This window comes from Actinacidiphila oryziradicis (assembly GCF_005047355.1).
Taxonomy (GTDB): Bacteria; Actinomycetota; Actinomycetes; order Streptomycetales; family Streptomycetaceae; genus Actinacidiphila; species Actinacidiphila oryziradicis.
Genome location: NZ_SUMC01000025.1, coordinates 56,937 through 138,703 on the forward strand (window position 1 = coordinate 56,937; position 81,767 = coordinate 138,703).

76 protein-coding genes and 8 pseudogenes (1 of these 84 only partly in view) are annotated in these 81,767 nt (G+C 70.3%); 48 read left to right on the plus strand and 36 right to left on the minus strand.

Features of this window, described 5'->3' with window-relative positions; genetic code table 11:
* Nucleotides 1–597 carry the 3' portion of a helix-turn-helix transcriptional regulator gene (locus FCI23_RS56630; RefSeq protein WP_169316925.1) on the plus strand. Its footprint begins 351 nt before the window's first position, so the window shows 597 of its 948 coding nt (coding positions 352–948); its start codon lies beyond the left edge, outside the window; it ends in the stop codon at nucleotides 595–597.
* A 78-nt stretch (nucleotides 598–675) separates the two neighbouring features.
* On the plus strand, nucleotides 676–1,578 hold the full coding sequence (locus FCI23_RS24730; protein WP_136726121.1) for a slipin family protein: 903 nt from the start codon (nucleotides 676–678) through the stop codon (nucleotides 1,576–1,578).
* 31 nt (nucleotides 1,579–1,609) lie between these two features.
* Here FCI23_RS24730 and FCI23_RS24735 read toward each other — a convergent pair whose 3' ends face one another.
* The gene (locus FCI23_RS24735; protein WP_136726122.1) at nucleotides 1,610–2,458 is read right to left on the minus strand and encodes a GNAT family N-acetyltransferase; all 849 of its coding nucleotides are present in this window, start codon (nucleotides 2,456–2,458) and stop codon (nucleotides 1,610–1,612) included.
* A 232-nt stretch (nucleotides 2,459–2,690) separates the two neighbouring features.
* On the opposite strand from FCI23_RS24735, the gene FCI23_RS24740 reads away from it, so the two are divergent.
* Nucleotides 2,691–3,776: a S1 family peptidase gene (locus tag FCI23_RS24740; protein ID WP_136726123.1), complete on the plus strand. Its 1,086-nt coding sequence runs from the start codon at nucleotides 2,691–2,693 to the stop codon at nucleotides 3,774–3,776.
* A 56-nt stretch (nucleotides 3,777–3,832) separates the two neighbouring features.
* Here FCI23_RS24740 and FCI23_RS24745 read toward each other — a convergent pair whose 3' ends face one another.
* Nucleotides 3,833–4,369, minus strand: a complete 537-nt coding sequence (locus FCI23_RS24745; RefSeq protein ID WP_136726124.1) for an ArsR/SmtB family transcription factor — start codon at nucleotides 4,367–4,369, stop codon at nucleotides 3,833–3,835.
* 84 nt (nucleotides 4,370–4,453) lie between these two features.
* Here FCI23_RS24745 and FCI23_RS24750 point away from each other — a divergent pair, with 84 nt between their 5' ends.
* The gene (locus FCI23_RS24750) at nucleotides 4,454–5,722 is read left to right on the plus strand and encodes an MFS transporter (RefSeq protein ID WP_136726125.1); all 1,269 of its coding nucleotides are present in this window, start codon (nucleotides 4,454–4,456) and stop codon (nucleotides 5,720–5,722) included.
* On the opposite strand, the gene FCI23_RS24755 is transcribed toward FCI23_RS24750, so the two are convergent.
* Entirely contained in the window at nucleotides 5,683–6,204 is a 522-nt protein-coding gene (locus FCI23_RS24755; protein WP_136726126.1) for a GNAT family N-acetyltransferase, read from the minus strand. The genes FCI23_RS24750 and FCI23_RS24755 overlap by 40 nt on opposite strands.
* A gap of 141 nt (nucleotides 6,205–6,345) precedes the next feature.
* On the opposite strand from FCI23_RS24755, the gene FCI23_RS24760 reads away from it, so the two are divergent.
* From FCI23_RS24760 to FCI23_RS24785, 6 genes are all read left to right on the plus strand, one after another.
* Nucleotides 6,346–6,975 carry an ArsR/SmtB family transcription factor gene (locus FCI23_RS24760; protein ID WP_136726127.1) on the plus strand — a complete coding sequence of 210 codons (630 nt, stop codon included), beginning with the start codon at nucleotides 6,346–6,348 and terminating at the stop codon, nucleotides 6,973–6,975.
* 328 nt (nucleotides 6,976–7,303) lie between these two features.
* Nucleotides 7,304–8,026: an SRPBCC family protein gene (locus FCI23_RS24765; RefSeq protein WP_136726128.1), complete on the plus strand. Its 723-nt coding sequence runs from the start codon at nucleotides 7,304–7,306 to the stop codon at nucleotides 8,024–8,026.
* Between the two features lie 11 nt (nucleotides 8,027–8,037).
* Entirely contained in the window at nucleotides 8,038–9,267 is a 1,230-nt protein-coding gene (locus FCI23_RS24770; protein WP_136726129.1) for an amidase, read from the plus strand.
* Between the two features lie 270 nt (nucleotides 9,268–9,537).
* Nucleotides 9,538–12,963, plus strand: a complete 3,426-nt coding sequence (locus FCI23_RS24775; protein WP_136726130.1) for a DNA polymerase III subunit alpha — start codon at nucleotides 9,538–9,540, stop codon at nucleotides 12,961–12,963.
* On the plus strand, nucleotides 12,960–14,000 hold the full coding sequence (locus FCI23_RS24780; protein ID WP_136726131.1) for a DNA polymerase Y family protein: 1,041 nt from the start codon (nucleotides 12,960–12,962) through the stop codon (nucleotides 13,998–14,000). Before FCI23_RS24775 ends, FCI23_RS24780 begins: the two co-directional genes overlap by 4 nt.
* Nucleotides 14,001–14,142: 142 nt before the next feature.
* A complete protein-coding gene (locus FCI23_RS24785) occupies nucleotides 14,143–15,009 on the plus strand; it encodes an esterase/lipase family protein (RefSeq protein ID WP_136726132.1) in 867 nt (288 codons plus the stop codon).
* On the opposite strand, the gene FCI23_RS24790 is transcribed toward FCI23_RS24785, so the two are convergent.
* A complete protein-coding gene (locus FCI23_RS24790; RefSeq protein WP_136726133.1) occupies nucleotides 15,002–15,373 on the minus strand; it encodes a cupin domain-containing protein in 372 nt (123 codons plus the stop codon). The genes FCI23_RS24785 and FCI23_RS24790 overlap by 8 nt on opposite strands.
* Nucleotides 15,374–15,461: 88 nt before the next feature.
* Here FCI23_RS24790 and FCI23_RS24795 point away from each other — a divergent pair, with 88 nt between their 5' ends.
* The 4 genes from FCI23_RS24795 to FCI23_RS24810 all read left to right on the plus strand — a co-directional run bounded on the left by FCI23_RS24795 (nucleotide 15,462) and on the right by FCI23_RS24810 (nucleotide 19,160).
* Nucleotides 15,462–15,908, plus strand: coding sequence for a MarR family winged helix-turn-helix transcriptional regulator (locus FCI23_RS24795; protein ID WP_136726134.1), 447 nt, complete (start codon nucleotides 15,462–15,464; stop codon nucleotides 15,906–15,908).
* Between the two features lie 280 nt (nucleotides 15,909–16,188).
* The gene (locus FCI23_RS24800; protein ID WP_322973889.1) at nucleotides 16,189–17,535 is read left to right on the plus strand and encodes a carboxyl transferase domain-containing protein; all 1,347 of its coding nucleotides are present in this window, start codon (nucleotides 16,189–16,191) and stop codon (nucleotides 17,533–17,535) included.
* Nucleotides 17,536–17,596: 61 nt separating this feature from the next.
* Complete coding sequence (locus tag FCI23_RS24805; protein WP_136726135.1) at nucleotides 17,597–18,706, plus strand: methyltransferase domain-containing protein; 1,110 nt, start codon at nucleotides 17,597–17,599, stop codon at nucleotides 18,704–18,706.
* 52 nt (nucleotides 18,707–18,758) lie between these two features.
* Nucleotides 18,759–19,160, plus strand: coding sequence for a GntR family transcriptional regulator (locus FCI23_RS24810; RefSeq protein ID WP_136726136.1), 402 nt, complete (start codon nucleotides 18,759–18,761; stop codon nucleotides 19,158–19,160).
* A 35-nt stretch (nucleotides 19,161–19,195) separates the two neighbouring features.
* Here FCI23_RS24810 and FCI23_RS24815 read toward each other — a convergent pair whose 3' ends face one another.
* From FCI23_RS24815 to FCI23_RS24825, 3 genes are all read right to left on the minus strand, one after another.
* On the minus strand, nucleotides 19,196–20,362 hold the full coding sequence (locus FCI23_RS24815; RefSeq protein ID WP_136726137.1) for a DUF5925 domain-containing protein: 1,167 nt from the start codon (nucleotides 20,360–20,362) through the stop codon (nucleotides 19,196–19,198).
* 115 nt (nucleotides 20,363–20,477) lie between these two features.
* Nucleotides 20,478–20,780, minus strand: coding sequence for a hypothetical protein (locus FCI23_RS24820; protein WP_246143951.1), 303 nt, complete (start codon nucleotides 20,778–20,780; stop codon nucleotides 20,478–20,480).
* Between the two features lie 306 nt (nucleotides 20,781–21,086).
* Entirely contained in the window at nucleotides 21,087–22,295 is a 1,209-nt protein-coding gene (locus FCI23_RS24825; protein WP_136726138.1) for a S8 family peptidase, read from the minus strand.
* Between the two features lie 306 nt (nucleotides 22,296–22,601).
* Between FCI23_RS24825 and FCI23_RS24830 the strand changes: the two genes are divergently transcribed.
* Complete coding sequence (locus FCI23_RS24830) at nucleotides 22,602–23,393, plus strand: SGNH/GDSL hydrolase family protein (RefSeq protein WP_136726139.1); 792 nt, start codon at nucleotides 22,602–22,604, stop codon at nucleotides 23,391–23,393.
* Here FCI23_RS24830 and FCI23_RS24835 read toward each other — a convergent pair.
* The 4 genes from FCI23_RS24835 to FCI23_RS24850 all read right to left on the minus strand — a co-directional run bounded on the left by FCI23_RS24835 (nucleotide 23,377) and on the right by FCI23_RS24850 (nucleotide 30,020).
* The gene (locus tag FCI23_RS24835) at nucleotides 23,377–24,675 is read right to left on the minus strand and encodes a serine/threonine-protein kinase (protein WP_136726140.1); all 1,299 of its coding nucleotides are present in this window, start codon (nucleotides 24,673–24,675) and stop codon (nucleotides 23,377–23,379) included. The two genes, FCI23_RS24830 and FCI23_RS24835, sit on opposite strands and share 17 nt — an antisense overlap.
* 55 nt (nucleotides 24,676–24,730) lie before the next feature.
* On the minus strand, nucleotides 24,731–26,413 hold the full coding sequence (locus FCI23_RS24840) for a HoxN/HupN/NixA family nickel/cobalt transporter (RefSeq protein ID WP_136726141.1): 1,683 nt from the start codon (nucleotides 26,411–26,413) through the stop codon (nucleotides 24,731–24,733).
* A 437-nt stretch (nucleotides 26,414–26,850) separates the two neighbouring features.
* Nucleotides 26,851–28,254, minus strand: a complete 1,404-nt coding sequence (locus tag FCI23_RS24845; protein ID WP_136726142.1) for a tetratricopeptide repeat protein — start codon at nucleotides 28,252–28,254, stop codon at nucleotides 26,851–26,853.
* 191 nt (nucleotides 28,255–28,445) lie between these two features.
* Nucleotides 28,446–30,020, minus strand: a complete 1,575-nt coding sequence (locus FCI23_RS24850) for a DUF4331 family protein (RefSeq protein WP_136726143.1) — start codon at nucleotides 30,018–30,020, stop codon at nucleotides 28,446–28,448.
* A gap of 199 nt (nucleotides 30,021–30,219) precedes the next feature.
* On the opposite strand from FCI23_RS24850, the gene FCI23_RS24855 reads away from it, so the two are divergent.
* From FCI23_RS24855 to FCI23_RS24865, 3 genes are all read left to right on the plus strand, one after another.
* On the plus strand, nucleotides 30,220–30,777 hold the full coding sequence (locus FCI23_RS24855) for a sigma-70 family RNA polymerase sigma factor (protein ID WP_136726144.1): 558 nt from the start codon (nucleotides 30,220–30,222) through the stop codon (nucleotides 30,775–30,777).
* On the plus strand, nucleotides 30,774–31,622 hold the full coding sequence (locus FCI23_RS24860) for an anti-sigma factor (protein WP_136726145.1): 849 nt from the start codon (nucleotides 30,774–30,776) through the stop codon (nucleotides 31,620–31,622). The genes FCI23_RS24855 and FCI23_RS24860 overlap by 4 nt, the downstream gene beginning before the upstream one ends.
* A 115-nt stretch (nucleotides 31,623–31,737) precedes the next feature.
* Entirely contained in the window at nucleotides 31,738–32,001 is a 264-nt protein-coding gene (locus tag FCI23_RS24865) for a hypothetical protein (protein ID WP_136726146.1), read from the plus strand.
* 91 nt (nucleotides 32,002–32,092) lie between these two features.
* Here the strand turns inward: FCI23_RS24865 and FCI23_RS24870 are convergent, their stop codons facing one another.
* The 3 genes from FCI23_RS24870 to FCI23_RS63860 all read right to left on the minus strand — a co-directional run bounded on the left by FCI23_RS24870 (nucleotide 32,093) and on the right by FCI23_RS63860 (nucleotide 34,739).
* Nucleotides 32,093–33,220: a type ISP restriction/modification enzyme gene (locus FCI23_RS24870; protein WP_136726147.1), complete on the minus strand. Its 1,128-nt coding sequence runs from the start codon at nucleotides 33,218–33,220 to the stop codon at nucleotides 32,093–32,095.
* Between the two features lie 116 nt (nucleotides 33,221–33,336).
* The gene (locus FCI23_RS24875; RefSeq protein ID WP_136726148.1) at nucleotides 33,337–34,083 is read right to left on the minus strand and encodes a GntR family transcriptional regulator; all 747 of its coding nucleotides are present in this window, start codon (nucleotides 34,081–34,083) and stop codon (nucleotides 33,337–33,339) included.
* On the minus strand, nucleotides 34,080–34,739 hold the full coding sequence (locus FCI23_RS63860) for a homogentisate 1,2-dioxygenase domain-containing protein (protein ID WP_136726149.1): 660 nt from the start codon (nucleotides 34,737–34,739) through the stop codon (nucleotides 34,080–34,082). The genes FCI23_RS24875 and FCI23_RS63860 overlap by 4 nt, the downstream gene beginning before the upstream one ends.
* On the opposite strand from FCI23_RS63860, the gene FCI23_RS24885 reads away from it, so the two are divergent.
* The 3 genes from FCI23_RS24885 to FCI23_RS24895 all read left to right on the plus strand — a co-directional run bounded on the left by FCI23_RS24885 (nucleotide 34,650) and on the right by FCI23_RS24895 (nucleotide 39,506).
* On the plus strand, nucleotides 34,650–36,893 hold the full coding sequence (locus FCI23_RS24885; RefSeq protein WP_136726150.1) for a molybdopterin oxidoreductase family protein: 2,244 nt from the start codon (nucleotides 34,650–34,652) through the stop codon (nucleotides 36,891–36,893). The two genes, FCI23_RS63860 and FCI23_RS24885, sit on opposite strands and share 90 nt — an antisense overlap.
* 110 nt (nucleotides 36,894–37,003) lie before the next feature.
* Nucleotides 37,004–38,407 (plus strand): aldehyde dehydrogenase family protein, encoded by a 1,404-nt coding sequence (locus FCI23_RS24890; protein WP_136726151.1) that lies wholly within the window; start codon nucleotides 37,004–37,006, stop codon nucleotides 38,405–38,407.
* A 16-nt stretch (nucleotides 38,408–38,423) separates the two neighbouring features.
* Nucleotides 38,424–39,506, plus strand: a complete 1,083-nt coding sequence (locus tag FCI23_RS24895; protein WP_136726152.1) for a Zn-dependent alcohol dehydrogenase — start codon at nucleotides 38,424–38,426, stop codon at nucleotides 39,504–39,506.
* A 49-nt stretch (nucleotides 39,507–39,555) separates the two neighbouring features.
* Here FCI23_RS24895 and FCI23_RS24900 read toward each other — a convergent pair whose 3' ends face one another.
* Nucleotides 39,556–40,209, minus strand: coding sequence for a TetR/AcrR family transcriptional regulator (locus FCI23_RS24900; RefSeq protein ID WP_211265467.1), 654 nt, complete (start codon nucleotides 40,207–40,209; stop codon nucleotides 39,556–39,558).
* 53 nt (nucleotides 40,210–40,262) lie between these two features.
* Between FCI23_RS24900 and FCI23_RS24905 the strand changes: the two genes are divergently transcribed.
* Together FCI23_RS24905 and FCI23_RS24910 are read left to right on the plus strand one after the other, a co-directional pair.
* Complete coding sequence (locus tag FCI23_RS24905) at nucleotides 40,263–41,414, plus strand: acyl-CoA dehydrogenase family protein (RefSeq protein WP_136726154.1); 1,152 nt, start codon at nucleotides 40,263–40,265, stop codon at nucleotides 41,412–41,414.
* 50 nt (nucleotides 41,415–41,464) lie between these two features.
* Nucleotides 41,465–42,085 (plus strand): TetR/AcrR family transcriptional regulator, encoded by a 621-nt coding sequence (locus FCI23_RS24910; RefSeq protein WP_136726155.1) that lies wholly within the window; start codon nucleotides 41,465–41,467, stop codon nucleotides 42,083–42,085.
* Here FCI23_RS24910 and FCI23_RS24915 read toward each other — a convergent pair.
* The gene (locus FCI23_RS24915) at nucleotides 42,082–42,543 is read right to left on the minus strand and encodes a MaoC family dehydratase (RefSeq protein ID WP_136726156.1); all 462 of its coding nucleotides are present in this window, start codon (nucleotides 42,541–42,543) and stop codon (nucleotides 42,082–42,084) included. The two genes, FCI23_RS24910 and FCI23_RS24915, sit on opposite strands and share 4 nt — an antisense overlap.
* A 177-nt stretch (nucleotides 42,544–42,720) precedes the next feature.
* Here FCI23_RS24915 and FCI23_RS24920 point away from each other — a divergent pair, with 177 nt between their 5' ends.
* The gene (locus FCI23_RS24920; protein WP_246143953.1) at nucleotides 42,721–44,013 is read left to right on the plus strand and encodes a glycosyltransferase family 87 protein; all 1,293 of its coding nucleotides are present in this window, start codon (nucleotides 42,721–42,723) and stop codon (nucleotides 44,011–44,013) included.
* Between the two features lie 22 nt (nucleotides 44,014–44,035).
* Here FCI23_RS24920 and FCI23_RS24925 read toward each other — a convergent pair whose 3' ends face one another.
* Nucleotides 44,036–45,469, minus strand: a complete 1,434-nt coding sequence (locus tag FCI23_RS24925; protein WP_136726157.1) for an amidase — start codon at nucleotides 45,467–45,469, stop codon at nucleotides 44,036–44,038.
* A gap of 106 nt (nucleotides 45,470–45,575) precedes the next feature.
* Nucleotides 45,576–46,187 (minus strand): hypothetical protein, encoded by a 612-nt coding sequence (locus FCI23_RS24930; protein WP_136726158.1) that lies wholly within the window; start codon nucleotides 46,185–46,187, stop codon nucleotides 45,576–45,578.
* 230 nt (nucleotides 46,188–46,417) lie between these two features.
* Here FCI23_RS24930 and FCI23_RS24935 point away from each other — a divergent pair, with 230 nt between their 5' ends.
* From FCI23_RS24935 to FCI23_RS24950, 4 genes are all read left to right on the plus strand, one after another.
* On the plus strand, nucleotides 46,418–49,105 hold the full coding sequence (locus tag FCI23_RS24935) for a penicillin acylase family protein (RefSeq protein ID WP_246143964.1): 2,688 nt from the start codon (nucleotides 46,418–46,420) through the stop codon (nucleotides 49,103–49,105).
* A gap of 161 nt (nucleotides 49,106–49,266) precedes the next feature.
* A complete protein-coding gene (locus FCI23_RS24940; RefSeq protein WP_136726160.1) occupies nucleotides 49,267–50,031 on the plus strand; it encodes an SDR family oxidoreductase in 765 nt (254 codons plus the stop codon).
* A 74-nt stretch (nucleotides 50,032–50,105) separates the two neighbouring features.
* Entirely contained in the window at nucleotides 50,106–50,702 is a 597-nt protein-coding gene (locus tag FCI23_RS24945; RefSeq protein WP_136726161.1) for a TetR/AcrR family transcriptional regulator, read from the plus strand.
* Nucleotides 50,703–50,719: 17 nt separating this feature from the next.
* The gene (locus FCI23_RS24950; protein WP_136726162.1) at nucleotides 50,720–51,703 is read left to right on the plus strand and encodes an NADPH:quinone oxidoreductase family protein; all 984 of its coding nucleotides are present in this window, start codon (nucleotides 50,720–50,722) and stop codon (nucleotides 51,701–51,703) included.
* 490 nt (nucleotides 51,704–52,193) lie between these two features.
* Here FCI23_RS24950 and FCI23_RS24955 read toward each other — a convergent pair whose 3' ends face one another.
* The 3 genes from FCI23_RS24955 to FCI23_RS24965 are packed head-to-tail and all read right to left on the minus strand — an operon-like array spanning nucleotide 52,194 to nucleotide 55,315.
* Nucleotides 52,194–53,408: an acyl-CoA dehydrogenase family protein gene (locus FCI23_RS24955; protein WP_136726163.1), complete on the minus strand. Its 1,215-nt coding sequence runs from the start codon at nucleotides 53,406–53,408 to the stop codon at nucleotides 52,194–52,196.
* 2 nt (nucleotides 53,409–53,410) lie between these two features.
* Nucleotides 53,411–54,436: a phosphotransferase family protein gene (locus FCI23_RS24960; protein ID WP_136726164.1), complete on the minus strand. Its 1,026-nt coding sequence runs from the start codon at nucleotides 54,434–54,436 to the stop codon at nucleotides 53,411–53,413.
* Nucleotides 54,437–54,490: 54 nt separating this feature from the next.
* A complete protein-coding gene (locus FCI23_RS24965; protein ID WP_136726165.1) occupies nucleotides 54,491–55,315 on the minus strand; it encodes an IclR family transcriptional regulator in 825 nt (274 codons plus the stop codon).
* 119 nt (nucleotides 55,316–55,434) lie between these two features.
* On the opposite strand from FCI23_RS24965, the pseudogene FCI23_RS24970 reads away from it, so the two are divergent.
* From FCI23_RS24970 to FCI23_RS56640, 3 genes and pseudogenes are all read left to right on the plus strand, one after another.
* Nucleotides 55,435–55,734, plus strand: a pseudogene (locus FCI23_RS24970) (5-dehydro-4-deoxyglucarate dehydratase); the annotation flags it as partial.
* Entirely contained in the window at nucleotides 55,731–57,026 is a 1,296-nt protein-coding gene (locus FCI23_RS24975) for a glucarate dehydratase family protein (protein WP_136726166.1), read from the plus strand. The pseudogene FCI23_RS24970 and the gene FCI23_RS24975, both read left to right, overlap by 4 nt.
* 185 nt (nucleotides 57,027–57,211) lie before the next feature.
* Nucleotides 57,212–57,370 (plus strand): hypothetical protein, encoded by a 159-nt coding sequence (locus FCI23_RS56640; protein ID WP_169316928.1) that lies wholly within the window; start codon nucleotides 57,212–57,214, stop codon nucleotides 57,368–57,370.
* Nucleotides 57,371–57,394: 24 nt separating this feature from the next.
* Here the strand turns inward: FCI23_RS56640 and FCI23_RS24980 are convergent, their stop codons facing one another.
* The 3 genes from FCI23_RS24980 to FCI23_RS24990 all read right to left on the minus strand — a co-directional run bounded on the left by FCI23_RS24980 (nucleotide 57,395) and on the right by FCI23_RS24990 (nucleotide 60,384).
* The gene (locus tag FCI23_RS24980; protein WP_136726167.1) at nucleotides 57,395–58,339 is read right to left on the minus strand and encodes an MBL fold metallo-hydrolase; all 945 of its coding nucleotides are present in this window, start codon (nucleotides 58,337–58,339) and stop codon (nucleotides 57,395–57,397) included.
* Nucleotides 58,340–58,436: 97 nt separating this feature from the next.
* Complete coding sequence (locus tag FCI23_RS24985) at nucleotides 58,437–59,843, minus strand: GntP family permease (RefSeq protein WP_136726168.1); 1,407 nt, start codon at nucleotides 59,841–59,843, stop codon at nucleotides 58,437–58,439.
* A gap of 34 nt (nucleotides 59,844–59,877) precedes the next feature.
* Nucleotides 59,878–60,384: a gluconokinase gene (locus FCI23_RS24990; protein ID WP_136726169.1), complete on the minus strand. Its 507-nt coding sequence runs from the start codon at nucleotides 60,382–60,384 to the stop codon at nucleotides 59,878–59,880.
* Between the two features lie 113 nt (nucleotides 60,385–60,497).
* On the opposite strand from FCI23_RS24990, the gene FCI23_RS24995 reads away from it, so the two are divergent.
* From FCI23_RS24995 to FCI23_RS25005, 3 genes are all read left to right on the plus strand, one after another.
* Nucleotides 60,498–61,214 (plus strand): FadR/GntR family transcriptional regulator, encoded by a 717-nt coding sequence (locus tag FCI23_RS24995; RefSeq protein ID WP_136726170.1) that lies wholly within the window; start codon nucleotides 60,498–60,500, stop codon nucleotides 61,212–61,214.
* Between the two features lie 433 nt (nucleotides 61,215–61,647).
* Nucleotides 61,648–62,517, plus strand: a complete 870-nt coding sequence (locus FCI23_RS25000) for a site-specific integrase (RefSeq protein ID WP_136726171.1) — start codon at nucleotides 61,648–61,650, stop codon at nucleotides 62,515–62,517.
* Nucleotides 62,518–62,698: 181 nt separating this feature from the next.
* Nucleotides 62,699–63,478, plus strand: coding sequence for a class I SAM-dependent methyltransferase (locus FCI23_RS25005; RefSeq protein ID WP_246143955.1), 780 nt, complete (start codon nucleotides 62,699–62,701; stop codon nucleotides 63,476–63,478).
* Nucleotides 63,479–63,671: 193 nt separating this feature from the next.
* Here FCI23_RS25005 and FCI23_RS60035 read toward each other — a convergent pair whose 3' ends face one another.
* Nucleotides 63,672–63,944, minus strand: a complete 273-nt coding sequence (locus tag FCI23_RS60035) for a recombinase family protein (RefSeq protein ID WP_246143957.1) — start codon at nucleotides 63,942–63,944, stop codon at nucleotides 63,672–63,674.
* A gap of 152 nt (nucleotides 63,945–64,096) precedes the next feature.
* A pseudogene (locus FCI23_RS63865) lies at nucleotides 64,097–64,354 on the minus strand (recombinase family protein); the annotation flags it as partial.
* 640 nt (nucleotides 64,355–64,994) lie between these two features.
* Here FCI23_RS63865 and FCI23_RS25015 point away from each other — a divergent pair.
* The 4 genes and pseudogenes from FCI23_RS25015 to FCI23_RS25030 form a co-directional block, all read left to right on the plus strand.
* Nucleotides 64,995–65,399, plus strand: coding sequence for a lantibiotic dehydratase (locus tag FCI23_RS25015; protein WP_136726172.1), 405 nt, complete (start codon nucleotides 64,995–64,997; stop codon nucleotides 65,397–65,399).
* Nucleotides 65,396–66,640 (plus strand): MFS transporter, encoded by a 1,245-nt coding sequence (locus FCI23_RS25020; RefSeq protein ID WP_136726173.1) that lies wholly within the window; start codon nucleotides 65,396–65,398, stop codon nucleotides 66,638–66,640. The genes FCI23_RS25015 and FCI23_RS25020 overlap by 4 nt, the downstream gene beginning before the upstream one ends.
* On the plus strand, nucleotides 66,633–67,541 hold the full coding sequence (locus FCI23_RS25025) for a phosphotransferase family protein (RefSeq protein ID WP_169316929.1): 909 nt from the start codon (nucleotides 66,633–66,635) through the stop codon (nucleotides 67,539–67,541). Before FCI23_RS25020 ends, FCI23_RS25025 begins: the two co-directional genes overlap by 8 nt.
* A 35-nt stretch (nucleotides 67,542–67,576) precedes the next feature.
* A pseudogene (locus FCI23_RS25030) lies at nucleotides 67,577–67,975 on the plus strand (cob(I)yrinic acid a,c-diamide adenosyltransferase); the annotation flags it as partial.
* A 274-nt stretch (nucleotides 67,976–68,249) separates the two neighbouring features.
* Here the strand turns inward: FCI23_RS25030 and FCI23_RS25035 are convergent.
* From FCI23_RS25035 to FCI23_RS63875, 5 genes and pseudogenes are all read right to left on the minus strand, one after another.
* Nucleotides 68,250–68,696, minus strand: coding sequence for a MarR family winged helix-turn-helix transcriptional regulator (locus FCI23_RS25035; RefSeq protein ID WP_136726176.1), 447 nt, complete (start codon nucleotides 68,694–68,696; stop codon nucleotides 68,250–68,252).
* Between the two features lie 69 nt (nucleotides 68,697–68,765).
* The gene (locus FCI23_RS25040; protein ID WP_136726177.1) at nucleotides 68,766–69,077 is read right to left on the minus strand and encodes a DUF202 domain-containing protein; all 312 of its coding nucleotides are present in this window, start codon (nucleotides 69,075–69,077) and stop codon (nucleotides 68,766–68,768) included.
* Nucleotides 69,077–69,481 carry a YidH family protein gene (locus FCI23_RS25045; protein ID WP_136726178.1) on the minus strand — a complete coding sequence of 135 codons (405 nt, stop codon included), beginning with the start codon at nucleotides 69,479–69,481 and terminating at the stop codon, nucleotides 69,077–69,079. The genes FCI23_RS25040 and FCI23_RS25045 overlap by 1 nt, the downstream gene beginning before the upstream one ends.
* Nucleotides 69,482–70,003: an NUDIX hydrolase gene (locus tag FCI23_RS63870; protein ID WP_246143966.1), complete on the minus strand. Its 522-nt coding sequence runs from the start codon at nucleotides 70,001–70,003 to the stop codon at nucleotides 69,482–69,484.
* Nucleotides 70,004–70,012: 9 nt separating this feature from the next.
* A pseudogene (locus FCI23_RS63875) lies at nucleotides 70,013–70,423 on the minus strand (ASCH domain-containing protein); the annotation flags it as partial.
* Between the two features lie 211 nt (nucleotides 70,424–70,634).
* Between FCI23_RS63875 and FCI23_RS25055 the strand changes: the two are divergent.
* The 8 genes and pseudogenes from FCI23_RS25055 to FCI23_RS64615 form a co-directional block, all read left to right on the plus strand.
* A complete protein-coding gene (locus tag FCI23_RS25055) occupies nucleotides 70,635–71,993 on the plus strand; it encodes an NAD(P)/FAD-dependent oxidoreductase (RefSeq protein ID WP_136726180.1) in 1,359 nt (452 codons plus the stop codon).
* A gap of 130 nt (nucleotides 71,994–72,123) precedes the next feature.
* Nucleotides 72,124–72,297: a hypothetical protein gene (locus tag FCI23_RS56645; protein ID WP_169316930.1), complete on the plus strand. Its 174-nt coding sequence runs from the start codon at nucleotides 72,124–72,126 to the stop codon at nucleotides 72,295–72,297.
* A gap of 123 nt (nucleotides 72,298–72,420) precedes the next feature.
* Nucleotides 72,421–73,386, plus strand: coding sequence for a pirin family protein (locus FCI23_RS25060; protein ID WP_136726181.1), 966 nt, complete (start codon nucleotides 72,421–72,423; stop codon nucleotides 73,384–73,386).
* Nucleotides 73,387–73,395: 9 nt separating this feature from the next.
* Nucleotides 73,396–73,566 (plus strand): annotated as a pseudogene (locus FCI23_RS63880) (DEAD/DEAH box helicase); the annotation flags it as partial.
* A complete protein-coding gene (locus tag FCI23_RS62435) occupies nucleotides 73,502–73,876 on the plus strand; it encodes a DEAD/DEAH box helicase (RefSeq protein ID WP_407646025.1) in 375 nt (124 codons plus the stop codon). The pseudogene FCI23_RS63880 and the gene FCI23_RS62435, both read left to right, overlap by 65 nt.
* A gap of 323 nt (nucleotides 73,877–74,199) precedes the next feature.
* Complete coding sequence (locus tag FCI23_RS25070) at nucleotides 74,200–75,603, plus strand: helicase-related protein (RefSeq protein WP_169316932.1); 1,404 nt, start codon at nucleotides 74,200–74,202, stop codon at nucleotides 75,601–75,603.
* A 7-nt stretch (nucleotides 75,604–75,610) separates the two neighbouring features.
* Nucleotides 75,611–75,772, plus strand: coding sequence for a hypothetical protein (locus FCI23_RS56655; protein ID WP_169316933.1), 162 nt, complete (start codon nucleotides 75,611–75,613; stop codon nucleotides 75,770–75,772).
* 604 nt (nucleotides 75,773–76,376) lie between these two features.
* A pseudogene (locus FCI23_RS64615) lies at nucleotides 76,377–76,499 on the plus strand (IS630 family transposase); the annotation flags it as partial.
* 313 nt (nucleotides 76,500–76,812) lie between these two features.
* On the opposite strand, the gene FCI23_RS25080 reads toward FCI23_RS64615, so the two are convergent.
* The gene (locus tag FCI23_RS25080; RefSeq protein WP_136726184.1) at nucleotides 76,813–77,223 is read right to left on the minus strand and encodes a hypothetical protein; all 411 of its coding nucleotides are present in this window, start codon (nucleotides 77,221–77,223) and stop codon (nucleotides 76,813–76,815) included.
* Nucleotides 77,224–77,899: 676 nt separating this feature from the next.
* Nucleotides 77,900–78,520: pseudogene (locus FCI23_RS25085) on the minus strand (transposase); the annotation flags it as partial.
* A 274-nt stretch (nucleotides 78,521–78,794) separates the two neighbouring features.
* Between FCI23_RS25085 and FCI23_RS25090 the strand changes: the two are divergent.
* Complete coding sequence (locus FCI23_RS25090; RefSeq protein WP_407646021.1) at nucleotides 78,795–79,481, plus strand: HAD family hydrolase; 687 nt, start codon at nucleotides 78,795–78,797, stop codon at nucleotides 79,479–79,481.
* Between the two features lie 100 nt (nucleotides 79,482–79,581).
* Here FCI23_RS25090 and FCI23_RS25095 read toward each other — a convergent pair whose 3' ends face one another.
* Nucleotides 79,582–79,953 (minus strand): DUF6479 family protein, encoded by a 372-nt coding sequence (locus tag FCI23_RS25095; RefSeq protein WP_136726185.1) that lies wholly within the window; start codon nucleotides 79,951–79,953, stop codon nucleotides 79,582–79,584.
* Between the two features lie 190 nt (nucleotides 79,954–80,143).
* Nucleotides 80,144–80,317, minus strand: coding sequence for a CsbD family protein (locus FCI23_RS25100; RefSeq protein ID WP_136726186.1), 174 nt, complete (start codon nucleotides 80,315–80,317; stop codon nucleotides 80,144–80,146).
* Nucleotides 80,318–80,472: 155 nt separating this feature from the next.
* On the opposite strand from FCI23_RS25100, the gene FCI23_RS25105 reads away from it, so the two are divergent.
* On the plus strand, nucleotides 80,473–80,883 hold the full coding sequence (locus FCI23_RS25105; protein WP_136726187.1) for a hypothetical protein: 411 nt from the start codon (nucleotides 80,473–80,475) through the stop codon (nucleotides 80,881–80,883).
* Nucleotides 80,884–81,545: 662 nt separating this feature from the next.
* Here FCI23_RS25105 and FCI23_RS25110 read toward each other — a convergent pair.
* A pseudogene (locus FCI23_RS25110) lies at nucleotides 81,546–81,767 on the minus strand (RNA polymerase sigma factor); the annotation flags it as partial.

The following is an 81,767-nucleotide window of genomic DNA, read 5'->3' on the forward strand; positions in this document are numbered from 1 at the left end:
CACCGGGTGCAGGCGATGCAGGCGGTCGCGGTCTCGGACCGTACGTACGGGCCGATGGTCGGGCAGGACGTCCTGACCGCCATCGGGGCGGCGTGCCGTGACCGGGAGCGGCTGCGCTTCGACTACCTGGGCCACGACGGTGCGTCGAGCCGGCGCACCGTGGAGCCGCACCGCCTGGTGCACCACGCGCGCCGGTGGTACCTGCTGGCCTGGGACACCGGCCGGGAGGACTGGCGGACCTTCCGGGTCGACCGGATGGACCCGAAGTCGCCGACCGGCCCGCGCTTCACCCCGCGCGAGCCCCCGATGGAAGCGGCGGCGTATGTGGCGGCCGGGGTGACCTCGCGTGCGTACCGCTACCAGGCGGTGGTGGCGCTGCGGGCCCCGGCGGAGACGGTCTCGCAGTACACGTCCTCAGGTTTCGCGACGGTGGAGGCGGTGGACGCGGACAGCTGCCTGCTGCGCACCGGCTTCGAGTCGCTGGACTCGCTCGCGCTCTACCTGGGGCTGTTCGGAGTCGACTTCGAGGTGCACGAGCCGCCAGAGCTCAAGGAGCGGCTGCGGGTGGTCGCGGAGCGGCTGATACGGGGGACATAGCGCCCTCCGGACCGGCGCCCGGAAGGGCACTGCGAGGTACCGTGGAGTTACTGCGGTACCGGACGGCAGGGGGCCGTGATGGTCGTGGAGTTGATAGCTGCCGGGCTCTCGGCCGGTGTGGTGTACTTCCTGGCCGGGGCACGCGTTGTGCAGCAGTTCGAACGAGGCGTGGTCTTCCGGTTCGGCCGCCTCAAGGATCAGGTGCGGGCGCCCGGGTTCACCATGATCATTCCGATCGTGGACCGGCTGCGGAAGGTCAATCTGCAGATTGTCACCATGCCGGTGCCCGGCCAGGACGGCATCACCCGGGACAATGTCACCGTCAAGGTGGACGCGGTCGTCTACTTCAAGGTGATCAACGCGGCCGATGCGATCGTGCGGGTCGAGGACTACAAGTTCGCGGTGTCGCAGGTCGCGCAGACATCGCTGCGCTCGATCATCGGCAAGAGCGATCTGGACGATCTGCTGTCGAACCGCGAAAAGCTCAACCAGGGCCTCGAAGTGATGATCGACAGCCCCGCGCTGGGGTGGGGCGTGCAGATCGACCGGGTCGAGATCAAGGACGTATCGCTGCCCGAGACCATGAAGCGGTCGATGGCCCGGCAGGCGGAGGCCGACCGGGAGCGGCGGGCGCGGGTGATCAACGCGGACGCGGAGCTCCAGGCGTCGAAGAAGCTCGCCGAGGCGGCCGAGGTCATGCAGGACCAGCCGGCCGCGCTTCAGCTTCGGCTGTTGCAGACGGTGGTGGCGGTCGCCGCCGAGAAGAACTCCACGCTGGTGCTGCCGTTCCCGGTGGAGCTGCTGCGCTTCCTGGAGCGGGCGACGCCGGCGTCCGAGGCCTCGCCGCAGGCGGTTCGGGGCGGCGCGGCGGTGCCGGCGGCCCAAGCGCCCCCGGCAGTGGAGAAGGCGTCGGCCGATGGGGCGTCGGCCGATGGGGCGCGGACGGAGGACGGCGCCGGCCAGGAGCGGGAGCGGGAGTGAGAGACCGCGCGGCCCGATCGGTGGGCGGACCTCAGCCGCCGGACGGGCCGGTCTTCGCGGGACGCAGGACAAACGGGGTCGTCGTCGCCACCGGCAGCAGGCCGAGGCGGGACAGGATGGGGCGGCTGTCGGCGGACGCGTCGACCTGGACGTAGCGGAAACCGCGGTCGGCGGCGAGGCGGGCGCGGTGGGCGAGGGTGGCGCGGTAGATGCCGCGGCCGCGCCAGGCGGGGAGGGTGGAGCCGCCCCACAGGGATACGAAGCCGGTGCCCTGGTGGAAGCGGGCCCATGCCGCGCAGACCACCGTGTCGTCCGCCTCGGCGGTGACCACGACGCAGGGGTCGCCCGGTCCGGCCAGTTCCCGCTCCAGGACGTCGGGCAGCCAGCTGTGGTCCCGGCCCCAGACGGCCTCCTCCAGCGCGCGGACGCGTTCCAGGTCGGTACGGGAGGTGATCTCCCGCAGCCGTACGCCCTCGGGCAGCTCCGCCGGAGAGGCGAGCCCGGCGGCGTCGCCGATGAGCACGGTCTCCGGCTCCTCGGGGACGAAGCCCGCCGCACGCAGCCGCTCCGGCAGGTCGGCGGGCAGATCGTGGCTGTGGTGCTTCCACTCGACTTCAAGGCCGAGGGCGGTGAAGTGGTCGCGCTGGGCCGCGATGAAGGAGTCGAGTGCGGCGCCGTCGAGCCCGCCGAGATCCTGGTAGCCGATGAAGCCGTGGCCGCTCTCGTAGATCTTCCTGACAACCGGGCCCACGCTCTCCACCGACCGGTAGGCGGCTGACCCGGCGACGACGCGAGCGCGGAGCTGGCTGTCGTAGGCATCGCGATACGCGAGGGCCCGCGCGGAGAGCTCGCGGGATTCGGGAATTCCGGTGGTGGTCATCGCGGGCAGTCCACCACGTATGACCGGTCCCGGGCCAGCGGTTTTCCGGGCGCGGACGCTACACCGCCGCCCGCACAGGTGGAAGGGGCCTTGCAGATCACGACTCGGTCTCGGAATACTCACCCGTAGCTTGGCGTGGACGCGGCGCCTATGGGGGGCGCAGTCCGTACCGGCATGTCCTCCGTGCCCGCTACACGGACGTGCGGGCACATCCCCCCACGGGAGGTCCGAATTGCTGCACCGACACTTATCCAAGCGGAAAGCCGCACTGATCGGAGCCGGCGTCATCACAGTCACCGCCCTGGCGATCCTGCTGCCCAATGCCAATGCCTCGCAGCCGACGCCGACGCCCAAATCGCTCACCCCCGCCGCCGCGGTCACGCTGGCCTCCAGGCTCACCACGAAACTGGGCGCGGGCACAGCCGGGACGTACTACGACCCCCAGACCGACCACCTGGTCGTCAATGTCCTCGACGACTCGGCCGCCGACACCGTCAGTGCGGCCGGTGCCGTAGCCAAGACCGTAGAGAACAGCACCGCGAAACTCACCGCCGCCGCCCGGACCCTGAAGCAGCGGGCCACCATCCCCGGCACCTCCTGGTCGGTCGACCCCCGCGCCGACCAGCTGCTGGTCACCGTGGACAACACGGTGACCGACGCCAAATGGCGGCACGTGGAGGCCGCCGTCACCTCACTGGGTGACGGTACGGCCCGGATCCACCGGTCGACGGGGAGGTACGAGACCTTCGCCGCGGGCGGCGGAGCCATTTTCGGCGGCGGCGCGCGCTGTTCGCTGGGCTTCAACGTGGTCAAGGCCGGCAAGCCGTTCTTCCTCACCGCAGGACACTGCGGGGTGGACATCGCGAGCTGGTCGGACTCCCGGAACGGCGCCGAGATCGGCCGTACCCAGGCCGCGACCTTCCCCGGCGCCGCCGACTTCGCACTGGTCCGGTACACCGACACGGGCGCAGACCACCCGAGCGCCGTCGACCTCGGCAACGGCCAGCTCCAGCGGATCACCCGGGCCGCGGACCCCACCGTCGGCCAGAGCGTGGTGGGCAGTGGCAGCACCAGCGGGGCGTATGACGGAACGGTCACCGGCCTCGACGCCACCGTCAACTACCCGCAGGGCACCGTCACCGGGCTCATCCAGACCGACATCTGCGCCGAGCCGGGCGACAGCGGAGGACCGCTCTTCTCCGGCGAGACCGCTGTCGGGCTGACGTCGGGAGGCAGCGGCGACTGCACCACCGGAGGTGAGACCTTCTTCCAGCCGGTGACGGCGGCGCTCAGCAAATTTGGTGCTGAGATCGGCTGAGCTACGTATGCGTACAGCCATGTGCGGACGTAGGACGTACTTGGGAGCGGTGGCTCTCAGGTACGTCCGCGGCCGTATCCGTGCCCGTGCCCGTGCCCGGCGAGGGGGAACGCCATCACCGTCGCGCCGACATGCACCGCCCCCGGCGAGCGCGGGGCGCGGGCCGCGTCGTGCAGGTCGACCAGCAAGGCGGCAAGCCGGTGGCGGAAGTCCTCCCAGGCCTCCGGGTCCACCCACAACTCGGCGTCGGCGGTGACACCCGCGCGGTGCGGGGCGCGCCGGGCGGCGCGTTCACGGAGGTTGAAGGAGAGCGCCTCGGCGAGCAGCGGGGCACCTTCCTGCTGTTCCGACAGCGGGGTGCCGTGCACAGCGCGGTATCGGCGCTCCCGGCCGCCGCGGTTCGCGCGGACCTCGGCCAGCTCGACCAGGCCTACCGCGTCGAGCCGGCGCAGATGCTGGCTGGCCAGGGCGTGGGAGATGCCGAGTTCGCGCGCGAGTTCCGCGGCGGACAGGGGGACGGTCCAGATGAGTGACATCATGCGCAGCCGTACGGGATGTGCGAGGGCTCGCAGGGTGGGGTCGGTCGCGGGCATGCGGCTTAGTTAATCGTGCTGGACCGATGGTCCCGCAACCCCCTAGCATTCACTTGGTAGTTGTCTGCGGCCGGAAGGACCCACATGGAATGGGGGACCGCGCGGGTCCTGCGCGACCGCGATGCGGGCCTGTACCTGGGCGGAGTGCTCATCTCCGGCTTCGGCAGCTCCGCGATGCTCTTGGTCGCGGGGATCTGGGTGAAGTCCCTGACAAACTCCAACAGCCTTGCGGCGCTGGCCGGTTTCTGCGTATGGGCGCCCATGTGGCTCGGCCCGCTCATCGGTACCCTCGCCGACCGGGTCCGCCGTCGCCCGCTGCTGGTCGCGGTGAACACCGGCCTGGCCCTCCTGCTCCCCGTCCTGCTCGGCGTCCGCTCCAGCCACGGCGTCTGGCTGATCTTCGCCGTCCTCTTCCTCTACGGCACCGCCTCCGTGCTGTGCGACGCGGCGGAGGCCGCCATCGTCACCGCCACCGTCCCCGACGCGCTGCGCGGCGACTTCAACGGCCTCCGCATGACCGCCAACGAGGCCATGAAGCTCCTGGCCCCGCTCATCGGCGCCGGGCTCTTCGCCCGCTACGGCGGTGGCCCGGTCGCCCTGCTCGACGCCGTCACCTTCGCCCTCGCCGCCCTTGTCTTCGCCCTGCTGCGGGTACGGGAAGCGGCCCCGGCCCCGCTCACCACGGGCGGCTGGCGCACGCAGACCGCCGAGGGCATCCGCTATCTGCGGCGGCATCCGGCGCTGCGCCGCCTGGTGGGCGTCGGCTCCGCCGCGATGCTGCTCTCCGCTCTCAGCAGCTCCGCGATCTACGCGGTCGTCGACGCGGGGCTGCACCGCTCTCCGGCCTTCACCGGAGTGCTCTACTCCGTGCAGGGCGCCGGCTCCGTCGTCGGCGGACTCCTCGCCGGTCCGCTGCTGCGCCGGATGCCGGAACGGCTCTTCGCCGCCGCCGGGATGGCCGTTTTCGCCACCGGCATCGCTCTACGGGCCGTCCCCTTGACCGCCGCCGTCCTCGCGGGGAGCGGCTCGATCGGCGTCGGGCTGCCGTGGGTGATCGTCGCCGGGCTGACCGCCGTCCAGCGCGAGACCCCGGGGGACCTCATCGGCCGTGTCGCCGCCACCGCGAGCACCGTCGTCTTCGCCCCTACGGCGCTGGGGAGCCTCGTGGGCGCCGGGCTGGTCGCCGTCGTCGACTACCGAGTGCTGCTGGGCTCGCTCGGTGTGGCGGGCGCGGTGGTGGCGGTGGCGGCGTCAGGGGCGCTGCGGCGGGGCGGGGTGCGGGACCGGGGAACGGGGCCGGACACGGCGCCGGTTCAGGAGGCCGGTCCAAGCTCCAGCCGCAGCCGCAGGTAGTCCGCCCCGCCGGGGCCCGGGGTGCGCTCGCCGTCGGGGCGCCAGCCGTGGCGGGTGTAGAAGGCGAGGGCGCGGGGGTTGCGCTCCCAGGCGGAGAGGGTGCCGTAAGGGATCGACGCGTCGCGCAGCGTCCGCACGTAGGCGTCGTGGAGGAGCGAGCCTATGCCGCGGCCCCAGTTGTCCGGGCGTACATGGATCTGGTGCAGTTCGCCGGTCGTGCCGATGGCCAGAATGCCGAGGACCGCCGATGCGTCCGGGTCAGCTTCGCGTACGGCGCAGAGCGTGGTCCGGTCGGTGCTGCGGATCGCCCGGGCCCAGCCGGCGATGCGGTCGGCGTGCTCGGCGGGGGTGCAGATCTCCGCGTCGTCGAGGCCGCCCGCGCGGTAGTAGGCGGTACGGGCCTCGGTGTGGACGGAGACCATCGCGTCGAGGTCGGCCGGGGTCGCGGGGCGGACGGTGATGTCAGCGGGTGATGTCTGCATGGCCGTTCCGACGTCCGCGGGAGGCTTCTCGGTTGCCCGTTGCCCGTTGCCCGTTGCCCGTTGCCCGCGTTGCCTGTTGGCGTCCCATCCGACAGGGATTTCATCCTTGACAAGAATATTTGTCGGTGGAACGCTGGTCGTATGTTCGATGTGGCAGTGATAGACGATCCGGCCGCCGCCGAGATATCGCTGGACCCGGTGCGGGCCCGGCTGCTCGCCGCGCTGGCCGAGCCCGGCTCGGCCAGCACGCTGGCCGTCCGGGCCGGGCTGACCCGGCAGAAGGCCAATTACCACCTCAGGGCGCTGGAGCGGCACGGCCTGGTCGAGCTGGTCGAGGAGCGTCGCAAGGGGAATTGCACGGAGCGCGTACTGCAGGCGACCGCTGCGTCCTATGTGATCTCCCCGACCGCGCTGCCCGAGGTGGCCCCCGACCCTTCCCGGGCCCCGGACCAGCTGTCCGCCCGCTGGCTGCTCGCTCTCGCGGCCCGGCTGGTTCAGGAGGTCGGCGGGCTCATAGCCGGCGCGACCGCCGCCCGGCAGCGCCTGGCGACGTTCGCCATCGACAGCGAGATCCGGTTCGCCTCGGCCGCCGACCGGGCCGCGTTCGCCGAGGAGCTCACCGGCACCCTCGCTGCCCTGGTCGGCAAGTACCACGACGAGACGGCGGAAGGCGGCCGACCGCACCGCCTCGTCGTCGCCCTGCACCCAAGCGTCTCTGGAACTCTTAAGGATCCTGGGTCATCGCGTGGCCCCGAGGGGTGGAAGCGGTGACGAGCGCGGACGAGTCCGGGCCGATCCTTGGGCAGAGCCCGTGTGCGGCGTCACTGGCGGTGACGAGGTGCCAGCGTCTGGACTGTGCCCGGCTCTTTCGGGTCGGGCACACCCTGGGATCGCTGCCCCGCCGGACGCTGAACCGGTCACCGCAGGTGAAGCACGATGCCAGTGGCGGGGACCGCGCGCATTTCCAGCACGCGGCGTGTATGTCAGGTAGAACGAGAGGCAGTCCATATGGTTACGCCCGAGCCGAATCGGCTTTCCGCGGCTTCACCAGGCCAATCGCCGCCCCGTTGAAGACCCTCAAGAAGAAGGAGTGGTAGAGATGTCCAAGGAATTCGAGATCAAGCGCGAAGGCGAGCTGCACACCACCCCCGAGGAGTACTGGGACGCGATCACGACCGGCACCGGAGGCTGGCTGTGGCCGATGGAGTTCGAGCCGCGAGAGGGTGGTGCGGCCGCCTTCGGCGGCACTGTGACCGTCTGGGAGCCGCCGCACCATTTTGTCACCCGGGTGGAGGGCGAGAACGGCTGGTTCAACCAGTTGGAGCACGTCATCGAAGGACGTGACGGCGGTACGACCTGGTTCCGCTACGTTCACAGCGGCATCTTCGGCGACGACTGGGACAACCAGTACGACGGCGCCGACAAGCACACCGACTTCTACCTCCATACCCTCAGGCAGTACCTGACCTACTTCAGCCGCTGCCCGGTGGCGTATGTGGCGACCGACGGACCGGACGCCTCGAAGGCGCCGGACGCCTTCCAGGTGCTGCGGGACGAACTCGGGCTCGGCGCCGACGTGGCCCAGGACGACTCGGTGCGGGTCACGCTGCCGGGCATCGAGCCGCTGGACGTGGTGGTCGACTACCTCACCCCGGAGTTCATCGGCCTGCGAACGGATGAAGGGCTGTACCGCTTCTTCGGCCGGAACGCCTTCGGGGCGCCGATCGGGATAGCCCTCCACCTCTTCGCTGACGGCGTGGACCAGGACAAGGTCCGCTTGACTTGGCAGTCTTGGCTGAACGGAGTGTTCGCGCAGTCCTAACCTCGTAGGCCATGGAGAACGCATTCGCACAGGCGGCCCGGATCTGCGACCGGATCGGCGAACTCGACCAGGAGATCCTGGCGTTCCTGCCCGAGCCCGGCAGGCGGGACCGCCTGGAGCGCGATGCGCGGTCGGTGCCGGGAGCAGGGCTTCCGCTGCAGGGTGTACCCGTTGGTGTGAAGGACATCATCCGCGTCGACGGACTGCCTACGCGCGCCGGGTCCGCCCTGCCGCCCGAGGTGTTCGCAGGGCCGCAGGCGCCGCTGGTGGACCGGCTGCGGGCAGCAGGGGCGCTGGTGGCGGGCAAGACGGTCACTGCGGAGTTCGCGGTGACGGCGCCCGGTCCGACCCGCAATCCGCGCAACCCCGCCCACTCGCCCGGCGGTTCGAGCAGCGGGTCGGCGGCGGCCGTCGCGGCGGGCATGGTGCCGCTGGCGGTCGGGACGCAGACGGTGGGCTCGGTGATCCGCCCGGCGGCGTACTGCGGGGTGGTCGGCTTCAGGCCGACCCATGGGCGGATCCCGGTGGAGGGGGTGATCGCCAACGCGCCGTCCTTCGACACGGTAGGGGTTTTCGCCGCCGACGTGGCAGGCGTGGCGCTCACGGCGAGCGTGCTGTGCGACGGTTGGCGGCAGGCCCTGGGGCCGGGCCTCCGGCCACCGGTGCTCGGAGTCCCGGACGGCCCGTATCTGGCACGGGCCGGGGCCGAGGCGTTGGACGCGTTCGAGGAGCAGGTGGGGTCATTGCGGGCGGCCGGTTTCCCGGTGCGCCGGATACCGGTGATGCCTGACTTCGAGCAGATCTTCCAGTGTCTGTATGTCATCAATCGTTTTGAGGTCGCGCGGACACACGCTGAGTGGTTTCCGCGCTTCGGGGAGCTCTACCGGGAGCAGACAGCCGCCGCGATCTGCCAGGGACAGACGATCGGTCACGACGACTACGCGAAGGCGCTGCGGCAGCGCGAGGACTTCCACGACCGGCTGACGGCGGCGATGTCCGACGCTCGCATCGACCTCTGGCTCGCTCCTTCGGCGACCGGCCCGGCGCCGCGCGGCTTGTCGAGCACCGGGTCGGGCGTGATGTGCCTGCCGTGGAGCGGCGCCGGGCTGCCGTCCCTGACGCTGCCGGCCGGGGCGGCACGGAACGGGCTGCCACTCGGGCTGCAGTGCGTCGGTCTGCCGGGCGCCGACGAGGAGTTGCTGGCCCGGGGCGCCGTGCTCGCGGCCGTACTGCCGGGTTGACAACTTGTTGCCGGGTTTTAGGGCCTGTCCGGCCCTAGTACCCCCAGGGGGCGGCCCTCCGGGACGCTGAGCCCCGGGTGGCCGCCCCCTCGTGGTGACAGGGGGCTTGCTGGCTCCCGGGCCGGCCCGTCGACTGCTCACTTCGCCGGCTTCAGCCCCGCGAGCTTGGTCGTACTAATGTTCGAGGAGTGGTCTATGGTGGAAGGAGAGGCCCGCAGGTAGGGCAGGTCGGAGGGGGCGCGTGAGCCGCGGGAACAGTAGGAGGTGCGTATGCCGGACTTTACGCATCTGCACACGGTCTCCGGCTTCTCGTTGCGGTACGGGGCGGCGCACCCGGAACGGCTGGCGGAGCGTGCGGCGGAGCGCGGGATGGACGCGCTGGCGCTGACCGACCGGGACACGGTTGCCGGGGTGGTGAGGTTCGCGAAGGCGTGCGTGGCGGCCGGGGTGCGGCCGGTGTTCGGGGCGGGGGTGGCGGTGCCCGCGGCGTACGGCGCAGGGCGGCCGGGGGAGGGGCGGCGGCGGACGCCGGTGAAGGGAGGGGCGTTCGTGGCGGAGGCAGCGGACCGAGCGCTCTTCCTGGCCCGCGACGGGGCAGGGTGGGGCGCGCTGTGCCGGCTGGTCAGCGCGGCGCACACGGACGGCGGCACCGGCTGGAGCGACCTGGCCGGCAGCGGCAGCGGAGACGGACTGTATGTGCTGCTCGGGGCGGACTCCGAGGTCGGCAGGGCGCTCTCCGCCGGGCGCCCCGACCGGGCGGCGAAGCTGCTGCGGCCCTGGCGCGAGGTGTACGGGGACGCGCTGCGCCTGGAGACCGCCTGGCACGGCAACCAGGGCACCGGGCCGGGGTCGCTGCGGCTCGCCGCCCGTACGGTGGGCTTCGCGGCTGAGCAGGGCGTCACGGCGGTGCTGACCAACGCCGTACGGTATGCCGACCCCGGGCAGGGCGAGGTGGCCGATGTGCTGGACGCGGCCCGCCGCCTGATGCCCATCGACGTGACCAGGCCGGAAGCCCTGGACAGCGGCGAGCGCTGGCTCAAGGGTGCCGGCGACATGGCCCGTACCGCCGAGCGGATCGCCGAGGCGGCGGGCGGCCGGCGCGGGGAGGCGCACCGGCTGCTGCGGGCCACCGAGGAGATGGCCGCCGGGTGCGCGGTGGACCCCGAGGACGACCTCGGCATCGGGCAGGTGCACTTCCCCGAGCCGGAGCTGGTCGGGGCGGGCGCCCGGACCGCCGACCGGGTGCTGCGGTCGCGGTGCGCCGCCGGGATGGTGCGTCTGAGGCACGACGGGGACCCGGAGTACTGGCGGCGGCTCGACGACGAGCTGCGCATCATCGAAAGGCTCGGCTTCGCGACGTACTTCCTCACCGTCTCCCAGGTGGTCGATGACGTACGCGGCATGGGGATCCGGGTCGCGGCCCGGGGCTCGGGCGCCGGATCGCTGGTCAACCACCTGCTGGGGATCGCGAGCGCAGACCCCGTCGAGCACGGGCTGCTCATGGAGCGCTTCCTGTCCGGGCGGCGCAGCGCGCTGCCCGACATCGACATCGACGTGGAGTCGGCGCGCCGGCTGGAGGTGTACCGCGCGATCTTCGCGCGCTTCGGTGCCGAGCGGGTCGCCGCAGTCGCCATGCCCGAGACCTACCGGGTGCGGCATGCCATCCGGGACGTGGGCGCCGCGCTCGGCATGGACCCGGCGGCCATCGACCGGCTCGCCAAGGCGTTCCCGCACATCCGGGCCCGCGACGCCCGGGCCGCGCTCGCCGAGCTGCCCGAGCTGAAAGCGGTCGCGGGCGAGGACCATGGGCGGCTGTGGGAGCTGGTGGAGGCGCTGGACGCGCTGCCGCGCGGGGTCGCCATGCACCCGTGCGGGGTGCTGCTCTCCGATGCCGGGCTGCTGGGCCGTACGCCGGTGATGCCGACCAGCGGCGAGGGCTTTCCGATGTCGCAGTTCGACAAGGAGGACGTCGAGGATCTCGGGCTGCTCAAACTCGATGTGCTGGGCGTACGGATGCAGTCCGCGATGGCGTATGCGCTGAGCGAGGTCGAGCGGGTCACGGGCGAGCGGATCGACCTGGACGCCGTGCCCGCCGGGGACCCGGCGACGTATGAGCTGATCCGGTCCGCCGAGACGCTCGGCTGCTTCCAGATCGAGTCGCCGGGCCAGCGCGACCTGGTCGGGCGGCTGCAGCCGAGTACTTTCCACGACCTGGTGGTCGACATATCGCTTTTCCGGCCGGGACCGGTCGCCGCTGACATGGTGCGGCCCTTCATAGAGGCGCGGCACGGGCGCGCTCCGGTGCGGTATCCACACCCCGACCTGGAGGACACGCTGCGGGAGACCTATGGCGTTGTCGTCTTCCATGAGCAGCTGATCGAGATTATCCGTGTCATGACCGGCTGCGACCGGGCGATGGCCGACGAGGCGCGGCGCGCGCTCTCCGACCCGGCACGGCAGGGCCGGGTGCGGGCCTGGTTCGCGGCACAGGCGCGCGAGCGGGGGTACGGGATGGAGGTCGTACGGCACACATGGGAGATCGTCGAGGCCTTCGGGGCATACGGGTTCTGCAAGGCGCACGCGGTGGCGTTCGCCGTGCCGACGTACCAGTCGGCGTGGCTGAAGGCGCACCACCCGGCGGCTTTCTATGCCGGGCTGCTCACCCATGACCCGGGTATGTACCCGAAGCGGCTGCTGCTCGCGGACGCGCGGCGGCGCGGGGTGCCGGTGCTGCCGCTGGATGTGAACCGGTCGGGCACCGCTCATTTGATCGAACTGGTGTCCGATGGGGTCTGGGGGCTGCGGCTCGCCCTCTCCGAAGTGCACGGCATCAGTGAGGAGACGGCGACGCGGATCGCCGCCGGGCAGCCGTACTCCTCGCTCCAGGACTTCTGGCAGCGCGCCCGTCCCGGCCGCGCCATCGCCGAACGCCTCATCCAGGTCGGCGCCCTGGACGCCATCGCCCCCGGCGTCAACCGCCGCGACCTGCTGCTCCAGGCCGCCGAGCTCCACCGGCAGGGCCGGGCGGCCGGTGCCGACGGCCAGCTTCCGCTGGCCGAAGGGCGGTCCGCAGCCCCGGCGGGCCTCCCCGACATGGACGCCGGCGAGCGGCTCGGTGCCGAACTCGGCGTCCTCGGCATGGACGCCTCCCGGCACCTGATGGACGACCACTTCGCGTTCCTGGAAGAGCTCGGCGCCATCCCCGCGCGCCGGCTGCATGAGGTACGGCACGGCCAGACCGTCCTCGTGGCCGGTGCGAAGGCCGCCACCCAGACCCCGCCGATCCGTTCCGGCCGCCGCGTCATCTTCACCACTCTCGATGACGGCACCGGCCTGGTCGACTGTGCCTTCTTCGACGACAGCCACGCCGCCTGTGCCCACACCGTCTTCCACTCCTGGCTGCTGCTGGTGCGCGGGGTCGTCCAGCGGCGCGGTCCGCAGAGTCTCAGCATCGTCGGCGCCGCCGCCTGGAACCTCGCCGAACTTGTCGAACTGCGTCGCACAGGCGGCCTGGAGGACGTTGCCGCCGAACTGGCCGCGCCCGGCGCGCCTGATGCCGCCGACCCGGGTGCCGGTCGCCGGATCCACCTGCCCACCGGGTACGAGATGCACCCCTGGGCGGACCTCCAGCCCGCCGGGGACCGTGCTGCCACCGGCCGCAAGCTGTGGCACTCCAGCCCGGGGAGCGCGGGATGACCGGTGGCGCGGGTGCGGGTGCGGACGCCTTCGGCGGCCGCCGGACAGCGAGCGCCCCCGGGGTGCTGTACGTGCGCTTCCACGCCGGGGCGGAGATGTACGACCGCCTCCTCGGCCTGCTCCACGAGATCACCCCCGTCGTCCAGGCGCTGCCGCCCGACGCGGCCCTGGCGGATGTGCGCGGCGCACTGCGCTACTTCGGCCGTGACGCCGCCGGACTCGCCGCGCTGGTCAGGGTGCGGGCACTGGCCCGCTATGGCGCCGACTGCACGATCGGCGTCGGCGCCAATCCGCTGCTCGCCCGACTGGCCGTGTACGACGGCGGCCTGCCCGACGGCCCGCAGGGCAGGCCGCCGGGTGCGGTCCGTACCGCCCCGGAGGACTTGGGTGCCATACCCGCCGCCGCGCTGCCCGGCGTCGGACCGGCGACCGCGCGGCAACTCGCCCCGTACGGGCTGGACACCGTCGGCCGCATCGCGGCCACCCCGCTCGGCACGCTGCAACGCATTCTCGGCGCGGCGGCCGGCCGCCGGGTCCACGACCAGGCGCGCGGCATCGACCCGGCCCCGGTCACCCCGAACGCCCCCGCCCGCGCCATGGCCGGCGACCGCCGTTTCGGACGCGACGAGCTCGACCCCGTACGCCACCGTAGGGCACTGCTCTCCCTCACCCACGAACTCGGCGCCCGGCTGCGCGCGGAGGGCCAGGTCGCCCGCTCACTGACCCTCACCGTCCGCTACGCCGACCGCTCCACGACCACCCGTACCCGTATGCTCCCCGAGCCGACCGGCCACACCGTGGCCCTCACCGACACCGCGTACCGGCTGTATGCCTCGCTCGGTCTGCAACGCGCCCGCGTACGCGGCGTATCGCTGCGCGCGGAGGGCCTCACGGCCGCCGGACTCGCCGCCCGGCAGCTCACCTTCGACCCCGGCGACGACAAGGCCCGCCGCATCGAGGCCGCCGCCGACCGTGCCCGGGCCCGCTTCGGGCCGGGGGCGGTGCGCCCGGCCACGCTGCCCGGCACGGCGGCCTGACCTGCGAAGAATTCTTTACTGACGCGTGGCTTCCGCATTTTGCTACTCGCGCGTAATTTGACGTATGAACAAGTGTCTTGTGATCCGGATCACAGTTGGGCATTGAGTTGTAGTCCACTCAGAGCCGCAAGGAGTTCACAGGATGCTGCCCCTGAAGCTGGGATCCCTTCGATCCCTCGTGTGCGCCGGTGCGCTGGTGGTCGCCATGACCGCAGGGCCGGGTGCTGTCGCCGCCCACGCCGCCACCACCAGCGGCTGGAACGACTTCTCCTGCCGCCCGTCCGTCGCCCATCCCCGCCCCGTGGTCCTCGTGCACGGCACCCTCGGCAATGGCACCGACAACTGGCTCGGCCTCGCCCCGTACTTGGTCGCCCGCGGATACTGCGTCTTCTCCCTCGACTACGGCCAACTGGACGGAGTGCCCGTCTTCTACGGGCTCGGCCCGATCGCCGGCTCGGCCCAGCAGCTCTCCGACTACGTCGACCAGGTGCTGGCCGCCACCGGTACGGCCAAGGTGGACATCGTCGGCCACTCACAGGGCGGCATGATGCCGCGCTACTACCTCAAATTCCTTGGTGGCGCCGCCAAGGTGAACGCCCTCGTCGGCCTCGCCCCCGACAACCACGGCACCACCCTCGACGGGCTCACCAAACTGCTGCCCTATTTCCCCGGCGCCGCCGAGGCGCTCGCCGGAACCCTCCCACAGGGCCTGACGGACCAGGTCGCCGGATCGGCCTTCCTGCTCAAGCTCAACGCCGGCGGTGACACTGTCGCCGGGGTCCATTACACCGTCGTAGCGACCAGCTACGACGAAGTCGTCACCCCGTACACCTCCGAATTCCTGACCGGCACCGATGTGCGCAACGTCCTGCTCCAGGATCTGTGCCCGCTCGACCTCTCCGAGCATGTCGCCATCGGCCTCACCGACCGAATCGCCTTCCATGAGGCGGCGAACGCCCTCGACCCGGCGCACGCCACAGCGACCGACTGCCAGTCGGCGGTCAGTTGACCCATGGCGGCGCGAAGCGCGAGCCGTCGGCGAGGATGCCCTCCAGGCCCACGCTGGTGGTGACCCAGGCAGCGGCCGGCTCGTCCATGGTGTCGAGCCGGACGGAGGAGCCCGCGGGGGCGATGGCGGCATCGCCGGGGGTGAGTGTGTGCGGCTTGCCGTCGATGCTGAGCCGCACCGAGCCGCTCAGTACCAGGAACACCTCCTCGCGGGTGATGGTGTGAGCGACGCCGGTGAGGTTCGCGGGGACCTCCAGCCGCCAGGCGCAAAGCTCCTTGCTGCCGCGCGCGGGCGCGGCGTACGACGTGAAACGGGCGCCGTGCACCTCATGGACGACGGCCTCGGCGGTGCGGACAGCGGGCATGGGAACCCCTCCTGTAATAGGCAGGCAACTTGAGCAAGTTGCCTGCCTATATGGTCAAGCTACTTGCTCAATGTGTCAAGCTGATCGCGTGAACGATGAAGACGCCATGGCTCTGACCGCTACCTTGCTCGCCGCAGCCGGCGCGCTCGTCGCCGCCATCGACGACGGTGTCGCCGCGCGCGGATTCGACGACCTGCGTCCTGCCCATGGCTTCGCCTTCGCTCGTATGTCCGCGGCTGGAGCCACCGTCACCGAGCTGGCCGAACACCTGGGCGTCACCCGCCAGGCCGCCAGCCAGCTCGTCGACGAACTCGTCCGCAAGGGTTACGCCGAGCGTCGCCCCCACCCCGACGACGCCCGCGCCCGCCTCGTCGTCCTCACCGACCGGGGCCGGTACTGCACCCGCGCCGCCGAGGATGCCGCGACCGACGCCGTACGCCCCTGGGTTGCCGCCATCGGCGAGCGCCGGCTGCGCGCCCTGCGCGACGATCTGGCCCGTCTCGCGCCGAACGGGCCCATCCGGCCCACCTGGTAGAAACCGCTACGAGCGCCGGCGGCGGCACGTCAGGCACGGTACGGGCGCCCGGCGCGGCGCTTATGCCGTTGTCAAGGGACCACTGAGCGCCGAATAAGAACGCCCCCGTGGCAGGGTGGCCCCATGACCGAACCGACCCCCCGTCCCGCCGCCCTGCGGCTGATCGAGGCCGTCGTCGACCCCGGGACCTGGCACAGCTGGGACGAGCCCGTCACCGCCGCGCCCGACGACTCCGCCTACCAGGCAGACCTGGAGCGGGCCCGCGCCCGTACCGGACTCGATGAGTCAGTGGTCACCGGCGAGGGGCCGGATCCGGGGCCGCGAAGTCGCGGTGGTCGCGAGCGAATTCCGTTTTCTCGGCGGCTCCATCGGTGTCGCGGCGGGGGAGCGGCTGGTACGGGCCATCGAGCGGGCCACCCGCGAGCGGGTGCCGCTGCTCGCCTTCCCGGCCTCCGGCGGCACCCGCATGCAGGAGGGCACGATCGCCTTCCTGCAGATGGTCAAGGTCGCGGCCGCGATCACCGACCACAAGGCGGCCGGTCTGCCCTACCTGGTCTACCTGCGGCACCCAACCACCGGTGGCGTACTCGCCTCCTGGGGCTCGCTCGGCCATGTCACCGCCGCCGAACCCGGCGCGCTGATCGGCTTCCTCGGACCCCGTGTCCACGAGGCGCTGTACGGCGAGGAGTTCCCGCCCGGCGTACAGATCGCGGAGAACCTGCTTGCGAACGGCATCGTGGACGCCGTCATCCCGGCCGACCGGCTGGCGGAAGCCGCGTCCCGCGCGCTCGGGGTGCTCTGCGGCGAGCAGTCCGGAGCCGGAGCCGGAGCCGGAGCCACCGCTCCCTGCGACGGGCCCGGGCCGGAGCCCGACAGCGCCTCGGGACCCACGCCGTCCACCGCCGAGTCCATCCGGCGCTCGCGGCTGCCCGGACGCCCGGGACTGCGAGGGCTGCTCGCGGAAGCGGCCCACGACGTCACCCTGCTCAGCGGCACCGGGGCGGGGGAGCGGGACCCCGGACTGCTGCTCGCGCTCGCGCGGTTCGGCCCGACACCCTGCGTGGTCCTCGGGCACGACCGGCTCAACAGCATCCAGCCGGGCGGCCTGCGCGAGGCCCGGCGCGGGATGCGGATAGCGGCGGAGCTGGACCTGCCGCTGCTCACCGTCGTGGACACGGCGGGCGCCGCCCTTTCCCGGGAGGCCGAAGAGGGCGGTCTGGCGGGGGAGATCGCCCGTTCCCTCGCCGACCTCGTCACCCTGCCCGCCCCAACCTTGTGCCTGCTGCTCGGCCAGGGCGCCGGCGGTGGTGCGCTCGCCCTCCTCCCCGCCGACCGGGTGCTGGCCGCGCGCCACGCCTGGCTCTCCCCGCTGCCGCCCGAAGGCGCCTCGGCGATCCTCTACCGGACCACCGAGCGAGCGTACGAGGTCGCCGACCGGCAGGGCGTACGCTCCGCGGACCTGCTGGCCAACCGGATCGTCGACCGCGTCATCGAGGAGACCCCGGAGCCGTTTCTGGTCCGCCTCGGAGACATCCTCGGTGCCGAACTGGCCGCTCTGCGCACCCAGGACAAGGCGTTCCGGCTGGCGGCGCGCCGGGCCCGCTACCGCAGCCTGGGGCTGGGCTGACCCGCCTCGGGGCGTGTGCGGTGGACACGGCATTGTCAGTGGCGGCTGGCACCATCACAGCATGAACACCGAGGACTACTGGGACGTGGCAGCCGACCACTTCGACGACGAGCCGGACCACGGCCTGCGCGATCCGCGGGTGCGGGCCGCATGGGCCGCCCGGCTGCTGGCCTGGCTGCCCGACGCCCCGTCCGATGTGCTGGACCTCGGCTGCGGCACAGGCACCGTCGCCCTGCTCGCGGCCGGGCAGGGGCACCGTGTCACCGCGGTCGACCGGGCGCCGCGGATGCTGGCGCGGGCACGCGAAAAGCTCGCGGGGTCCGGCGCGCGGGTGCTGGCCGGAGACGCGGTGGAACCGCCGGTCGGGGACGGGGAGTTCGATGCCGTCCTGGTCCGGCATGTGCTGTGGGCGCTGCCCGACCCGGCGAAGGCGCTGCGCCGCTGGGCGGGTCTGCTGCGGCGGGGCGGGCGGCTGGTCCTTGTCGAGGGCCGGTGGGGCGAAGCCGACCCGGTGGGCATCTCCGCCGACACCCTCGCCGAGTTGGCCGCGCCGCTGGGCGGACAGGTACGGATCGAGCAGCTCGCACACGACCCCGCCCTGTGGGGGCGGGAGGTCCATGACGAGCGGTACGCGGCCGTCGTACGGCCCGCCCCGCCCAGCCGGCACGCCGAGATCGTGGATGTCCACCTCATCCTCCGCCGCGGCGGCGACATCCTGCTCGGCCGCCGGGCCGGCACCGGTTACGGAGACGGGCTGCTCAATGCTCCGTCCGGTCATGTGGAGGCCGGCGAGGACGTGCGCGCCGCGATGATCCGCGAGGCGTACGAGGAGATCGGTGTCACCCTGGATCCGGCGGAAGTCAGGGTCGCCCTCGTCATGCAGCACCGTGCGCCGGGCGGCGACACCCGCGTCGGCTGGTTCTTCGAGGCCCGGCACGCCCCGGGCACCGGAGGCGAGCCGGAGAACCGCGAACCGCACAAGTGCTCCCAGCTCGGCTGGTTCCCCCTCGACCCGCTCCCCGACGACATGATCGCGTACTGCAGGGCCGGCATCGACGCCTACCGCGCCGGACAGTGCTTCCTGCTGCATCTCCACGAGGCGGGGGATCCGATCGCCTATGATCCGGGCGGTCCTGACCGCGCCGTCCCGTTGTCGTGGTCGCGGACCTGACCGGACAGACCCCAGGGCGGCCGATGTGCCGTGCCCCGTCAGGAGAACCATCGTGAGCCTCAGGATCGCCATCGACCCGGCCTCCGCCACCGCCCCCTTCGAGCAGCTCCGCGCCCGGATCGCGGACCAGGCCCGGTCCGGCGCGCTGCCCGTCGGCTACAAGCTGCCGACCGTACGGGGCCTCGCGGAGGAGCTGGGTCTCGCGGCCAACACCGTCGCCAAGGCCTACCGTGCCCTCGAAGCGGACGGCGTCATCGAGACCCGCGGCCGCAACGGCACCTTCATCGCAGCCGCCGGCGATGCCGCCGTCCGTGAGGCCGCCGCCGCGGCGACCGCGTTCGCCCAGCGTGTCCAGCGGCTCGGTCTGGACCGGGCCGCCGCCCGCGCCGCTGTCGAGGACGCCCTGCGCGTCGCGTACGGCCAGGCGGAGCGGGGCTCGCCCTCCCCCCAATGACCAGGTGCCCCCGAGGGTGTTGCCGTCGGCCGGCGTCAGAGGTAGAGGCCGTCCGAGGAGGCGGCCGAGGTCGGCGAGGGGATGGTGGGGGAGGTGCCGCGCCGGAGGGCGTAGAGCTGGGCGAGGGTGGCACCCTCGCGGGCGATGCCCTCGGAGGTGCCGAGCCAGGCGGTGGCCTCGCCGCGGGTGAGCGGGCCGACCTCGATGCGGGCCAGGCAGCGGCCGGGCCGGACGACGGCCGGGTGGAGCCGCTCCAGGTCCTCGTTGGTGGTGATGCCGACCAGGACATTGCGCCCCTGGCCGAGCAGGCCGTCCGTCAGGTTGAGCAGCCTCGACAGAGCCTGGCCGGTCTGGTGCTTGGCCTGGCCGCGGATGAGCTCGTCGCAGTCCTCGAGCAGCAGCAGCCGCCAGCGGCCGCCTGACGCCCCGTCGTCCTCTCCGATGGCGATGTCCATCAGATAGCCGACATCGGTGAAGAGCCGTTCCGGGTCCAGTACGCAGTCGACCTGGCACCAGTTCCGCCACGACCGGGCCAGCGTGCGCAGCGCGGAGGTCTTCCCGGTGCCCGGCGGGCCGTGCAGGAGCATCAGCCGCCCGGTGATGCCGTCGGGAGTGAGCTTCATCAGCCCGTCCATGGCGTCGGCGACCGGCGCGGTGTAGTTGCCGCGCACCTCGGCCCAGGTCTTGGCGGAGATCTGCCGGGTGGTGCGGTGCGGGCCGCGCCGCGGCGAGACATACCAGAAGCCCATGCTGACCTCGTCGGACTGCGGCTCCGGCTCGTCCTCGGCGCCGTCCACGGACTGCCCGAGCACCCGCTCGGCGAGCTCGTCACTGACCGAGGACACAGTGACATCGGCGCCCCGGTTCCAGCGCGAGATCAGGATCGTCCAGCCGTCGCCCTCCGCGAGCAGCGAGCTGCGGTTCTTCTCCCGGACCGAGCGCAACACGGTCGCGTCCGGCGGCAGCAGGGTCAGCCCGGCCTTGACGCTGTCCAGTGACGAGCCGCGCGAGTACGGCTGCTCGCCGGAGGTGAAGCGACTCAGGAAAAGGGCGTCGATGACATCGCCCGGCGAGTCGCTGTCGTCGAGACGGAGATGGATGGGGAGCACCTGGTGCGGTGGAGTCTGCGAGGTGGGCGAGTTGGGCGAGTTCGGCGGCTTCTGCGGCACGGGCCTCCTCGGGTTGACGGATGCGTCGGACATGGCGTCGATGATCCGGCACAGGGGCCACTTCCGCCCACTGGTTTTCCCTGGTTCCCCTTGATGAACTGTCCAAAAAACCGGTTGTTCCGGGCACCTCCACCCCGGTGATCTCAACTCAGGGCGTTCGCCTTCTCCCGGACCGGCCGTACGCCCTCCCGGCGAGCGGCAGCAGGAACAGTACGGCGCTCACTGCAGCGACGACCGCGACCCCGCCGCGTATGGACCACATGTGCAGGGCGAGCATTCCCTGGGCGACCAGCAGGTCCATCGCCACGGCCGTCCCGGTCGCGACCACGGCACGGCTCAGCGGGTCGAGGTTTAGCAGGACGGCGGCGAGCGCGGTAGCCGGTGCCATGAGGAGGAAGAAGAAGGTGAACGGCGCCCGTACGGGTGAGGCGATGTCCGCGAGGGCGAGCACAGCTCCCGCCCCGCAGACCCCGGCCGCTGCCCCTGCCCGCAGGAGCAGCGATTCCCTGCCGAAGGACTGTCTGAGGTCTTCTCCGGTTCCTCCGGTCCCTTGAGCCTGTTCGGTCTCTTCGTTGTCTTCGCGAGTTGGTTGCATTGGCGACTTGGCCCCCCAAAAACGCCGGATGCAGAGCTTCAATGTCGCGCAGTCCCGGCGACCGCGTCAAGGAAACAGCCGTCGTCCGCCGGTGGTTGACCGGGGACGACGGCCGCGTTTCAGCCGCGCGTTGTGCTGTTCTGCGCTGCCGGAGTCATCGCGCTACTGCACGATCTTCAGCAGTTTGTTCGGTGAACCCGTACCGACGCTGGTGAGCACATTGGACGTGGCTCCGGCGACCAGCGCGCTGGCGACCGTGGCCGGGGTGGCGCTGGTGTGGCCCGCGAGGTAGACGGCTGCCGCGCCCGCGACGTGCGGGGTGGCCATGGAGGTGCCGGAGAGGGTCGCCGTCGCGGTGTCGCTGGTGTTGTAGCCCGCGAGGATCGACGATCCGGGAGCGAAGATGTCAACGGTCGAGCCGTAGTTGGAGTAGCTGGCCTTGGCGTCGGCGCTGGCGGTGGCGCCGACGGTGATCGCGGTGCTGACCCGGGCGGGGGAGTAGTTGGCCGCGTTGGCGCTGGAATTTCCGGCCGCGATGGCGTAGGTCACGCCGGAGGAGATGGAGTTCGCGACCGCGGTGTCCAGGGAGGTGCTGGCGCTGCCGCCGAGGGACATGTTGGCGACGGACGGGGTGGTGTGGTTCGAGGTCACCCAGTCGATGCCGGCGATGACTCCGGCGGTGGTGCCGGAGCCGGAATTGTCGAGCACCCGGACCGCCACTATCTTGGCGGCCTTGGCCACGCCGTAGGTCGTACCGGCGATGGTCGTGGCGACGTGAGTGCCATGACCGTTGCCGTCACTCGCGGTGGTGTCTCCGTCCACGGCGTCGTAGCCGTAGGACGCCCGCCCGCTGATCTGTGAGTGAGTGATCCGTACGCCGGTGTCGATGACATAGGCCGTCACACCGCTGCCCGCGGTGTCCGGGTAGGTGTAGGTACCGCTCAGCGGCAGGCTGGCCTGGTCGATCCGGTCCAGGCCCCAAGGGGCGCTCGACTGGGTCGCGTCGGCGTGGACCACCTGGTCCTGCTCGACGGAAGCGACCGAGGGGTCGGCCGCGAGCCGCTTGGCCTCGAAGGTGCTGAGCTTGGCCGCGTAGCCGTTCAGCGCCGATCTGTAGGTCTTCTTGACCGTGCCGCCGTAGTTGGCGACCAGGGTCTTGCCCTGGGTGGAGGCGGCCTTGAACCCGGCCGTCTTCTTCAGGGTGACGATGTAACTGCCCTTGACCGCGGTGGGGGAGCCGGCGTGCAGGATCTTCCCTGTGGCCGGTGCGGCATGGGCGGGGAGAGCGGTGCCGGCACCGAGTGCTGCTACGGCGGCCGTTGCGACGACCGTCGCGGCGATCTTGCGCTGGGTGGAACGCATCACTGCCATCGCGAGGGAGTCCTCCTCGATCGGTGGCGCGCTGTGGTGCGCGCGCTCAAGTGGGGGGTGTGCGCACGGTATGGCGCACGTCTACGGGAGCTTTGGCTCTGCTCTCGATGAGCTAAAGATTCGCCTATCTACGGGCGTAGATCAAGGGGTCTGACTAGATGTCATATCCCTGTCATAGAACCGAAATCTTCGGTCCGGCCGCATGGGCACAAGTGCCGTCCATGCCGAGTTTTGGCATGAACACTTCCCGAAACGGTTACTCCTTGGTACGAAAGATCCGGCAGAGATCCTGCTATGGGAGGTTTCATGAGACTGTCCCGATTCATGCCAGCCGCATCCGCGCTGCTCCTCACCGCCGCTCTCGCCGTCTTCGGCGTGAGCCCGGCACATGCCGCAGGGCCCGTGTATGCGGCCCTCGGAGACTCCTACTCCGCCGGGGTCGGCTCCGGGAGCTACGACAGCTCCAGCGGTACCTGCTACCGCAGCAGCAAGGCGTACCCCGCCTTGTGGGCCGCCGCGCATAACCCGTCCGGGTACTCTTTCACCGCTTGTTCCGGCGCCACGACCACCGATGTGATCAACAGTCAACTCGGTCCGCTCAGCACCGCCACCACCCTGGTCAGCATCAGCATCGGTGGCAATGACGCCGGTTTCTCCGACGTCATCAGCACCTGTGTGCTCGACTCCGACAGCACCTGCCTCGCCCGCATCGCCACCGCCACCGACTACGCCACCAACACCCTGCCCGGCAGGCTCGACGCGGTCTACGACGCCATCAGCGCCAAGGCGCCCAACGCCCATGTCGTCGTCATCGGCTACCCCCGTTTCTACAAGCTCGGCACCATCTGCATCGGCCTCAGCGAGACGAAGCGGGCCGCCATCAATGACGCCGCCGACCTCCTTGACACCGTCCTCGCCAAGCGCGCCGCCGACCACGGCTACGCCTTCGGCGACGTACGGACCACCTTCACCGGCCATGAACTCTGCTCAGGCTCCGCGTGGCTGCACAGCCTGACCTTGCCGTCCTACGAGTCCTATCACCCGACCGCGTCCGGCCAGTCCGGGGGCTACCTGCCCGTGTTCAGCGCGGCGGTATAGCGCAGCCGCGGTACGGCGATGTCGTCTCCGTCGATCCGTACGTCGACGGAGGCGCTTCGCAGTCCGAAAGGTACGACAGCTCGGTGTGGGCGACCGTCCGGCTCTTCGCCCCGCCCGTGGGGAAACCGGCGGTCTTCCACCCCGGGTCCGAACTCCCGCCATCGCCGGTCGTCGTCGACGGCCCAGTTGTCGTCGCCGCACCGCCGCCGACCACGGTCCCGGTGCCGTTCACCGACCGGCCTCCGCCACCGTTGTGCGTCAGCACCCATGCGATGCCGCCCGCCGCCAGCAGCAGAGCCAGAACGCCCGCCGCCATCGCGGCCACCGCCCGGCGGGGGCGCTTCCGCCGACCGCGCGCGGTGATGGCCCTGGCAGCGGCGGCCGGCGACGCGTGCGCGCGCGCCGACGGCGGAGTGAACGGTGCCGCCGGCGCCCGGATCCCGACGACGGTCGGCGCGGAGTAAGGAGTGCGGCCCGCTGCCACCTCGTCCAGAATCCGCTGGGCCTCCCAGCCGCTCAGGCGCCGCGCCGGATCCTTGCGCAGCAGCCCCTCCAGCACGGGGACGAGCGGTTTCGCCCGGCGCGGGACCGGTGGTTCCTCCTCCACCACCGCGCGCATCGTGCTCAGCGCCGTGTCGCGGTGGAACGGCGAATCCCCTTCCACCGACACAAAGAGCAGCACCCCCAGTGACCACAAGTCCGACTCCGGCCCCGGAGTACGCCCCAACGCCCGCTCGGGCGGCAGGAACTCCGGCGAGCCGACCAGTTCCCCAGTACGGGTCAGGGCCGAGCTGCCCTCGAACGTCGCGATCCCGAAGTCGGTGAGCACCACTCGGCCGTCATCGCCGATCAGCACATTTCCCGGTTTCACATCCCGGTGCAGTACGCCTTTCTCGTGCGCCGCGCGCAGGCCCGCCAGCACCCGCCCGCAGATCTGCGCGGCCCGGCGCGGTTCCAACGGCCCCTCGGCGCTCAGCACGTCCGACAGAGTCAGCCCGCGGACCAGCTCCATCACGATCCACGGGCTGCCCTCGGCCATCGCCACGTCGTACACCGTGATCACGTTGGGGTGTTCGACGCGGGCCGCCGCTCGGCCCTCCTGCTCCAACCGGGCATAGAGCTGCCGCACTCCGTGCTCGTCGAGCCCCGCCGGGGCCCGTACCTCCTTCACCGCGACCTCGCGGCCGAGCACCTCGTCCAGCGCCCCCCACACCACGCCCATGCCACCCCGGCCGAGCTCGCTGAGCAGCCGGTACCGCCCCGCGACGATCCGTGTTGGCATCGGCACCCCCCATCCGTCCGTCCCGGATCGATTCGACAGGTTTCCTCCCACACCATCAGCCAAGCGTCGTCGCCACCCCGCGCAGCACCAGCCCGCACCCCAGCGCCAGAACCACCGCCGCGGTGCTCAACGGCGCCAACCGGTGGGCCAGCGTCAGCAGCCGCCCCTGCGCCCTCTCCCGGGTGCGCCGCGCGACCCGCTCCCCGACCCGTACGACCAGGAACCCAGCTGCCGTCAGCGTCAGCGCCAGCCCCGCCCCGTACGCCAGCACCAGCAGGAACCCGAACCATGCCTGCCCCAGGGCCGCCGCCCCGACCAGCACCACCACTGCCGACGGGCTCGGTACCAGCCCCCCGGCGAACCCGAGCAGGATGGTGCCGCGGAGGGTGGGGCCGGCGGAATGGCTGTGAGCGTGCGGACGGGGGTGCGGGTGGGTGTGCGGGTGCGGGTGATCGTGAGGGGCCGGAGCGCTCGTTTCGGGCTCTGGCTGTTCGGAGGTCAGGACCGTCTTCGTGCTGTGCGCCGATGCGGCCGATGTGGCCGACGCGGAGACGAGCACGCGGTCATGGGGTTCCGCAGTAGGTCCGTGCGGGTGCGGGTGCGGGTGCGCGTGCGGGTGGCCGTGGCCGTGGCTGTGCCCGTGGTCGTGTCCGTGGTCGTGCCCGTGACTGTGTGGTTGGTCGCGCAACCGCCAGGCTCGGCGCAGAAGTATGGCGCCCGCGAACGCGACGAGGACGCCGCTGGCGATGCCGAGCCAGGCGATGACCGATGGCGCCGCCGCCGAGCCGGCGGTGACGAGGGCCCCCAGGGCGAAGACTCCCATGGTGTGTGTGGCGGTCACCGAAGCGCCGAGGGCGAACATGTCGCGCCGCGAACGGCGGCCGCCGGCTGCCGCGGCCGCGGCCATCATGGTCTTGCCGTGCCCCGGCGCCAAGGCGTGCATCGCGCCAAGGATCAGTGCCGTACCGAGGGCAAGGATCGCGAAGCCGAACGTCAGGTGGTGCCGGGCGACCAGACCGGTGAGGGCCTGCGTCCAACGGTCCGTGCCACGCGGCAGGATACCGGCGGCGGGCGTCTGCGTCCCGGTGCCATCGTCGGCGAGCGCGGGGCCGCCGGGGGCGGCACGCAGGGTCGCGGAGCGTATGTTGTCCGGGGAGGACAGGAGATCGCGGGGATACGAGGTCAGCCGCCGCGACAGCGACTTCTCCGGTACGTCCGAACCGCTGAGCGTCATCCGGTCTCCGCGTGCGGTGATCTCCCGCCACCCCGGGCCCGTCCCGATGTCCGCAGGCGTGTACGCGACCGATGTCCGCTCCCCGCGCGGCAGCTTGGCCGTCAGCCGGCACTCCACCCGCAACGTCGGCAGGCCGGCCTGCCCCGGCCGCACCGCTGCCGTCGCCGCCTCCGTCACCGGGCGTTCCGGCTTGCCGTCCACCGTCAGCCGGCCGCCCCGCACGGCGGCCTCGCACCGCGTTTTCGCCCACGCCGTCAACTCACCCCCCGTCATCTTCCCGTCCCTGTCCGCGTCGACCAGTGGCTTCGCCTGCGCGGCCGGGATCTCCGCCAGGTCCTCCACATGGTCGATCCGCAGCTTTCCGGGTGCGGCCACCAGCCCGTCGTACCGGTTGACGGTGAAATTGCCCAGCGGGTGGGCGCTGGCAGCCCCGGCGGGCAGTAGCACGAGTGCTGCCGCAGCCGCCGCGACGGCTCCGCCCGCGGCGATCCTGCGTCGAATCATGATCGGTTCTCCTCAGCGGAAGTATGTGCCCGTGCTCCGGCGGCTCGCGGGCCCGGCGCCTGCGGCGCTTTCCCCTCCCCGCCCCTTCCCGGCTGCGGCCGGTATGCGGCTGGCGCCGCGTGGGGGCTCCGCCCCCAGGCCCGCCCCTTACGCTCTGCGGGCGTGGGGAGACCCCAGGTCCTCAAACGCCGGGCGGGCTGGATTTGGCCGATGTTGTGGGCAGGCGTTCCGCAGGGCCGAGCGGAGCGAGACGGGGGCACCTCCTGGGGGCACCTCCCGGCCGAAGGCTGGGGGAGGTAGCTGGGGGAGGGTGGGCACAACCCGGCCACCGGCCCGCACATGAACACCGGGGCCCGGGGCAGAGCCCTGGTTTTGGGAAGGGGCGGGCCGGGGAGGCCGGGCCCAGCGGCGGGACGGCGCGTCGCCGAGCGCAGAGCTCATCGCGCGCCGCCCAGGGCCTTGAGCGCGGCCCGCGCGGCCTTCGCGCCGGTCGGGGAGAATCCCGGGTTCAGCTTGAGCGCCGCGGCGAGGTCGCGGCGGGCGGCGGCACGGTTGCCGAGGGCCCGCTGGATCATGCCGCGGTGGTAGAGGAAGGTCGCGTTGCGGTACCCGGGCGCGAGCGCGCGCTTGGCGTACGGAAGTGCCTCGCGGTCGCGCCCGTTGACATGCAGCGACCAGGCCAGGGCGTCCGCGGTGTGGACGCTGTGGCGGCGCTGCCACTCGGCGCGGGCGGCGTCGAGGGCCTCCTTCGGGTCGCCGTGGTCGGCCGCGACCAGCGCGGTGTCCAGGTCGGTGGCGACGCCGTTGGCGCGGGCCAGCTTGATCCAGGTGCTGACGACGCTGTACTGCTGGTCGGCCCGGTCGTGGTCACCCTTCGCCTCGTAGACCTCGCCGAGGGCGGCGAGCTCCGCAGGCAGCGGGTAGCGGCGCACGACCTCGCCGAGGTCGTGCGCGGCGGCGTCGAGGTCGCCGCGCGCGGCGTACGTACGGCCGCGGCCCTCGATCGCCGGCAGGTAAGAGGGTGTGGCGCGCAGCGCTGTGGCGAAGTGGCCGAGGGCGGCACTGTACTCGCCCTGGGCCCAGGCGAGATTGCCGAGCGCGGTGGAGACGTAGGAGATGTCACCGACGGCGGTGGCGGAGTCGAGGGCTTGCACGAGGATGCGTTTGGCGCCGGCCGGGTCGCCGCGCAGTTCTGTGACGTAGGCGAGGCGGGTGAAGATCGGGATGCCGGGGCGGGTGGCGTCGGCGTGCTTGGCGGCGGCGTAGGCGTCGTCGTACCGGCCGAGTTCGACGAGGGCGTCAATGCGGATGGCGAGGCCGCGCTCGCTGTAGGCGTTGATGGCGAGGGCCTGATCGGCGTAGCGCAGGGCCACGGTGAAGTCGTGGCGGGCGGCGGCGAGGGCGGCCCGCCCGGCGAGGGCGGCGTCGTTGTCGTTCGGCCGGATCTTCATGGAGCGGGCGAATGCCTCCTCGGCCTGGGGATAGCGGGTCGGGTCGCCTGTGGTGCGGGCCTGTTCGATGTAGGCCGCGCCGAGGGTGGCCCAGCTGCCGTAGTCCATGGGCTGGGACCGCAGTTCGGCCTGGAGGGCGGCGATGGTGGTCGCGAGGTTGCTGTTGCTCAGCTGGGCCAGCGGCACTTCGGCGGCCACGGCCGCCCGGGTCGTGGACGAGCCGTGCGAGGACGAGCCAAGTGCGAGCGCCACGGTGGTGAACGCCACCGCCAGCGTCACGGACACGGCTGCGGCCCGGAACCACCGCCGCGTCACCTTGACGGTCGGTTCGACGGTCGGCGGCCGGACCGGGTCGGCGACCGGTGTCTCCTGGCCGGGAGAGCTCGACATGGTCTCTGCCTCTCTGAGAGGACCGCCGCGGAGGCGGGGGATGGGTGTTGGTACGGAGTGGAGGGCCTGCCCGGGAGCGCCGGACAGGCCCTCTGCCGCCGGCCCGGGACGAGGGGGTAGTCACGTGCCGGCGGCGGGGCGGGCGCGGCCGGGCCGTGGGGGATTCACGCGGCCGCGCCCGGTTCTTGGGGTCAAGCCCGGTGGTAGGGGGTGCTGCGGCGCATGCGCCACCAGGCCAGGGCGGAGCCGATCAGGAGCACGCCCACGCCGCCGGAGGCGATGGAGGCGATCAGGACCGTGTTGCTGTTGGAGCTGGTCCCCGCGGCGATGCCGGGGTTGAAGGCGGTACCGGTCAGGGCCGACTTGCCCGACGTACCGCTGCTGCTGGTGGTGGTGCCCTTGGCGAGCGCGCCATGGGAGCCGGAGTTGGGCTCGCCGATGTACGGGAAGCTCTTCTCGAACGACACGTCGTTGGCGTCTACCGCGTCGCCGAGGTCGTTCTTGCTGCCGACCAGCTCGCCCTCGACGGTCTGGAGGGCGATGTCGAGGACGTCATCGGTGAGCCTGCGCCCGTTGGGGAAGCCGGCGTTGTCGCCGTCGAGGACACCGAGCCGCTTGGGCTTGGCGGTCGGCGCGATCGAGGTGTTGAGCCGCAGTTCTTCCGCCGGGCGTACGTACGGCGGCTGGTTGAGGCCCTTGACGCCGGTCAGGAACACCGACACCAGGTCGTTACGGGGCTCGGACGGGGCCGGGATCTTGTAGATCGCCTCTATCAGCTTGGGCAGTTCGGGGTTGGTGACGTTCTTGAGGAACTGCGCGTCGTACCAGGGCTGGGAGGCGTTGAACTTGTCCTTGTCCTTCAGCGGGTTGATGACCTCGTTGACCAGAGGGTTGCCGAGCCGCGAGACCTGGACGTAGTCGCCGTAGGAGTCCTTCTTCTGGGTGGTGGACCAGATGCCCAGAATGGGCTGCTTCGAGGATTCCACGATGTACTTGGTGGGCACCTGCAGGGCGACAGTGTTGACGTTGTAGCCCTTGAGGGTGTCATTGCCGACCTCGGACAGGTTGCCGCCGTAGAGCAGGTCGAAGACCCGCAGGTCGGCGAAGAACGGGTCGTCGGCCTGACCGGCGAAGGCCGTGGTTCCGTAGCCGATGTCCTTGACGGCCTGGCTGCGCAGGGTCGCGTAGTTCGGCATGGAGGCCTGGCCGACGTTCGACGGGGCGACCGGCAGGTTCTTGGCGATCCGGGTCCTCTTGACCACCCGGTCCTTCTTGATCTTCAGCAGATCGATGTCGTACGTCTGGATGAAGTTGAGGTCCGGGTCGTCGAGGCTGGTGACCACGCCCGTGTTGTAGAGGAAGGTGTCGCCGCTGCGGGTGTGGTCCTTGAAGGTCCAGCGGTAGATGTAGTCGCTCTTGCCGTCGCCGTCGTTGTCGATGTGGATGTCGTACTGGCCGTCCTCGGCGAACTTGTAGAAGTTCGGGCCGCCCCCGGGCTCCTCGAACGGGATCCAGTTGGCCACCAGCGTGGTGGTGTCCGGCTTGTCGGGGCTGACGAACGCGTACAGGTCCGTGTTGTCGAACTGCGGCTGGCCCGAGATCAGCGGGGCCTCCCGGTGGCTGGAGGCTTCCGCCGTCCCCGGCTGGAGGCCGGCGACGCCCGCACTGGCGAGTACCCCGGTGGCCAGCGTGCCGGCTGCCAGCAGTGCGATCCTCCTGGTCGCCCTGAACCGCGGCCTGAGCCTGCCCCTGAAGATTGCGGTCATCGCGTCGGTCCTTCGTCCTTCGGTGAGTGCCGCCCCCCTGCCGGAAGCGGTGCCTGCGAGGGGTGTTCGGAGCCGGAACGGCCGCGGATTGGTCGGGTCCGGAAATTGTTTTGGGGAATCCGCGCCGATTCTTCGTATCGAACGTCTGAAGGACTTTGCGGCTGCCGGAAGAATGGCTGGCCACTGACATGGAGGCAGGGTGGATCAGGACGGCAAGGAAGCGGACCGGCTGCTCCCGCTCGTCGCGAGAGGCGACCAGCAGGCGTTCGAGGAGCTGTACGGTCTGGTGGCCGGGCCCGTTTACGGGCTTGTACGACGGGTGCTGCGCGATCCCGCGCAGACCGAGGAGGTGGCTCAGGAAGTGATGCTCGACGTCTGGCGCAGCGCCACCCGTTACGACTCGGGGCGCGGCACCGCCCTTGCCTGGATACTCACTCTCGCCCACCGGCGCGCCGTTGACCGGGTACGCTCGGCCCGCGCCGCCGGTGAACGCGAGTTGCGGGTAGGGCAGCGCATGGAGGGGCCCGCCTTTGACCAGGTCGCCGAGGCGGTCGAGGGTAATTTGGAGCGCGAGTGGGTACGCCGCTGCCTGGGGCGGCTCACTGATCTGCAGCGGCAGTCGGTCACCCTGGCGTACTACGACGGCTACACCTATCGCGAGGTCGCGACTCTTCTCTCCGTACCGCTCGGCACGGTCAAGACCCGTATGCGCGACGGCCTGACGCGGCTGCGTGAATGTCTGGGGAGCCCGGTATGAGAACCGGTATGGGAAAGAGCGCTATGCACGAACTGGCGGCGGCCTACGCCCTGGACGCGTTGGAACCGCGCGAACTGCGCCGGTTCGAGCGACATCTGCCGGAGTGCCCCGAATGCGAGGAGCAGGTGCGGCTCCTGTCGCAGGACGCCGTGCGGCTCGGGTGCGCCGCGGCGGTGCTCCCGCCGGACCGGCTGCGGGAACGGGTGCTGATGGCGGTGCGGACCACCGCCCAGGAGCCGCCGCTCGTCCCGGCCCGGCCGGCTGTGTCGGCCCGGTCGGCGGTACGGGCCCGGGCCCGGGGCGCCGCGCGTGGGGCCGGTGCCAGGCTGGGATCACGGGCCAGGCCGCAGCGGCGCTTCGCGGTGCGGCTGACCGCGGGCCTGGCCGTCGCGAGCCTGGTGGCGGCGGCCGCCCTCGGGGTGCTGCTGGCCCGTACGGACGCGGAGCTCGAACAGCAGCGGACGGCCGCGCGGGCGGTCAACCAGGTGCTGGCCGCCGCGGACGCGAAGACCGTGAGCGCGAAGGGGATCACCGCGATCGTCTCTCCGGGGCTCCGCCGTGCCGTGGTGACCGCGCACGGGCTGGCCACCCCGCCGCAGGGGCGGGTGTACCAGTTGTGGCTGATGGACCCGCCGGCCGGCCAGGGGCAGCAGCGTACCGTCCGGTCGGTCGGGCTGCTGTCGATGGACTCGGCGACCGGGACCAGCGGTCCGCTGGTCGCCACCGCACTCGCCGACGGCTCTGCGGTATTGGCGGTGACTATTGAGCCGGATGGAGGATCGGCACAGCCGACGACCGAACCCGTGACCCAACTTCCGCTCGCGGGTTCGGGATTGGGGGCATAAGTGTCAACACCCTTGACGTACAGGTGAATCCGGTGCAGGGGATGCGCGAGTGACGGGGAGGAGCGATAGGGTTAACCTGCCCGGGCCGGGTGCCCTAGTACGGGTGGGGAGTGTCATGGAACAGATAGCAATGCGGAGCAGGCCACGAGTGCCTGCCATCAACTGCGGGAGCAGCGCCTCCAGCGCGCGTGTGGACCGCCATCTCGCGATACTGGCCGGGCCTGCCCTGCCACAGCGCGAGACGGAGGAGGCCACGCTGCTGATGCGTGAGCTGACCCAGCGCGACACCGAAAGCACCACCGCCAGCCGTGGTGCTCGTATGTCGCTGTTCGCGCCACTGCGGCGGCTGCGCCGCTCGCTGTTCGGCAGCCGCGGCTGACGAGCTGACCGGCGGTTACGTTCTTATGGATCCGGGGTGAGCACACCGTCCCGGCACCGCGTTGTGCCCTGGGGGCAGCGCGTCGGTGTGCTCACAGGAGGGCGAACTGTCCTCCAGGACCCTCCTCGCGGTGGTCCAGTACGGAGGCGGGCTGTCGTGCTCCCTCCGGGACCGGCAGCACCCCCGCGGCGCGCAACCCGGCAGCGTCGATGCGGGGGCCCTCGGCCAGCCGCCTGATGATCCGGCGCCGCTGAGGGCGCGTCTCGGCTAGCAGTGCCAGTACGGTAATCAGCTCCAGCAGTTCCGAGGTCCAGGTGCGCGGCCAGCTCCTTGACGCCGCCCGCCGTTCGAACCATGTCTCCAGCACGCGGGTACCACCCGCGTGGAACTCCCAGACCGCGGCCGGCACAGGGGCGATACGCCCGGTGCCGAGGTGCAGTGCCTCCTCTTCGGGGTCATAGCCCAGACCGGCGGGGGCATCGGGGATCACTGCCCGTACATAGGGGCGCTTGCCACCCGGCAGCCGCGGATTCCCGGTGCGGGTGTGGAGCTGGAGAGTGTGGTGCCCCAGGGCAACCCCCTCCGCCCACAGCCCGGGGTCGGCAGTGAGCGGCACGTCGCGGCCGGCAGGGGAATGGCGGGCCGCGACCGCCGTCCAGGCGAGGATGTCCCCGGGCGCGACTGGCAGGCCCAGCCGGTCCGCGAGATGCTCCCGCAATCCCGGCGCCAGGTTCGGGTCCAGACCGCCGGGGCGCCGGAAGAGGGGCCGGATCCGGCCCGGGCGTCCGGCCGGCGCATGACCGTCCGGCAGCAGCGCGGAGAACACCAGCGGCGGCCCGGGGCTCTGCTGAATCCTTGCCTGTTCGACCGCGAAGATCTGCTGCTGCCCGTCGGCGACCCGCCACAGTTCCGGACGGGCGGTGTCGATCAGCCGGTGGTCCGGTATCAGCCACTGCTGGTCGAAGGCTCCATGCAGCACCCGCACCGGCTCCGGGCAGCGGCCGCTCTCCAGCGCGAGCCGGGTCGTCGGCGCCGGATGACCGGGCAGTTGCGCAACAGCGCTGTGCAGCGTCCGGCCCTTGGTCGGATGGAAGAGCGCTTCTCGTTCCGCCTCCGATCCGGCCTGCACCAGCTGCTCCCACCGGGCGGTGAGCGTCGCGGCGTCGGGGGCGAGCACCCAGCTCCGGCCGAGCCGCAGGGGTGCGACGGACCAGGGCATCAGATCGGTCAGCGCGGGCGCGTCACCGTACTTCTCTGTGCCCGATGCGGCGGAACCCGCAGAACTCGCAGAACCCGTAGAACCATTCCCCACCTTCCGCATGCTACTGATGCGGCTCAGGGGGCCTCCAGGGAGACCGTGAATGAGAACCGGTCACCTCGGTAGTGGATGCGCACGACATCCACCACACGGCCCGTGCCGTCATAGGTCACCCCCGTGTAGTGCAGGATCGGGCTCAGCAGCGGAACTTGGAGCAGTCGCGCGGTCTCCGGGTCGGAGAGACGCGCCTCAACCGTGTCGGTGATGCGGCTGATGCTGACGCCCAGGACATCGCGCAGCACCTTGGTCATCGGCCAGCGGGCGAGGTCGGCCAGATCGATCCGGTCGGCGAGCTCCGGAAGGAGGAAGTTCTCCGCCCAGTTGGTCGCCATGCCCTCCTCGTCGCAGCGCAGCCGCCGGTAGGTCGTCACCTCGGTGAGCCCCGGGAAGTGCTCGGCCAGCTCAACCGGTACCGGCGCGGGCCCGTGGCTGAGCACCGCGGTCCGGTCACCGGACTGCAGGGCCACGATCGTGTCCACCGATCCCAGCAACCGCACCGGCGCGCCACGCCGTGCCGCCGGCTGGATGAAGGTGCCGCGCCGCCGGTGCCGGCTGATCAGCCCTTCCGCCTCCAGCTCCTTGAGCGCCTGCCGCATGGTGAGCACGCTCACGCCGTAGTGCTCGGCCAGGGCATCCTCCGTCGGCAGCCGTAGAGAGGCATCCGCCTGGCGGTTGAGTATCGAGGCGCGCAGCGACTGCGACACCTGGTACCACAAGGGCAGTTTGCGGTTCAGGCCGAGAGAGTCGGGCGCGAAGGCGGTCACGGCCGGCCGTGCCAATGCCGTTCGAGCCCCCGCCACACCTCGTCGTACCCTGGCCGCTGGTGCTCCGCCGCCAGCGCGTAAGCGGTCGGGACGACCGGCCAGCGCGTCTCGAACATGAAGGCCAGGCCATCATCGACCTTCTGCGGTATCAGGTCGGCGCTGCTCGCCGTGTCGAAGGTCATCCGGTCCGGGCCGTGCGCGGACATCATGTTGTGAAGCGAGGCGCCGCCAGGGACGAAGTCCTCCGCCCTGGCGTCATAGGCGCCCTCGACCAGGCCCATGACGTGCTGGGGGGAGTTGCGTCCGACCGGCAGGGCGCCCGGGACAGCCTCGCTGGTGTGCTCGTTCCCGAACCCGGGTGAGTACAGGAGTTCCTTCGGGCTGGCGCTGCTGATCATCACCGGCTCCCCTCGTCGACCTATTCCTATGCTGAACCACAGGAATCGATCCGGCAAGAGCCTCGGACCGGGCTGTGGACAACCCCCGCCGTACCCACGGACCGATTGTCGGTACTCGCCGGTAATCTCGGATACGACCGTGCGCCGCCGCCGTCCCCGGGAGGGCCCATGAGTACCCGTACCGCCCTGCGTATCTGCCCGCTGTGCGAAGCCACCTGCGGCCTCACCCTGACCATCGACGAGGGCCGCGTCACGCATGCCCGCGGTGACCGGGAGGATGTTTTCAGCGCGGGTTTCGTCTGTCCCAAGGGCGCCTCCTTCCCCGCCCTGGACACCGACCCCGACCGTCTGAGCCGCCCCCTGGTGCGGCGGGACGGCCGGCTGGTGGAGGCGAGCTGGGCCGAGGCGTACGAGGCGGTGGCCGCCGGCCTCGGCCGGGTGATCCGGGAGCACGGCGGGGAGTCCGTCGCCGTCTACCTCGGCAATCCCAATGTGCACACCGTCGCGGGCGGCCTTTACCCGCCGCTGATCATCCGCGCCCTGGGCACCCGCCAGATCTACGCGGCCAGCACCCTCGACCAGATGCCCAAACAGGTCGCCTGCGGTTTCCTCTTCGGCCAGGCCTTCGCGATCCCCGTCCCGGACCTGGACCGTACCCACCACCTCGTGATCATCGGCGCCAACCCGTTGGTCTCCAACGGCAGCCTGGTCACCGCCGCAGACTTTCCCGGCAAGCTCAAGGCGCTGCGCGGGCGCGGCGGCCGGCTCACCGTCATCGACCCCACCCGCACCCGGACGGCCGAATTGGCCGACCAGCACATCCGCCCGCGTCCCGGCACCGACGCGGCCCTGCTCTTCGCGATGGTCAATGTCCTGTTCAGCGAGGGCCTGACCGACCTGGGCGGCCTCCAAGGGCAGGTCACCGGCGTCGAAGAGGTCCGCGCGCTCGCCGAGCCCTTCAGCCCCGAGGCGGTGGCCGCCCACTGCGATGTCCCCGCCGAGGACATCCGGACCCTCGCCCGCGCACTGGCCGCCGCCCCCTCGGCCGCCGTCTACGGGCGGATCGGCAGCACCACCGTCGAGTTCGGCACCCTGTGCAGCTGGCTCATCGACGTCATCAACACCCTGACCGGCAATCTCGACCGCCCCGGCGGTGTGATGTTCCCGCTCTCGCCCACGGGCCGGGCGCCCCGTCCGCCCAAGCCCGGCAGGGGCTTCACCACCGGCCGCTGGCGCAGCCGTGTCTCCGGCCATCCCGAGACCGTCTCCGAGCTGCCCGCCGCTGCTCTCGCCGAGGAGATCGAGACACCCGGCGAAGGGCAGGTGCGAGCCTTTCTCGCCATCGCCGGGAACCCGGTCCTGTCCGCCCCCGACGGTGAACGGCTCGACCGGGCGCTGGCTCAGGTCGGCTTCATGGTCAGTGTGGATCCCTACCTCAACGAGACCTCGCGTCACGCCCACGTCGTCCTGCCCCCGCCCCCGCCCTCCCAGAGCGCTCACTTCGACTTCGCCTTCACCAACTTCTCCGTCCGCGACAACGCCCGCTACTCCCCGCCGCCGCTCCCGCTCGCCGACGGCCGCCCGGACGAGGCGGAGATCCTCGCCACACTCGTCATGATCATGTACGGCGCGGGGCCGGACGCCGACGCCTCGGTCGTCGACGAGCAGGCCATCGCCGCCACCCTCGCCAAGGAGACCGCCGACCCGCACTCCCCGGTCGCCGGCCGCGATCCGGCCGAACTCACCGCCCGGCTCACCGGCCGTACCGGCTACGAGCGCCGTCTCGACCTGATGCTCCGCCTCGGCCCGTACGGCGACGCCTTCGGCACCGACCCCAGCGGTTCAGGACCGGCCCTGACCCTCGAACGGCTCCTCGCTCACCCGCACGGCATCGACCTCGGCCCGCTCAAGCCCCGGATCCCCGAGGTGCTGCGCACCGCCTCCGGCAAGGTGGAGCTGGCCCCCGCCACGCTCGTGGCCGACGTACCCCGGCTGCGCCGGTCCCTGAGCGACCACCGCGACGGCGGCCTGGTCCTCGTCGGCCGCCGCCATCTGCGCTCCAACAACAGCTGGATGCACAACGTCCCGGCACTCACCGGCGGCACCAACCGCTGCACGATCCAGGTCCACCCCGAGGACGCCGCCCGGCTCGGCCTCACCGATGGCGGTCCCGCCCGGGTCAAGGGCGACGGCGGGGAAGTCCAGGTCCCCGTCGAGATCACCGACGCCGTCCGCCCCGGAGTGGTGAGCCTCCCGCACGGCTGGGGCCACCACCGCGACGGCACCCGGCTGGCCCATGCCTCACGTGAGCCGGGTGTGAACGTCAACCAGCTCCTCGACGGCAGCCGGCTGGATCCGCTGTCCGGCACGGCCGTCCTCAACGGCTTCCCGGTCCAGGTCGCCCCGGCCTGACCGGTCCCGGACCGGGGACGCCGGATCGAGGAGTGCCTTGGCCGAGGGCGCCTGGCGGACAAAAAACTATCGGCGCTAGTTTGGGGTTCCTCAAAGCTCGGGAGGACGAAGTGAAGGCCTACGACGGCATGTACATCGACGGCGCCTGGCGGCCCGCCGCCGGAGACGAGCGGATCGAGGTGGTCAACCCGGCCGACGAGCAGGTGATCGCCACCGTCCCGGCGGGCACCGCGCAGGACGTGGATGAGGCGGTGCGGGCCGCCCGTGCCGCCTTTCCCGGCTGGGCCGCCACCGCGCCCGCCGAGCGGGCCGCCCGGATCGCCGCGCTCCGGGACGCGCTCGCCGCCCGCCGCGAGGAGATCGCCGGCACGGTGAGCGCCGAGCTGGGCGCCCCGCCCGCCTTCAGCCGGGCGGTCCACGCCGATCTGCCGGTGGCGGTGGCCGGCTCGTACGCCGAGTTGCTGGGGAGTCACGAGTTCGAGGAGAAGATCGGCAATTCGACCGTCTTCCATGAACCGGTCGGCGTCGTCGGAGCGATCACTCCCTGGAACTATCCGCTGCACCAGATCGTCGCCAAGGCCGCCCCGGCTTTCGCCGCCGGCTGCACGGTCGTCCTCAAGCCCGCCGAGGACACCCCGCTGGTCGCCCGGCTCTTCGCCGAGGCGGTGCACGAAGCGGGCTTCCCCGCGGGAGTGTTCAACCTGGTCACCGGCCGTGGACCGGTCGCCGGCCAGGCGCTGGCCGGGCACGAGGGCGTCGACCTGGTGTCCTTCACCGGTTCGACCGCCGTCGGCAGGCAGATCGCCGCCACCGCGGGTGCCGCCGTCAAGCGCGTCGCTCTCGAACTCGGCGGCAAGTCGGCCAATGTGATCCTGCCCGGCGCGGACCTCGCCAAGGCCGTCAATGTGGGCATCGCCAATGTCTTCTCCAACGCGGGCCAGACCTGCAGTGCCTGGACCCGGATGCTCGTTCATACCGAGCAGTACGACGAGGCCGTCGCCCTCGCGGCCACCGCCGCCGCGAAATACGTCCCCGGCGGCGACCGCCTCGGCCCGGTCGTCAGTGCCAGGCAGCGCGACCGGGTCCGCGGCTACATCCGGCGCGGCATCGAGGAGGGCGCCCGCCTCGTCGCCGGCGGCCCCGACGCCCCCGAGGGCCGCAGCACCGGCTACTACATCCGCCCCACCGTATTCGCGGATGTCACGCCTGGTATGACCATTGCCCAGGAGGAGATCTTCGGCCCTGTCATCTGCGTCATCCGCTACGAGGACGAGGCCGATGCCCTCCGCATCGCCAACGGCACCGTCTACGGCCTCGCCGGAGCCGTCTGGGCCGCCGACGAAGCCACGGCCACGGCCTTCGCCCGCCGCATGGACACCGGACAGGTCGATATCAACGGCGGCCGCTTCAATCCCCTCGCCCCCTTCGGCGGCTACAAAGATTCGGGCATCGGCCGCGAGCTCGGCGCCCACGGCCTCACGGAATACCTCCACACCAAGTCCCTGCAGTTCTGACCGGGAAAGAGCCGCCATGGTCCGCGCCGCCGTACTGTCCGCCGTCAACGCCCCGCTGGAGATCACCGAGATCGAGATCCCGGCCCCCGGCCCCGGCCAGGTGCGCGTCCGCCTCGCCGCCGCCGGGGTGTGCCACTCCGACCTCTCCCTCTCCAACGGCACCCTCCGCCAGCCCGTCCCGGCCGTCCTCGGTCACGAGGGCGCCGGCACCGTCACCTCTGTCGGCGAGGGCGTCACCGCCGTTGCCCCTGGCGACCCCGTCGTCCTCAACTGGGCCCCCTCCTGCGGCGGCTGTCACTTCTGCGGCCTCGCCGAACCCTGGCTCTGCGCCAACTCCGGCGCCGCCGCCACCGCCCCCTACGCCACCCTCGCCCGCGACGGCAGCGAGCTCTACCCGGGCCTGGGCACCGCGGTCTTCGCCGAGGAGACCGTCGTCCCGGCCAATGCGGTGCTTCCCCTACCCGACGGCGTTCCGCTCACCGACGCCGCTCTGCTCGGCTGCGCCGTCCTCACCGGATACGGCGCCGTGCACCACTCGGCCGCCGTGCGGCCCGGCGAGTCCGTCGCCGTCTTCGGCGCCGGGGGAGTGGGGCTCTCCGTCCTCCAGGCCGCCCGTATCGCGGGCGCCGGCCCGCTCATCGCCGTCGATGCCTCGCCCCACAAGGAGGAGCTGGCCAGGGCCGCCGGAGCCACCGACTTCCTGCTCGCCTCGCCCGACACGGCCAGGCACATCCGCAAGCTCACCGGCGGCCATGGCTCCGATGTCGCCATCGAATGCGTCGGCCGCGCCGACACCATCCGTACCGCCTGGTCCGCCACCCGCCGGGGCGGCCGGACCACCGTCGTCGGCATCGGCGGCAAGGACGACCACGTCTCCTTCTCCGCCCTGGAAATCTTCTACTTCGGCCGTACGCTCTCCGGCTGCGTCTACGGCAACAGTGACCCGGCCGCCGACCTCCCGGTCCTCGCCGGGCACGTCCGGGCCGGCCGGCTGGACCTGAGCGGGCTGGTCACCGAGCGGATCGGCCTCGACGGCATCCCGGGGGCCTTCGAGGCGATGCTCGCGGGGCGCGGCGGCCGAGCCTTGATCGTCTTCTGACAGCAGCGCGGGCACCGGGCGGGCGGGCGGCCCGCCCGCCCAGGGGGTCTCAGCCGCCTATGGCGGTCAGCCGCTGGTATTGCAGCACCAGCCCGTCGACGAGGGCCGTCAGCCCGGTCTCGAACGCTCCCTCGTCGACCCGATGCTGATGGTCGGCGAGCAGATGGGCCTGCCCGAGATGCGGGTAGTCGGCGGGGTCGTAGGCCGATGCGTCGTCGACGAAGCCCCGGGCGAAGGAGCCGAGGGCTGATCCGGCGACGAAGTACCGCATCAGGGCGCCGATGCGGGTGGCGTGGGCCGGCGGCCAGCCGGCGGCGGTCATGCCGCCGAAGACGGCATCGGCCATACGCAGTCCGGCCGGGCGCCGGCCCGGGCCCTGGGCGAGGAAGGGCACGATGTGGGGGTGGGCGGTGAGCGCCGCGCGGTAGGAGCGGCCCCAGCCCAGCAGCGCCGCGCGCCAGTCCGGGCCACCGTCGAACATCGACAGGTCGACCTGGGCGACGACGGTGTCGGCGACGGCGTCGAGAATCTCGTCCTTGGTCGCGAAGTGGTTGTAGAGCGACGGCCCGCTCACGCCGAGTTCGGCCGCGAGCCGCCGCGTGGAGACCGATTGCAGCCCTTCGGCGTCCACGAGCGCCAGAGCGGCGGAGACGATGCGCTCACGGCTGAGCAAGGGCTTGCGGGGACGTGCCATGCGGCACATAGTAGGGGCCGTCTATCTGAAACTAGCAGTGCTAATTTATGAGGGATGCCCCCGTGAACCTTGAGCTCAGTGAGGAGCAGGCCGCAGTCCAGCGGCTGGCCAGGGATTTCGCCGACCGTGAGATCACCCCGAACGCGCTCGCCTGGGACCGTGCGGAGAGCGTGGACCGGGGGATCGTGAAGAAGCTGGGCGCGCTCGGCTTCCTGGGGTTGACCATTGCAGAGGAGTACGGCGGCTCCGGCGGCGACCACCTCGCATATGTGCTCGTTACCGAGGAACTCGGGCGTGCCGATTCCTCGGTGCGCGGAATCGTCTCCGTATCCCTGGGGCTTGTCGCCAAGTCGATAGCGGCATGGGGGAGCGCGGAGCAGAAGCACGCGTGGCTGCCACGGCTCTGCGCCGGCGAGGCGGTCGGCTGCTTCGGTCTCACCGAGCCCGGCACCGGTTCGGACGCCGCCAACCTCACCACCCGCGCGGTGCGCGACGGCGGCACATATGTCATCAGCGGCACCAAGATGTTCATTACCAACGGCACCTGGGCCGATGTCGTCCTGCTCTTCGCCCGCACGGGGGACGAACCGGGCCACAAAGGCATCAGCGCCTTCCTGGTGCCGGCCGACACGCCCGGACTGACCCGCCGCGAGATCCACGGCAAGCTGGGGCTGCGCGGTCAGGCCACTGCCGAACTCGTCCTGGACCAGGTCCGCGTCCCTGCCTCTGCGATGATCGCTCCCGAGGGCAAGGGCTTCTCGGTCGCCATGTCGGCGCTCGCCAAGGGACGGATGTCGGTGGCTGCCGGGTGTGTCGGCATCGCCCAGGCCTGCCTGGACGCGGCGGTGACGTACGCGGGCGAGCGCGAGCAGTTCGGTAAGCCGATCGCCCGCCACCAGCTTGTGCAGGAGTTGATAGCCGACATCGCCGTCGATGTGGACGCGGCCCGGCTGCTCACCTGGCGGGTCGCCGACCGCATAGACCGCGGATTGCCGTTCGCCACCGAGTCCTCGGTGGCGAAGCTGTACGCGAGCGAGGCGGCGGTCCGCTGCGCCAACAACGCCCTGCAGGTCTTCGGCGGCTACGGCTACATCGACGAGTTCCCGGCGGGAAAGCTGCTGCGTGACGCCCGCGTCATGACGCTCTACGAGGGCACCAGCCAGATCCACAAGCTGCTCATCGGCCGAGCCCTCACCGGGGTCTCCGCCTTCTGAGTATCCCGGAGCGCTAAGCGCTTGCTCAGCTTCGTTGTAAGGTGTCCGCCATGGACGTGGAGGCGAGAAGGACCGAGGCGTGGGGCGACATCACCCCGGACGCGGCCCGGCGGTTGGTGATCGCCGCGGTGGAGGCCTTTGCCGAGCGCGGGTACCACGCGACCACCACCCGCGACATCGCCGGCCGTGCGGGGATGAGTCCCGCCGCGCTCTACATCCACTACAAGACCAAGGAAGAGCTGCTCTATCAGATCAGCCGGGTCGGCCATCTGCTCTCTCTCGGCCTCCTCCAGGAGGCGGCGAGCGGCGGCGGTCCCCCGGCTGAGCGGCTCGCCGACGCCGTACGTTCGTTTGTGCGCTGGCACGCCGAACACCACACCACCGGGCGTGTCGTCCAGTACGAGCTGGATGCGCTCAGCGTGGAGCACTACACCGAGATCGTCGCGCTGCGCCGGCAGAGCGAGACTGCTGTCCGTTCGATCATCCAGGACGGGGTGCGCTCCGGCGACTTCGACGTCCCGGAGGTCTCCGGCACGACTCTTGCCGTGCTGTCGCTCTGTATCGATGTCGCCCGCTGGTTCAACCCGGACGGCCGTCGTACGCCCGACGAGGTCGGCGCGCTCTACGCCGGCCTCGTCCTGCGGATGGTCAGTCCGGCCGGTGGCCGCTAGAGATAGAACCTCGACACCGTCTCCGCGACGCAGACAGGCTTCTCCCCGCCCTCGCGTTCGATCGTGATCCGAGTGATGAGCTGTACCCCGCCCGTCACCTCCGTCACCTCGGCGATCTGCCCGGAGGCCCGCAGGCGCGAGCCGACCGGTACCGGCGCGGGGAAGCGGACCTTGTTCACCCCGTAGTTGACGCCCATCTTCACGCCCTCGACCCGCAGCAGTTCCGGGGTGAAGGACGGGATCAGCGAGAGCGTCAGGAAACCGTGCGCGATGGTCGCGCCGAACGGCCCCTGAACTGCCCGGTCCGGGTCCACATGGATCCACTGGTGGTCACCGGTCGCGTCCGCGAACAGGTCGATCCGCTTCTGGTCGATCTCCAGCCACCCTGTGGTGCCGAGCTCTTCGCCCACGGCGGCCCGCAGCTCGTCCAGTGAAGCGAAGGTCCTGGCCTCCGGCATCCCGTGCCTCCTCGTCATCGGTTTCTAAGCGCTTGCTCAGTGCCTGCCCAGCATGCTTCCGGGGCGCGGTCCTGTCAACGCCCCCGTCAACGGCGAGGGGGCTTCGGAACTGATTATGTTATGTATAAGTTTGTCCGCATCTGGGTGGGTCGGATTCCAGGGAACGCGGAGGCGACGGTGGCGGAAGCGCCGGCAGAAACCAGCCCGCAGAACGCACGGCCGGGTGACGGGACGCCACTTCCCATTCCCGTCGCCCCGCTTTCCCCTCTCGGCGTCCGCCACGGCAGGCCTCGCTGGACCCGTCCCCGCACCTGGCCGCAGCAGTGGCTCAACCTCATCGCCTACTGGTGCGCCAGCCGCCTCGTCATGCTCGCCCTGCTCCGCCGGGGCGCCGGCGACATCGCCCTCGAGGTCCACGAGTACTACCACCACTGGAGCCACGTCCTGTCCCAGGGCAGCTTCCCCATTGGCGATGTCACCTGGCAGTACCCACCCGGTGCCGCCCTCGTCATGACCGCGCCCAACCTGCTGCCCGGCCTCAGCTATCTCCAGGCCTTCGTCCTGCTGATGTTCGCCGCCGACGCCGTGACCCTCCTGGCCCTGCTGCGTGCGGGCACCGGCCGCCCGGGACACAGCACGGCCGGCGCCTGGTTCTGGGCGCTCGGCCTCCCGCTGATGCTGCAACTTGCCTACGCCCGCTACGACATCCTCGTCACCGCCATCGGCGTCCTCGGCCTGCTGGCCATGCCCGGCCGCCCCCTGCGCGGCGGCGCCCTCGCCGGCCTTGGCGCCCTCATCAAGATCTGGCCCGCCCTCACGGTCCTGGGCACCCCCCGGGGCCGCGCCACCCGCCACGCCTGGGCCGCCGTGCTCAGCTCGGCCGCCGCGATCTTCCTTCTCCTCGCTACCGTCTTCCGTGGCGCCCTGGACTTCCTCGCCGCCCAGCATCACCGCGGCGTCGAAATCGAGTCCCTCGGTGGCACCGCGCTCAACCTGGCCCGGCTCGTCGGCTGGCCCGGCCGCGTGGAGCTCCGCTACGGCTCCATGGAATACCTCGGGCCCTACGTCTCCTCCGTGGCGCGTGCCTCCCTCGTCCTCACCGCGATCTCCTTCGCCTGGCTGCTGCTCTGGCGGCTGCGTGCCCGCCGTTGGACCCCGGCCACCCCGTATGACGCGGCCCTCACCGCTGTCCTGCTCTTCACGGTCACCAGCCGGGTCATCAGCCCCCAGTACCTGGTCTGGCTCATCGGCCTCGGCGCCGCCTGCCTGACAGTACGGAGCACCACCCAGCGGCCGGTCGCCATCATGTTGCTGCTCGCCGCCGCCGTCACCACTGTCGACTTCCCACTGTTCTTCGGAGCCGTGGTCAACAGCTCCTGGCAGGGTTTCGCCGTCCTCGCCCTCCGCAACGGGCTCCTCCTGGCCGCCACCTTGCTGTCCTGCGTACGGCTCTGGCGGGCTGCCTGCTAAAGCCGGCCGGAGCCGGAGCGGGTCACCAGAGGGCCGGACGCCGGCCGGCCCACGGCCGCGCCGCCTCCAGCTGGGCCGAGAGGGAGATCAGGGTCGCCTCGTCGCCGTATCGTCCCCCGAACATCACGCCGATCGGCAGCCCCGCCTCCGTCCAGTGCAATGGCACATTCACCGCGGGCTGGCCCGTCGCGTTGAAGATGGGTGTGAACGGTGTGAACGCCGCCAGGGCCGCGAACTCAGCCGCCGGGTCGGCGTCGTCGCGCAGGCTGCCGACAAGTGCGGGCGGCTGGGCGAGGGTCGGGGTGAGGATCACGTCGTACGACCCGAGCAGCGCATCCGCGATCAGCTGCCCCATCGCCCGGAAGGTGTAAAGCGCCTCCGCGAACTGCGGCCCCGAGACCTTGTGGCCCTCCGCCCGCAGATACCGGGTGAGCGGCATCAGCAGCTCCTCCTGCTCCGGCGCCACCGGATACACGGTGGCCATCACGCCCCACGCCTTGGTGAACGCGCCGAGGGCGCCCTCGTCCACCGGCAGTTCCATCTCGTCCACCTCATGGCCCAACTCGCGCAGCAGCCCGGCCGCCCCGTCGTACGCCGCCCGGCAGTCCGGATGCAGTTCCACCCCCGGCACCGGCGGGCTCGGCAGCCCCACGACACGCAGACGCCCCGGCTCACGCGACACATATGAGGCGAACGACTCGCCCGGCGGCAACGACGGCGCGGCGTACGGCGCGCCAGGCATCGGTCCGGACAGCACATCGAGCAGCGCCGCGGCGTCCGCGACCGTACGCGCCAGCGGGCCGCTGCTGCTCAGCCCGCTGACGTCATGCTGCACCGGGCCGCCGCTCACCCGCCCCCGGCTCGGCTTGATCCCGAACAACCCGCACACGGAAGACGGGATCCGGATCGACCCGCCGCCGTCGCTGCCCTGCGCGACCGGTGCCAGGCCGGCCGCCACAGCCGCCGCCGCGCCCCCGCTCGACCCGCCCGCCGACCGCTCAAGGTCCCACGGAGTGCGCGCGGGCGGCGCGAGACGGTTCTCCGTGTAGCAGGGCAGCCCGAACTCGGGGGTGTTCGTCTTCCCCAGCAGAATCGTTCCGGCTTCGCGCAGCTTGGCCGCCACATGGTCGTCCACGTCCGGCACATGGTCGGCATACGCCGCCGAACCGAGCGTGGCGCGTACTCCTGCCACAAAATTGAGGTCCTTGACCGGCACGGGCACGCCATGCAGCGGCGACAGCTTCCGGCCGTCCCGGCGTGCTTCGGCTGCCTCCGATTCGGCCTGTGCCGCCTGCTTCCGGGCGAGTTCCGGCGTCACAGTGATGTACGCGCCCAAAGTCTTGTCCAGCCGCTCTATGCGGTCCAGATAGTGCTCGGTCAGCTCGGCAGGGGATACCGCACCCGTCCGGACCGCCTCCGCCTGTTCCAACGCCGTCAGATCATGCAGCTCAGCCATGAACCGAAATCCTGGCACTACTCGGCGGTAACGACCAGCCCCCATGCTGTGAGGATCCCCCGGCCGCCTTGACGGCCAGGGGCGGATGATGCGGGAGAGAGTTGAGTCAGCGGACGGCGAGGTGCTCGGCGAGCCGGGCCTGCTTGGCGTATTCGATGGCGCGGGGGGTGAGCACAGGAATGGGTACGACTATGCCGCAGCCGGTGCAGACCGGACCGGAGCGGGGGTAGTGGTTGAGATCCTGGCGCCAGACGATCCGGGTGTCCGCGCAGGCGGGGCACTTGTCGGCGGGGGCCGATTCGATGGCGCTGATGATGCGCCGCAGCACGTCGGCCAAGCGATCGGAGGGATGCAGACGCGGGTCGTCGCACCAGGCGACTCCGTTGCCGCCCCAGGTGCGGCGGTGCCAGTCGTCGAGGGGGCTGGGCCGGCGGAGGCCGTCGTGCTTCTCCCGTTTGCGGCGGGCGGCGAACTCCGCTTCGTAGGCAAGCCAGACGATCCGCGCCTCTTCCAGCTCCTCAAGGGCCGCGACGAGCCGCGCCGGGTCGGGATCACGGTCCAGCGGAGCGATACCGGCCCGCGCACAGAGATGATCCCAGGTCGCCCGATGCCCGTACGGGGCGAATCGTTCGAGGCATCTGCGCAGATAGGTGCGCCGAGCCGCGCGGGCGAACCGCGGGTCGTGCACTTGTCTCGCCAGACTTCGGAAACCGGCCATGGCATGCCACCTCCGTCTTCGGAACCGCATCGCTGAGAGATGGACGTATGGGACCGCGATTTGGATCCCGAAGTGGTCCACGCCTTGGACGCGGGACTGCCGGACACCGGCGCCCTGGCCTCTTACCAACCAGTAGTAACCCCCGGTAACATCGCGGGCATTGGTCTTCGGGAGGAGCAGCAGTGCGCATACGCATCAGCAAGCTCAGAACTGTCGCCGCAGCGGCGCTCATCGCACTCGGAACCACCTTAGTCTTACCTCTCCCTCAGGCGGCGAACGCCGCCACCACCACCGACTACTGCCAGTCGCAGTGTTCCGACATCCTGCCTCCCGGCGAGAACGGCAACGCCACCCTCGCCCAGATCCTGCTCAACCAGACGCTCGGCATCGAGCCCAGCCACGCCGAGGACCAGCTCGGGCCCTACGCCAACCTGGCAACCGGCTATCAGACCCTCACCAACTCGACCATCAGCAACTTCTTCAACGACTCCTCCTTCGGTGTCACGTCCAGCCAGGTCGCCTCGACGGAGACGCCGCGCAGCGATGTGACGATCGTCCGCGACAAGGCGACCGGAGTGCCGCACATCACCGGCACCACCCGCTCCGGCACCGAGTACGGCGCCGGTTACGCCGCGGGCGAGGACCGGCTCTGGATGATGGATCTCTTCCGTCATGTCGGGCGCGGCAACCTGACCTCGTTCGCGGGCGGGGCGCTGGCCAACCAAGGCCTTGAGCAGGAGTTCTACCGGGTGGCCCCGTACACCGAGGCCGACCTCCAGGCGCAGATCGACTACATCTCGGCGAACAACGGCACCCGCGGCACGCAGGCGCTGGCCGACGCCCAGTCGTACATCGACGGCATCAACGCCTACATCGACGCCTCCGACAGTGGCCGCTACTTCCCCGGCGAGTATGTGCTCACCGGTCACAAGGACTCCATCACCAACGCCGGCACCATCGACCACTTCAAGCTCACCGACCTGATCGCGCTGGCCTCCGTCATCGGCGCGCTCTTCGGTTCGGGCGGCGGTGGCGAAGTCCAGAACGCGGTGTCCCTGCTGGACGCACAGCAGCAGTACGGCGTCACCGCGGGCACCAAGGCCTGGGAGTCCTTCCGCGAGCGCAACGACCCCGAGGCCGTCCTCACCGTCCACGACGGTTCGAGCTTCCCGTACGCCACCGAACCGGCCAGCCCGCAGGGCGAGGCGCTGCCCGACTCCGGATCGGTGACCGAGGAACCACTTCTGTACAACAAGACCGGCAGCGCGGCCACCAGCACCGCCTCCGCCGCTTCGGCGGCGGCGGCCGTAACCAGCCTGACCGCCCAGAAGACCGGTATGTCCAACGCCCTCGTGGTCAGCGGCGCGCACACCGCCAGCGGCCACCCCGTCGCCGTCTTCGGGCCTCAGACCGGCTACTTCGCACCGCAGCTGCTCATGCTCGAGGAACTGCAGGGTCCGGGCATCAGTTCGCGGGGCGCGGCCTTCGCGGGACTGAGCATGTACGTGGAGCTGGGCCGCGGCCAGGACTACTCCTGGAGCGCCACGTCCGCGATGCAGGATGTCACCGACACCTACGCCGTCCAGCTCTGCACGGACGACTACCACTACCTCTACCACGGCACCTGCACCGCCATGGAGAAGCTGACGCAGACCAACGCCTGGACCCCGACGACCGCCGACTCCACCGCCGCCGGCGGCTACACGATGGTGGTCTACCGCACCAAGTACGGACTGGTGCAGGACAGGGCGACGATCGGTGGCGTGAAGGTCGCGTACACCTCGCTGAGAACCTCGTACATGCACGAGGCGGACTCGATCGTCGGCTTCCAGATGCTCAACGACCCGGGCTATGTGACCAGTCCGGCGACCTTCCAGTCGGCCGCGAGCCACATCAACTACACCTTCAACTGGTTCTACGTGGACTCGACCCACACCGCCTACTACAACAGCGGCAACAACCCGGTCCGCGCCACCGGGGTGGCCGCCGACCTCCCGGTCTGGGGCCAACCCGCGTACGAGTGGTCGGGCTGGGACCCGGTGACCAACGCCGCCACCTACACCCCGGCCGCGCAGCATCCGCAATCCGTCGACCAGGACTACTACATCTCCTGGAACAACAAACAGGCGAAGGACTACGATTCGGCGGGCTTCGGCTACGGCTCCGTGCACCGCGCGAGCCTGCTCGACGCCAGGGTGAAGAAGCTGGTCGCGGCGGGCGGCGTCACCCGCGCCCTGCTCGTCAAGGCCATGTCCGACGCCTCCCTGACCGACCTGCGCGCTGAGGACGTACTGCCGGACATCCTCAGGGTGATCAACAGCCAGACCGTCACCGATTCCTCGCTCGCCACCGCCGTGTCGCAGCTGACGGCCTGGGTGACGGCGGGCAGCAAGCGCACCGAGACCTCGGCCGGCTCCCAGACCTACGCCAACGCCACCGCGATCCAGACCCTGGACGCCTGGTGGCCGCTGCTGGTCAAAGCCGAGTTCCAGCCTGGTCTCGGCAGCGACCTGTACACCGCGCTGACCGGCGACCTGACGATCGACGAGTCACCGTCCACGGCGCACGGGCCGACCGGTTCGCACGCCGGCAGCTCCTTCCAGTACGGCTGGTGGTCCTACGTCGACAAGGACCTGCGTTCGGTCCTCGGCGATACGGTCAGCGGTGGCCTGAGCCAGTCGTACTGCGGCAGCGGCAGCCTGTCCGCCTGCCGGGACACGCTGCTCAGCACCCTCAAGACGGCCATCGGGGAATCCGCTGCCACGGTGTACCCCGGTGACACCACCTGCAGTGCCGGCGCCCAGTGGTGTGCCGACTCGATCGTCCAGCGGACGCTGGGCGGCATCAAGCACTACAACATCAGCTGGCAGAACCGGCCGACGTTCCAGCAGGTCGTGGAGTTCCCGGCGCACCGCTGACCCGGTGCGGTGACTTACGTACGGGCCGGATCACGCCTCAGTGCGCGATCCGGCCCGCACGCCACGCGACACGAGCGGCTGATGCCCGCGGCTCCTTCCCCGGATGTGACCGACCGCTTAGTATGTGAGCCAAGCCGGTCCGAGCCCAGGGAGAAACGACGATGGTGGAAGTGCTGCGCGATGCCGGGGTGGTCGTCACCGGAGCCGGCGGCGGCATCGGAGCCGCACTGGCCCGCCGGTTCGCCGATGAGGGCGCACGAGTCGTGGTCAATGACCTAGACGCCGGCGCGGCCGAACAGGTCGCGGCAGAGATCGGCGGCACAGCCGTAGCCGGGGACGCCTCCGGGATCGTGGCCGAGGCCCGCGAAGCGCTCGGCGGCACGATCGACATCTTCTGTGCCAACGCCGGAGTCGGCACCGGCGGCGGTCCCGAGACCGATGACGAGGTATGGCTCCAGGCCTGGGACGTCAATGTCATGGCGCATGTGCGAGCCACCCGTGAGCTGCTGCCCCAATGGCTGGACAGGGGCAGTGGCCGCTTCATCGCCACCGTGTCGGCGGCCGGGCTGCTCACGATGATCGGCGCGGCGCCCTACTCCGTCACCAAGCACGGCGCGCTCGCCTTCGCCGAGTGGCTGGCCCTCACGTACCGCCATCGCGGCATCCGGGTGCACGCCGTATGCCCCCAGGGCGTCCGCACCGACATGCTGCGCGCCTCCGGCGCGGCCGGAGAGCTGGTGCTCGCGCCGACCGCCATCGAGCCGGAGGAGGTGGCCGAGGCGGTGCTCCAGGGGATCGCGGACGAACGGTTCCTGATCCTCCCGCACCCCGAGGCGGGGAAGTACTACGCGGCGCGTGCCACGGACACCGATCGCTGGATCGACAGCATGAACCGCCTGCAGCAGAAGCTGGAGCACTCCGGCTAGTGGCATACCGCTCGGTATGCTGGGCGGCGCGCCGGTACGCAGAACGGAGTACCGGCACGGAGAAAGGGCCGGTCATGGCACGAACCACCACCCCCAAAGCGACCGCTGTTCCCCAGCGGCTGCTCGCCGAAGCCACCCGGCTCTTCGCCGAACGCGGATACGACCGGACCTCGGTGCAGGAGATCGTCGAGGCGGCCGGGGTGACCAAGGGCGCGCTCTACCACTACTTCGGCAGCAAGGACGATCTCCTCCACGAGATCTACGCGCGGGTGCTCCGGCTCCAGCTGGAGCGCCTGGAGGCGATCGCGGTCAAGGACGAGAAGGTGTCGCAGCGGCTCCTCGAGGCCGCCGCCGATGTCGTGTCCACCAGTATCGCCAACCTCGACGACAGCAAGATCTTCTTCCGGTCCATGCACCAGCTGAGCCCGGAGAAGCAGAAGGCGGTGCGCGCCGAACGCCGCCGCTACCACGAGAAATTCCGCGCCCTGGTCGAGGAGGGCCAGCGCGACGGGGCGTTCCGGGCCGAGCTCCGCCCGGACCTCGTCGTCGACTTCTTCTTCGGCTCGGTGCACCACCTCGGCCTCTGGTACCGCGAGGGCGGACCGCTCTCCGCCGAGCAGGTGGCCGCGGATTTCGCAGACCTGCTGCTGTACTCCGTACGGCAGCCCTGACCCGGATGGAGCCGCAAGTGAAGGCATGGCGTGTGCACAAGAACGGGGAACCGCGCGAGGCGATGCGCCTCGACGAGATCCCCGACCCCCAGCCCGGCCCCGGCGAAGTGCTGCTACGGGTGCGTGCCGCCAACGTCAACTTCCCTGACGCGCTGCTGTGCCGCGGCCACTACCAGATACGACCGCCCCTGCCCTTCACCCCCGGCGTCGAGCTGTGCGGCGAGGTGCTGGCGCTCGGCGAGGGAGTAACGGGGCCCGAACCCGGCACTCGCGTCATCACCCCGGCCGCGCTTCCCCACGGGGCCTTCGCCGAACTGGCCGTAGTCCCGGCCGCCGGTGTCCTCCCCGCACCCGGGGCGCTCGATGACGCCGAGGCCGCAGCCCTTCACATCGGGTACCAGACGGGGTGGTTCGGACTGCACCGCCGGGCCGCGCTTCAGCCCGGCGAGACGCTGCTCGTACACGCCGCCGCGGGCGGCGTCGGCAGCGCTGCCGTCCAGCTCGGCAAGGCTTCGGGCGCGACGGTCATCGGCGTCGTCGGCGGCCCGGCGAAGGCCAAAGTGGCGCACGATCTGGGCGCTGACATCGTCGTGGACCGGCACAGCGAAGACTTCGTCGCAGTCGTCAAGGAGGCCACCGGCGGCCGTGGCGCCGACGTGGTCTACGACCCGGTCGGCGGTGACGCCTACGCCAAGTCCGTCAAGTGCATAGCCTTTGAGGGCCGGATCGTGGTGATCGGCTTCACCAGCGGCACGATTCCGGCGCCCGCGCTCAACCACGCCCTCGTGAAGAACTACTCGATCCTCGGCCTGCACTGGGGCCTGTACAACACGTACGACCCCGCTGCGATCCGGCGCTGCCACGACGAGCTCACCCGCCTCGCCGCCGAGGGTACGGTTAAGCCGCTGGTCAGCGAACGCGTCGCGTTTGAAGGCGCGGCCGATGCGGTCCAGCGTGTTGCCGACGGCGTGACGACGGGCCGTGTGGTCATCCTGCCCTAACGGGCTCTGCCTGCGCCGGGGGCGCCCGGTATGGCTTGCGCGCCGTCTGCGGTGGTTGCCGTTTCCGTCCTCAAACGCCGGACGGGCTGGGTTTTCGTGCCCTGCGCCGTTGTGCGGGTGCGCTTTGTTCGGTGGCGGGGCGTTGCTTCTACGGTTTCCGCCACGGCGAGGCGGTCACGCGCTCATGCGGCCGGGAGGGGACGCGCCGGGGTGTCCCCGCAGGGGACGAGCGCGTGCACCCCGGGCAAGCGTGCTGCGGACCCGCACGCGCGAGCCCCGAGGAGATCACCCCACAGCGGCCCCGACCCCCACCACCACATGGCGTGGCGGCACGCACGACCACCCAGCCCGTCCGGCGTTTGTGGGGGCACCTCCTGGGGTCCCGGCCGAGGGCTGGGGGAGGTAGCTGGGGGAGGAGCGGCACCCCCGGCAGAGGGGAAGCAACCCGCGCCGGGGGTACCAGGCACCGCACCGGCCAGCCCGGCGAGGGCTACGCCAGGCGCCGCAGTTCGCGCCGGGCCAGGGACCGCTTGTGGACCTCGTCCGGCCCGTCGGCCAACCGCAGGGTACGCGCGGCGGCCCACATCTCCGCCAGGGGAAAGTCCTGGCTGACGCCGCCGGCGCCATGCACCTGGACGGCCCGGTCAAGGATCTGCCCAACCTTGACCGGGGTCGCGATCTTGATGGCCTGGATCTCGGTGTGGGCACCGCGATTGCCGACGGTGTCCATCAGCCACGCGGTCTTGAGCACCAGGAGCCGCAGTTGTTCGATCTCGACCCGCGCCTCCGCGATCCACTCCTGCACGACGCCCTGCGCAGCGATCGGCTTGCCGAACGCGACGCGCTCGGACGCCCGTCGGCACATCAGCTCGACCGCACGCTCGGCCATGCCGATCAGCCGCATGCAGTGGTGGATCCGACCCGGCCCGAGGCGGGCCTGGGCGATGGCGAACCCGCCGCCCTCCTCGCCGACCAGGTTCTCGGCCGGGACGCGTACGTTGTCGAAGAGCACCTCGGCGTGGCCGCCGTGGTCTCCGTCGTCGTAGCCGAACACGCGCATGCCGCGCCGCACATCAACCCCGGGCGTGTCGCGCGGCACCAGGATCATGCTCTGTTGGCGGTGCCGATCCGCCGAGGGGTCCGTCTTGCCCATCACGATGAAGATCCGGCAGCGCGGATTCATGGCGCCGGAGATGTACCACTTGCGGCCGTTGATGACGTAGTCGTCACCGTCGCGCTCGATCCGCGTCTCGATGTTCGTGGCGTCGGACGAGGCGACGTCCGGCTCCGTCATCGCGAAGGCCGAGCGGATTTCCCCGGCGAGCAGCGGCTCCAGCCACTGCTTGCGCTGCTGCTCGGTGCCGAACTCGCTGAGCACTTCCATGTTGCCGGTGTCGGGCGCGGCGCAGTTCAGTGCGGGCGGGGCGAGGTGGAGGCTGCGGCCGGTGATCTCGGCGAGGGGGGCGTACTGCAGGTTCGTCAGCCCGGCGCCGTTCGTGCCCGGCAGGAACAGATTCCACAGACCGCGCCGCCGCGCCTCGGTCTTGAGTTCCTCGACGATGGGGGGCGCGGCCCAGCGGGCGTCGCCCTCGGCGTCCTCGCGTTGCCGGGCGAAGACCGGTTCGGCCGGGTAGACGTGCTCGTCCATGAAGGATTGCAGCTGCCCGCGCAGCTCCTCGGTGCGTGCGTCGTATGCGAAATCCATGGTCAGCCTTCCTGAAGGGTGCTCAGGCCGCGGTCGATGAGAGCGGGGACGAGCGCGCCGATACGGTCGAAACCGGTCCCGACGGTCTGTCCCAGGGTGTAGCGGTAGTGGATGCCCTCGGCGATCACCGCGAGCTTGAAGTACGCGAACGCCGTGTACCAGGCGACGGCAGAGGTGTTCCGGCCGGACCGTTCGGTGTAGCGGGTGATCAGCTCGGCGGGAGAGGGGTGGCCGGGCGCGCCGCCGCTGGTGGTCACGGGAGAGCCGTCGCCCTTCTGCTCGCTGTACATCACGAGCAGCCCGAGGTCGGTGAGCGGGTCGCCCAGGGTGGACATTTCCCAGTCGAGGATGGACTTGACCTGGTCGTCGGGTCCCACGAGGACGTTGTCCAGCTTGTAATCGCCATGCACGACCGCCGCCGGGCCCGATACGGGCAGCGCCTTCCCGAGCCGTTCCTGCAGCTCGTCGATGCCCGGCAGCTCCCGGCTGCTGGATGCCGCCAGCTGCTTGCCCCAGCGGCGCAACTGCCGCTCCAGGAAGCCTTCCGGCCGTCCGAAGTCGCTCAGCCCCACCGCCGCCGGGTCCACCGAGTGCAGCGCGACAAGGGTGTCGACCAGCCCGAGCACCACCCCGCGGGTCCGCTCGGGACCGATCGCCGCGAGCTCCTCCGCGGTCCGGTACGGGGTGCCGTCCACGAACTCCATGACATAGAACGGCGCACCGATGACGTCGTCGTCCTCGCACAGAAGCACCGCTTCCGGTACGGGTACGGGCGTGTCGCGCAGCGCGTTGATCACCCGGTGCTCGCGCGCCATGTCGTGTGCCGTGGCGAGTACGTGGCCGAGCGGCGGCCTGCGCACCACCCATCTCGAGGTGCCGTCGGTAACCGCGTACGTCAGATTCGACCGTCCGCCCTCGATCAGCTCGCCGCGCAGTACGTCCCGTACCAGTCCGGGACGCTCGTGGTCGATGTGCTCGCGCAGCCCCGTCAGGTCGAGTCCTGGGAGATGGTTTTCACTCGTCGACACTTCTTCGTGCTCCCCACTGTTCTCCGTCCACCGGAAAACATCATGTCCGACTCATCATGCCGACCGGTCGGTATGTAGTCCAGTGCCCGTCCAGTCCGGTCCCGAGCCACCGGTGGCCGGCGGGGCGGCGGCCTCGATCTTGGCGCGGGTGGCCAGCATGACCTCGGCGATCTCACGTTCGTGCTGTGGCGTCAGCCGGGCGACCGGCACGGAGCAGCTGATCGCGTCCACCGCTGGGGTCGCGTAGCGCAGGGCGAAGCCGAAGCCCACGATGCCGACTACGCCCTCCTCGCGCTCGATCGCGTAACCACGGACGCGGACCTGGTCCAGCTGGGCGGTGAGTGCCGCGCGGTTCCGGACGGTGTGCGGAGTCAGCTGCCGCAGCGGGTCCGCGGGGAGGGCGGCGTCGTCCCGCTCGGCGAGCAGGGCCTTGCCGAGTGCCGCGACGTGGGACGGCATGCGCCGCCCGACGCGGCTCCAGGTGCGCAGGTACTGGCGGGATTCGCGGGTGGCGAGGTAGACGATGTCGTCGCCGTCGAGACGGGCGAAGTGAATGGTCTCGCCCAGCGATTCGGCGGCCTCGTCGATGAAGGGCCGGACGAGTTCGACGCGGGGGTCGGAGTCGATATAGCTGGTGCCGACGAGCAGGGCGTGGATGCCGATGCCGTAGAGCGATCCGGTGGCATCGGTGCGGACCCAGCCGCGGGCGATGAGGGTCTGCAGCAGGGCGTAGAGGCTGCTGCGCGGCACGTCCAGCTCCTCGGCGAGTTCGCGCAGGCGGGCCGGCCGGTTGTCGCGGGCGGCGAGGAGTTCCAGCAGGTCGACGGTGCGGGCCGCCGATTTCACTTCGCGCACGCCGCGCGGCTCGGGGTCGGACATGGGGTCGATCGTAATGCCGCGGCGACACCGCGGGCCGTTGCGGGAGGTATTGACGTGCCCCTCTTGCACACCTAGTCTCCGTCTTCATGCATAGACGACATCTACATACGGAGACAATGGCCTACTCCTCCGCCGTGCACGCCTTCGCCCCCGAGATCGCCGACGCGTTCTTCGCCGCACTGCGCGACGGCCGGACCGCCCGCACCGAGGAACTGCTGCGCGGCTTCTACCTGCCGCTGGTCGAGCTCCGTGACCGTGTCCCGGGGTACGCCGTGTCCCTGGTCAAGGCCGCCGCCCGGCTGCGCGGCCGCCCCGTGGGGCCAGTACGGGCCCCGCTGACCGACCCGGGGCCGGACGACCTGGCCGACCTCGACGCCCTGCTGACCACCGGACTCGACCTCGTGGGAGCCATACGATGACCAACCCCGACCTCACCATCACCGAGGTGCGGCTCACCCCGATCCTCATTTCCGACCCGCCGCTGCTCAACACCCAGGGCGTGCACCAGCCGTACACTCCCCGGCTCGTCGTCGAGGTCGTCACCGCAGACGGCGTCACCGGCATCGGCGAGACCTACGGCGACACCAAGTACCTCGACCTCGCCCACCCGCTCGCCGACGCCCTGCCCGGCCACTCGGTCGCCGACCTGAACGGCCTGTTCATCCTCGCGGGCCAGGTCTGCGGCGACCCGGCCGGCACCTCGGACTCCGTCGACGTCGGGGGGCTGCGCGGTGTCCAGACCGCTGACAAGCTGCGGCTGTCGGTCATCTCCGGCTTCGAGGTCGCCTGCCTGGACGCGCTCGGCAAGTCCCTCGGCCTGCCGGTGCACGCACTGCTCGGCGGAAAGGTCCGCGACAGCGTCGAATACAGCGCCTACCTCTTCTACCGCTGGGCCGAGCACCCGGCAGGCCAGGAGCCCAAGGACGACTGGGGCGCCGCTGTCGACCCCGCCGGGGTCGTCGAGCAGGCCAGGCGCTTCGCCCGCGACTACGGTTTCACGTCCTTCAAGCTCAAGGGCGGTGTCTTCCCGCCCGACGAGGAGATCGCCGCCATCAGGGCGCTCGCGGAGGCCTTCCCCGGGCAGCCGCTGCGCCTGGACCCCAACGGTGCCTGGTCCGTCGAGACCTCGCTGTACGTCGCCGAGCAGCTCGGTGACGCACTGGAGTACCTGGAGGACCCGACCAGCAGTACGGCCCGGATGGCCGAGGTGGCCGCCGGTACGGAAGTCCCGCTCGCCACCAATATGTGCGTGACGACATTCCCGGAGATCGCGGAAGCCTTCACCAAGGGCGCCGTCCAGGTGGTCCTCTCCGACCACCACTACTGGGGCGGTCTGCGCAACACGCGCGAGCTCGCTGCGATTTGCCGCACCTTTGGTGTCGGCCTGTCCATGCACTCCAACACCCATCTGGGTATCAGCCTCGCCGCGATGACCCATGTCGCCGCGACCGTACCCAACCTCGACTACGCCTGCGACTCCCACTACCCGTGGCAGACGGAGGACATCATCACCATCCCCCACACCTTCACCGACGGCCGGCTCACGGTCTCCGACGCCCCCGGGCTCGGCATCGAGCTCGACCGCGTGGCCCTGCGGGCCCTCCACCAGCGCTGGCTCGAGGACGACGGCACCATGCGTGACCGCGACGACGCCGCCGCCATGCGCAAGGCCGACCCCGACTGGGTCACCCCCGCTGTCCCGCGCTGGTGACTCCCCTTGCGGCTGAACCGCCGCCGCTCTCGCGGAGGTGGTGCTGGCCGTCGGGGTTCCTCAATCGATGGTTGCGGATACAGGCCGCATCCACCGCCCTTCCCCGGCTGCCCAATGGCGGGCAGCCCCAGAACCCGGAGCCGCCACGTGAACGCATCCCCCGGTCACGTGCAACACCAGTCCCCGTGGTCGAGGCCAGGACCGGCAGCACCACCGGTGGCCTGCTCGGGCTGTCGGCGGTGTCGGTGGTTGCCGCGACCAGCGTCCTGCTGCTCCACCGGCCGGACCGGGGCGGCGGCCACAGCGCCGCGGTCCCTGCCGCTGCCCGTACCGCCAAGGCCTGACCCGGCCGGGCCTGACCGTGATCGTCAGGCCCGGCAGTCCGGGACCTGGCCGCCGTTCATCAACGCCATGTCGCTGAAGACGGCCGCCAGGTCCAGTGGCGAGCCGTGCGGGAGCCCGTCCAGTTCGGCATAGGCGCGGTGCAGGTTGCCGACCAGGCGTTCCGGCGGGCCCAAGGCGGAGAATTCACCAGGATGGGCGCCGAGGGCCGTTTCCAGGGGGGTGCGCCCGGCCGCACGTCCCTGCGCCGCCAGCTCGGCGACGTAGTAGAGATAGCCCTCCATCGTGTCGTACACCTCCGGGCCGCAGACCGGTCCGTGGCCGGGCACGATGAATTCGGCGTCCAGCGAGCGCAGCACGCCCAGCGCCCGCAGCGAGCCGCTGAGCGAGCCCATCGCGATGAAGGGCGCGCCTTCGTTGAAGACCAGGTCCCCGGCGAAGACGACCCGCTGCCCGGGGAGCCAGACGATGGTGTCGCCGGTGGTGTGGGCGGTGCCGGGGTGGATCAGGTGGATCTGGCTGTCGCCTACCTCCATGACCAGGCGGTCGGCGTACGTGATGGTGGGAGCCGTGACGGGGACGTCCCCGTAGTCGATGTCCGGCCAGACGAGGTGCAGCTGGTGCCCGGCGGCGAGCACCTCGTCGCGGCAGGAGGTGTGGGCGATGATCTCGGCGCCGTCGGCGAACACCCGGTTGCCGTAGGTGTGGTCGCCGTGATGGTGGGTGTTGACGACGACGTCCGGCATGGGCGCGCCGGTGGCCAGGAGCGCGTCGCGGAGCAGCTGGGCCCGGCGCTCGGTGGCGGCGGTGTCGACGAGCAGCGTGGTGCGGCCGTCGCTGATGAATCCGGCGTTGTTCAGGCACCAGCCGCCGTCCGGCTGAAGATACGCGTGTACGCCGGGCACGAGCTCGGTGAGATACGGGAGATACGGCTCGGTTTCCGCCGTACCGGCCGCGGTCGTCGTGCGCATGGGGGTGCCCTTCGCTCTGGGGGCACCAGGCTGACAGCCCGGCCCCCCTCAGGGAAGGGCACTCGCCTTCGGCGCGTCGCTACCGTGGGTGCCTGCGTTACAGCACCAATGAGAGCAGCAGCACGAAGCCCAGCGCCACCACCGAGATCACGGTCTCCATCACCGACCACGACTTCAGGGTCTGCGGGACGTCCATCCCGAAGTATTCCTTGACCAGCCAGAACCCGGCGTCGTTGACATGTGAGAAGAAGAGCGAACCGGCGCCGACCGCCAGGACGAGAAGCGCGGTGTGGGTGGAGGTCATGTTGGCCGCCAGCGGGGCGACCAGACCGGCCGCGGAGATCGTCGCGACCGTCGCGGAGCCGGTGGAGACCCGGATCAGGACCGCGATCAGCCAGGCGAGGAGCAGCGGTGAGATGTGCCAGCCGTCCGACCAGTTGAGGATCATCTGGCCGACACCGGCGTCGATCAGGGTCTGTTTGAAGCCGCCGCCCGCGCCGACGATCAGCAGGATGCCGGCGATCGGGCCCAGCGACTTCTCCACCGTCGTGGAGATCCGCTCCTTCGGGAAACCAGCTGCCCGGCCGAGCGTGAACATGGCGAGGACGACCGCCGAGAGCAGCGCGATCAGCGGTGTGCCTATGACGTCGAAGATCCGGAAGACCAGGCTGCTCTTGTTGTTCACCGTGACATCCACCAGCGCCTTGGCCAGCATCAGCACCACCGGCAGCAGCATCGTGCAGATGGTGGCGGTGAAGCTGGGCCGCCGTTCCAGGTCGTCCGAGGCGCGGGGCGGGGTGAGGTGCTCGGGCGGGGCGACCTTGACCCAGCGGTCGGCGACCCGCCCGAAGAGCGGTCCGGCGATGGCCAGCGTCGGCAGCGCGACGAGCACGCCCAGCGCCAGGGTGGTACCGAGATCGGCATGGATGGAGTCGATCGCGGCGAGCGGCCCGGGGTGCGGCGGGACGAGGCCGTGCATCACGGACAGACCGGCCAGCGCCGGGATGCCGACCCGCATGAGGGAGTAGTTGCCGCGCCGCGCGACCAGCAGCACCACCGGGATCAGCAGCACGATGCCGACCTCGAAGAAGAGCGGCAGGCCGATCAGCCCGGCGATCAGCGCCATCGCCCATGGCAGCCGTCGTTCGCTGGTCCTGGCCAGCACCGTGTCGACGATCTGGTCGGCGCCGCCGGAGTCGGCGAGCAGCTTGCCGAGTATCGCGCCGAGTGCGATGAGGACACCAACGCCGGCGACAGTTGAGCCCAGGCCGGTCGTGAAGCTTGTGATCGTCTTGGCCAGCGGTGCCCCGGCGACGGCGCCGAGCACTCCCGAGCCGATGGTGAGCGCGAGGAAGGCGTGTATCTTCCAGCGGGTGATCAGCAGCACGATGACGGCGATGCCGGCCAGCGCCGCTATGGCGAGCTGAGCGTCCCCCGCACTGGTGATCGGGGGCGTTGTGGTGGCCGAGGCCGCTGCCAGCAGCTCCACGCTGAGTGCAGACACGTTGGTACTCCGTAGGGCAGTGGGTGTGGTGGGTTCAGCGGGGGAGTGCGGCGTACGCGCGCTCGGCGAGCTGCTGCGGGCCGCCGTCGATGGCGACGACAGCTCCGGCCTCGTCCGGTCCCAGCGGTTCCAGGGCGTCGAACTGTGAGCGCAGCAGGCCCGGTGGCATGAAGTGGCTCATGCGTGCGGTCAGCCGCGCGGCGATCAGTTCCTCGGAGCCGTCCAGGTGTACGAAGAACAGGGCGGGCGCCGCCGCTCGGAGCCGGTCCCGGTAGCGGCGCCTGAGCGCAGAGCAGCTGACGACCCCGCCCTCACCGTGCCGGTCCGTGATCCAGTCAGTGATCGCGTCCAGCCAGGGCGCGCGGTCGGTGTCATCCAGCGGGTGACCGGCCGCCATCTTCGCGATGTTCGCCGGCGGATGGAAATCGTCGGCCTCGGCGTACGGGACGCCGAGCCGTTCGGCGAGCAGCCCCCCGACGGTCGACTTGCCCGAACCGGACACCCCCATCACGACCACCAGGGGAGCGTGCGGATCTGCCATGTGCTGGTACCTCCTCGTCCATGCGACGGGACCAATAAACGCCATAGGTAGTACTTATTCAAGAGTTCGAAACCAAAATGTCACATGAGCTGGTCGCACCATAGGCTGTTGCCATGTCGAACCAGCTGGCGAGGGAAGGAGAGAGCGGCGGACTGCACGCCCGTGTGCTGGCGGAACTCGGCCCCGCCATCGCCTCCGGCGACCACCCGCCCGGCACCGTCCTCCGCATCGACGAGCTCGAACGGCGCTACGGTGTCTCGCGTACGGTCGTCCGCGAGGCCGTCCGTGTCCTGGAGGCCATGCACCTCGTCGAGACCCGGCGCCGCGTCGGCATCACCGTGCGCCCCACCGAGGCCTGGAACGTCTTCGACCCCGCCGTCATCCGCTGGCGCCTCGCCGGTGCGGACCGGCCGCGTCAGCTCCGCTCCCTCACGATGCTCCGTACCGCCGTCGAGCCGGCCGCGGCCGGGCTCGCCGCGGTGGCCGCCACGCCCGAGCAGTGCCGCGACCTCACCCTATTGGCGGCGGAAATGGCGGCCGCCGGGCGCGCCTCGGACCTGCGGGCCTACCTGGTGCACGACATCGCCTTCCACCGCGTGATACTCCGGGCTTCGGGCAACGAGATGTTCGCCCGCCTCGGCGATGTCGTCGCCGAGGTCCTCACCGGCCGCACCGAGCACCACGTCATGTTCAGCACCCCGGACCCCGAGGCCGTCACCCTGCACGTACGCGTCGCCGAAGCGGTCCGCGCACGCGATGTGGGGGCCGCGGAGCGGCTCATGCGCGAGATCTGCGTCGGCGCCCTCCGCGAACTGGACATCCTCGCGTAGCCCTCGCCGGGCTGGCCGGTGCGGTGCCGGGTACCCCCGGCGCGGGTTGCGTTCCCTCTGCCGGGGGTGCCGCTCTGTCCTCAAAGGGGTCCCCGTAGTAATCGCCGCGAAAACAACGAATATCGCTGACCTGCAGTGATGCGGCCTGGCGCGCTGGTCAGCCTTCCTGTCCGACGGATTCGGCAGCGGCGCCTTCGCGGTGCTTGCGCAGTTCCCGGTACAGAGTGGAGCGGCTTACCCCGAGTTGGGTGAGCAATAGTCCCCGAGTTCCGTGTTCGTCCGTAGCTCCCTGGCACGGCTGAGAGTGCCTGGACCTGGGCCTGTTACCTCGTTCGGGTGACTGCCGGCCGTTCTGACCCAACCTCGTCCGTAGTGCGCAACCCTCATCCCTGTCGGGATTCCTTCAGCCTGGGTGAAGTCGTGGAGGCGTGGCTTGGCTCTGGCCGTAGTACGTGATCTGCGCGAGTACCGGGCGCCGGTGAGGCTCGACGGCGACAGCCGTGCCAAGCCACGGTCCCGCACCTGCCTCTACGTCTACTTCGGCTGCGTTCGCCCCCTTCTGGAGAACTGGGCGGCGACCCGTGGTCACCTGCGCGAGATCACCGTCACCGACGTCACGGCCGTGCTGTCACCCCTGCGCGGATGGCAGCGGCGCAACGCGATCGCCGCACTACGCTCACTGTTTCGCTTCGCCAAGAAGCGCGGCCTGATCTTCGCCAACCCCACCACCCGCCTGAAGGCCGAGGACATCCAGCGCAACCTGCTGCCGATGACCGACGCCGAGGTCCTCGCCGTCCAGCGGATCGCCGCCACCCCGGCGCAACGGCTGATCGTCGCCCTGGCCGCCGTCCACGCCGCCCGCGCTACGGCCATCCGACGCCTCACCTTGGACGACCTCGACCTGCCCAACCGCCGGATCACCATCGCCGGACACGCCCAACGGCTTGGCGAACTGTCTCATCAGACCCTGCTGGCCCGGCTCGCCCAGCGTCGCATCACCTGGCCGAAGACTCCCAACCGGCACGTATTGATCAACGCGAAGACGGCCCTGGGAACCGGGCCTGTCAGTGCCGAATACCTCAAGCGGCACCTGCTGCACCAGGGCGTCTACCTCGAACGCATCCGCGGCGACCGGGTACTGCACGAAGCACTGACCGTCGGCGCCGACCCGTTGCACCTCGCCCTGGTCTTCAACCTGTCCCACACCGCCGCGAGCCGCTACGCGACCATCGCCCAGAACCTGCTCGACGACCAGACGGGAGTCTGCCGAGATGCGGTCGGAAGGGAGACCGGGCGCTCTTGACGGCTGCCCGGAAGGGGATCCCCGACCGAACGATGCTGGCGGAGCAGACAGAGCGGACCGGCCCGGCTGCTGTCGAGGAGCTGCTTTTAAACCAGTGGCGTCCCCGTCGACGAGCCTCATAGCTTGTGCGTTCGTGACTGATGATCCGAAGATGCGCCCGAACCGACACGACCTCGGCCGAGTGTTCAACGAGGTGCCGGAGCTCTACGACCGGGTCCGGCCGGGATACCCCGACGAGCTGTTCGCGGACCTTGGCTCCATCACCGGCATGGACGGACGGTCGTCGGTGCTGGAGGTGGGCTGCGGTACCGGTCAGGCGACGCGCTCGCTGGCAACGCTCGGATGCTCAGTGACCGCCATCGAGCCGGGCGCAGAAATGGCCGCACTCGCTCGCCAGCGGATCGCCACCTTCGGCAACGTCGAAGTCGAGACGTCGATGTTTGAGGAGTGGGACGACCGCGGTCGACGCTTCGATGTTCTCGTGGCTGCGTCGTCGTGGCACTGGGTCGACCCGTCAATTGGCTGGCAGCGAGCGCACGACGTGCTCTATCCCGCAGGCTGGGTGGCACTGCTCGGCAACGTCGTTGTCCGCCGGCCGGGAGAGCCGGAGGTGTACGCCGAGACCGCCGATCTCCACGAGCGATTCTGCCCCGGGAACCCCGGCTCGGGTCATCCGCCCCTGGAGGACGACGTGCGCACCACCGACGAGGGTTGGGGACTGGTCGAAGATCCCGGCGGATTGTTCGGCCCAACGATCGTGCGCTGGTACCCGACCGTTCAGTGGTTCAACGGGGACGGCTTTGCCGATCACCTTCGCTCGTTGTCGCTGTACCGGAGACTCGACCGCGACGTCCGTGAGCCCCTGCTTGACGCAATCGCCGAGCGCATCCGCACGCGGATGGGCGACCGAGCATCACGCCGTTACCTGAGCGTCCTCCGTGTCGGACAGCGCGCCGAGTGAGCCCAGTGGTGAAGGACCTGCCGATTCAGCGGCAACGGACCCGCCGCACTTTCATGCTTGCGTGCCGAAGACGCCGTGGGTTCCCAGTGAAAGCACCTCAGTCACGCTGAACTCACGGCCGACGTGCCGTTAACGAGCGGCGAACCAGGTGACAAGCAACCCGCCAGTAGCTTTCGGATCGAAGGCGCCCTGCTCACTCGTCGGTGTCGTCGGCCGCGTCGGCTTCGGCGAGGAGGCGGTAGACGGTGGCGACCGAGGGGTGCTCGCCCTTGTTCTTGCCCGAGGGGATGACGAGCTTGCCGGCGATCTGCGGGACGGGGACGCCCTGGGCGCGCAGGGCGCGGGCGTAGTCGGCCATGTTGTCGTCGACGACCTTGGGGCGCCCGCCGTGACGGCCGCGCTCGCGGGCGGACGCCTGGCCTTCCAGGGACTTTTCCCGGATGTACTCGCGCTCGGACTCGGCCATGCCGGCGAAGAACGCGAACAGGGCGGCGCCGTGACCGGAGGGGTCGTAGACCCCCTGGAGGGGGCCGGTGAGGAGTTCGCGTTCGATGTCGTGGTGCGCAGGTCCTCGGTGATGGCCAGGAGCTCGGCGGCGCCGCGTCCGAGCCGCTTCATCTCGTGCACCGTGAAGATCACCCGCTGGCGGGGGACGGCTGTCTTGATGGTGCGGGCGAAGTCCATCGCCTTGACGAACTCCGGCCGGACCTTGATCCGGGTGCTGATCTTCTCCGAGAAGACCGGATCACACCCGGCTTCCTCCAGGGCGTCGAGCTGGCTCTGGAGTTCTTGCTGGGCGGTACTGCAACGGGCGTAACCCACCCTCGTGGGCTTCGTGGCGGCCTTGGGCACGGCGCCGTCGATGGCCGGGCCCATCTCCCACGCGTGGCCGGGGCCGCGGTCGGCGGGGGTGCGGACTTCGAGGTCGGCGCGGAGCTGGGGCACCAGACCGGCCGGAGGTCGTCGTGGAACGGGACCGAATGGAGGCTATCCTCGCCGCCCATCCCCGTACACCCGCGGCGGTGGTTGATCCGGACGTGCTGTTCGCTGCCACGAGCCGCCAGGACCTGCGCGAGGGCCGGTTCACCGCGGTGATCGGGGACTGCCACGCCGTCCGGGAGGTCATCACCCACACCAGCTTCGGTCCCCTGATCCAGGAACGCGCCCCGGAGCTGCTGCCCGAGGTCTACGAGGGCTACCTGTCCCTGCTCGACGACGGCGAGGTCCTCGCCAACCTGTCACGGGGCCACCCGGACAAGTCGTCGACACAACTCGTCTACCCCTGCTACGACCTGGAGGTCTACGGCCGATCCGGGCAGTCCCGCGACCGCGTAGTGCAACCCTCCCAGCTGTACGTCGTGCTGCGTGAAGGGCGGCTGGAGCTGCGCGCCCACGGTGTCGTGGGCAGGCTGCGTCTCATGGCGCCCCCTGCCGGCGGACCGAGCATCCGCCAGGACCCGCTCTCCCCGTTCGCCTTCCCGCGTCATTTCGGCGGGGCCGGACTTGACGCCCCACCTTGGAGCACATTCCCCGTATCCGCTGTGGCCGTGTCGTCCTGCAACGCGAGACCTGGCGGGTCCCTGCCGCCCGCCTGCGCGGTGCGGCCGTTTTCGGCGGCTCCGTGGGACAGACGGGCGGGGAGGAGGCCGCGGAGTTCGTCGCCGTCTGTCGGCTGCGGTCCGAACTCGGCCTGCCTCGGCACGTCTTCGTCAAGGTCCCCGGTGAGCCGAAGCCGATCTACGTTGATTGGCAGGCTCCGCTCCTGGTACGCCAGTTGTGCCGGCTGGCCGCACGGAGGGATGGCACGCTGGAGATCTCCGAAATGCTGCCCACGCCCGACCAACGCTGGTTGAGCGTGCACGGCCATCGCTACACCAGCGAGCTGCGGTGCGCCGTGTTCTCCCCGGGGGGCCCGAGGTGAGCGCACACACCACCTTTCGCTTCAGTTCCGGCTATCACCGTGTGATCGGTGCCGCGAGCGCGTCGGCGGTCGGCGACGGCATGCGTTTCGCCGCCCTTCCGCTGCTGTCCGCCGCGCTGCTGCACGACGCGTTCCAGGTGTCCGCAGTCACTGCGGCTACGACGGTGCCCTGGCTGCTGTTCGGCCTGCCGGCTGGGGCCTACGCCGACCGGTTCGAGCGCCGCCGCCTGATGGTCATCGCCGATTTGCTGCGCGCCCTGACGCTGATCGTCACCGTGATGCTGCTCGCCTGCGGCTGGCTGACGTTTTGGTCCCTGCTGACCGCGGCGTTCCTGCTGGGTGTCGGGGAGGTGCTGTTCGACTGCGCGTCCTTCGCGCTGCTGCCGAGCATCGTTCCCAAGGAGAAGCTGGAGGCGGCGAACGGTCGGCTCTTCGGGGTCCAGACGGTGGGCCGCGACCTGCTGGGACATGTGCTCGGCGGAGTGCTGTTCACGGTGGGCCGGGCGGTTCCCCTCCTGCTCGACGCGCTCTCCTTTCTGACCTCTGCAGTGCCGCTGACCGGCGTTCGCGGGCCGCAGCCCGAGCGGTCCACCGTCAGGCCGCGGCTCCTGACCGACATCCGCGAAGGCTTGGTCTACGTGCTGCGTGACCCTTTGCTGCGCGCCCTGACCGTCTCCGCGGGCGTCATCAACGCCGTGTACCTCGGACAGATCGCCGTCTTCGTCATCTTGGTGCGCGATGTGCTGGGGCTCCCGGACGCCGCATATGGAGCGCTGCTGGCCGCCGGAGCCGCCGGAGGCGTGGTCGGCAGCGTGGCCGCGAGCCGTATGACCAGAGCGATGGGCCGGGTCCCCACCCTGATCGGAAACCTTGCCCTCATGGGTCTCGCGGGCCTGGCGGTAGCGGCAACCGACAGCGTGTACGTGGTCACCGTCGCCTACTGCGCCGCCGGGTTTGGCCTGATGGTCTGGAACGTCGTGGCCGTCTCCCTGCGACAGGGACTCATCCCGGATCGCCTCCTCGGCCGGGCAACCGGCGTGTACCGATTGTTTGCCTGGGGGACGATGCCCCTCGGCGCACTGCTCTTCGGCTGGCTGAGCACGTTGGCGGGACCGCAGACGGCCTTTGCGGCCGGCGGCGCGGTCACACTGGCGATGTGCCTGCCTGTCGCCTTCACCCTGCTGAAGGACAGCAGGATCACCGACGACCGCAAGAACCCCGAAGGTGCACATGATGAGTGAGCGAATCACCGAATTGGACAGCCTGGCCGAGCGGTGGGGCCTGAACGGCCTGGAACTGGTTGGCAAGGGTCTGGAATTCTCCGTCTACCGGGCGCAGGGGCGCGACGGGCAGCCCGTCGCGGTGCGTCTCGCGCACCGGCGGTTCGACTCGAACGCCAATGACCCCCATGTGGACACCCGGGCCTTGCTCCTGCAGGAGTACGAGATCGCGAGGCATCTGGCCGCCCACGGTCTGCCCGTCGCTCAGGCGAAGGAACTCGTCCTGGCGGACGAGCCGGCGTCCCCCGACGTACTGCTGTCTGCTTATGTCCCCGACGACGGATCGAGTCTCGACTCCTTGGGACTCGGGCAGCTCCTCGCGCGGCTTCATCAGGCGCCGCCGCCGCGCCTGACGCCCGTCGCGTCGGAGGGAGGGCCCACGGCGAGCGCGATCACCGCACGTATCGGGCGCCGTTGGGCCGAGATCGGCCACCTAGTCAACGACTGGCCCGAACCGCCGGACGCGTCCCTCGTCGCCGGACATCTCACCAGCCTGACCGAGGACAGCCTCCTGCACCTCGACGTCCGCAGCGACAACATCCGACGACAGCAGGGGCAGACCGTTGCCCTGCTGGACTGGTCGAACGCCTTGCTCGGGTCTCCCCCGGTGGAGTTCGGGCGCCTGGTCGAGTACGCCCGGTATACGGAGAACGAGCTCGATGTGGAAGCGATCCGCAGCGGATACGCGAGGACGGCAACGGTTCCGCCCGACAGCGATCCGTGCCTGTTGGTGTGCCGACTGGACGCCGCACTGATGCTGGCTCTCGTCTTCCTCTCTGAGGCGCCCGACCCGAGCCGTGGACCGGCGGCAGCCGACCACGCACGAGAAATCGCGCTCAGGGTGATCGCACGTCACGCGTAGCAGTTCATTTCACTTCGAACCTCTTGGAGTACGTCATGGTGAACCTCACCCGTATCTACACGAAGACGGGAGACGACGGCACGACTGCTCTTGGTGACATGAGCAGAACGAGCAAGCTGGACAAGAGGCTTGCGGCCTACGCCGACGTGGACGAGGCGAACTCCTCGATCGGCGTGGCCATCGCGGCAGGGGATCTCTCGGACGAGATCGCCACTCTTCTGGTGCGGATCCAGAACGACTTGTTCGACGTAGGCGCGGACCTCTGTACGCCCCTGTCGGAACCTGGGCGCGACACAGCAGCCTCGCTTCGTGTGGAGGACTCGTACATAGAGTTCCTGGAAGAGCAGTGCGACTGGTTCAACGAGGGTCTTGAAAAACTGCGCGGCTTCATTCTCCCCGGCGGAACGCCCGGCGCCGCTTTCCTCCACCAGGCCCGGCCGGTTCCTCCCCCAGCTACCGCTGGGAGGTAGGGGTGTCCCAGCAGACTGTGTCGCCCAAGTGCCGCCGGCGATGGCGCATAGATCGCCGGGTCCTGGCACACAGTCGTGGGGGCACCTCCTGGGTGCACCTCCAGGCCGAAGGCTGGGGGAGAGAGTCACCCCGGAGGCGCCACCGACCCAACCACCGAACAAGCGCACCCCCACGGCGCAGGGCACCAAAATCCAGCCCGTCCGGCGTTTGAGGACAAAAACAGCAACCCCGTGAGGGCTACGGCTCCATCGCCGGGCGGAGCCGCTCCAGCAGAGCGTAAAGCGTGGCGCGCTCCGGCTCGTCGAGGGTGTCGAGCGCGCCGTGGGTGGCCTGCATCTCCTCGCGGACACGGCGAATCGTCTCGTTGCCGGCGTCGGTGGCGATGACGTTCTTCACTCGGCGGTCGGTGGGGCTCACCTCGCGCTGGACGAAGCCGTGGGCTTCGAGGCGGTCGACGATGCCGGTGATGTTGGAGGCGTCGCAGACCAGCCGTTCGGCGAGGACGCGCATCGGGGCCGGGCCGCTGCGGAGCTGGGAAAGGACCTTGGCCTGCATGGAGGTGAGGCCGTGGCGGGCAGCGGCGGCGGCGAAGTCCTGCCACATGGCGGTGCCAATGGCCGCAACCAGCTCAAGGAGCTCGATCTTGGCGGGCGCGCTCGGCGGCGTCGGTGTGGAGGTGCTCATGGTTGAAGCGTACCGAAAATACTTGAGCTGCTCAAGTATTAACTTGACTACCTTAACTATCGAGCCCGGTCAGAACAGCACCAAGGTCCCGAACACCGCCAGCGCGACCGTGCATCCGGCCGCCAGGACGGCCGTCCGTGTGCTGAGCGCGGGCGGCGGCTCCGTAGCCAGCGCTCTCGCCCGCCGCTGAGCAGCTGCCAGGAAGGTCAGCCACGCCAACGCACACAGTGCCAGGGCTGTGTCCGAGAGCGGCGACAGACCGTGGCGCAGCGCCAGCCGCCCGGCCAGCACTCCTGCGACCGCGCAGGAGAGGACCGTACGCTGCCAGGCCAGCCGTGTCCGCTCCGGCTGGAGCCCGGGGTCACGCGCCGCCCGCTGCATCAGCCCGCCCGTCCGGCGACGACGATGAGCACCATGCCCACCGCGACCCCGGCCACCAGCAGCGCCAGCGCCGCCGGGAAGCGGGAAAGCGGCAGATCCTCGCCCCGCCGCATGGCCAGCTCGCACCGTACCCACTGGTTGACCGCCCGCAGGGCGCACATCACCCCGCCAGCCAGTAGCACCAGCGCGAGCGCCACCCGTACCGGGCGGTGCAGATGCGGCAGGAACTGGTCCACCGCGAAACCGCCGCCCACCAGCGCCATCGCGGTACGCAGCCATGCCAGGAAAGTCCGCTCGTTCGCCAGCGAGAAGCGGTAGTCGGGCGTCGGGCCCTCCTCGCGCACCCGCTCGGGCGTGAACCACAGCCGGATCCCCGCGGCAGCCGCTCGTACGAAGCCGGTCATTCAGGGCCGCCGTTCCGTTAGCCGACGGAAGGCTTCGAGGCCGTCCGGTACCCAGTCCCACTCCGGTAGCCGGGCCGCAAGTTCGTCGTCGGTCAGGAAGGCGTGCCAGGCCACCTCCTCCGCCTGCGGTGACACCGGGAGCTCGCAGCGGACCTCATAGACCCTGGACCACCAGGTGTGCCCGGCGGCCTTCCCCGAGCCCTCGTAGAGGAACGAGAACAGGGGAGCGGGCTGTGGCAGTCCCGACACCCCCAGCTCCTCCTCCGCCTCCCGCAGCGCCGCGTCGTCGTATGTCTCGCCCGCCCCGACGACTCCGCCGACGAACATGTCGTACAGCGATGGGAACACCAGCTTGACGGGGGTACGCCGGTGCACGAAGATCCGGCCCTCACTGTCGCGTACGAGGATGAACACGCACCGGTGCCGCAGGCCGCGCGCGGTCGCCTCGCCGCGCCTCGCCTGGCCGATCACCCGGTCGTGCTCGTCCACGATGTCGAGCAGTTCGTCCGTGGAGGGCGGCACGAGACGGAACCGCTCGGCGACGACCAGCGTGTCGTCCGTGATGGCGATCCCGGGTTCCCCCAGCGCCTCCCGCATCGCTTCGCCGCCCCAGAACCGCTCATGGGTGGCACGCCAGTGCGCCACCGTCTCGTACCCCTCGCCCTCGTCAATGGCGTGCGCGAGGTCGATCTCGGCCAGCGGTACGACCCGCACCTCCGTGGTCTCGACCACCGCGACCGGCCGGCCGCCGGAGTCGATGACGGCGGACCGCTGTCCGACGACGGGCAGCGGGTCGCCGGAGCGTGCGTAGTCCTCGTACAAGCCGGTAGTGGAGGTCTTCGCCCCGGACAGGACCGCGGCGACGAGCTCGTCGCGTACGGGTCCTGGGAACGCGAATTCGGCCCTGGGGAGAGCTTTGAGGAGATCGTCGTACGCAGACATGCGCCCAACTTATGCGACGCCAGGCATGTCACGACAACGGGAACGCGACAACGCGGCTATGGGCGCCGTGCCGGTCGAGCCGCATGGCGGCGGCTCATGTTTCGCACGTTGAAGGCGGTACGGTGCCGCCGCTCGGGGTAGTGGTCCGATCGCGGCCCCGGAGTGGATGTGCGAGCGTGGGCCGGAAAAGTACCCGTACAGGAGGCGAGCTATGAAGCGACCCAAAATCCTGGTGGTGGGCGGCGGATTCGCCGGCCTGGAATGCGTGCACCGGCTGGAGCGCCGGCTCTCCCCGGACGAGGCGGAGATCGCCCTCGTGGCCCCGTTCAGCTACCAGCTTTACCTGCCGCTGCTGCCACATGTCGCCTCGGGCGTTCTCAATCCGCAGGCCGTCGCGGTCCCGTTGCGCAGGGTCCTGCACCGCACCGTGGTGATCCCCGGCGGGGCCATCGGCGTGGACGCCGAGGCGAAGGCCGTCGTCATCAGGAAGATAAACGAGGAGGTGATCGCGGAGCGGTACGACTATCTCGTCCTCGCTCCCGGAAGCGTCACTCGCACCTTCGACATCCCGGGACTGATCGAGTACGGCCGAGGCATGAAGACCCTCGCCGAGGCCGCCTTCATCCGCGACCACGTCATAGCGCAGCTCGACCTTGCCGCCGCCAGCACGGACGAGGCCGAGCGGGCCTCGCGGCTGCAGTTCGTCGTGGTCGGCGGCGGCTACGCCGGTACGGAGACCGCCGCCTGCCTGCAGCGGCTCACCACCGCCGCTGTCGAGCGCTACCCGCGCCTCGACCCGGGGCTCATCAAGTGGCATCTGATCGACGTCGCGCCGAAGCTCATGCCGGAGCTGGGTGACAAGCTGGGCCTGAAGGCCCTGGAGATCCTGCGTGGACGGGGGGTGGAGGTGTCCCTGAAGACCTCGGTCGCCAAAGTCACCGAGGAAACGGTCACCTTCACCGACGGCCGCGAGCTGCCCTGCCGCACCCTGATCTGGACCGCCGGAGTCGTCGCCAGCCCGCTGGTCGGCACGCTCGGCACCGACACGGTACGTGGCCGCCTTGTCGTCGACGCCGAGATGGCGGTCCCCGGGCTCGACGGGGTCTTCGCACTCGGCGACGCCGCGGCCGTACCCGACCTGGCCAAGGGCGGCGACGCCATCTGCCCGCCGACTGCCCAGCACAGCATGCGGCAGGGCCGGGTCGCGGCCGAGAACGTCACCGCCGCCCTCCGCGGCGGGCCGCTGCGTCCGTACCGTCACAAGGACCTCGGTCTGGTCGTCGACCTGGGTGGCACGGATGCCGTCTCCAAGCCCCTCGGCATCCCCCTCAGCGGACTCCCCGCCCAGATCGTCGCCCGGGGCTACCACCTGGGCGCCATGCGCACCCTCACCGCCCGCTTCCGGGTCTCCGCGCTGTGGTTCCTCAATGCCGTCGCGGGGGACGATTTCGTCCGTACGGGCTTCCTGGCCGGCCGGCCCGCGACGCTGCGGACCTTCGAGATGACCAACTCCTACCTGACACCTGAGCAGGTCCGTGCTCACACGCGGGCACTACGGTCCGTGGCGTAACCGCGCTTGGTAAAAGGCCGTCTCTGCTTCGGTCATAAGTCGCTTTCAAGGGTCTGGGCCGCTATTGGCGCTACGTAACCTGAAATCATCCCGTCGGCACTGGGCGGATGGGAGCAGGGAGCGACTACCCGTGGAAAGCGACATCCTCCGTAAGGCGATTTTTTTGCTGCGCGACTGCCATGAGTCGGAGCAGCAGGTCGTTGAGGGCCTCAAGAGCTACTACCCGGGCCTCTCGCTCGGCGATCGCGAACGCTACGTCGGCGAGGCCTGGGACATGGTCCATGGGATCCACACCACGGTCTGACCCAGCGAGCGCAACGCGTTTTCTCCGCATCGGGCCCTCCCGCAAGTGCCGCTGAGAGGGCCGTATGCCGCTGTGGGGCATCGAATAGAGTTTCCTCCCGCAGGCCGGAAGGGATGATGCCCCATGAGCAACCTCGATTCGAAGCCCATTCCCACCAGGTGTGGAGGCCGCGGGGACGTCCCCGGCGAGCCGGTACATGAGCTGCTGACCGGGCGGCTGGTGCCGCTGGGCGACAGTACGGTCGTCCGCCGTCTGCTGCCGAACCTGGGCCGGAGGATGGTCGGTGCCTGGTGTTTCGTCGACCACTACGGGCCGGATGACATCGCCGACGAGCCAGGCATGCAGGTGGCGCCACACCCGCACATGGGTCTGCAGACGGTCAGCTGGCTGCACGCCGGAGAGGTGCTGCACCGCGACAGCCTCGGCAGTCTGCAGACGGTCCGGCCGTTCGAGCTGGGGCTGATGACCTCGGGCCGGGCGATCTCGCACTCGGAGGAGTCGCCGCGCGAGCACGCGCCGACCCTGCACGGGGCCCAGCTCTGGGTGGCCCTGCCCGACGGGGACCGGCACACCGCGCCCGCCTTCGAGCATCACGCCGAACTTCCCGTGGTGAACGCTCCGGGGCTCACCGCCACCGTGATCCTCGGCGAACTCGACGGCGCCGTCTCGCCCGGGACGGCGTACACGCCGATCGTCGGCGCCGATCTGGCGCTGGCGGCGGGGACCGACGTAAGGCTGCCGCTTGAGCCGGACTTCGAGTACGCCGTGCTGGCCATGTCCGGCGCCACCGAGGTCGACGGGGTGCCGGTGGAGCACGGCTCGATGCTCTACCTCGGCAGCGGCCGTGATGAGCTGCCGCTGCGGGCGGAAACCGGAAGCGGGCTGATGCTCCTCGGCGGCGAGCCGTTCGCCGAGGAGCTCGTGATGTGGTGGAACTTCATCGGGCGGTCCCACCAGGACATCGAAGAGGCCAGGAAGGACTGGTCGGAAGGGTCCCGCTTCGGTGAGGTGCACGGCTACGACGGAGGCCGACTGCCCGCCCCCGAACTCCCGCCGGTGCCCCTGAAACCGCGGGGACGGGTGCGTTGACCTGAGGTTATGCGCCTGGAGGCTCATGCCGTGGTGTGCGTGCCCACCGGGGCGGGCAAGTCCGCAGTGGCAGAACTGGCCATCGCGCAGACCCTCCACCGCGGATGGGTGCTCTATCTGGCACCGACCAACGCCCTGGTGGGCCAGTTGGACCGGCGATTGTCATCGGTTTTCGGGGCTCTGCCAGGAGTACAGGTGCGAGGGTTTCCTCGGTGGCGCCGAGTACGCCGTACTGGAGAGCGAGGACCTCGCCGTCATCGATTCCTGTCAAGTGCTGGTGATGACACCCGAGAAGTGCTCGTTGGCTTTGCGGCAGAACCCTGCGGCCTTCGAGGACCTCCAGCTGTGCGTCCTCGACGAAGCTCACCTTATCGAGGAGCCGAACGGACGTGGGGCTCTCACCGAGTTGGTCATAGCCGAAGTGTTGCATAGGGCTCCCCATGTCAGGGTGCTGTTCCTGTCGGCGTTGGTTGCCAACGCCGAGGACTAGCGGAGTGGCTCACCGCAGTGACCGGTGCCGAGGCCATTCCCATCAGCCACCCCTGGCGTCCCACGAGGACACTGCGAGCCATCGCGGGATTCGACCGGGCGGGCGATGAAGCCGCTCGGGCTCTCGCCAGGCAACGCCTGGCCGCGCTTCCGGCCAGTCGGAAGAGGCTCGCGTACGATGCGCCCATTTCGCTGCTGGTCGGACTTCAGGGAGCCTGGGCATCCAACCAGCCCTGGGACTACGCGGTGGTCCGGACTCCGATGCTCGCTCCCAGAGAGCTTCACCGAACGGATGGAGTGGCTGCGACAGGTGTATGCCTCCCGATGACCTCGGCCATCGTGACGTCGATGGCGGAGAACGGCCATCGTGTACTCGCTTTCCTTCCCCAGAACCGGCACCACAGTTTCACCCAGGCAGTCAAGCTGCCTGGATCCGAAAGCTGGGTACCGGCCGGCGGCGATGAGGACATTGAGGCACTGCTGAACCTGGCGGGCGCCGAGCTCGGCATCGCGTCCGAGCTGAGGGTCGCCCTGGAGAAGGGGGTGGGAGTGCATACCGGCGCCCTCCTGCGCGAGGAGCAGCGTGCCAGCGAAGTTGCGTTCGACCGAGACCGGGTACGAGTGCTTTTCGCGACCGGCACGCTCTCGCAGGGTCTGAACCTGCCGGCGACTGCGGTGGTGATCGGCGGGACACAGGTGGGATTCGACCAGGACGCCTCACCTGCTGAGCGCGAGCGCCGCTCACGTACCCAGCTGCTGAACGCGATCGGAAGAGCCGGACGCGCCTACACGTCTGCCCGGTCGGTCGCCGTGGTCGTACCGGGGCGAGCCACCCAGGTGGCAGCTGACGTCAACGGCAGAAACGTGGCAAGAGGAGCTGACGCATCCTTCCTGATCCAGGAGGACGCCGCGAACGACATCAGCAGCAGACTCGACAGTCTCATCGAAAAGGTTCTCGGCGGAAACCTGGAAGTCGGCACCCTGGCGGGCGAAGAACAATCCGCCTTCTCCTTTCTCTCCTTCGCAGCGGGGAGTGGCGACGCGTCGGGTGTGGTGCGACGGACCTGGGCGGTCCACAGGGCCGGAGCCGCGAGCCAGGTCGAGGCGATCGCCGATGCCCTCGAAGCCACCGGCTCGGCGTTTCTTGCCCGTGAACAAGTACCGGACTGGGTGAGCCTGGCCGCCCATCGGGCTGGACTCGGGCTCCCGGAGACCTCGTATCTCTACCGATGGCTCTTCGCTGACCTGGGCGAGTACGGAGCCCCCGACACGGTGGAGGATTGGGTCGACGTTCTCGTGGACGCTCTTGGAGAAGCACCACCAGAGACGGTCGAGAGCCTGCTCCCGCTGACAAGCGACTACCGGTGCACCGCGGTTGAAGGGCTCTGGTCTTCCGAGCCGGGCGAAGCGGCCAGCGGGCGCCAGGCTTTGGAGACCACGCTGCTCGCGTGGATCCGTGGGGAAGACCTGCTGTCCGTGGCGCGCCATGCCCTGGGACCGCAGGCGGAGAGGACTGGCGGGCGTGGTCAAAACATGCCCCTGCCAAAGATCATCGGCCTGACCGACCGAGGGTTCGGGTTCCGGCTAAGCGTGCTGGCCGGAGCACTGGGAGCGATCGTCACCACTAGGTCTATTGCCATTCGCTATCAGATGGGGGGCCGGCAGTCCGGGTGCCATCGCGTGGATGAGAGCAGGGGTCCGGCCTCGGGTCGTCGCGCACCTGCTTGAGCGGCGCATGCCTCTCACTCCCTCGGCAGACTCGATGAACGACGAAGAGCTGCTTCGGCTCGCAGGTCGCCACCTCGCACAAACACCGGAGTGGATCCTGGAAGCTATGGAGGATGAGCGGGAGCGAGAACTCTTCCGCGCGATGTACCGGGTCCGCGAACTGAGGTGACTCCTTCAGCAGGTTCTTGTACCTCCCTGCTGTTCTGGGGAAGCCCGGATCGTGGCTGTCGTCATAAGCTTTTCGGGGAGGCTGGCTTGCGGCATTCCTGCGACCGTGCGGGCACTCTGAGAAGCACGAGGGGCCGCGGCGGTCGCCGAGGCCCCTACTGTGCTTGGTGTGACGTGGTTGTACCGCAGTTTATACGAGGCGGAGGACGGGCCAGGTGTCGGGCATACCGAGTAGTTCTCGACCCGTGCGGGTGTGAGGGCGAGCTCCCGGGCAAGGACCGATACGGTCAGACCGACTTCACGGGCTGCAAGCTTGAACGCCTGACCCAGAAGTACCGGTTGCTCCCCTGAGTATCCGCTGATCGGCTCCGGACTGAATCCTGGCTGTCCCTGCAATGCCCGCAGCCTCTGGTAGGCCCGGCTCGCCGTGGCGTCGGAGATCAGCCCCAGTTCGCGGCACCGGTAGACCAGGGAATGAACCGAGACGCCCCATGTGCGGGAGAGGCCGCCGAGCCGGGCGAAGTCGATGCGGCCGGGGAGCAGGGGATGGATGCTCTCCGTCGGGGTGAGGAACTCTGCAGCGAAAGCGTCGGCACTGAGGGGGCCTGACCGCTGAGCGGCGGGCCTTTCGTGAGGGTGTCCGGCGGGAGGCCGGCGAGCGGTTCGCGCGGGGTGAGAAGACCTCGGTGATCGCGAAGGACTTACGGGTGAGCGAGCGGTCGGTGGAACCGTCGGCGAAAGCGACTTCCGACATGAGCGCGGCGGCGATCTGGTGCCGTGAACGCAGCCGCCCGCGCAGCGCGACGGCGGTCTCCAGCAGCGCGCTGCGGACCACGGCTGGTCCCTGCCGGTGGCGTCTGTGGGGGCCTCCCGCACCCCTTTCGGCGGCGGTTGAACCGGCCTCAGGCACGTATCTCGTGAGGACGATCAACAGGTCTGTCGCTGGTTACTGGGAGTGACGCCGTGCGCCAGACCTTCGGTTACGCCGGGACGCAGTCCATCGCGCGGCTCATTCGATGGCGTAGGTGATGAGGACCGCGCTCAGCGGACGGCCTGGGACTGGACCGTCCACGTGGTGTGAAACGTCATCCCTTGACAGCGGATGTCGGAGTCTTCCTTCAACGTCACAGCGGCAGCCAGCACGAATGGCAGGTTGGCCTGGCTGAGGTCAAGCGTGGGCAGGGGGCCCACGCCGGCTGTGGACAGTTCGATCTGATCGTGGCAGTACGTCATGTCGTCGGCGTTCGCAACGGTGTCGACAACGACATCGCCGGCGGCAATGGAGGTCAGTTGGGCCCTTACATTGCTGTTCGGGTTGGTGAAGGTGAGGGTGACGTCTGCGGTTTCACCGGGCAGCAGTGTGGCGGTTTGCCCGCCGGTGACCGTGATGGGGGCGAAGTACTCGGCGGAGCCTGCCACTGGGCCCGATGTGCTCTGCTGGATGAAAGGCATGATGTGCCTCCTGCTCAGACGGACTGGATGTGCGTAGGAACGGTGTGTCCTCGGCGGCCCGTGCTTCACCGACGCTCGTCAGCGATCAGTGGGCGCTGCCGTGGATTTTCTTGCCGGGGCCTGGAGTCGGCGGTTCACAGCCGCCCGGGAGCCCGATCAGCCGACGTGGCCACATCGGCCATGGGCCTGGGAAGGGGCCAGCGCTCTGTCGCCGAGAACGCGGACGGCCCTCCCGCTCAGGCCGATCGAAACAGTGGTGAGGGAACACGCCGGCCCGAAACCGCTGCCTCTGCGGGCGCTCAGGAAAACGGTCAGGACGGCAGCCGAACCCCGGCCTGGAACGCCGTCCCTGGGGCCGACGGTGGGCCAGCTGCCACTCTCCCGTGGAGGGAGGGGCGGCCCACCTGTTCGGATGCGTACAGTAACCCATTTGCACCACGTCGTTGACAAGCATATTGACGTCACGTCACCCGAACGGTGGAGCGCTCGGAGTCGGCAGCCCGCGGGAAGTGCGCCCTTCTGGTCGTCCCGCATGCGATGGCCTGACAGGGCCTGACAGGGTCTGGCCGGGGCGCGCCCGCGACATGGGTGAGAGGCCGACTGACGGGATGCGCTCCCTGAGCCGGCCGGCCCCTGTGTCTTGTGTGCGGCCGTCATGCCCTCACGGGCGGCCGGTTCACGGGTACTGAGCTTTTCGTATCAGGTTTGGGGTGATGGTCAGTCCGGTCTCTGTCAGGCAGCCGTCGATGAGGTCGGGGCGGTGCTGGATCTGGCTCAGTGCCCGGCGCGGGGTGCGGGTGAGGTGGTCGGGGTCGGTGAAGGCGACGTTGGCCAGGGCTCCGCGCCGAAGTAACGACCAGATCCCTTCCACCGGGTTGAGATCGGGTGCGTAGCTGGGGAGCTGGAAGATGGAGAGCCAGTCGTGGTCGGCGGCGTACTGGCGCATTCCAGCTGCCCGGTGAGTGTTCAGATTGTCCCAGACCAGAACGATGGGGGCGCCGAGCTGCAGGTGAGCGCGGACGGCGAGGTCGCGGTAGTCGGTCAAGGCGAAGCTCTTGCGGGCGCCCTTCCAGGGCAGGTGGAAGCGCGGACGGTAGATAAGCCGGGACCTCTCGCCGGGCTTGTAGCAGGCCAGCGCGGCGATCGAGATCCGACGCCGGGACCGGCCACGGACCCGCACCACGGGAGTGCGTCCGCGCCGGCCCCAGGTGCGGGCATGCGGCGGCGTCATCGCGAACCTGGCCTCGTCCTCGTAGACGATGTAGGCCCCGAGCGCCGCCGCGGTGCTTCCACCCGCGGTTCCGGATACCGGAGTAGCGGCACGGCTCGCCGGTCTTTTCACCTGGGTGGATGAGGCGTTCGAAGCCAATGGCCGATCCAGTCGTGTGTTCGGTCGTGGCTAGGGCGGTCACGGTGGCAGCCGCCAGGGCCGGGTTGATCAGCAGACAGGCCGCCCAGCGCACAGCGTGCGACACGGCGCGTGCCGTCGCCGGGCGTCATTCTCCGGTGGAGCGGGCCGCGGGTCGGTTTCCAGCGGGCGGTGCGGCGCGCGGCCGATTACGGTACGGCTTATGGGTATGGAGAGCCGGAACGCGAGCGCTGTCCTGTTCGACGTGGACGGCACCTTGATGGACACCAACTACCTGCACACCGTGGCCTGGTGGGAGGCCTTCCGTCAGATGAAACACACGGTGAGCATGGCCTCGATCCACCGGGCCATCGGCATGGGAGCCGACCACCTCCTGGAACATCTGCTCGGCAAGGACCGCGACCAGGACGAGGACGAGGCGATCTCAACGGCTCACCTGGTGCTCTATGCCCAGTACTCTCCCCGCCTGCCCCCGCTCGAAGGCGCCGCCGACCTGCTGCGGGGGTGCGCCGCGCGGGGCTGGAAGGTCGTACTGGCCAGTTCAGCGAAGAGTAAGGAGCTGGAGGCGATGCGCCAGTCGCTGGGGGCTGACGACGCGATTACGGCGGTCACCAGCGCGGACGATGTCAAGGCGAGCAAGCCGGCCCCGGATCTAGTGGAAACGGCGCTGAAGCGCGCCGCGGTCCCGGCGGACCGGGCTGTCTTCATCGGCGACACGGTCTGGGACGTGTACGCGTCCCGCCGGGCCGGGGTGCGGTGCCTGGGGGTGCTCACGGGCGGCATCTCGGCCGCGGAACTGCTCGAGGCGGGCGCGGCCGCGGTGTACGAGGGACCGGCGGATCTCTTGGCGCGTATCGACGACAGCCTGCTGGAGTCCGTGGGCGGGTAGCCAGGCCTTGTTCCTGCCCGCCCGCGGCGGGTTACCCGGACGGGAGTCCGGTTCCGGGCCATACCTGGTGCCTCCGGTCATCCGGTCGCGGAAGCCGTTGTCACTCGGCGGGGCCTGCCGGGCGGCTGCCGTAGTCCCGGATCTCCTGGGGCTTGCGGCGACGGCCGTCCCGCGGCACCTCCTCCGGCTCACGGCGGCCGGACTCCCGCCGCACATGCGGCCCTTCGTCCTGGTGACCCGGGCCATGGCCGGCGGGCGAACCGGAGTCGAGCTCCTCACGGGTGTGCCAGGCGCCGGCACGCGGCTGCGGCCCGGCCGGCGGCGCGTGCTCCCGTGCCCGGCGCTGGATGCCGTAATAGACGGCACCGATCAGCACCCCGACGACCACGATCCCCGTCACGACCGGCCAGACCCCGGCGACGGTCCCGGCGAGGGTCTGGCCGTCATTCGTACTCGCATACGTAATGTCCATGACGGCCGCCTACCCCTGCCGCCCACGACGACACCATTCGTGCCCTCTTCCACGCTGGTGACGAACCGCCATCGCACAACGCCGTCACACAATAAGGCCCGCCCGTGATCGTCGTCACGGGCGGGCCTTATAGGGGAACAATGGCCGGACAGGGAGCGGACCTTATGGACACACCCCGGCCGAGGCGCTCTTAATGGTCGAACGCGTCCTTGGCCTTGCGTCCCGCCTGCTTCGCGTCTCCCTTGATTTGCTCGGCCTTTCCCTCCGCGACGAGGCGCTCATTTCCGGTCGCCTTTCCCGCCGTTTCCTTGGCCTTGCCCTTCATCGTCTCGCCAGTGTGCTTGGCCTTCTTCGCGGAAGCCATTTCCGTCTCCTCTCGCTCAATCCTGCGAAGCTACACCTGCCCCGGCGCCACAGCCCTATGCGCCACCGGCTCCGTACGGCCGTCCTGCCGCCCGCGCGGATGGTGCTGGTGTATGGGGACTTGAAGCCAGAACACGTGTGGCGTGTCCGGGGCCGGTGACCTTTCACCACACGGACGGCCGTTACGAGTGCCTTCACGACGGCTGCCCGGGGGAGTTGAAGGCGGCCCACTTCCCGGATGCTTGGTACTTCATCCACCCGGGGCGCGAAGAGTGTGAGGGGTGGTGCGCGCTGCCCCCGGCCCGGTCGAGGGCGAAGAGAGGTGAGAGGGGGCGGAAGAAGCCGGGCGAGAACATCCGGGTCACGCCTGAGGCTTGGTACGCGGAGGTGGTGGGCGACCCGGAGGAGGCACCACCGGAGCGCTTGCAGGGGCGTCGGCTGGCGCTGCTGAAGGCTATGGAGGCCGGAGGCAACGACGCCGTGCGGGAGCTGGTGGAGTCCTGGGGCTTGGTTGGGAAGGTCGGTCCCCGTGGCGGGATTCGGGTGGAGCTGCCCCCGGCGGAGTAAGCCGCCGCGCCCCGGGCTACAGGGTGAACGGGCTGCCGGCGCGGCGTGAGGTGGCTGGTTTCCGTCGACAGCAGGCGTCACAGCGGACGGCCTCACCGGTGGCCACCAGCTCCGCGGCCTCGGAGGAGGTCACCTCCTGGTCCCGGTCACCTTCGATCCAACAGTCAGCCCGGTGGATGGTCTGATCCGGTCCGGCACTGGCTTGGCGATGCCTCTGCACCCGGCCAGCCCGTGGCTCCACTGTCGTCCTCGGCCGCCGAGAGCTCGGCGTACTGCTCCCCCGCGATGGGCTGCACGATCGGGTAAGGACCCTGGAAGGTCACCGCGAACGGCTCGGGCCGGACGATCCGCGGGCCGGGGAGAACCGGGCGATCAGGGTGACCTCCAGTTCGTACCACTACTGCCCGGATTGCGGGTCCTTGCTCCGGCGGCTGTGACTGAGCGCTTCACTTGGCCATTCTGAGCGCTTTAGTTGGCCGGCAGTGTTGCGCCGGGTTGGAAGAGTCGGCTCGCGAGCCGGCCGTCAAGCTGAGGGGCGGTCTCGTTCCCGTGCGGTGGGCGGATGGCCCCCGTTCTTCAGTTTCCACGACGCTGCACCGTTCCGCCGTCGACCTTGAACACGCTGCGGATCCACCTGCGGCCACCTGCGGTCGAGCACGCCGTCAGCGGACCGAGCGCCTTCGGTTCTCGAGGAAGCCGCGCTCGGCGGCGTTGGTGGTCACGGCGAGCGCGGCGTCGTACGCCTCGGCGGCCTCTCGACTGCGATCGAGGCGGCAGAGCAGGTCGGCGCGGGTGGCATGGAACAGGTGGTACCTGTCGAGGTCGCCTTGCAGGCTGTCGACGACATCGAGGCCGACCTGAGGCCCGTCCACCTCAGCCAGCGC

Coding starts and splice junctions, on each gene's coding strand:
- FCI23_RS24760 (WP_136726127.1), top strand. CDS start 6,346: ATGTTCGATGTGGCAGTGATAGACGATCCGGCCGCCGCCGAGATATCG.
- FCI23_RS24995 (WP_136726170.1), top strand. CDS start 60,498: ATGTCGAACCAGCTGGCGAGGGAAGGAGAGAGCGGCGGACTGCACGCC.
- FCI23_RS25060 (WP_136726181.1), top strand. CDS start 72,421: ATGAGCAACCTCGATTCGAAGCCCATTCCCACCAGGTGTGGAGGCCGC.
- FCI23_RS24930 (WP_136726158.1), bottom strand. CDS start 46,187: ATGGCCGGTTTCCGAAGTCTGGCGAGACAAGTGCACGACCCGCGGTTC.
- FCI23_RS24845 (WP_136726142.1), bottom strand. CDS start 28,254: ATGTCGAGCTCTCCCGGCCAGGAGACACCGGTCGCCGACCCGGTCCGG.
- FCI23_RS24815 (WP_136726137.1), bottom strand. CDS start 20,362: ATGTCCGACGCATCCGTCAACCCGAGGAGGCCCGTGCCGCAGAAGCCG.
- FCI23_RS25035 (WP_136726176.1), bottom strand. CDS start 68,696: ATGAGCACCTCCACACCGACGCCGCCGAGCGCGCCCGCCAAGATCGAG.
- FCI23_RS24780 (WP_136726131.1), top strand. CDS start 12,960: ATGACCGGTGGCGCGGGTGCGGGTGCGGACGCCTTCGGCGGCCGCCGG.
- FCI23_RS24800 (WP_322973889.1), top strand. CDS start 16,189: ATGAGTCAGTGGTCACCGGCGAGGGGCCGGATCCGGGGCCGCGAAGTC.
- FCI23_RS24990 (WP_136726169.1), bottom strand. CDS start 60,384: ATGGCAGATCCGCACGCTCCCCTGGTGGTCGTGATGGGGGTGTCCGGT.
- FCI23_RS24955 (WP_136726163.1), bottom strand. CDS start 53,408: ATGGATTTCGCATACGACGCACGCACCGAGGAGCTGCGCGGGCAGCTG.
- FCI23_RS63860 (WP_136726149.1), bottom strand. CDS start 34,739: ATGCGTGACGCGGCCCTCGTCGATGGTCAGGGTGAGGCCGCAGGTGGC.
- FCI23_RS24870 (WP_136726147.1), bottom strand. CDS start 33,220: ATGCCCTGGTCCGTCGCACCCCTGCGGCTCGGCCGGAGCTGGGTGCTC.
- FCI23_RS24945 (WP_136726161.1), top strand. CDS start 50,106: ATGGCACGAACCACCACCCCCAAAGCGACCGCTGTTCCCCAGCGGCTG.
- FCI23_RS24900 (WP_211265467.1), bottom strand. CDS start 40,209: ATGTGCCGCATGGCACGTCCCCGCAAGCCCTTGCTCAGCCGTGAGCGC.
- FCI23_RS24730 (WP_136726121.1), top strand. CDS start 676: ATGGTCGTGGAGTTGATAGCTGCCGGGCTCTCGGCCGGTGTGGTGTAC.
- FCI23_RS24750 (WP_136726125.1), top strand. CDS start 4,454: ATGGAATGGGGGACCGCGCGGGTCCTGCGCGACCGCGATGCGGGCCTG.
- FCI23_RS24965 (WP_136726165.1), bottom strand. CDS start 55,315: ATGTCCGACCCCGAGCCGCGCGGCGTGCGCGAAGTGAAATCGGCGGCC.
- FCI23_RS24765 (WP_136726128.1), top strand. CDS start 7,304: ATGTCCAAGGAATTCGAGATCAAGCGCGAAGGCGAGCTGCACACCACC.
- FCI23_RS24805 (WP_136726135.1), top strand. CDS start 17,597: ATGAACACCGAGGACTACTGGGACGTGGCAGCCGACCACTTCGACGAC.
- FCI23_RS25100 (WP_136726186.1), bottom strand. CDS start 80,317: ATGGCTTCCGCGAAGAAGGCCAAGCACACTGGCGAGACGATGAAGGGC.
- FCI23_RS24755 (WP_136726126.1), bottom strand. CDS start 6,204: ATGCAGACATCACCCGCTGACATCACCGTCCGCCCCGCGACCCCGGCC.
- FCI23_RS25040 (WP_136726177.1), bottom strand. CDS start 69,077: ATGCAGCGGGCGGCGCGTGACCCCGGGCTCCAGCCGGAGCGGACACGG.
- FCI23_RS24840 (WP_136726141.1), bottom strand. CDS start 26,413: ATGATTCGACGCAGGATCGCCGCGGGCGGAGCCGTCGCGGCGGCTGCG.
- FCI23_RS24910 (WP_136726155.1), top strand. CDS start 41,465: ATGGACGTGGAGGCGAGAAGGACCGAGGCGTGGGGCGACATCACCCCG.
- FCI23_RS24770 (WP_136726129.1), top strand. CDS start 8,038: ATGGAGAACGCATTCGCACAGGCGGCCCGGATCTGCGACCGGATCGGC.
- FCI23_RS24925 (WP_136726157.1), bottom strand. CDS start 45,469: ATGGCTGAGCTGCATGATCTGACGGCGTTGGAACAGGCGGAGGCGGTC.
- FCI23_RS25095 (WP_136726185.1), bottom strand. CDS start 79,953: ATGGACATTACGTATGCGAGTACGAATGACGGCCAGACCCTCGCCGGG.
- FCI23_RS24745 (WP_136726124.1), bottom strand. CDS start 4,369: ATGCCCGCGACCGACCCCACCCTGCGAGCCCTCGCACATCCCGTACGG.
- FCI23_RS24775 (WP_136726130.1), top strand. CDS start 9,538: ATGCCGGACTTTACGCATCTGCACACGGTCTCCGGCTTCTCGTTGCGG.
- FCI23_RS24980 (WP_136726167.1), bottom strand. CDS start 58,339: ATGCGCACGACGACCGCGGCCGGTACGGCGGAAACCGAGCCGTATCTC.
- FCI23_RS24830 (WP_136726139.1), top strand. CDS start 22,602: ATGAGACTGTCCCGATTCATGCCAGCCGCATCCGCGCTGCTCCTCACC.
- FCI23_RS25080 (WP_136726184.1), bottom strand. CDS start 77,223: ATGCCTTTCATCCAGCAGAGCACATCGGGCCCAGTGGCAGGCTCCGCC.
- FCI23_RS24940 (WP_136726160.1), top strand. CDS start 49,267: ATGGTGGAAGTGCTGCGCGATGCCGGGGTGGTCGTCACCGGAGCCGGC.
- FCI23_RS24975 (WP_136726166.1), top strand. CDS start 55,731: ATGACCAACCCCGACCTCACCATCACCGAGGTGCGGCTCACCCCGATC.
- FCI23_RS56655 (WP_169316933.1), top strand. CDS start 75,611: ATGCCTCTCACTCCCTCGGCAGACTCGATGAACGACGAAGAGCTGCTT.
- FCI23_RS25070 (WP_169316932.1), top strand. CDS start 74,200: ATGACCTCGGCCATCGTGACGTCGATGGCGGAGAACGGCCATCGTGTA.
- FCI23_RS25055 (WP_136726180.1), top strand. CDS start 70,635: ATGAAGCGACCCAAAATCCTGGTGGTGGGCGGCGGATTCGCCGGCCTG.
- FCI23_RS24865 (WP_136726146.1), top strand. CDS start 31,738: ATGGAACAGATAGCAATGCGGAGCAGGCCACGAGTGCCTGCCATCAAC.
- FCI23_RS24915 (WP_136726156.1), bottom strand. CDS start 42,543: ATGCCGGAGGCCAGGACCTTCGCTTCACTGGACGAGCTGCGGGCCGCC.
- FCI23_RS24785 (WP_136726132.1), top strand. CDS start 14,143: ATGCTGCCCCTGAAGCTGGGATCCCTTCGATCCCTCGTGTGCGCCGGT.
- FCI23_RS24895 (WP_136726152.1), top strand. CDS start 38,424: ATGGTCCGCGCCGCCGTACTGTCCGCCGTCAACGCCCCGCTGGAGATC.
- FCI23_RS25090 (WP_407646021.1), top strand. CDS start 78,795: ATGGGTATGGAGAGCCGGAACGCGAGCGCTGTCCTGTTCGACGTGGAC.
- FCI23_RS60035 (WP_246143957.1), bottom strand. CDS start 63,944: ATGGCCGAGTCCGAGCGCGAGTACATCCGGGAAAAGTCCCTGGAAGGC.
- FCI23_RS24850 (WP_136726143.1), bottom strand. CDS start 30,020: ATGACCGCAATCTTCAGGGGCAGGCTCAGGCCGCGGTTCAGGGCGACC.
- FCI23_RS25025 (WP_169316929.1), top strand. CDS start 66,633: ATGAGTGAGCGAATCACCGAATTGGACAGCCTGGCCGAGCGGTGGGGC.
- FCI23_RS24790 (WP_136726133.1), bottom strand. CDS start 15,373: ATGCCCGCTGTCCGCACCGCCGAGGCCGTCGTCCATGAGGTGCACGGC.
- FCI23_RS24825 (WP_136726138.1), bottom strand. CDS start 22,295: ATGGCAGTGATGCGTTCCACCCAGCGCAAGATCGCCGCGACGGTCGTC.
- FCI23_RS24860 (WP_136726145.1), top strand. CDS start 30,774: ATGAGAACCGGTATGGGAAAGAGCGCTATGCACGAACTGGCGGCGGCC.
- FCI23_RS25045 (WP_136726178.1), bottom strand. CDS start 69,481: ATGACCGGCTTCGTACGAGCGGCTGCCGCGGGGATCCGGCTGTGGTTC.
- FCI23_RS24835 (WP_136726140.1), bottom strand. CDS start 24,675: ATGCCAACACGGATCGTCGCGGGGCGGTACCGGCTGCTCAGCGAGCTC.
- FCI23_RS24735 (WP_136726122.1), bottom strand. CDS start 2,458: ATGACCACCACCGGAATTCCCGAATCCCGCGAGCTCTCCGCGCGGGCC.
- FCI23_RS24885 (WP_136726150.1), top strand. CDS start 34,650: ATGAGTACCCGTACCGCCCTGCGTATCTGCCCGCTGTGCGAAGCCACC.